The organism is Methylovulum sp., from assembly GCF_028687615.1.
GTDB lineage: Bacteria > Pseudomonadota > Gammaproteobacteria > Methylococcales > Methylomonadaceae > Methylovulum.
The window spans coordinates 1-107,906 of sequence record NZ_JAQTZU010000011.1 but is presented as its reverse complement, the minus strand read 5'-3'; the positions used below and the strand labels follow the sequence as shown (position 1 = coordinate 107,906).

Here is a 107,906-nt window from a genome sequence, read left to right as displayed (position 1 = left end):
ATGTGCCTGGAGCGATAAGGGGAATTGTTTTGGGCGTGAGATGGCGGCCTCCTTTCTTTAGTCTTTACTTTAAAGCTCAAGTATAATCCTATGCTTTAAATATGAAAACTTGTTGGGATTGGTATTATTCCTTTAGAAAGTTTAGTTATTTTGTGGCATGCAAAATTATGTAGATAACTTGCTGTACTGCCCAAATTGCAAGAAACGTCTTAACAAATCCAACGCCAATAACGCCGCCTGGTTTTGTTTGCGTTTGATGCTTCCGGCGACGGTGTGGGCCGAGTCATGAAACGTTTTATCCGCCAGCAGGACGCTGTATACCGTAACGGCTTGGTTCTTGTCGGCCAAAGCATCTCTTCCGCCTGTATAAACTTGCACCAGGGCGAATTCTGACTGGTTATGTTTTTGTAGCTCAAGGGCCAATTGTTTGGCGACATCCGAATCCGATAGATTTTCAGCATCCATCACGATACTCATTTTTTGTGTAAGCCGTTCTAGCGATTGTTCGTAACGTGATTCCAGCAGCCAATCTACGCCGATACATAAGCTAGCCAACAAGCCTTGGCTGGCGGTTTCTATGATGGCTAAGGTATGTTTGCCCTGGTCCATCAATTGGTTGACAACCCCCGGCAAATCTGTGGACTCTTCATGTTGCCCTTCAAGCGCGTAAACATAGTCATCTAATAAACGGGCCACATCAGCCACCAAGGCAGTCCGTGCCGGTTCTGGATAAGCGTGGGGAAACAATAGCTTAGTTTGGACATCATTGAGGCTGGCACGAAACCCCAGTTGCACCGAAGCCGGAATGTCACACCCATTCATGCGCTGCTGAATATCCGACTCGCCTATGCCAAACGTTTTGATGGTGATTAACTGGCTGGGATACAAAGAAAAACGCTGCGGCAATTCCGGCAGGATTTTGTCCAGAAAAATGGGCCGCATTTCTGATGGTACGCCCGGCAAAAAAACCAGCCAGCACCGGCCTTGCTGCACCGCAAAGCCTGGTGCCGTACCCCATTCGTTATCCAGCCGCAATGCGCCTTGTGGCAACATGGCCTGTTTGCGGTTGGATTCCGGCATGGGCCGGTTACGATGGCTGAAAAACTGTTGGATTTGGGCAAAAGCCGTGGCATCGAAAACCAGCGGTAATGCAAAAGCCTGGGCAACGGCTTCGGTGGTCAAATCATCCAGCGTGGGGCCCAAGCCGCCCGTGCAAATACAGCAGTCCGCCCGCCCCGCTATTTCCCGTAACAAAGCCACCAAATCATCCAGCTTGTCGCCGACCGCAGTATGCCGGGTGACTGTAAAACCCAGGTTTATCGCCTGTTGTGACAGCCAGGCGGCATTGGTGTCCACCGTTTGTCCGGTGACAATTTCTTCACCTTGTGAAAAGATTTCCAGCGTCGGATTCATTTATGTGCCCATTTGAAAGTGGTGTGTCAAAAACTGAGTAGTTGTAATTATACGGTTGCGGAGTACAAACCTAGTGCCCCGTCATTTAGTTAGATGGGTATTTGCGTAGGCCGGAATACCCGCAGGGCATAAATAAGACCGTTCGGGCGATAGCAAGAACAGGTGTTTCCGGCAAACATCCTTTCCTATTGCCGGAAACACCCACCTTGCGCTTCGCACGGGCGGCTTTATTCCGGCCTACGTCAACCCGACAATTCAACATTGACTGAGTACTAGGTTTGTACTCTAAAATGCAATGGAATCGCTTTGTAGTCAAGCACCACCAAAAACTGTACGCCATCAGTGCAATGTCTAGTATTAATTGTCCAATTTATTCTTGCCGAAATGATTTGAGTGAGGATTTTCACATCTTTTGTGCAAGCACTTATGAAACGATTAATAATAGGCGTTTTTCCATTTCTTGTTGTAAACCTGATGAAGATAGACCAACACTGGTTAAGCGACGCCATCCGCAAACCAACACCCAATTGTGACCAACGCATTGATCCAAAAGACATTTCATTGCTGGTCATCCACTGTATCAGCTTACCGCCCGGGGAGTTTGGCAATGATTATATCGATCAGTTGTTTGCCAATCAGCTCAATCCAGATGACCACCCCTATTTTAAAGAAATTTACCAACTTAAAGTCTCCGCGCATTTGTTGATCAAACGCGATGGCAATTGTGTGCAATATGTGCCTTTTGACCAACGCGCCTGGCATGCGGGCCTATCCCATTATCAGGGGCGCGAACGCTGCAATGATTTTTCTATCGGAATCGAGCTGGAAGGATGCGGGCAGGCGGCTTATACCGATGACCAATACCAGCAACTGGCGGCGGTGATCCGGGTTTTGCTGGCCCATTATCCAGGGTTGTCGCCCCAGCGTATCACCGGTCATAGCGATATTGCACCCGGACGCAAAACTGATCCGGGAGACACCTTTGATTGGCAGCGGTTGTTTAGTTTGTTGGCCTAAGGCAACCCGCAATAAATAATCTCCCTGGAACAAGAAAAAACATCGTCCACGAAAGCCAACAGTAGGCGCATTACGACTGCACGGATGCAGGAGGTAGAGCAATGCAGGAGCAGCGTAGCGGTGTGCCGAGGCGACACGAAAAGCACGAAAAACACCACAACACGATGCTTTTGAATGTTTTTTCGTGCCTTTCGTGATTTTCGTGGACAATTCTTTTAGTGGATTAATCAGTCGTATTGCGAATCTGTGGCGGTTTATTTTTGCGAGTTGCCTAAACCGATTGTTTTCAAAATCAGCGGCTACTCGTGTTCGTCACCGTGTTCTTCTTTATGGATGTCTTGAAGCGACAATGCTCTAGCTGAACTCCCTACTGCAACTGGAGACTTGGAACCCAAACCTTCGCTCAAACTGATTTTCAGTTTCAGGTTGTTCGGTGAGTCCGAGTTTTGCAAAGCATCTTCCAGCGAAATAATGCCGTCTTTATACAAGCGCAGCAGATGGCTATCAAAGGTTTGCATACCAATATTTTCCGATTTTTCCATCGCTTCCTTGATGTTTTGGATTTCCCCTTTCAAAATCAAATCCCGCACCAATTGCGAAGTCAACAGGATTTCAATCGCCGCGACACGCTTGCCCTCGATGGTCGGCACCAGCCGCTGAGAAATAAACGCTTTCAAATTCAGTGACAAATCCAGTAATAACTGGCTATGGCGTTCTTCTGGGAAGAAATTGAGGATGCGGTCCAGGGCTTGGTTGGAGTTGTTCGCATGGAGCGTGGACAAACACAAATGTCCGGTTTCGGCAAAAGCCAGCGCGTGTTCCATCGTTTCACGGCTACGGATTTCGCCGATCAGGATCACATCGGGGGCTTGCCGCAAGGTGTTTTTCAGCGCGTCTTCATAACTCATCGTGTCAACGCCGACTTCACGCTGGTTGACCAGGGATTTTTTGTGCGGATGGATGTATTCGATGGGATCTTCAATGGTGATGATATGACCGGACGAATGGGTGTTGCGATGGTCTATCAATGCCGCCAGGGACGTTGATTTTCCCGAACCCGTGCCGCCGACGAACAAAATCAGGCCCCGTTTTTCCATGATCACTTGTTTCAGTATTGCCGGCAAACCCAATTTGTCGGCATTAGGGATTTCCACTTTGATGTTGCGGATGACCAGCGCGAAATTATTGCGTTGCTTAAAAATATTCACCCGAAAACGCCCTATGCCCGGTTCGGAAATCGCCAAATTCATTTCCGGTATCGCTTCAAAAGCTTTTTTCTGGTCGTCATCCATCAAGCTGAAAGCAATTTCCTTGAGTTGTTCGTTTGAAAGTTTGATGTTTTCCAAGGGCTTAAGCATCCCCTGAAATTTGGCGGCAGGCGGTGCATCTACGGTCAGATAAAGGTCGGAACCGTCATGACGGACAAGAATAGTCAAATAATCTTTAAATTCCATAAGCTCGTTAGGGGGAGGTTGATAACAGGGTTAAGTTTAGCAAATTGGGAAGAGGACGCCAGAATATAAAATATCCGCGTATAATGCCCCGATTTATCCAATAACTTCAAACAACTACAAAAACCACAAAGGAACATGAATCAGCAAAGAAAAGCAGTGGCGCTCATTTCCGGTGGACTGGATTCCATGCTCGCCGCCAAAACCGTCATGGAGCAGGGCATCCATGTCGAAGGCATCAATTTTTACACGGGATTTTGCGTCGAAGGCCACACCCACGCCATCCGCGACAAGGACAAAGCCAAGCCCAAGCGCAACAACGCCCTGTGGGTTGCCGAGCAACTGGGCATCAAACTGCATATAGTCGATGTCATCGAAGAATACAAAAAGGTGCTGATCAATCCTAAACACGGCTACGGCGCACATCTAAACCCTTGCCTGGACTGCAAAATATTCATGGTCAACCGCGCCAAACAATGGTTGGTGGAAAATAATTTCGATTTTATCATCACCGGCGAAGTGATAGGGCAACGCCCCATGTCGCAACGCAAAAACACCATGCCGATTATCGCCAAACAATCCGGTGCCGATGATTTGCTATTGCGGCCTTTGTGCGCGAAAAACTTGCCGGAAACCTTGGCGGAGCGCGAAGGTTGGGTGGACAGGGAAAAATTGCACGACATCACCGGACGCTCGCGCAAACCTCAAATGGCGATGGCAGGGCAGTTCGGCATAGATGATTACTCCCAACCTGCGGGCGGTTGCTGCTTTTTGGTGGATAAGTTTTACACCGCCAAACTGGTCGATTTATGGCAAGCCCAAGGTACAAAAGATTACGAACTCGACGATGTCATGCTGTTAAAAGTCGGCCGCCATATCCGCCCCGCCGCGAATTTTAAATTGATCGTGGCCCGTGACGAAGGCGAAGGGCGGTTTTTGCAAGGCTACACAAATGACTACATCAGCCTGCTATCTGTCAGCCACAACGGGCCTTTAGTGTTGCTGGACGGCGAAGCCTCGGCAGAAGATTTGTATCTAGCCGCACGCATCACCGCCCGTTTTGGACAAGGGCGTGAAGCGGGGCAAGTGGCTGTCGCCATTACCGATAAGGCGGGTTTGGAGCGGATCGTCACCGTCACGCCATTGCCCAAGGCGGAGATTCCTAAAAGTTGGTATATTTAAGGGTAGCCAGTATTACATTATATCCGCAAGGTATAATGAGGAAATTGAATCGCCCAACCAAATAAGCAGGGATGCAACGATAGCGTAATCCTAGCCTATACGCTATTTAAAATAACCTTAATTTATGTCTGGAATTTTTACATATTTTCCGCTTAAAAAAACAGAAAATTCATAACCAATTGAATTTATTTTATTTTGTTTTATGGCATTAATTTTGCTTTATTAGCTTGCCTTTATTTGGCAACGAGTATCCCTACAAACCCGACCCAAAAAATCAATCAATTTATGAGGACATACACAATGAAACTAAAAAGTGCTGTTAATGCAATGATAATAGCGGTGGGGCTGATAACCAGCAGTTCCACGTTGGCGGGTACATTTTTGTGGACAGGTAGCGTTAATGATTGGAGTACTGCGGGGGCGATAACCACCACCGACGGTGACATAACATTCGACTACATTTCGAACGGCGGTTCTTTCGATGCAGCTAATACGATGGTTACCCTACAAGAGCTCGAACTCAACGGGCAGGATTACTATGATGTCGGGTTTAGCTATTCTGGGCTAGCTGGTGGCACTTATGCCGGTGGAGGCGATATCCGCTACAGTATGACAGCACACCAAATCCTGATGACAAACGTATTGTTCGATACGGTGAAGGTGGGTTCAGGTACTGGGTTGACCGCTACTAAGGATCTGTTTGACTTATCCGCTGGCAGCCCCTTCTTGACCCTCACCAGCACGGATGGCAGCAATACAGGGTATCAATACTTTGACGCGAGAAACTACATAGAAGTGCTGGATACCTTTGGCATTGCCGCAAATGCGGCGTATCAAGATTCCCATAACAACTTTACCCTCGTCCCCGAACCGGTATCGCTGTCGCTATTCGGCATTGGCTTGGCGGCTCTCCGCTTCACCCGCCGCGCCGCCTGATTTTAGGCATCTGTCGGCAAAAGGGTGGCGATTCGCCACCCTTTTTTTGTGCAAAACACTGTAAAGCGGATTCGCTTTAGCATGTAGGCCGGGATGTAGCGATAGCGTAATCCCAACAAATAGATGTTGGAAAGTGCTGGGATTCCTTACCTCATCCCTGCCTACGCGCTAAAAGTTGGTATATTTAAAAGTTGGTATATTTAAAGGGTAGCCAGTATTACATTATATCCGCAAGGTATAATGGAGATATTGAATCGCCCAGCCAAATAAGTAAACAACAAAACAACAAAACAACAAAACCACAATGCCCCAATACACCTTAAATACCCGCCGCCTGCTCTGTCCTTTGCCCGTCATCCGCACCCAGGATAGGGTTAAACAATTACAAGCGGGCGATGTGCTGGAAGTGGTGGGCACTGATCCTGGCATCATGCAGGACATCCCTGCCTGGTGCCGCATCAACGGGCATAAGGTGCTGGAAACGATGTCAGGCGGGCATGAATATACGATTGTGCTGGAGGTAGGTGGCTAATGGCGGAACTACTGGATATGGCAAAAATGGCCAAACTGAAAGCCCGTGCCAGTTATGTCGGTGCGGCGGTCAATATTTTGCAAACGGCGATTAAGCTGACGTTTGGCATTTTGGGGCAATCGGCGGCGTTGATTGCCGATGGCATCCATTCGTTGTCGGATTTGCTCAGCGATTTTCTGGTGATTATCGCGGTTAGGTTTGGCAGCCGCGAAGCCGATGGCGACCATCCCTACGGTCACCGCCGTTTTGAAACGATTGCCACGGTGATCTTGGGTGCCAGTTTGATTGGTATTGGTGCGGGTATTGTCTGGCATGTCCTGGAACGCTTGGCGACACCGGAAACGTTGCCAGTCCCCGATGCGAATATTTTAGGCATAGCCGCCTTGTCGATTTTGCTGAACGAATGGCTTTATCACTACACCAAGCGTATCGCCAAGGCCACCCGGTCAAAATTATTGTTGGCGAATGCGTGGCATCAGCGTAGCGACGCGCTGTCGTCGCTGGTGGTGCTATGCGGTATCATTGGTGTGTTGCTGGGTTATCCGTTTGCAGACGCCTTAGGTGCGGTGGTGGTGGCCTTAATGGTCGCCAAAATGGGTGCAGGCTTGGTGCTGGATAGTATCAAAGAGTTGGTTGACACCGCATTGCCTTTGCCGCTGGTCGATGAAATCCGCGCTGTCATCCTGACCATAGACGGCGTCCAGGGCATCCATTTGTTGCGTACCCGGCGTATGGGCGAAGATGCTTATATTGACGCGCATATCGTTGTCGATCCGCGCATCACGGTATCCGAAGGCCATTGTATCGGTGATGCGGTCAGGGATGCGTTGATCGCCCGTTTCGATGATGTGCTGGATGTGCTGGTGCATGTCGATCCTGAAGATGACCAGGAGTTTGACGGTTGCAGGCAACCTTTGTCCCGCACGGTAGTGCAGGGTTTGATCGACCGCTATCTCACGGAAATCAAAGCCGGTGCCGCCGAATTTCGCCTGCATTATCTGGACGGCAAAACGGAAGTGGAAATCATGTTGCCGATGGCCTTCAGTGAGCCGCCTGAGCAGTTGGCGAAAATAAAAAAACAATGCCAGTTATTGCAAGCCGACATCCAGCAACTGGATAATGTCGTGGTGTTTTTCAAAATGTAGCTTTGGGTGCTAAAGCTTTCCACTAACAAACGAGGATGATTATGGCAGTCAATCCAGGCGAATTTCCCGCCATGCCGGCAGTTGCGGGCATTACTTTAGGCACGGCGTGTGCCGGTATCAAACAAACCGTTAAAGACGATCTGTTGCTGGTCGCGATGCCGGCACAGGCAAGCTGCGCCGCCGTGTTCACGCAAAACGCCTTTTGCGCCGCCCCCGTAGTGGTTGCCAAAGCCCATTTGCCGCAATCGCCACGCTGGTTGCTGGTCAATTCCGGCAATGCCAATGCCGGGACTGGCGCACAGGGTATGCAAGATGCCCTGGATACTTGCGCGGGCCTGGCCAACCTCGTCGGCGGTAAACAAAACCAAGTCCTGCCGTTTTCTACAGGCGTGATCGGGCAGCCCTTGCCGATGGCGAAAATCACTGCGGCGTTGCCCGCCACGGCGGCGGATTTGTCCGAGAGCCATTGGGATAAGGCGGCGCGGGCGATTATGACCACCGACACCTTCCCTAAAGGCGTCAGCAAAGTGCTGATGCTGGACGGACATGCCGTGACCATCAACGGCATCGCCAAAGGTGCCGGGATGATCCATCCAAATATGGCGACCCTGCTGGCTTTCATCGCAACCGATGCGTGTATCAGCCAAACACTGTTGCAAGAGTGCCTGGCGGCGGCGGTGGAACTCTCGTTTAACCGCATCACGGTGGATGGCGACACTTCCACCAATGACGCTTGTGTGTTGATGGCGAGCGGCTGTTCGACTGCGCCGGAAATTATTGCCGGAACCCAGCATTATCAAGCATTTTCCGATGCTGTGATGGCGGTTTGCAAGCACTTGGCGGAATTGATCATACGGGATGGCGAAGGTGCGACCAAGTTGATGCGCATAGTCGTCAGCGAGGCGGCTAGCGAGGAAGAAGCGGTGCGGGTTGCCAAAACCATCGCCCATTCGCCGCTGGTGAAAACCGCGTTTTTTGCCAGCGACCCGAATTGGGGGCGGATACTCGCGGCGGTGGGGCGTGCCGGTGTCGAAAACATGGTGTTGGAAGATGTGCAGATTTATCTGGGCGAGGTCTGCATCGTCAACAACGGTGGCCGTGCCTTGGATTACACCGAGGAAGCGGGGCAAGCCGTGATGGACAGGGAAGAAATCATCATCACTGTCAAATTGGGTCGTGGAAAGTCTGCGCAAGAAGTGTTGACCTGTGATTTTTCTTACGACTACGTCAAAATTAACGCCGAATATCGGACATGATGGGGTAGGTAGATAAGTAAGTAAGGAATGTGCATGGATAAAAATCACTTGCAAGTTGCCGTGGGGGTTATCAAAAACGCGGCGGGCCAGGTTTTGATCGCCTTGCGCGATGAGTCTTTACATCAAGGCGGTTTATGGGAATTCCCTGGCGGCAAGCTTGAAGCGGGCGAAACGGCGGAGCAAGCCTTAGTCCGGGAGTTGCAAGAAGAATTGGCTATCACAGTCAATTCAGCTAGCCCGTTAATCACCATCAAGCACCAATACCCGGATTTGGCGGTGCAGTTGCTGGTGTTTGAAGTGGCGGACTTTTCTGGTGTGGCACAGGGCAATGAAGGCCAGCCCTTGCAATGGGTGGCAGTGGATGCGTTGATGGATTACGCGTTTCCGGCGGCAAACCGGCCTATTATTGCCGCCGTCCGGTTGCCACCTTTTTACGCGATTCTGGAAGTTGACGATGAAGCGCAGTTATTGGGCAATCTACAAAAAATTCTTGCCAACGGTGTCAAGCTGATTCAAATCCGCTTGAAAAACTTACCTATCCACGATGTCGAAAAAGTTGTCGAAAAATTTCTCAAGCAGGCTTATCTTTTGTGCCGGCAACACGATGCGTGTTTATTGGGAAATTCCGCGTTGGCACACTCAGGGCATCCGGCTTTTCATGGCATCCATTTGACCAGCCGTGATTTGCTGGCCTTGGACAAACGCCCTGAAAATAGACGTTGGCTGGCGGCGTCGTGCCATAATTTTGAGCAATTGCAACACGCAGAAAGGATAGGCGTTGATTTTGCCGTCCTCGCCCCCGTATTGCCGACCCCGACCCATCCTAATGCCGCTGCACTAGGATGGGCGCAGTTTGCGGATTGGGTGGCGGAGGTCAATATTCCTGTTTACGCCTTGGGCGGAATGGCCTTGCCCTTGCTCAAGACGGCGCGTGGGGCGGGGGCGCAAGGCATTGCGTCGATCAGGGCTTTTCTCGCCTAAGAATGCGTTTTAAGAATGCCACAGAGTCGGGTCGCCACTGTCTTCTTCGTCTGTTATCAAGGGTTCGCCAGGAATCCTTTTTTCTTCCATAGCCCATTCCCCCAAATCTATCAATTTACAGCGTTCAGAACAAAACGGCCTGAACAGTTGCTCAGGTAACCAGGCAACTTGGGCTTTGCAAGTCGGGCATTGCACGGTGAGCGGTTTGCTGGTGGCTGACATCAGAACAAACAGCAGGTCAGTTCAAAAGGGATGTTGTCAGGGCTTTGGGCCGGGCGTTTGTCATCGTCAGGCGGAACCATAAAGCGGATGGTGCAACGGTGTTTGCCGCCACTGATTTCGGCGAAGCAGGGCAGGGATTTATCCAGGCTGACTTTGAGCAACTGGAAGGTTTGGTTGCGGTCAGGGGTAAACTGGAAGAAACCGGCGACGGCAAGTTCCTGGGTGGGGGAGTTGCTGGTGCGGATCAAATTAAGGATCAGTTCGATAGCGGTGCGGATGTCATTGAACGGGCCGCTCCATAATTCCAAGTCTTTTTTGGACAAGGCGTCATCCTGTTCCAGCCAGTGATGATACTCAGGCAAGTCAAAAGAACAAGTGCCGCCTGGAATTGAACTACGTTGGGTGATGCTTTGGAACAAGTCGCTTTCCATGACATTCATGCCTATTTTTCCGTTGACGGCATAAAGATTTTTGCTGATTTGTGTCAGTTCAGCCAAGATTCTGTCGAGTATTTTCGAGTCAACCTGTTGGTTGTTAGCTATTTTTCCTAGGGTTTTGGCGTTGCGGTCAAGTTCTTTTAAAATTTCTGATTTAAGGTCGTTGCGCCTGAAAATGGACATAATGTCGAGCAATGCACTGATCGCGGCGCGTTTGTCAGGGACGGTGCAGCCCGCCGAAAAATGGCTGAATTGTTGAAAGAGCTGTTCTAACCTAATGAATACGCGGATACGTTCGTTGAGAGGAAATTCATAGGTAATGGTGTTGTTCACAGACAAGTTAATCCTGACAGTGGCTGATTGAAAGGTATAAATTGTGCAGTTTTTTGACCTGTTCTGCAAGCTTGTCGTTGGTTTCTGTGTTCTCGATCAAATCGTCTGCGTGGGTGGCCCTAAAGTCACGCGTTACCTGGGTGTCAATAATCGCCTGTATCTGTTCGCTGGACAAGTGGTCACGGTGTTTGACCCGCCTTATTTGTGTGTCTGTTGGGCAATCGATGACGAGTACGCGGTCGACCAAGGAAGCCATGCCGGTTTCAAATAGCAAGGGGATGCTGATGACGCAGTAATCAGCAGTAACTTTCCCCGCAGCCATTTGTATGTCCCGAAAAACTAATGGATGCAGGATGGATTCAAGTTTATGTTTCTCTTTTGGGCAAGTAAAAATGAGGTCGCGGAGCCTGGCCCTATCCAATGATCCATCTTTCGTGAGTATTTCCTTGCCCCAGGTGTCCCGTATTTCTGCCAATGCCGGTTGGCCTTGTTGCACTAGGGCATGGGCTATGGCATCTGCGTCAATGATAGGTACGCCTTGCTGGGCAAACAACAAGGCGACCGTGGTTTTGCCGCAACCTATGCCGCCGGTGAGTCCGACTTTTAACATCGCTTATAAACCGATGGAATTTAGGTACAGCCTGTTGATGTCCGCCCCCCAGATCAAGGCTATCCAACCTGCTACGGCTAAATAAGGCCCGAAAGGGATGGGGATGGTATGGTCGCGTTTAGCGACGATGATGATGCTAAAGCTGATGATGGTGCCAACCAATGAGGACAGTAATATGATCAGTGGCAAAACTTGCCAGCCTAGCCATGCACCGAACAATGCCAATAATTTAAAATCACCAAAGCCCATGCCTTCTTTGCCTGTGGCAAGTTTGAACAGGTGGTAAACCGACCACAATGCCAGATAACCCGCCGCCGCCCCGATAATACTGGCATGGCTGTCGGTGAACACATCAAAAACATTCAGCAATAACCCCAGCCACAGCATGGGCAAGATAATTGAGTCAGGTAACAGATGATGGTCAATATCAATAAAGCTTAGCGCGACCAAAGACCAGGTGAGGAGGAGGGCAAACGGGGTTTGCGAGCTATAGCCGAAATACCACGCGACTATGACGGACAGGATGGCGGTCAATGCTTCTATCAGAGGGTAGCGCACTGAGATGGGGTCGCTGCAAGCCGCACATTTACCTTGTAAAGCGAGGTAACTGACCACCGGGATATTCTGGTGGGGCTTGATCGGCGTTGCACAGGACGGGCAACGTGATAAAGGCAAGACCAGATTGAAAGCTTCCGATGGCGTTTCGGCGGGCAGCCCCAGGTATTCAAGGCATTCTTTGCGCCAGTTGCGTTGCATCATCACGGGCAATCGGTAAATGACCACATTTAGGAAGCTGCCGACCAACAAACCGACAATGCCAGCCAATGCCGCGCAGAGTAAGGGGGAGCTTAGGAGAATATCCAGTAATTCCATCTTTAATGAGTTTTTTAAAGTGTTAATCTGTGGTTAGCCGCCGACTGCCGCACCCAGTTTGAAAATGGGCAGGTACATCGCGACAATCAAGCCACCGACCAAGATGCCCAAGATGACCATGATGATGGGTTCCATAAGGCTGCTTAGGTTGTCAACCAAGTTATCGACTTCTTCCTCATAAAAATCCGCCACTTTAGACAGCATCGCATCCATGGAGCCGGATTCTTCACCAATGGCGACCATTTGTTGCACCATGTGCGGCCACATGCCAACTTGGCTCATCGCGAATTGCAAACGTTGGCCGTTCGCCACGTCTTCGCGCATTTTTAACACGGCTTCGCCATAAATGATGTTGCCACAGGCTCCGGCCACCGATTCCAAGGCTTCGACCAGAGGCACACCGGCGGCTGACATCGTTGATAATGTCCTTGCAAAGCGGGCAATTGCCGATTTGTTGATGATCAGACCCACCACAGGTATCTGCAACAACATCCTGTCCAGAAAATGATTGAAGGGTTTTGAACGTTTTTTAAAAAAATCAAAAACATAATAAGCACCGACCAGGATGCCAACGATTATGTACCACCATTCTTGCAACCATTGCGACATACTGATGACCATGCGCGTAAATGAGGGCAAATCAGCCCCAAAGCTTTTGAACAGGTCTTCAAAAACGGGCACCACAAACAGAAGCAAAATCGCGGTCACCAGGAAGGCAACGACTAAAACCGCAATAGGGTAAGTCAAGGCCTTCTTGATTTTCTTCTTCATCGATTCGGATTTTTCTTTGTAAGTGGCGACCTTGTCCAGCAACGTTTCCAACACCCCGGCATGTTCCCCGGCTTCGACCAAGTTGCAGAACAATTCATCGAAATAGACGGGGTTTCTTTTCAGCGCTTCAGCCAGTGTGTCGCCGCTCTCAATGTCGCCCTTGATGCTCATCAGCAGTTTCTGCATACTGGCGTTTTCATGGCCTTTACCGACAATATCAATGGCCTGCACCAAGGGTAAACCCGCCGCCATCATCGTCGCCAATTGCCGGGCAAAAATGGCGATGTCACCGGCGGTAATAGGTTTGGGACGGGAGGAAAACAGTGGTTTGCCTTTTTTCTTGATGTTGGTGACACGAAAACCTTGCCGCCTTAATTCGGCTTTGGCGACAATTTCGCTGATTGCAGAAATTTCGCCTTTGGTTTTGTTCCTCGCTTTATCTACTCCTTGCCAGAGGTAGTCAATCTGTTCAGTTTTTTCTGCCATGATTATTCCTTGGTTACACGATCAATTTCTTCTAGGCTAGTGATGCCCATGCGTACTTTATTTAATCCTGAAGCCCGTAAGTCGTTAATGCCTTCAGATTTTGCCAATTGGGTCAGTTGCAGGGAATTGCCGCCTTCGAGTATCAGTCCACACATTTTTTCGCTTAGGGTCATTACCTGGTATATACCGACGCGGCCTTTATAGCCATTCGTGCAGTTTTCGCAGCCGACCGGACCAAAAATATGCAGGTCGTTTAATTCTTCTTGGGTAAAACCGGCATCCAGCAAGAGGTGTTCAGGAAATTTGACCGGAGCCTTGCAACGTTCACACAAACGACGGGCCAAACGTTGCGCCATGATCAAATTGACTGCCGAGACGATGTTGAATGGCGCGACCCCCATTTGCATCAAGCGGTTGAGGGTTTGCGGGGCATCGTTGGTATGTAGCGTTGACAATACCAAATGGCCTGTTTGTGCGGCCTTAACGGCAATATCGGCAGTTTCCAGGTCACGGATCTCACCGACCATGATGATGTCTGGGTCTTGCCGTAGAAAGGCCCGCAAGGCGTTGGCAAAGGTCAAGCCGGTTTTGACGTTGACATTGACTTGGTTGATGCCTTCGACCGTGATTTCAACCGGATCTTCGGCGGTGGAGATATTGCGGTCTATGCTGTTAAGGATATTCAGGCCCGTGTATAGCGAAACGGTTTTACCGCTACCCGTAGGCCCTGTCACCAGCACCAACCCATACGGTTTGTGTATGGCATGTAGAAACAGCTCTTGTTGTTCAGGTTCAAACCCTAGCTTTTCGATACCCATTTGGGCGGCGGTTGGGTCAAGGATACGCAAAACCACTTTTTCGCCGAACAATGTAGGACAAGTATTGACCCGAAAATCAATCGCCCGGGTTTTCGACAGCAACATTTTGATACGTCCGTCCTGGGGGACCCGACGTTCAGCAATATCCATCCTCGACATGACTTTAATCCGCGATATGATACGGGTGGATATGTTGGCTGGTGGACTGGCCACCTGATAAAGCATACCGTCTTGGCGGAAACGGATGCGGAAGTTTTTTTCATAAGGTTCCAGATGGATATCCGAGGCACCTTTTTTAACGGCGTCCAGCAATATTTTGTTGACAAACTTGACGATGGGGGCTTCTTCAGCTGCCGCGTCGGCATCAACAACTACCGCACCGTCATCGGCTATATCCAGATTTTCCAAATCTGCATCCAGCATATCCATCATGGTTGTGTCGGCAACTTCCAAAGCCGTTTCAATGGCAATAGTTAGTTTGTTTTCTTCAACCAGGATAATTTCCGGGCGCATCATGGTTTGAAATTTAATGTCTTCAACACCCTGATGGTTGGTAGGATCGGACATCGCAATAAACAAAGTCTTGTCGCGTTGGAACAACGGCAATACATGATGCTTGCGGATCAATTTTTCGTTTACTAGCGCGATAGGGAGGCTACGGCAGTCAATCGCATCCAGATCCAACCAAGGCAGGCCAAATTCATCAGACGCCTTTGATGCAATGGTTTTGCTATCAATAAACTTATTGGCAACCAAATGGCCCACTAGGGAAACCTTGTTTTGTTTCGCCTCTTGGATGTGTCCCCTAGCCTCGGCTTCGGTTAAAACCCCTGACTGGATTAATACCTTGGCAAGACCTCTTAATTGAAGATTGCTCGGTTCAGTAGCCATCGATTATTATTAATTGTTTCATAAGTGCTTGCTTTAAAAATGGATTTTTTCGCTAAAATGGTTTCGGCAAGCACTTATGAAACACATGCCGCTCATTGGATGGAGATGACAATCCCAAAAGTCCTTGCTTACAGCCTGAGAGGATACTGTGCAATATCTTATGGGATTGTAATAGGTTTAATTTCATCATTAAGAAAATATAGAGCAAATAAGGCATTTGTCTACCTTGACCAGGCAAGTTTAAGAAAACGCTGGTTTTGCCTGTACGTCAATCGGGCGATATTTACAATGCCCGGATTTTAACTTGTTGTTGCCCAAGATTATTCAGCATAGCCTGCATTTCGGCAAGTTTGGCTTTTTCCTTGTTGATAACGTCTTCAGGTGCTTTGTCGACAAAAGCGGGATTGTTCAGCTTGCCCTCGACGCGTGGCAAGTCATTCTTGATCCTCTGAATTTCCTTGTCCAAACGTGCCAATTCGGCTTCCTTATCAATCAATCCTGCAATCGGAATCAAAATAGCCATGTCCCCGACCAGTGCGATTGCTGATTCAGGTGCGGATTCATCGGCACCTAACCAAACCACAGTTTCCAGTCTACCCAGTTTTTGCAGATAAATCATATTATTGCTAACAAAACGCCGGTCTGCTGCTGAACCGTTTTGCAATAAAACCGGTAACGGCTTGCCTGGTGCGATATTCATTTCGCCGCGGATTCTTCTTACACCTAAAATGACCGCCATCAGCCAATCGGTTTCGGCAACGGCGGCGGTGTCGATTTTTTCGGCGTCGGCGATAGGATAGGCTTGTAACATGACAGTATCGCCACATGCTGAATCCGCTCCCGGCGGATTTTCGGCAGTCACACCATCCCTGGCGATTGCCGCGCCCGTTCCCGACGGGCTTGCGGCATACACACCATCCCTGGCGATAATTCCCAACAACGGCGCGACCCGTTGCCAGATTTCTTCGGTGATGAATGGCATGATCGGATGTGCTAGCCTTAATACGGTTTCTAAAACCGTCAGCAAGGTAAGGCGTGTACCGCGTTGCAAAGCGACATCTTCCGATTGCAGGGACACTTTCGCCAATTCCAGATACCAGTCACAATATTCGTTCCACGTAAATTCGTAAATCGCTTGGGCCGCCAAATCGAAACGATATTGGTCGATGGCGTGGGTAGTGGCCTCGATAGTTTGGTTCAAACGGGAAATAATCCAGCGGTCAACTTGGGTAAATTCGCTAGGTGCATCGCCCAAGCCACAATCTTGCCCTTCGGTGTTCATCAACACATATCGTGCCGCGTTCCATAGCTTGTTACAAAAATTGCGGTAGCCTTCGGTGCGTTGTAAATCAAAACGGATGTCGCGGCCTGTGGAAGCCAGCGAAGCAAAGGTGAAACGCAAGGCATCGGTGCCGTAAGAACTAATGCCATCAGGAAAATCTTTGCGCGTGGCCTGTTCGATTTTCTTCATCAAATGCGGCTGCATCATGCCCGCCGTGCGTTTGGCGACCAAGGCTTCCAAACCGATACCGTCGATAATGTCGATAGGGTCCAGGACGTTGCCTTTGGATTTGGACATTTTCTGGCCTTCGGCATCGCGCACCAAGCCGTGGATGTACACTTCCTTAAACGGCACTTGGCCCTGGAATTTCAGGCCCATCATAATCATTCTGGCAACCCAGAAGAAAATGATGTCAAAGCCCGTGACCAAGACGCTGGTTGGGTAAAATTTCGCCAGTTCCGGCGTTTGTTCAGGCCAGCCTAAAGTCGAGAAAGGCCATAACGCCGATGAAAACCAAGTGTCCAACACATCTTCGTCTTGTTTCAACGCATAATCTGCCGCCAGCCCATGTTTTTCGCGGATGGCTTGTTCAGACTCGCCGACATAAACATTGCCCAACCCGTCATACCAGGCCGGAATCCGGTGTCCCCACCAAATTTGCCGTGAAATGCACCAATCCTGGATATTGCGCATCCATTCAAAATAAGTATTTTTCCAGTTGTCCGGCACGAATTTAATGTCGCCATTTTCCACCGCCGCAATCGCCGGTTCTGCGAGCGGTGCGATTTTGACATACCATTGGTCAGTCAACAGCGGTTCGATGACGGCATTGGTGCGGTCGCCGCGTGGCACCATCAATTTATGGTCGGCGATTTTTTCCAGCAAACCTTGCGCTTCCAAATCGGCGACGATTTGTTTACGCGCCGCGAAACGGTCTAAACCTTGATACGCTGCTGGAATCAACTCATCAGCAATAATGCTGGCATCAACCGTCAGGATGTTGAACAAACCGCCGTGTGGCGCGTCCATCAGCACCGAGGTGTGGCGGTGGCGCGTCCAGACTTCATAGTCGTTGAAATCATGGGCGGGGGTGATTTTCACGCAACCGGTGCCAAATTCAGGGTCAACATAGTCGTCGGCGATAATCGGGATGCGGCGGCCTGTCAGCGGCAATTCCAAAAACTCGCCCAGCAAGTGTTTGTAACGCTCGTCTTCGGGATGGATTGCGACGGCGGCATCACCTAGCAAAGTTTCAGGCCGCGTAGTGGCGACTATCATAAAGCCTTGCCCGTTCGACAGCGGATAGCGGATATGCCACATAAACCCTGCTTCTTCTTCGGACAGCACTTCCAAATCCGACACGGCGGTGTGCAAGACCGGGTCCCAGTTCACCAAACGTTTGCCGCGATAAATCAAGCCTTCTTCATACAAGCGGATGAATACTTCCTGCACGGCGTCGGACATGCCCTCATCCATCGTGAAACGCTCGCGTGACCAATCCAAGGACGCGCCCATACGCCGCAACTGGCGGGTAATCGTGCCGCCGGACTCTTCTTTCCATTGCCAGACTTTGTTGATGAACGCCTCGCGCCCGTAATCGTGGCGGGTCTTGCCTTCGGCGTTGCATAAACGTTCGACCACCATTTGCGTGGCGATACCGGCATGGTCAGTGCCAGCTTGCCACAAGGTGCTGTGGCCTTTCATGCGGTGGTAACGGGTCAGCGCGTCCATGATGGTGTCCTGGAAAGCGTGGCCCATGTGTAGGCTGCCGGTGACGTTGGGCGGCGGGATCATGATGCAATAAGATTCTTGAGCTTCGGCATTCGCTTCTGCCGAATCCGCTCTAGGCGGATTTCCGGTAGTCACACCATCCCTGGCGATTGCCGCACCCGCTCCCGGCGGGTTTGCGGCATACACACCATCCCTGGCGATTGCCGCACCCGCTCCCGGCGAGTTTGCGGCATACACACCATCCCTGGCGATAAAATAACCCTTTTCTTCCCAAGTTTGGTACCAGCGTTGTTCGATTGCGTGTGGCGAGTAAGTTTTGTCCATGTTGATGTTCTTTTCTTTGTGTTCAGAGCTTATGCGTGGCGATGTCTATGCCCGCTTGTCGGTACTGCCGGTAACGTTGCCGCCCCGCCGCTTTGTCCGCTTTATTGTTGTCGAGGATTTCCAGAATCCGGCCTATATTCTGAAAATTTTCCGGGCAATGCGTGGACAAGTTCAGCAATATGTCCTGCCAGCCTTCTGGGGCGGATTGATGGCCTATCAGCGTGACATTGGTAAATTCAGGTGTTTGCCCGTCATAAATCTGGTGCGGGACAAAGCTGCCCGCCCTGAATGTCCAGAGCAGGTTATCAAACCGCTGGCTTTGTCCGCCATCATCAGTCAATACATAACAGGCCACGCCGTTACGGTAGGCTTTTTCGACCAGTTTACAGGCGAACACATCGCGTTCTTGTGGTGATTCGGTAGCCAAAATGTAAAAACTGATGTCCGGCATCGGCGTGGGTTATTAAGCCAATTGGCTGGCGCGGTTGAGCAAGTATTGGCTTAACAGCGGCACGGGCCGTCCGGTCGCGCCTTTGGCCGGGCCGGTGCGCCATGCGGTGCCGGCAATATCCAAATGCGCCCAGCGGAAGTTCCCGGCGAATTTCGATAAAAAACACGCGGCGGTGATGGTGCCCGCATCTTTGCCGCCAATATTCGCCATGTCGGCGAAATTGGATTTGAGCAATTCCTGATATTCTTCCCACAAGGGCAAACGCCACAGGCTATCGTTGGCGGTTTCGCTGGCGGCGATCAAATCATTACAGAGTCCGTCATCATTGCCGAGCAAACCGCTGGGGATGCGTCCCAAAGCGACCAAAACCGCACCTGTCAAGGTCGCTAGGTCAATCACAACATCCGGGTGGAAACGTTCGGCATAAGTCAGCATGTCGCACAAGATCAAACGGCCTTCGGCATCGGTGTTTAAAATCTCGATGGTTTGTCCTGACATGCTGGTGACAATATCGCCCGGTTTGTTGGCATCGCCATCGGGCAGGTTTTCGGAAGCGGGGACTAGGCCGATGATGTTCAGCGGCAGGTTCAATTTTGCGGCAAACAATAATGTGCCTAATACCGCCGCGCCGCCGCACATATCGTATTTCATTTCGTCCATGCCTAAGCTGGGCTTCAGGGAAATGCCGCCGGCATCGAAAGTCAAACCTTTACCGACCAAGACAATCGGTTTGCTATTTTTTTCGCCGCCTTGGTAATCCAGGCTAATCAGCTTGGCGGGTTGACGGCTGCCGCGTGACACGGAAAGCAATGAGCCCATGCCCAAGGCTTGCATATCGGCTTCTTCCAGGATATGCGTGGTCAGTTTAGGAAACTGTCCGCCCAGGGCGATGGCTTGTTCGGCAAGAAACGTGGGTGTGCAGAGATTGCCGGGCAAATCCGCCAGATGTTTGGCAAAGCTGACCCCTTCGGCGATTGCCTGGCCTTGCGCCAAGCCGGTTTGCGCCGCCGCCAAATCTTGCCCGGATGCACAGATACGGATATTTTCGATCTGGCTTTCGGTGGTTTTGTCGGATTTGGTGTGCGTATATTGGTAGGCCGCATCGCTGAACACTTCGGCGATCTGGCGGGTTTTCCACGTCACATCGGCCTGTTCGACTTCACAGTCCGCCAACGCGCAGACGACGGATTTGATGAACGGTTTTTTGATGCTATTGATCGCCGCCGCCAAGGCTTTGATGTAAAGTTTACCGGATACGGGTTTGTTTTCGCCCAAACCAACCAACAAGATGCGTTGTACAGGGCTGTCCGGCAAGCCATTCAACAACACGGTTTCGCCATTTTTGCCGCTGATGTCGCCACGGTTGAGGATTTTGCTTATCAGGCCTTGGGTGCTGCCGTCCAGGTGTTGCGCGGAGGGGGCGAGTTGTTGGTCTTGGTAAACGCCGACCATCAGGCAATCACATTCGAGTTTTTCTAATGGTGAGGTTTCTATAGAATAGTCCATAACTGTTATCGTCTAATTGCGGAAGAAAAGGGTTTCGGGACGGCAAACCGTTGCCAGCCCGTGCTCGGAAGGGGATTATATACCTTTCAAGCCGTAAATTCCGCATCGTGGGCTAAGCGAAGTTAGTGTGACGCCCTGAGTCCACATTTTTTTGAGCCTGTCTGTTTATGTTAAGGAGTCCTGTTTGCTAGTCAATTGCCCCAAAGTCCCCCAAATCAGCCGGATGTTTACCCTGACGGTACTGGATAGGCTCATCGCCCAAGATTTGCTGAAAACCCTGCTGTCAGTATGGTCGGTGATCGTCGTCATCATCGTCAGCCGCGAATTTATCCGGGTTTTGGATAAGGCAATCCAAGGGCGGGTGTCCAGTGAAACTTTAATGACTTTGCTGGCGTTAAAAACCATCAGCATCGGTGTCTCTTTATTGCCAGCCGCGCTATTTATGGCGGTGCTGATGGTCTTGGGCAAAATGTACCGCGATCAGGAAATGTCCGCCGTGGCATCGGCGGGCGGCGGCGTGTTGACGTTGTACCGCGCCGTGTTCCTGCTGGTGTTTCCCTTGAGTGTGGTCGCTGCGGGCTTGTCTTTGTACACCACGCCGTGGGCGGAGGCGATGACCACCAAAATCATGCACGAAGGCGATGAGTCCGCCGATTTGCGCGGCATTGCCGCCGGAAAATTTAGCGAATACAGCCAGAGCGACCTGGTTTTTTATGTCGAGGACATCACTGATGACAATGTCATGCACGATGTTTTTGTGCAACATCGGCAGGCTGGCACACCTAGCATCATCACTGCCGATTCCGCCCGTTTGCGTAATTTGCCAGACGGACGTTATGCGGTTTTTTACCACGGTGAGCGTGTCCAAGGCGTCCCTGGCAATTTGGATTTTGTCATCGAAAAATTCACCGAATATGCAATCAGGGTGGAAGAGCCGGACACCGCTGTTTTTTTTGGCCGTACCACTGTCGCCCCCGAAATACTTTGGTCGTCTTCGGCGGCGATAGACAATGCCGAATTGCAACGGCGCTGGTCTATTCCGCTGGGTCTGGTGTTGCTCAGTTTTCTGGGTGTGCCTTTGGCGCAAATTTCGCCACGCGGCGGGGCATTTGGCAATATCCTGACGGGGTTTGTCATTTATTTTTGCTATGGCAATCTTCTGCGCGTGAGCCAATTGTGGGTGACTAAAGAAGTGATTCCTGGCTGGCTGGGTGGATTGGCGATCAACTTGCTCTTGCTGGTTGTCGGTGCTGTGTTGTTGGCGCGGCTGTATGGTTGGCGGTGGTTGTATCTCAAGTTAAGACAGAAGGCCACGCTATGAATGTGCTGACCCGTTACATTGTTGGCGATATTTTAAAAGCCTCGTCGATTGCCGCCATTTTGCTGCTGACCTTGTTTGATTTGTTTACTTTCAGTGATGAGCTGGACGACATCGGCAGGGGAGAATATGGTTTGCTGGAAGTTTGTTATTTTGTCACGTTTACGTCCCCGACCATCCTTTACGAGCTGATGCCCGCCTCGGCCTTGATAGGCAGCCTGTTTGCGTTGGGCGGCATGGCCAACAGCCAGGAGCTGGTCGCCATGCGGGCGGCGGGTTTGTCGGTGTTTGGCATTATCAGGGCGGTGTTGGTTGCGGGTTGCTGCTGGATTGCCGTGGCGGTGCTGGTGGGCGAATTTATCGCCCCGATTGCCGAAAGCAAGGCTCAGGTGATGCGGGCGACCGCGCAACAAAACCCGTTTTTCCGTAACTTGAAGTACGGGATTTGGCTGCGTGAAGGCACACGATTCATTAATATCCGCCTGTTGGAAGACAATGGTGATCTTGCCGACATCAGCATTTATGAAACCGATGCCCAGCGGCATTTGCTACGCTCCATCCATGCCCAAAAAGCAGTGTATTTGGGCAAGCAGCAATGGCGGCTGCAAGATATTCAGGAATCGTCGGTATCCACGACACAAATGCACGCCAAGTCACAGACAGAACAGATTTGGAATTCATCCATCGCGCCGGATTTGCTAAAAATCGTCGTCGTCAATCCCGACAATTTATCGCTGTATGATTTGGCGATGTATGTGGAATTTTTGAAAGACAACCAACAAAAATCGCAACTTTATGAAATGTCGTTTTGGGGCAGGGTGGTCACGCCATTGGTCATTTTTGCCATGTTGCTGGTGTCCGCACCGTTTGTGATTGGCGTTAAACGCGGCATCAGTGCCGCCACGCGTATTTTGATCGGCGTGGTCATCGGCATGGGCTTTAACGTCATCGACATGACCATCAGCCATATCGGCCTGATTTACAGCTTAAATCCGCCGTTGATTGCGTTTATGCCTAGCTTGCTGGTGTTGTCGGCGGCGGTTTATGCGATTAGGAAGCGGGGGTGAGTCAGAACTTTGGTATTTTTAAACTAATGCCATAACCTGATTGCTCCAACTTTCCCATCTTCCCGTAATAATCCACCAACCCATTTTCCCAAACCACCCAGACTTCCTCAGCCCCCGCTTGCAAATAAAGTTGTACCTTTTCGGTCATTTCCACTTTGGAATTGGACGGCGAGACAATTTCAACACAGAGTTCCGGTGCGCGGGGGTAGGGCGTTGCATAGCCGTATTGCTTGATGAACGCTTTGGAACACCAGGCGACATCGGCGACTTTTACGCCTTCTGTGGTTTGAATGGAGCATTCGGTTAGGGCTTCGCCTTTTTTGAGCTTGCGTTCAAGCAAAGCACCGATGTGTAATTGTAATCGACCGTGTTGATTGGATGCGGGAGTCATTTCAACTTTTCCATAACGGTTTAGCTCAATTTTAAAAGGCAGGTTTTGAAAATAAGGGTTATCGACCACTTCTGACCATTGCATGGCTTGTTCTCCGGTAAAGGGATAAATCCCGATTTAATCGATTGGTCTTATCGGTACACAACCCCTGGTTTGCCGTCGCCAGTGACCAACTCACCGAGGATGAACACGGTTTCGCCCAAGCTGGTTAATGTCTCCAACGTCACCGCTTCATTTTCCGGCGCAACACAAACAATCATGCCGACACCGCAGTTAAAAGTGGTCAGCATATCCGCCAGCGGCACATTGCCGTGGTTTTGCAACCATTGGAAAATGGCGGGGAATTCCCAACTTTGCAAATCAATCGCGGCGTTGATTCCGTTTTGTAACACGCGCGGCAGGTTTTCGGTGATGCCGCCGCCGGTGATGTGCGCCAACGCATGGACGGGGACTTTTTCTAGCAAGGCCAACAAGGGTTTGACATAAATGCGGGTAGGGGTCAGCAAGGCTTTCCCTAGCGTGGTGTCTTGAAATGGGTCGGCAAGGTTCGCGCCGCTGTGGCTGATGATTTTACGGATCAAAGAATAGCCATTGGAATGTGGGCCGGAAGAGGCGATGGCGATGAGTTTGTCACCGATTTGGACTTGGCTGCCGTCCAGCACCTTGCTTTTTTCGACGATGCCGACGCAAAACCCGGCCAAATCATATTCGCCATCGGCATACATGCCGGGCATTTCCGCCGTTTCGCCGCCGACCAGTGCCGCCCCTGCTTGCCCGCAACCCTCGCCTATGCCGGCAATGACTTGTGCAGCAGTGTCCACATCCAATTTACCGGTGGCAAAATAATCCAAGAAAAACAAGGGTTCCGCACCTTGGACGATGATGTCGTTGACGCACATCGCAACCAGGTCGATGCCGACGGTGTTGTGGATGCCCAGGTCAATAGCCAATTTTAATTTAGTGCCGACCCCGTCCGTGCCAGATACCAGCACGGGTTGTTGGTAACGGTCCAAGGGCACAGCAAACAATGATCCAAAACCACCCAGCCCAGCCATTACCCCTGCGGTACGGGTTTTTGCGGCTATTGGTTTGATACGTTCGACTAATTCGTTGCCGGCGGCAATATCAACGCCCGCACTTTTGTAATTCAGGCTTTCTGGATTTTTCGCACTCACGGTGGTGTTCTCTCTGGGGGGAAATAAAATGTCGCTATTGTACAAGACTACGCCAGTTTTGTGTGTAAGCAGCGGAAGAAGGGGAATTATTGCCATAATGCCTAAAAAATAGGCTACGAAAAGATTGTTGGCTAGGTTGCGGACTGAAGTTGCGGGCGAATCCAGTCCACTAGGATGTGGAGGCCACATTCCCGAATGAAACGCCAGGGATTTAGTTGAATTTGGAGGAAAAACTCATTAAAGTGCTGGGCGGTGTGACGATCTTTTTATTGACACCATCATTCGACTGAGGAGTTTAATAATGACAATAACAAAAATGTTTAAACCAATGTTTCTGCTTGCCCTGTTGCTAGTGTTTGGCACAGCATCGGCTTATAGCCCTGAAGAAAAAGAAGTGGATTGTAAAAAACCGAAATTTACTGATTTTAATCTCACTCCTTATGATGCCTCCAAAAATATTGAAGTACCAGCCGAAGCGGAATTTTTTATCAAAATTTCCGCGTATATTGATACAACGACGATTAAGTTGACGGCAAAAGGTGAGCCGTTACCATTTAAGCTGGAAAGCACTTCAACGTTTCATAAAATCACCGCGAAATTACCTGTGGCTTTAAACGGGCAGTATGCGCGGATCAATGTCGGTGCGATGGCCGTTTTGGGTTGTGACAATCAAACTGGCTGGCTGGTTAAAATAGCCAAACCGTAATGGCTTGCCTGTTAAACACCTTCGTTTTGTCGGTTAAACAAAACGGTGGTGTTTTTACAGCGGGTTTTATTCTTTTGGCAGTTCTTCGTCAGTCACTGGTTCACCAGATTCAGGGGCGGGCATGTCGATATCGTAATCGTATTTTTCCGCGTCCCTGTCGGATTCTGAGGGTGCTGCCATGCCCGCCGTGTCCAAATCTTCAACTGCATCCCGTTTGTCATAGTCAAGGCCCAGAAGCGGTGCTGTCCTTGCCGTTAATTTAGGGTCAACCATCGTTTTGGGCTTGGTTGTTGCTGGTGTTTCCGCTGTGTTGGTGCCGTCCCCAGAACCATCACAGCCGGATAAACAAATTAGTAATGCCAAGGCCTTGAAGATAGATGATGATTTTTTCATATCGTGTCCCTGTTCAAGCTGTTGAAATATTCTTGTCAAACCGCCCCGCAACATTTTTTAAATTTTTTGCCGCTACCGCAATGGCAGGGATCGTTACGGCCTAGTTTGATAGGGCTGGTTGGGGCGGCGGCTTTGGCCGCATTCCCCAGCATGACTTTCGTGCCATAAATTTGCAACGTTTTGACTGCAATAGGCACGTTTGGAAACAATGACGCAGCCAGCATATCGTCATTTGGCTCTTGGCCTTGTTCAATAATCAGTTTCTTAAGTTCGGCGGTTTTGGCTTTGTCAAACGAACTGAAATCGTTTGTTATCATGCACAAGAATAACTTCGCGCTGTTGCGGACTGCCAGCAAATCATGGTCAGTCGGCCTTAATTTTTCAGTCTTTTTACCAAACCAGAATTCTTCGTCAATCAACAAGCCGATATAAAAACCTTGGCACCAGCCGTAGGCAGACTCAGCCATTGCTTCGTCAATCTGGTCGAAATTAAATGGAAAGTTGAGTTGATTGGCTACGAACAAGTCGTTATAGGCTTCATGCACGGCGGCAGCCGTGGTGTCCAGGGCATTGATCTGGTCTTCGTTTAGCGCAGGCCTTTCGCCATAAAATAACGCTGACAACCACACTAGCGGCTTGCTTTTATTGGGCGTGATCATTTGTGCATAGAACAAACCGCGGGTTTCATCTATCCCCAGATGGTTTTCTTCAGGGACAATCGAGCCTAAACAAGAGTCAAGTTTGTCCAGTAATTCTTTAGCTATCATAAATTTTTGTTTTAATTATTATATGTTTGTTAAACGGTTACGGCTTGCATCCTAAGCATTTTTTGCTGCGTAACCTGCCCTTATTGCAACGTTGGTTTGGTGTAGAGGTTGTTGAACAAGCGTACCACCACAAACAGCATGGCCTTGGTCAAGTCAATTGCGCCTGGGTCACATTGTTCACCACTGCCATCATCAACGGCTTCGTTTAAAAATTGTATCAGGCCATTTTGTTGCAATTCGTCCGCTTTAGGTTTGAAAAAACCTTCTTTAATGCGTTGGCTGCGTTTTTCGTTGACATGCCTGCCTTCCATTAAGGGCTTCAACTCCTTGTCCAGCAAGCCCACTTGCCGTTCCATCCAGGTCGGGTCATCCTTGAATTTCGGCGTACTACCGAAGGCTTTTTGGTAGACGCAGACCACATCAAAACATAAATCCACAAACACTTTCGCCAAGTCCTCATTTTTTTCGGTGATGATGGCGGGGAAGGTGTTAAAAACGGTTTGGAACAAAAGCGGTTGGTCGATTTCCAGTTGGATCATGAGGCGTTTGCCGCTGTCCTGATCTACGCTTCGGGCATATTCCAGAGCTTGGTAAAGCTCTTGCGTGTAAAGTACGTGCATTTTTTTCCTGTTTTTTAAAAGATAAAATGAGGCGTTATCATATCATGCTGGATTTTTTTAGGGTTTGGGCGTTTAACAGGCTGTTGATTTTCTCGCCCCATCACCCCCCGCATAAATCCGTGATTCTGACGGATTCTATGTTTAAGTATATGAAATAAATGCTAGAGCAATCAAAGTGTGGCCTGGATATAAGCCAACACACTTTATTCCGCTATCGCTCTCTGGAGGAGTGAATTCCTAAAGATTATCCTTTGCGACTTTTGCGTATCGTGGTCGATGGCTTGTTGGCGAACTGGGATGCGGAACTGGAGGCGTGTAGGGTTGCGGAGGATTGTTCCGATAAATCGGCGTATTGCCGCATACTGCATGTTTACATTGGCTTAGGCCCTTCGGCATCTGCGGGATCGCCCTCATAAGGCGTGGCATATTTGCAGTCTTTTTGCGGGCAGACTTTTTCCGCGCCGTTGCGTTTGGTGGTTTTGACGGTCAGGATAGGCCAGTGGCAGGTGGGGCAGCTTTCTTTGATGGGGGCGTTCCAGAGTGCGTAATCGCATTTGGGGTAGCCTGAGCAGGAATAGAAAATTTTGCCGTTGCGGGATTTGCGTTTCAGCAAGCTACCCGTTTTGCATTGCGGACAGTCGACATGGGTGTCCAGCGGTTTTTCCAGCGGCTCGATATGGCGGCATTTCGGGTAGCCGCTACAGCCGATGAACTTGCCGTATTTTCCGGCTTTCAAGACCAAGGGTGAGGCGCATTCGGGACAGACGCGGCCTTCGACGACATCGGCTTTTTCTTCGGTGCTGCCATCATCGCCCAAATTCCGGGTGTACGAGCATTCTGGATAGTGTGTACAGCCGATAAAACGCCCGTTGCGGCCCAGGCGTATCGACAAGGGGCTGCCGCATTCGGGGCATTTTTCGTCTATCGCTTCCTGGGTGATGTCTTTGCGTTGGACGCTTTCTTCTTTTTCCGAAATCAGCGACGTGAAGGGGTTCCAGAAGTCACGCATGAGTGGAATCCAGTCCTTTTCGCCGCGTGAAACCGCATCGAGCTGGTCTTCCAGATTGGCGGTGAAATCATAATCAACGTATTTGCTGAAGTGCTCGGTCAAAAAACGGTTGACGATACGCCCGACATCGGTCGGATAAAAGCGTTTGCTGTCGAGCGTAACGTATTCACGGTTTTGCAGTGTGGAAATGATGGTCGAATATGTTGATGGCCGGCCTATGCCGTATTCTTCCAATGCCTTGACCAAGCTGGCCTCGCCATAACGGGGTGGCGGTTCGGTAAAATGTTGGGCGGTGATGATGTCGTTGAGCGGCACGGGGCGGCCTACCTGCAAGTTCGGCAGGAAGCTTTCTTTGTCGTCACCTTCATTGCTGTCGTCTTTGCCTTCCAGATAAACGGTCATAAAACCCGGTGTCGCAATCGACGAACCGGTCGCCCTGAACACATGTTTGCCGTCGGCGCAGCTCAAATCCACGGCGATGCGGTTGAGCGTGGCGTGGAGCATTTGGCAGGCGATGGTGCGTTTCCAGATCAATTCGTAGAGTTTGAACTGCTCGGCGGTCAAGTGGTTTTTGATGGCCGCGGGCAAGCGGCGGATGGATGTCGGGCGTATCGCTTCGTGGGCTTCCTGGGCGTTTTTGGATTTGGTTTTGAACAGCCGTGGCTCTTTGGGCACGTTGCCGTCGCCATAATTTTCGGCTATGTAGGCTCGGATGTCCTGCACGGCTTCTTCGGACAAATTGACCGAGTCGGTACGCATGTAGGAAATCAAACCTTCGGTTTCGCCGCCAATGTCGATGCCTTCGTACAATTGCTGGGCGACCATCATCGTGCGTTTGGTGGTGAAGCCCAGTTTCCGCGCGGCTTCCTGTTGCAAGGTCGAGGTGATGAAGGGCGGTGCCGGATGGCGTTTTTGCTGCTTTTTTTCGAGTTTGCTGACCAGCAATTGCCCATCGGCGGCATCAAGCAGGATTTGTTTGGTTTGCTGGGCGTTGTCTTCGTCGGTGATGCTGAATTGGCTGATTTTTTCGCCGTTGAATTGGATCAGTTTGGCTTTGAAAGCCTGTTCGTCAGCGGTGAGGGCGGCGTCCACCGACCAATATTCGCGGCTTATGAAGGCTTCAATTTCCAGTTCACGTTCAACAATCAGGCGCAGGGCAGGGCTTTGCACACGTCCGGCGGATAAACCACGGCGGATTTTTTTCCACAGCAACGGCGATAAATTGAAGCCGACCAGATAATCCAAGGCGCGGCGGGCTTGTTGGGCGTTGATGAGGTTGATCGCTAGTTGTTCGGGATGGGCAATCGCGTCGGTGACGGCTTTTTTGGTGATTTCATGGAAGACCACACGATGTACAGGCTTGTCTTTCAATAATTTTTTTTCGTTGAGCAATTCGTACAAATGCCAGGAAATGGCTTCGCCTTCGCGGTCAGGGTCGGTCGCCAGATACAGGGTGTCGGAAGTCTTCAGGGCTTTGCTGATGGCCAGCACATGCCTTTGGTTACGTTCGATGACTTCATATTTCATGGCGAAATCATGTTCAGGATCTACCGCGCCTTCTTTGGGGACCAAATCGCGGACATGTCCATAAGAGGCTAAAACTTGAAAATCCTTGCCTAGGTATTTTTCAATGGTTTTGGCCTTGGCGGGCGATTCGACGATGACGAGATGCTTGCTCATTTAATTACAATCTATGTTGAAAGGTTATGTCCTCTGGGCCAAGAGGTAAAAATAAGGATGTATTGTGCGGAGGCTTGGCGGGGTTAGGTTTGTACTTGTCCTCACATATTTTAATGTGTCAATATCCGTGACGTTGCGGCAGTGGGAACCTTTAGCTGTTATGAAGTTTTGTTAGTTAAGTACTTAATGCAAATAAGTCGGCACCAGTTCGTAAACAATGTCTTCCATTCTTGAAAAGGCAATTTCTTCATTCGGTTGGCTGAGCAACACCATCAACACGATCCACTTAAGTTTTTCCATGGATATTTCTTCGTTTTCCAACGCCATCGCGCGGTCTATGACAATTTCGCGGTTAGCCGGCGTCAGGATGCCGTTATGTTCCAAAAACATAATCAGGTTGCGGCATTCGATGTCCAGCTTGTCCTGTTCTTCGCTGCAAAAGATACGGAACGCGACGGACGCGCTCGGTTTTATCGCCCGTTGCAGGCTCAGCGACTCCAGCCAGTCAAATGCTTTGTTCACTTCGCAGGATTCAAAGCCCGCCTCCTCAAGTTCAACTTTGATGACATCACTGTCAGGAAGAATTTCAACCTCATCTTCCATATAGTTTTCAAACAGATACATCAGTACATCAAATATATTTTCTTTCATGGTTCACTTAAGGTTGGGATTATTTTAGTCTCGTATAGAAACCGCCAGCGGTTGCTTCGACATAACCTTGCAGCTCTAGAATCAGTAACATCGAGGAGATCATTTCCACGGATAAGCCTGTATTTTCAACTAGATTATCAATCGAAGTTGGGCTGAACATGACTAGATTCAATAATGTTTGTTGCTCCAGGTCAAGCATTGATTGCGTTGAAATGTGTGAATATTTCACATCCCATTGAATATATTGATGTAATTCTTCGAGAATATCTTGCGTGGTTTCGACAAGTTTTGCCCCTTCGCGGATCAAGGCGTTGCAACCACGGGCCAGTGGATTGTGGATTGAGCCGGGGATGGCGAACACTTCACGGTTTTGTTCCAAAGCCATCCGTGCGCTAATCAACGAACCGCTTTGTTTGGCGGCCTCGACCACCAGCAAGCCTTGGCACAAACCGCTGATAATGCGGTTGCGTCTGGGAAAATGATTGGCTTTGGCGGTGGTGCCTGGAGGAAACTCGGACACCATCGCGCCGGTGGTGACGATTTGCATCGCCAAATCTTTATGTTTGGCAGGATAAACGCGGTCAAGCCCGGTGCCGGCCACGGCGATGGTGTACGCTTGGTTTTGGAGTGCGCCTTCATGGCTGGCGGCATCTATGCCCAATGCCAGGCCGCTGGTGATGACAAAACCGGATTGGCCCAGGGCCTTGGCAAATTCGCGGGCGGTTTCCTTGCCTTGGATTGATGGATTGCGGCTGCCTACGATGGCGATTTGCGGCAATGCCAGGATGTCTGGCTTACCGCGCACGAACAACACAGGCGGCGGGTCGGCAATTTCTTTTAGTTGCGCAGGATAAGCCGCATCCAGTAAGGTGATGGCGCAGTTGTTTGCTTGCGCCAACCAGCCCATGTCTTGGTCAACCAGCGTCCAGTCAGGGTGTTTGATAGCATCAACCACACTGTTTTTTAAACCCAACGCGCTTAAGGCAGGGATGGGTTCAGCAAAAATTTGTTCTGGTGTATGGGTGTCCAGTAGTTTGAGAAAGCTTCTGCAACCGATGCCTGGCACACGCAAGAGGGCGAGCCAGTAACGGAGGTTTGCGTCGGATTGCAGGCTGATCTGGCTCAGGGGGTTTGTACTTTGTCTAAAATGTGGATGGCTTGTCCGGCTTTCATCACCAATGCGTAACTGACACGCTCAAAGGGACGGAACACCATCAATATCCCCGCTTTTTCGTCTGGTAGTTTCACCATCGAATTTTTAATCGGGCCGAACCGGTCCATAACCATCCGGCCTTTTCTAAGGATATCCAGCTCATGTCCGACTTGTAAGCCGTCCCGTATGCCTTTATCAATCACTACGGTGTCATATAGGCCGATTTGTGAAACACCGCCTTGAATGCTAATGATGTTGCCGTTAATTTTTTTCGCCGGTGGCCTGGGAAAATAATTCAACGTGATATCTTCTTCGAGATTGGGCATGACGCGGTCTCCCATGCGAATTTCACTCTTGGCTTTAGTGACGACCAACGTGGCCGGATCGCCGGCTTGTTGCAATGTAGTTTCGGCAACAAATTGGGCTTCATAACCTAAAATTTCACCGGTTTCAGGATTTTTATAGGTTTGGCCAGTACGATAAACGGTGAAAGTCGAATTTTTGGGGGCGGTAATGGCGCGGACATAAATTTTATCACCAATGCCTGCAACAAGATGCTCCCCCGCCAGTTCAAGGACATAAGGCGAGGCATTCAACCCATTGGCACCGACAACACGCGGTGTCGTCAAAAATTGGTCGATTTTATCGTTCGGAATCAATTTGATCGCTTGATTGAGATTGCTCTCGCGGATACAGGGCATCAGCTTGCCATCCGCCGAAACCGGGAATTTAGTCCGCCCGTGTTTAAATTCTTCTTCTTTCAGGACACAGGGCGACTGGATGTTCAGCTCGGCAGTCGGCTGTTCGTTTCTGGATAAGCTCAGTTGCGGCCTACCATTGACCATAGCAAAATAAATGGTGTCACCTGGATAGATCAGGTGGGGATTGTGGATTTGGCTGTTAAAACGCCATAATTCGGGCCATTGGGTTGGATGTTGCAAAAACTTGCCTGATATGTCCCACAAGGTGTCGCCGTGGACGACCGTATATTGGTCCGGGTGCGAAGGGTTGATTTGTAATTCATCGGCATACGCGTGGGTGCTGATGAATAGGGAAAGAAGTAACCCTGAAAGTATGCGAAAAGCCATAGTGATTCCTGCGGAGTCTTTTTAGTCTGTTTAAATTCAAAGTTTAGATGATTTCATATAGAATTCCAGTATTCAATTATTATAGTGGAGAGTTTGTTGAGTATTCTAACTATTCTCGAATTTCCTGATGAGCGTCTGCGTAAAAAAGCCGCACCTGTCGGGAAAATCGACAATAACACCAAAAAACTGGTCGATGATATGTTGACGACCATGTACACCGCCAAAGGGGTCGGTCTGGCGGCCACCCAGGTTAATGTCCATCAGCGCATCATCGTTATAGATGTCAGCGAAGAAAAAAATGCCCCGCTGTGCCTGATTAATCCGCAGCTTATTGAAAAAGATGGCGTCAAGGAATCGGAGGAAGGGTGTTTGTCGGTGCCTCATTTTTATGAGAAAGTCCGGCGGGCGGAACATATCAGGGTGCGGGCTTGGGATCGTGAAGGCCGGCCGTTTGAACTCGAAGCCCAGGATTTGTTGGCGGTGTGCATACAGCATGAGATGGATCACCTGGAAGGCAAGTTGTTCGTTGATTACCTGTCGCCGTTAAAACGCCAGCGTATCAAAAAGAAACTGGAAAAACAGCATAAACAGGAAAAAAATTGGGCATGAAAATTATTTTTGCAGGAACACCCGAATTTGCCGTGCCTAGCTTGCAAATATTGCTCACTTCGGGGCATGAAGTCTGTGCCGTTTATACCCAGCCAGACCGTCCAGCCGGTCGGGGCCGCCATTTGCAACCCGGCCCGGTCAAAGCATTGGCGGTAGCGGCGGGAATTCCTGTGTTGCAACCACTGAGCCTGAAAACCGACGATGACCTTAGGCAAATCCGGGCTTTTGACGCCGACCTGATGGTGGTTGTGGCATACGGGATGATTTTGCCGCAAACGGTGCTGGATGTGCCGAGAATGGGTTGCATCAATGTGCATGGCTCGCTATTGCCGCGTTGGCGCGGGGCGGCGCCCATCCAGCGGGCGGTCATGGCGGGTGATGCCAAAACTGGCGTCACAATCATGAAAATCGTGCATAAATTGGATGCGGGGGACATGTTGCATAAAGAGGAATATGAACTATCGGCAACGGACACCTCCAGTGAGGTCCATGACCGCTTGGCAGCTTTGGGGGCAATCGGTTTGGCAAAAGTGTTGGTGCAACTTGAACAAGGTACTGTAAATGCCGAGCCGCAGGATGAGGCTGTGGTGACCTATGCCGAAAAATTGCACAAAAGCGAAGCGGTCATCGACTGGACGCAAAGTGCGGAAGCCATCGCCAGAAAAGTCAGGGGCTTGAATGCTTGGCCGGTGGCGCAAACGCAGTATCGGGGCGAGGTTTTGCGTATCTGGCGGGCCGAAGCCATCGACAATGAGGCTAACGATAAACCCGGGACGGTGGTCAGTAACCACAAGATTATGGATGTGATGACGGGCAAAGGCATCCTGCGTCTGCACGAAGTGCAGCTTCCAGGCGGCAAACGCATGGCGGTTGAAGCATTTCTTAACGCCCATGATGCCAATGGAGCAAACTTAACTTGAGTGCGAACACACGGGCCATCGCCGCACGGGTTTTAGCCGACGTCATCGAAAACGGACATTCGTTGACGGCGATTCTTGATAACACTTTATCCTCCATACCCAGCAACAAAGACCGGGCGTTTATCCAAATGCTTTGTTACGGGGTCTGCCGCCATTACCACCACCTTGATTTTATCTTAGGCAAATTAGTAGCCAAGCCGCTAAAAGACATGGACATTAAAGCCCTGGTTTTAGTCGGTTTGTACCAGCTCCAGTTTATGCGCGTCAAACCCCATGCCGCCGTGTCAGAAACGGTGTTGGCGGTGGGCAAAAAAAATTGGGCCAAAGGCTTGGTGAATGCGTTGCTGAGGACTTATTTGCGTGAACAAACCACGCTGGAAGCGCAAGCCAGGCAAGTGGCTACGGCAGCATGGAGCCATCCTGATTGGCTGATCCGGCTTATCCAGCAAGACTGGCCGGAGCAGGCGGAACAAATCTTCATTGCAAATAACCTGCAAGCACCGATGGCTTTGCGTATCAATTTGGCCAAAATTGATACGCAAGCTTATCTGCAACAACTGAATGCCAAGGATATAACGGCAAGTAGCGTTGATTTTTGCCCATCGGCACTGGTCTTGGGAAATGCGATAGCCGTTGATGAATTGCCGGGCTTTGCCAGCGGCTGGGTGTCCGTTCAGGATACCGCAGCGCAATTGGCCGCCGAATTGCTGGATCTTCGACCTGGGCAGCGGGTTTTGGATGTCTGTGCCGCCCCGGGTGGCAAAACCGCCCATATTCTGGAAGCCCAAGCACAGTTACAAATCGTGATGGCGGTCGATATTGACGCCAGCCGGTTGCAAAGGGTCGGCGAAAATTTGCAACGCTTAGGTTTGTCTGCGAAGTTGATCTGCGGTGATGCGGCTGATCCACAAAATTGGTGGGACGGGCAAGTCTTTGAGCGTATTTTGTTGGATGCACCCTGTTCCGCGACGGGGGTCATCCGTCGCCATCCCGATATAAAATTGTTGCGCAGGGCCGAAGATATTGCCCAGTTGCAAGCCCTACAGGAAACGATTTTAAACGCAATCTGGCCCTTGCTGGCTAAAGATGGCATCTTGCTTTATGCGACTTGTTCCGTGCTCAAGCAGGAAAACGAGTATCAGATAAGGGCTTTTTTAGCTGGTCATGCCGATGCTGAGGAATTACCTTGCCCGGATGAATGGGGGGCCGCAGCTAGTGCAGGCAGGCAAATTTTGCCCGGCGAATCAGGCATGGACGGTTTTTATTATGCGCGTCTTCGTAAATTATAAAACCTTGTGGATGCTGGCTTGGCTGGTTTGCTGGCCGCCGTTGCCGGTGCGGGCGGAATGTTGTGCCGCCCAGGTCAAAATGGCCCAGTTAGTGAGGGAAGGCCCAAATTATCTGCTTTCCGCCGACATAGACTATCAATTCAGCGAAAAAGCCTTGGCGGCCCTGCAAAACGGGGTGCCGTTATTTTGGGAATTACAGATAAAGATCCAGCAACCACGGGAGTTGCTTTGGTCAAAAACGCTGGCGGAAACCAGCATTCGCTATCGTTTGCAATACCATGCCTTGTTGAACATGTACCGCGTCAAAAACGAAAGTAATGGCGATGTCCAGAATGTTTCCAGTTTGGCCGCCGCATTGGATCTGATGTCAACGTTGCGTAATTTCCACATTCTCGACAACGCCGGTTTTGCCCCGGCACCGGCAACCGTTTTGGCTTTGAAAGTCGATTTTGACCGCAATGCCTTGCCTTTGCCGCTGCGTCCTTTGGCTTATCTCAGTAAGCAATGGTATTTATCTAGTGATTGGACACTATGGCCCTTAAAAAACTAAAGCTGTCCGGTAATCTGTCGGTATTCATACTGTCCGGGTTGATCCTGCTGTCTTTGCAGTTGATGAGTTCGGCTACGCAGGAATCTTCGCAACTCGGCGAAATGTATTCCTGGCTATTGTTGATGAATGCCATCGGTTCGGTGGTTTTGCTCTGGCTGGTTGGCGCCAATATCTACACGCTGACCAAGCAATTGAAAAAACGTGAGGCGGGTTCCAGGCTAACTACCCGCATGGTGTCCTTGTTTGTCGTGTTGGCCCTGGCTCCGGCGGCGATAGTCTTTTATTTCTCGATGCAGTTTTTGCATCAAGGGATTGATAGCTGGTTTAATGTTGAAATTGACCGGGCTATGGAAGACTCTTTGGAGCTGAGCCAGGCGTCACTGGATCAACGGATGCGCTGGCATTTGAAACAAACCCAGCAATTGGCAAGCACGTTGGAATTTTCGCCAACTAATCTTCTGGCACCGGAAATTGAAAATTTGCGCGAGCTCGCCGGTGCTTCGGAAATGACCTTGTTTTCCCAGCCAGGCACCATCATCGTTTCCAGTAGCAACAATCCCAGTGACATCTTGCCCAGCCTGCCGGACGAGCATATCTGGATACAATTGCGCCAGCAGCATACCGATTATGTGGCGTTGTCTCCGGTGCGCGATGATGAATTGATGATACGTGTCATTGTCAAGATCAACGGGCAAGAGCCGCTGTATTTGCAAGCCCTCTATCCCGTTCCGGTCAGGATCGCCGACTTGGCGGATTCGGTGGAATTTGCCTTTGTCCGCTACCAGGAAATGAGTTTTTTGCGCCATTCCTTAAAACTCAGTTTCTCGCTGGCATTGTCCCTGGTGTTGTTGATGAGTTTGCTGGCGGCCATTTGGGTGGCGTTCATCAGTATCCGGCATATCATCGCGCCGGTAAAAGCCTTGGTCAAAGGCACCCAGGCCGTCGCTTCGGGGCGTTATGACCAGCAACTGCCAGTCACCGCGCAAGACGATTTGGGGTTTCTGGTCGAATCCTTCAACGAAATGACGCAGCGTATCGCCAGGGCCAGTTACGAGTCGAGGATGGCGGGTTTTGAAGTGGAAAACCAACGCGCTTATTTGGAAACGATACTGGCTAACTTGACGGCGGGGGTCATCAGTTTTGATACGGTGTTCAAAATCCGCACGGCAAACCAAGCCGCGTACCGGATTTTTCGTATCCAAGTGAACCAGTGCATAGGCTACACTTTGCTGGAATTGGCTAAGAATGTGGTTGAATTGGCGGAACCGCTAAAATCGATGCAACGCTTCCTGGAATTGTCCGACGATATTTGGGAGCAACGCATCGCTTTTTTGGGGCCGAATGGCCGCCAGGAATTATTGTGCCGGGGTACGCCGTTGTTTGCCCAAGACGGGGCCCGCGCCGGTGCCGTGGTGGTGTTTGACGATGTCACGGATTTGATCCAGGCGCAAAAAAATGCCGCTTGGGGCGAGGTGGCCAGACGCTTGGCGCATGAAATAAAAAATCCGCTGACGCCTATCCAATTGTCGGCGGAGCGCTTGCAACATAAATTGGCGGATAAGCTATCCGAAGCTGATGCGGCCATCTTAAAACGCTCGACCATCACGATTGTGCAGCAAGTTGAAGCGATGAAGGAAATGGTCGATGATTTTTCGGAATATGCCAAACCGTCGAAAAAACAGACGGTGGCGATTGATTTGCCCGTGCTTGTACAGGAGGTGCTGGCGCTGTATGTGCTTAAATCTGGCGTAAAATTTAAGGCCAATTATGAAGCCGGTGGCGGTTTATTGGTTACTGGCGATCCGGTCAGCATCCGGCAGGTTTTACATAACCTGATCAAAAATGCACTCGAAGCCATTGAAACGCAAGGTTTGATAGAAATTAACCTGCATCGGGTACAAAAAAATGACACCGATTTTATCGAAATCGCATTGTACGATGACGGCCCAGGGATAAAAGACGGACAAATCGAAAAAATTTTTGAACCCTATGTCACCACCAAAGCCAAAGGCACCGGTCTCGGCTTGGCCATTGTGAAAAAAATTATTGAGGAGCATGGTGGTGCAATCTGGGTCGACACCCAAAGGAAAGTGGGGGCTGGTTTTATTATCCAACTGCCTGCGTGTAATGTTTAAGCCAGCCACATTTTAATAAGCTAATGATGAATACAAATACCCCACGGATTTTAGTTGTTGATGACGAACCTGAGATCCGCCGTCTGGTCAGCGAAATTCTCGAAGATGAAGGCTATAAAGTGGATATGGCGGAAGATGCCCAAATTGCCAGGCAATTGAAAACCAGCATTAAGCCCAATCTGATTTTACTGGACATCTGGATGCCGGATACCGATGGCATTACGCTGTTAAAAGAATGGGTGGCGGAGGATGCCTTGGATTGTCCGGTTATTATGATGTCCGGGCATGGTTCGGTGGAATCGGCGGTGGAGGCGACCCGTTTGGGGGCTTATGATTATCTGGAAAAGCCTTTGTCTATGGCTAAATTGCTGTTGATAGTGGAAAGGGCCTTGGAAGCCAGTTATTTGCAACGGGAAAACGCCGGTGTCAGGCAGGCCCCCGTTGTCGAAATTGATCCGGTTGGCAAAAGTGCCACGGTTGCCAGGATCAAGGACCAGTTGAAACGTCTGGCCCAACATGATGCGCGATTGTTGTTTGTTGGCGAGGCGGGTGTCGGCAAGGAGTTGTATGCCCGCTATTTGCATAACAATAGCTCGCACCGGGATGGGCCGTTTATTGATGTGGCGGTGGGTAGCATTTCGCCGGAAAATTCTGCGGTCGAATTTTTTGGCAAGGAATATGCCGGTAAAACCTACCCAGGCCTGCTGGAGCGCGCCCATAAAGGCACGTTATTTTTAGGCGAAATCGCCGGTATGGATAAAGAAACCCAATTACGCCTGTTGAGCGCGTTGGAATCCAGCTCGTTCCTGCGCGTTGGCGGCAGCGAGGCGGTGCGCGTGGATGTCCGTGTGGTTGCGTCCACACGCATCAGCTTGGATGAAGAGGTCAAATTCGGCAGGTTCCGGCAAGATCTGTATTATTTGCTCAATGAAGTGACGATGGAGATTCCGCCATTACGGAGCCATAGTGAGGATGTCCCTGCTTTGTTGAGCTTTTATGTCGACTTTTTTGTCAATCAGGACAAGCTGGGGTTCAGGCGGTTTTCAATGGCGGCGCAGAATTTTTTACGCAATTACTGCTGGCGCGGCAATGTCCGGGAATTGAAAAATCTGGTGCAACGCTTGATGATTCTTGGGGTTGGTGAGGATATTGAGCTTGAAGAAGTCAAAACCGGGTTAGGGACGGTAATGGGCGATATGACGGGGATGTCTTCCGTGCCGGATTTTTTTAACCTGCCTCTAAAGGAAGCCAGGGATCATTTTGAAAAAGCCTATTTGGAATATCATTTTGAGCGTACGGGCGGCAGCGTTGCCAAATTGTCAGCCGCAGTCGGCATGGAACGCACCCATCTTTACCGCAAATTACATTCGTTGAACATAAAATTGTAGCCAAATAAGTTTATCAAGCTCAGCCCAAGTAAGTATTTATAAATAAACCTTGTAAAAGCTAAATATGTCTAGTAAAATTGTTAGTCTTTTATTAAGGCTTTACATAAAGACGCTTTTTACAGAAAACTATAACGATGAAAACATTCAGTGCAAAACCAGCAGAAGTAAAGCGTGATTGGTACGTGGTAGATGCAGAAGGAAAGACGTTAGGTCGCCTTGCTTCTGAGATTGCACGTCGTCTTCGCGGTAAACATAAACCAGAATTCACCCCGCATGTCGATACAGGTGATTATATTATTGTCGTCAATGTCGAAAAAATTGGCGTGACCGGTACTAAAGAAAAAGATAAATTGTATCAGCATCATACAGGCTATATCGGCAACTTGAAAACCGTCAGCTTAGGCAAACTGAGAAAAACCTTCCCAGACCGGATTCTGACAACGGCTGTTAAGGGTATGTTGCCTAAAAATCCATTGGGTCGGGCAATGTTCAAAAAGTTGAAAGTCTATGCCGGCCCAGAACATGAACATCAGGCCCAACAGCCAAAAGTTTTAGAATTATAAGCGAGTAAACCACATGGCAGCAGCTCAGTATTACGGAACAGGTCGTCGTAAAAGTGCAATAGCGCGTGTTTACGCAACCAAAGGCACTGGAAAAATTATCATCAACACCAAGGCCATAGAAGATTATTTTGGTCGTAAAACCGACCAGATGGTTTCCCGCCAGCCTTTGGAATGTGTGGATATGGTCGGCAATTTTGATGTCAACGTGATTGTTAAAGGTGGCGGGCCTTCAGGTCAGGCAGGGGCCATACGTCTTGGTTTGACCCGTGCATTGATGGAATATGATGAAACATTGCGTCCGGCACTTAGACATGCGGGTTATGTGACACGCGATTCGCGCATTGTTGAACGTAAAAAAGTCGGCTTGCACAAAGCCAGAAAACGTCCTCAGTACTCAAAACGTTAATCTTTATCCACAAGATGGCGATAAAAGGGTTGCATTAGCACATAATGCAACCCTTTTTTGTGGGCGGCGTTTTTTGATGCGGCCAAAACAAATAATCAGAAATGATTTTTTTTCTTAGCAATGCTAGAATGGCTACAACTTAAGTTATTACAGATGTAACGGATGACGACAGATCCACAAAACACGCTCACTAAAGCAACTGCAATCGAATTTAAAAGCAACACATTTACGGTGCCTGTTTTAGTCATATCCAGTAACGATTTGGATGTCATCAATGATCAAATTCAAAAAAAAATCCAAATCGCCCCGGATTTTTTCAAAAACTCTCCAATCGTTCTTGACGTTCAATCAATAAATAAAAATAATCTACCTATTGATTTTACCAAACTCACCAATGTCCTCCGTGAGGCAGGATTATTGCCAATCGGTATAAGGGGCGGGAACGGGTTACAAAATAAAATAGCCATAGATTTGGGTATTCCTATCCATTCTGTCCACAATAGCCCGGTAATCGAAAAGAAAAATCTTGAAGATTCGCCTCCGAAAATAAAATCAAGCCATTCTGAAACTGCATTAAACACCCAAGCAACGTTAATTTCCCAACCCGTCCGATCTGGGCAACGCATTTATGCGACAGGGGATTTGATTATTTTGGCTCAAGTGAGCGCGGGGGCGGAAATAATGGCGGAGGGTAATATCCATGTCTACAATACCTTAAGAGGCCGGGCTTTGGCTGGTGTGCAAGGAAATCTAGGTGCGCGGATTTTTTGTTCCGATTTGCAAGCGGAGTTGATCTCCATTGCAGGTACTTATCAAATCAGTGAAGATATGCGCGGGATAGTGCGCAACAAACCAGTGCAGATTTATTTACAAGAACATACTTTAATTATTAAAGATACTGCTTAATAAAACCTACCTAGAGGAACATTTGTGGCAAGAATTATTGTTGTAACATCGGGTAAGGGCGGTGTTGGCAAAACCACAACCAGTGCCGCCATCGCTATGGGCTTGGCAAAACGAGGCCACAAAACGGCGGTCATAGATTTTGATGTCGGTTTGCGGAATCTGGACTTGATCATGGGCTGTGAACGCCGTGTTGTGTATGATTTTATCAATGTCATCAATGGTGAGGCATCGCTTAACCAAGCCTTGATCCGTGACAAGCATTGCGACCAACTGTATATTTTGCCCGCTTCACAAACCCGTGATAAAGATGCTTTAAGCCAGGAAGGCGTTGGCAAGGTTTTAGAAGAATTGTCCAAAGATTTTCAATATGTGGTTTGCGATTCTCCAGCGGGTATCGAAAGAGGCGCGCATTTGGCGATGTATTATGCCGATGATGCTTTTGTGGTCACCAATCCTGAAGTTTCATCGGTGCGTGACTCTGATCGTATGTTAGGGCTGTTGGCGAGCAAATCACGCAGGGCGGAACGCAACGAAGAACCGATCAAGGAATATCTGTTATTGTCCCGCTACTCGCCAGAGCGGGTAAAAATCGGTGATATGTTGAGTGTAAACGATGTGCAGGACATTTTGTCTTTACATCTGTTGGGCGTGATCCCCGAATCGAAATCGGTCTTGACGGCGTCAAATTCAGGCGTACCGGTTATTCTCGATGAAAAGAGCGATGCAGGCCAAGCTTATGCCGATATTGTCGCCCGTTACTTGGGCGAAGAGAGGCCACATCGTTTTATTGATGAGAAAAAAGGCCTTTTCGGGAAGCTGTTTGGGGGCAAATGATGAGTTTACTAGACTATTTTAGAATCACTAAAACCAGTTCGGCTTCGCTGGCGAAGGAGCGCTTGCAGATCCTTGTTGCCCATGAGCGTTCGTCCCGACACCAGCCATCTTATCTTCCTCAGTTACAAAAGGAATTGCTGGAAGTGATAAAAAAATATGTCAACGTCGATCAAGATGCCATATCATTTAACTTCGAGCAAGATGAAAATCAGGAAACGCTTGAACTGAATATCGTATTGCCTGATCATCAAGCAAAAAATTTTTAAACTCTCCAACAACTCTCAAAGGTGATTGAAATGACTGAAATAATTGGTGATGCAGCAGGTAAAATATGGAAATTTCTGGATGAAAACGGCCCATCCAGCGTGACAAAAATTTCCACTGAAACCGGGATTAATAAAAATGATATCCAACGGGCCATTGGCTGGCTTTCCAAGGAAGATAAGCTGGTCTTTGAAATGAAAGGCCGGACTGAAACCTTGTCATTGAAATAAGCTTTTTAGTCGTTCCCGAGTCCAAGATTCGGCAGATTATGCCGGTCTTGGGCTTTTTTATGCGTAGGGCTTAATGAAGTTCGCGATGGCGGACGATGACGTTGAAATAGCTGTTTTTAAACTGCTTGACTAACGAGTCGACCAGATAGACAGAGCGGTGTTGCCCTCCTGTGCAGCCTATGGCTACGGTCAGATAAGTGCGTCCTTCCGCTTCAAAACGTGGTATCCAGCGTTCAAGAAACCCGGTAATATCTTGAAAAAGTTCAATGACTAAAGGGTGTTCATGCAAAAAACCAATGACCGCCTGGTCTTTTCCGGTTAAGCCGCGCAATTCAGGAATCCAATAGGGGTTTGGTAAGCTGCGGGCATCAAAAACAAAATCCGCATCTAAAGGAACCCCGTGCTTAAAGCCAAACGATTGGAATTGTAGGGAAATATGTTTGACATCACGTTCACCAATTTGGTCTTTGATCAGTTCGCGCAATTGGTGGTAATGCGTCCGGCTGGTATCTATGATGACGCTGGCGTGCCTGGCAATCGGGGTCAACATTTCCCTTTCGATTTTTAAAGCTTCTTTTAAAGGAATATTAAAATCCGTCAAAGGATGTTTGCGGCGGGTTTCACTGTAGCGTTTAAGCAAGGTGGCTTCTTCAGCCTGCATGAAAATGACCTCGCAGCTTATGCCTTTGCTGTGTATCAATCTCATGCTATCGGAAAAGTTAGCCAAGCTTTCGCTTTGGTTTCTGGCATCAATACCAATGGCCGTTTTGGCGTATGTATTGGTATCAACCAGCATCACATGGTTAATGAAGTCTTCCAACAAGGTGACTGGCAAATTATCTATGCAGAAATAGCCGCAGTCTTCGAGGGTGTCCAGGGCTATGCTTTTGCCGGAACCGGAGAGCCCGCTAACAATTAATAGTTTCATAAGTTCAGGCGTGGAGCGTGTGCATCATTTTGATTTGGGTTGTTGTCCGCCACACACGCTCCGCGCCCTAGGTATCAGCGGTGGGTGTGGGTTTTTTCTTTATGTTTGGCGATTTGACGGTCGAGTTTGTCGACCATGTTGTCAATCGCCACATACATGTCTTCTTGATGGTCTTCGGCAAACAGCTTGGCCCCGCTCAGTTGCAAGGTGGCTTCCGCTTTCTGCACCAGTTTTTCTACACTTAAAATAACATGTACATCAGTGACGTTGTCAAAATGCCGGGCTAATTTGGCAAATTTTGCGTCGATATGCGTCCGTAACGCATCGGTTATTTCAAGATGATGACCTGTTATTATGACTTGCATGGTAAAACTCCTTAATGAATTGATGGTTTTTAGCAGGGAAGGATCTTACAAAATCCGTTTTCTCTGGCTAGATGATGCGATAAACATCGCTTCCCGATACTTGGCAATTGTCCTTCTGGCAACATTGATGCCTTTCTCGTTTAAAAAATCGGCAATTTTGCTGTCACTCAGCGGTTTCGCCGGATCCTCATTGCTGATTAATTCTTTAATAATCGCCCGTATCGCGGTGGACGAGCATTCACCGCCACCTTCGGTCGAGACATGGCTGGAAAAAAAGTATTTGAATTCAAAAATACCATTGGGGGTGTGCATGAATTTTTGTGTAGTCACGCGCGAGATAGTCGACTCGTGCAATTCAAGCTCTTCGGCAATATCACGCAACACCATCGGTTTCATCGCGACCGAGCCATGCTCAAGAAACGCGGTTTGTTTTTCGACGATAGATCTGGCAACACGCAACAGCGTGTCGTTGCGGCTATGCAGGCTTTTGATAAACCAGCGGGCTTCTTGCAGATGGTCTTTCATGCAGGTGTTGTCTTTGCTGTTATCCGCCCGCTTGATCATTGCCGAATAAAACGGGTTGATACGCAATTTTGGGGCAATATCAGGGTTTAAATTGACTTGCCATACCCCGTTTTGCTTGATGACATAAACATCTGGGATGACGTATTCGGAATCGTGTTCTTGGATGCGTGAGCCTGGTTTGGGCTCAAGTGTCCTGATCAAGGCGACTACGGTGTCCAGTTGCCGTTCGGTCAAGCCCAGTTTGCGCATCAGCTTGGTTTGCTCATGGGTAGCCAGTAAATCCAGATGCTGGGTGACCACGGCGAGGGCTTCTTCACGATAAGGCGTGGTTTCAGGCAACTGGCGCAATTGCAGACGTAGACAATCACTTAAGTCAATCGCGGCGACGCCGGCGGGGTCAAAGTTTTGGATTCGGTGCAAGACGGCAAAGACTTCTTCAATATCCAAGTCATCCAATTGCGTTTGCATCGCTTGAAATATGTCTTCAGGCTTGCTGGTCAGATAGCCGTCTTCATTAATCGAATCAATAATGCCGATGGCAATGGCGTGGTCGCGTTCGGAAAAACGCGTCAGTTCCAGTTGCCATAACAAATGGTCCAGCAGGGTCGCACTATTGCTGCGTTGGGTTTCAAATTCAACGGTTTCGCTGTTATGGCTACCGGACTCCATGACGGCGTCGTAGATATCCTCCCATGATGAATCAATGGGCAGCTCATCAGGAATATCCGTTTGCGAGCCTTCACTGGTTTGCGAATCCGAGTGTTCGGTTTTTTTCTCCGGGAGCAGTTCAGAAACCGGGATATTGTTTTCGTCTTCGTTAATCTCCAGCATCATGTTAGATTCAAGCGCTTGCTGGATTTCTTGTTGCAAATCTAAAGTAGACATCTGCAACAACTTGATCGCCTGCTGCAATTGCGGCGTCATGGTAAGCTGCAGGCCTTGCCGAAGATGTAGGGATTGTTTCATTTTATTTGAATACAGTACTTAAAGACTAAAATTTTGGCCTAAATAAACTTTTCTAACTTCCTCATTGGCAACAATGGCTTCTGCGCCGCCTTCGGCGATGACTTTGCCATTATTGAGTATATAAGCGCGGTCACAAATACCTAAAGTTTCACGAACATTATGTTCGGTGATCAAAACGCCGATGCCGCGTTGCTTCAAATGCACGATGATTTTTTTTATGTCGTCCACCGATATGGGGTCGACGCCGGCAAAAGGCTCATCCAGTAAAATGAATTGTGGTTGGGTTGCCAATGCGCGGGCAATTTCAACGCGCCGACGTTCGCCGCCTGACAAGCTCAGTGCCTGCTGGTTGCGCAAATGCAAGATATTAAATTCCTGCAACAAATCATCAATGACCAATTCAATTTGGCTGTTGCTCAAATCTCCGCTGATTTGTAACACCGCCCGCAAATTGTCGGCGACACTCAATTTACGGAAAATCGATGGTTCTTGCGGTAAATAACCGATACCTAAGCGTGCCCGCAAGTGCATCGGATAATATGTGATGGCCTTGTCATCCAGTCTGATCTCGCCCGTATCCGCTTTGATTAAGCCGACCATCATATAAAAGCTAGTGGTTTTTCCGGCACCGTTCGGCCCTAATAAACCGACGACTTCCCCTGTATTGATTTCCAGGGATACGCCATCGACAACATTGCGCTTATGGTAAGCTTTAAATAATTGGGTTGCTGTCAGGGTTGCCATGCTTATGGGGCGTTTTTAGCTTTCGGCTTTAATATAACATGGACGCGTTTGGTATCGGATGATTTTTCACCCGCTTTCACCAGTGAGCTTTTAATATCGTATTCGATTAAGTTGCTCGAATAAGTGGCGTTACCTTGGGTCACAACCGCCTTATTTTGCAAGACCAGCAAATTTTTTTTCGGATAATATTCGCCAAGCAAGGCTTCGCCAATAATGTCTTCGGCACCGGCATTAGGTGTTTGCTTAAATTTGGCGCGGTTGCCGGTGAATATCAATTTATCGACTTCGCCATTTTTCAAATAAACGACCAATTTATCGGAATTGACCCGGATACTGCCCTGGATGGAGATGACGTTGCCGGTGTAGGTGCTGGTTTCTGTGGCATCGTCATAAGTTGCGGTGTTGGAATCAATCGAAATGGGTTGATCTGCATCGCTTTCCAGGGCAAAGCTGACGGTGTTATAAAAAGTGTTTAGTAAGATACCGCAGAAGAGAATGAGTTTTTTATTGTTGTCTTTCATATTTCCCTTGCACATGAGCCAGTAATTCAATACGAATTGGCTGCTTAAAAACCAGTTTCATTCCAGTCCCTGTGGTTTTGTTTGGCAGGCTCAGTAATTCTGCCTGCTCATCAGTTTCTGCAAAATGAGTTTCTGGTTTCACTTTAAGATTGGAGGTGTTTATCTTCAGGGCTTTGGTATTGTTGTATTGGTCCCTGTCAACAATGACTTTGCCGTGGAGCAGGATATTTTTTCTATCCGCCGACACGCTGCCCGATTCCGCCTGGATGCGCCACGGCGGTTGTTTTTCCAGATAAAAAACGATGGATGGCTTCTCCATTTGGGTGGTGTGGTCATCGCTATAATGGACAATTTTATCAGCAAACAATTGGGTGTTTACCAAACCTGACGTGTCCATTTCCCACTTAGTATAGCCTTTGCTGAACAAATCGGGGCTATGCGGCGGTATTAAGCGGTTGCCCAGATTGTCGCCCCCGCTTAAATTAACAAGTATCCAGCTAGCCAGCGCAACAAAAAACAAATAGAGATAGCCGTATTGGTCTCTAAAAAACGTCATATCAGATAAGTTTCGACGATGGCATCATAATGCCCTTGTGCTTGCATGATAAGATCACACACTTCGCGTACCGCACCTTGCCCACCGTTGCGTTGGGTATGCCATTGTGCGTGTTGTTTGACCGTATCAACAGCGTCATTGACGGCAATTGCCAAACCGGCCCGCGCCATAATCGGCAAGTCCAGCAAATCATCGCCGACATAGGCGGCTTGTGCCGGTGTTATCTTGAGTGTGGCCAGCAGTTCCTGGAACGCGGCGCGTTTGTCTTCGTGCCCTTGATAAACATGGGCGATGCCCAGGCTGTTCATGCGTAAACTGACTGCGTTGGAACGGCGGCCTGAAATGACCGCCACTTCTACGCCCGTTTGACGCAGTAATTTAATGCCATGCCCGTCTTGGGCATGGAAACTTTTATATTCATTTCCTTCGTGGTCAAAAAACAACTTACCATCTGTCAAAACGCCGTCAACATCGAGGATCAGCAATTTAATCTGGCTGGCCTTGGCGTATAGGCTGGATAGGGATTTGGTATTTGGCATCAGACAATACCTGCCTGGATCAAATCGTGCATGTTCAAGGCCCCGATAGCGCATTGCTGGTTATCGACCACAATGAGCGCGTTAATTTTTTTCTGTTCCATAATTTGCATGGCTTCGGCAGCGAGTATATCGGCAGTGATGACGGCGCAATGCGGGGTCATCACTTCGGTGATCGGGGTGCTATGGATATCCAAGTTCCTTCCCAGCATCCTGCGTAAATCGCCGTCGGTAAAAATACCGATGACCCGGTTGTTGGCTTCCACAATAGCCGTCATACCCAATTGTTTTTCGGTCATTTCCAGCAGGGCGTGGCTGATCAATGCCGATTCAGGCACGGAAGGCATGTTGACACCGACGTGCATAATATCCCTGACCCGCAATAACAAACGTTTTCCCAAGCTTCCGCCAGGATGGGCGAGGGCAAAATCATCGCGGGTGAAACCGCGTGCTTCCAATAATGAAACAGCCAGCGCGTCGCCCATCACCAAGGCGGCGGTGCTGCTCGATGTTGGGGCCAGCCCCAAGGGACAGGCTTCCTGTTTAACGGCGACATTTAGGTAAGTAGTTGAAAATCCCGCTAAAGTTGATTTCTCATTACCCGTTATCGCAACCAGCGGGACGCCCAGACGTTTGATGATAGGCAAAATGGTCAGGACTTCTTCGGTCTCCCCGGAATTTGACAGCGCCACCACCACATCATGTTTGGTGATCATGCCCAAATCTCCGTGGCTGGCCTCACCCGGATGTACAAAAAAAGCCGGTGTGCCGGTGCTGGCGAGCGTTGCGGCAATTTTGCTGGCGATATGCCCGGATTTGCCCATGCCGATGACCACCACCCGTCCAGTGCATTCGAACAGCAGTTTACACGCGGCGACAAAATTATCGTTAATTTGATCTTCCAGATCGGCTATTGCCTGCGCTTCCACTTGGATGACCGCTTTTCCTAATTCACGGAGTTTTTGGTCATTTAATTTCATTTTTTGCCTCCAAATTTGCGCGTTAGTGAGTTTAGGACAAAAAAATGATTAAAAAACGGTTTGATCATAGCGTTCGTCATGAAATATAAAAGCAGGTAATGCCAGCCATCGTATACGCCCAAGCAAGTTGGTGTTGCGATAAGCGAATCTAAAAATATCGCCATTATGCCATGCTTATTCCCTTCGCGCTCCATCAGAAAGCGATAAATTGTTTCCGTGTTAAATGAACCAGGCGATGGCGGCCCTCTTAAAACGTCCTATTGTACTTTTATCAAGCTTCCGTTTAAAAATGGATTGGGATTGACTTAATAAAGTATAGTCAGACACAATAAATAAATTTACTTCAAAGTGGCTCCCTAAGTATTAATCGTCCCATAAGTTCGCGCACAGTAGGATAAGGTTACTGTACGCGAACTTATGGGACGATTAATACATCCAATCAATAGGTTATTAATTGTTTCATAAGTAATCGCCGAAACAATTTTGAAATTAAGGTGCGATTACTTATGAAACAATTAATAGCATGGATAACAGCGATTTTCCCGAAACGAGTTTGGTTTGTGTCCGACAATTGTCATTTTCCCGTGGCGACAAAAAAATATTCGACGATATTTCCTTGGATTTTGAGCGCGGCAAAGTGACGGCGATCATGGGCCCTAGCGGTACTGGCAAAACGACCCTGTTAAAATTGATTGGCGGGCAGTTATGCCCGTCACAAGGCTCTGTTACTGTGGATGGTCAAAACGTCCATCAACTACGCCGCTATGAACTTTACGAGCTACGTAAACGCATGGGCATGTTGTTTCAAAGCGGGGCATTGCTGACTGACATGACGGTTTACGATAATGTCGCATTTCCATTGCGTGAACATACGCATTTGCCCGAATCCATGATCCGCACTTTAGTGCTGATGAAGTTGCAGGCGGTCGGTTTGCGGGGGGCGAGCCAACTGATGCCGAACGAGCTATCGGGGGGGATGGCGCGGCGCGTGGCCTTAGCCAGGGCGATTGCCCTCGATCCGATGATGATCCTTTACGATGAGCCGTTTACCGGACAAGACCCGATTGCGATGGGGATTTTGGTGCATCTGATCAAATCCTTGAATAACGCGCTCGGTTTGACCAGCATTATCGTCTCCCATGACGTTGCCGAGACTTCACAAATCGCCGATTACATCTACATCATTTCTGAAGGAAAAGTGGTTGACCAGGGCAGTCCTGTTGAAATTAAACAATCTTCTTCTGAATGGACACGGCAATTTATGTCAGGGGCGGCTGATGGCCCCGTCCATTTCCATTACCCTGCCAAAAATTATATTGACGATTTGTTGGCTACGGGTCGGCGTTATTGACAAACTGTTATCGGAATGACCACCGTTTGTGACCGATATAGCGGGTAATTGCACTTACTGATAAACCAGATAAATGGGCAATTTCGTGTGCGAACAGGGTTACGTTAAGTGAGGGTAAGAGGTAAGTGGCCAAAGCCATGCTGATGCCCTATGTTTGCAATAAACCAAAAAAATTTACCATAACAAAAAAAGCCACGGAACGGTGCGTAGTTTGTTGGCTAGCCTTAAATACATAACCTAAACAGCAAATAGGCGATAAGCATTCCGGGTGCATATTGCCCCGATGGGCCTGCATCCACATCCAGCTTATCCAGAACAACACCACGGGTACGGCTCCCCAGACAATTTCAGGTTAAGCCTCCACGAGTAGGCGCAGGTCAAAACAAAATAAAACACCAGCCAGGGTAAAAAAGTACCGCCGACATCTTGTGCCAATCCTAGGCTGGCCGCCACTCTCCAAGTCCAGCAAATCATTGGCGATATAAACCGATGAAGCATAGGCTGAATGAAAAAAAGCCACTAACAGCGTCAACCAATGATCGGCTTGGGTAATTTGATGCGCCGCGAACAGCGGGATAAAGAGCAGGGAATTTTTCAGCCATTGGTGTAAATGTTACAATGCCGCCAGGATTGTACGATCAGTCATAGTCCTGGCCCGTCCCCGAATTAATCTTGCCGCAGCATAACGCCTTATCCATATTTGCAAGCTTAATCCGTCCCTCCTATTACACATCTTTTTAATGCCGGTACCTCATCCAACTACTTACCTATTGCCGTATTTTGCGGACAGTTCCGCGCTGTTTTCAGCGTGGGCAGACCAGCCTTGGGCGGTGTTTCTCGATAGCGGGCATCCGTCCAGCCAACAAGGCCGTTATGACATTATCGCCGCCGAGCCATTGTGTACCTTGGTCACGCATGGCGGGACCACTACCATTACCTCGGCTAGCGAAGTCATTCAAAGCCAAGCTGACCCCTTTTTGTTGGTCAAGCAAAAGCTACAGGCGTTTGCAGATCGCGCCATCAATATCAACGGTTTGCCGTTTAATGGCGGGGCGGTTGGGTATTTTTCTTATGATCTGGCGCGGCGTTTGGAACAACTGCCTGCCATTGCCGAAGATGCCGAGCAGATTGCCGAAATGGCGGTGGGGATTTACCCCTGGGCGGTGATTGTTGACCATCAGCAGCGACAAAGCACGTTGGTAGCCCAAGGCCTGGGTGCGCAAGCCTGCCAACGGTTGGTCGCCCGTTTTAGCGTGTTGCCGGAAACACAGCCCCATCGCCCGTTTGCTGTGCTGGGCGAAATCCAGCCGAATATGGACAGGGCTTATTATGCCCAGGCTTTCCAGCGCATCAAACAATATTTGTTGGAAGGCGATTGCTATCAAGTCAACCTCACCCAGCGTTTTTCCGCCGCTTGCGTGGGCGATCCGTGGACAGCTTATCAACTATTGCGGCAAGTCAATGCCGCCCCGTTCAGCGCCTACTTAAACTTCCCCGAAGTGCGGATTTTAAGCAGTTCGCCGGAGCGTTTCTTAAAATTGCAAAACGGTAAAGTGGAAACGAAGCCGATTAAAGGCACGCGGCCGCGCAAAGCGGATGCCGCCGAGGATGCGGGGCAAATCACTGTATTGGAAAACAGCCAGAAAGACCGTGCCGAAAACCTGATGATTGTCGATCTGCTACGCAATGACCTGGGCAAAACCTGTAAAAACGGTTCCGTGAAAGTGCCGGCATTGTTCGCCGTGGAAAGCTACGCGACCGTGCATCATTTGGTCAGCACCGTCACCGGGGTGCTGGCTGATAATCGGCACGCGCTGGATTTGTTGCGTAGCTGTTTCCCTGGCGGTTCCATCACCGGCGCCCCGAAAATCCGGTCTATGGAAGTGATAGAGGAATTGGAGCCGCACCGCCGTGGCGTGTATTGCGGCTCCATCGCCTACATCGGCTTTGACGGCAATATGGACAGCAATATCGCCATCCGAACGCTGGTGCAATCCGGTGAGACCATCCGCTTTTGGGCGGGCGGCGGCATCGTCAATGATTCGGTGTTGGCCGAGGAATATCAGGAATGTTTCGACAAGGCGGCGGCCTTGCTTAGGGTGTTGCAACAGTTAAGGAAACCCGATGATAGTGATTAAACTGGGCGGCAGCCTTACCCAATCCGGGGCTGTGCTGGCTTGCCTGGACACCATCGGGAAAAATTATCAGGGCAGGGCGGTGGTGATTGTGCCGGGTGGCGGCGGTTTTGCCGACCAAGTGCGCTTAAGCCAGCAAGCCTGGCGGTTCGATGACCAGACCGCCCACGCGATGGCGATATTGGCGATGCAGCAAATGGCCTTGTTGTTTCATAGCCTGAAAAAGCAATTTATGCTGGTGCCTTCGGTGGCGGCTATCGGGCAACGGCTTGCCGAAACCAACATCGTGATTTGGTCGCCGGATGTGGCTGAACTTGATCAGGCGGGCATACCCGCAAGTTGGGACATCACTTCCGATAGCCTTGCCGCATGGCTGGCGAATACGCTTTCAGCCGAAGCCCTGGTGCTGGTAAAATCTGCCGCCATTGATATGCAATTGACCTGGCAAGAATTGGCCCGACAAGGCATCGTCGATAACGCTTTTGAACACTTTGCCGCCCAGGCGGTTTTTCCGATAACCCTCATTAACGCCCGGCAATTTAATGGCTGATCAAAATAAACAGGCAAACGGACTGCTCACGCTATCTTTGCGTGTGGTCAAGAAAATTTTCGTCCAAAAACTCCAGGCGGTTTTTTACCACGCCCGTGAATCCATAGGCGAGCCTAAGCGCACGATAGTCGTGGCGCAGGTGGAACAGGCGTGTTTGAGTTTGCAGGATACCCGCGATGGCTTTGCGGACGCTTTGGAGCGGTTTAACAGTTTGGTGTCCACACCGGATGCGGCGTTGGAACATAAATACCAATTGCTGAACCGGCAGTACCAATTTTGCCGCGCCAAATCGGAGGTGGTCAGCCAGCGTATCCGCGCACTAGAGGAGGTCAGTGAGGCCTTGTTTATGGAATGGGAAAAAGAACTGGATGACTATAGCAACCGGTCTTTACGGAGCAACAGCAAGCAGCAGCTAAAGATGGCCAGACAGCATTATGCAAAGCTAATCAAAGCGATGCACAAGGCGGAAAGCAAAATCCATCCCGTGTTGGCGGCGTTTAGGGATCAGGTGCTGTATCTTAAGCACAATCTGAACGCCCGCGCGATTGCCGCACTACAGCAAGAATTTGTTGGAATTGGTTTGGATATTTCCCAATTGCTGCAAGCGATGGAGCATATTATTGCTGAGGCCAATCAGTTTGTTAGCGCCCTGTCCCATCAACCAGCGACGGTGCAAAAGGCATTGCCTGGAAGATAGGTTTAGAGCTTATAAAGTATGTCGTTGGCTTTATCCCGGGGGTCTGCTTTTGGGGAGGATTTGCGGTTTTCCTGATCCATGCGTTCGCGGCCAAATTTGGTGATCATTTCCCCCCAGCTTGAATATTGCCCATAGCCTTTATAACCGGCATTTTTACGTTCTTGGTAAACTTCTTTGCCCATCGCGATGATTTCTTCTGGTTTTTTGCCGTCAACCAAGTCAAGGAATTTGCTTTCGTCCTTATTGGCGTCCCGCACCGTCCAAAATGCCACCTCAAATTCGATACGGCTTTCAGAAGGCATCCGCTGCTTCAATCCTTTAACGGAGCGGTAAGCAGTTTTCATGTTGTGTCCGTTGACGACTTGGCCTTTGTTACAGGCGACTAACGTGGTGCAACATAAAGCGATAAGTAAAAGGGAAAGTTTTTTCATAATGAGGGCCTCGATGTTTATGACAATTTTGTTGTTATTTTAGTGTTGATGTTATTTTATAGTTATATTCGTTGTTGCCGTAGATGCCAAGTTTAACAATGAAATAAACGGCGGCAAGTGTGGGCCGAACAGGTTTTTGATGGTGGCTGGAGCCGCTGTGAGAATAAAAAACTAATGAGTTCATGAGGATTGGTTCTTTAGTATTGTTTAACTAAGTAAAATGGTCTGTTATGTGTGTCCCCTCAGTGCTTGCACTAATAAAACACACATAACTTATTGAATAAGGAATTACAATCCTACAAATTCTTGCGCGGTATCCTCTATCGCCGTAAGCAAGAATTTATAGGAAAATGAATATTATAACCCTGAGCCGAACAACTATGCTGGAATTTATCCAATTACTAAAACAGCGTTATCAAGCCATAGTTGCTCAACCCGGCAAGCTTTCTGGCAATTGGGATTATCAGCGGCGCATAGCCCAATTGACCTTGGCGGAAGCGTTTTTGCGCAAGGGCCAATGGCTGGAATCCAAAGACAAACAGGTGTTGCAAGTGGCGGTGATAGGCCCGACCCAAGCGGGTAAAAGTTCGTTGGTCAATGTGTTGCTCAACAGCCAGGCGGCGGGAGTCAGTCCTTTGGCGGGTTACACGGTGCATCCCCAGGGTTTTTGCCACGGCGTGGGGCGCGGCGATAGCCAGGGCTTGCAACGTTATTTCGGGCGATTCCAATGTCTGCCACGCGAGCAATTAGGCAAGCAACGTTACGATTGTTATGCTTTGAGTGAAAATACCGTGCAATCGCCGTATTTGCCCGCTTGCGTGTTATGGGATACGCCTGATTTTGATTCAATTGATTCAGAGACTTACCGCGAAGGCGTGTTGAGGGCCATCGCCCTTGCCGATGTCTTGATCCTGGTGGTCAGCAAAGAAAAATACGCCGACCAATCGGTGTGGGAGATGATGGCGGAAGTGGCGGCATTGAACCAACCGACCTTGATTTGCATGAACAAGCTTGCCGAAGGTTCAGAAAGTCTGTTGCTCCCGTCGTTAAAGGAAAAATGGCAGCAAGCCCGTAGTGATACGTTTCCTGACGTGATTCCCTTGTATTACCAAAAAAACACCGGGGTTCCGTTGTGGCCTGCTGGCCATAAAAATGCTATCGCGCAACTCGCCAAAAAAATCAGCCACCACAAACACGCGCGTTTCGAACAAGCCTTGTTGCAAAAACATTGGCAAGCGTGGCTGGAACCCGTGCGCGAAGAGCATCAATTGTTGGACGATTGGCAAACCCTGCTGGATAGTGTGCTGGAACAGGCGCTAAGCAATTACCAACGTGATTACCTCAACCACCCGCACCATTATGAAACCTTCCATCAGGCGATGGCGGAATTGTTGACCTTGCTGGAAATTCCCGGCCTGGCAGGATTCATGACCGGGGCGCGGAAAGCCCTGACTTGGCCTATGCGCCAGATGGTGAAACTGGGGCGCAAACGTCTGCATATCACCGATAGCAGCCACGAAGTCAAACTGCTGGACCAGCTTGCCGAACATGCTTTAATCCAGCTTGCCGACCACTTGCTTGATAAAACCGGACAGGGTAAACAGCGTGATTGGTGGCAAGGATTAAGTGCTTTGCTACGCCGCCAACGTCCCGGTATTTTGCAGGAATTTACCGTCGCGGTGAAAGATTACCATTTGGCGTTTCAGCAAGATGTGGAAGAGTCCGCGCGGCATTTGTACCATAAATTACAGGAGCAACCGATGGTGTTGAACAGCCTGCGTGCCACCCGCGTGACGGCGGATGCGGTGGTGATTGCGTTGACCTTGCATACCGGCGGCATTGGCGTGCATGATTTGGTGATTGCGCCCGCCCTACTCACGGTCACATCTTTGCTGGCAGAAAGCGCCATCGGCAGTTATATGCACAAAGTCGAGGCGCATTTGAAACAGCAACAGCTCAAAGCCGTCAACCAGGCCCTGTTTGCCGGTATCTTGATGGACACCCTCAAGGACTTGCCTGAACAATTGGCAAGTGCCACCCATTTTAATATTTCACCCGAACAGATGCGGGCAATGGAACAGCAACTGACAGAGAAACGCCATGGCTTACGATTACTCTGAGGTGGTGGAAAACACCCAAGCTTGGGCGCAGCAAGCGATGGCTGCGGGTTGGATCAATGCGGAAACCGCAGGGGCATTGGCTGGATTGGACGTGAAAACGCCGGATAATTTATTCAACCAGCAAGAGGCACGGCCTTTGATCGTCGCCTTTTTAGGCGGTAGCGGGGTTGGCAAAAGCTCCTTGCTAAACCGTTTGGCTGGCAAGCCGATTGCCCGTGTTGGTGTGGAACGCCCGACTTCACGCGAAGTCACTTTATTCCACCATCACAGTGTCGCCATCCAGCACTTGCCTGAGCATTTCCCTATCACCCATATCAAAATCGCCCAGCACGAAGAAGAAGCCAAAAAACAGATCATCTGGATCGACATGCCGGATTTTGACAGCACCGAACAGGCCAACAAACAATTGGTGTTGCAATGGCTGCCGCATATCGACGTGCTGATTTATGTGGTCAGCCCGGAACGCTACCGTGATGAAAAAGCCTGGCAAATCTTGCTGGCTGAAGGCGCGAAACACGCCTGGTTGTTTGTGCTCAACCAATGGGACAGAGGGCAAGCCGAACAAGTGGATGATTTCAAACAACAATTGCACAAAGCCGGATTTTTTGAACCCATCATTTTCAAGACCATTTGCACGGACGAATGGCAAGACGATGAATTTGCTACGCTGGAAACAACGCTAATGGATTTGGCGCAAGGCCATACCGTGCAGCAATTGCAACAACGCAGCCAATTCCTGCGTAAAAAAACCTTGCAAGGGCAGTTGGAAATGATTCGGTCTGCATTTGCCGCGCAAATTTCCCTGGCCGATTTGCAAACCCTTTGGCAAAGCCAATGGCAACAAACCCGCACCGTCTTGCAACAAGGCTTTAGTTGGCCCATCAAAAACGCCGCCAATTATTACGCCGAACACGCCCCCGATTTGCTCAGCCAGCCGCAAGCCAAGCGCATTGAATTATGGGATCACTGGGCGCAAGCGCGTTTTGATGATGCGCTGGACACCTTTATCCTCGATGCCGCGCAACAAGGCTTGCCCGTCACGCCATTGAAAACCGCATTGCTGGAATTGCGTGGCAACGCCAGCAAGACCTTGCAAGCCCAAACCGAATTGGGCGTACGGCTAGCCCTGGCGAATCCCGGCCACAGCTTGCACCGGGTGTTTTTGAAAATGATGCGCCTGGCGGAAATCACCCTGCCGTTGGCGGCGATGGCTTGGGTTGGCTATCAGGTGTTTATGGGTTTTTATCATAGCAACCAGACCAGCACCCATTATTTGGGTGTCGATTTTGCTATTCACAGCACTTTATTGATTGCCATCACCTGGCTAGTGCCGTTTTTCATCCTGAAAAAATCCCAGCCTTCCCTGCAAAAAAGCGCGTTGAAAGGCTTGGATAAAGGCATCCAGCAAGCGTTTGATTTGCTTGGTGATGAGGTTTTACAAAACCTGGAAATGTTTGATCACGCCCATGCGGAACAACTCCAGCAACTGGATGCGTTGATTGGGCAATGCCATTGCCCGGAACTGGAATCACGCTTGTGCGTGGACAACAACGGCGTGTTGGGGCGTATGTTGGTGGACTGATAATAGTCCTGGCTTATTTTGCCGCCGGATTATCAACAAACCGTAGCCGGGCAAATACCGGATCATGGTCAGACATAGGCAAGCCGTTTTTGAGCGGGCGCGGGTCTATCAGCCATTGTCCGGCTTCCGCTTTACACGGGCCGCCCACGAGGATATGGTCAATACGCTGGTCAGGATGCAAAGCCGCATCGACGGGTGGGCTGTGGGCCAGCGTATAGGCATTTTCCAACAGTGGCGGTTGCAAATCCGCTCCGGTAAAGCGGCGGTAACGTTCGTCACGGACGGTGGTGTTAAAATCACCCGTGACAATAATCGGCAAGCCCCGGCTGAGTGCGGCTATGCGCCCACGGAACAAAGTCGCGCTGGGTTCTTTATTGACACCGGCATTGTCGAAATGGGTGTTGACAAACATAAACGTAAAACCGCTGGTCTTCTCGCGCAGCAGCACCCAGTTGACATAACGGATCACCGCCAACGGACGGAAGCCCAAAGACATCGGCAGTTCCGGCGTATTGCCCAGCCACAATTGTCCGCTATCCAATGGTTCAAACCGTGCGGTTTTGTACAACAGGGCCGAATCGCCGTATTGGAAATTCCCTAAATGGTAGCTGACCAGCGTGTATTGCTCCAAAGGCACAATCGCGGCAATGTCATTATCGGTGTCCATTTCCTGCAAACCCAGTAAATCGGGTGCATAACTGGCGATACGCTCGCGGATTTCCGGCAAGCGCACCGACCACGGCAACTCGCCCTTGCCCGTTCCGTCATGCCGGAACCGCGCCGCCATCGCCTCAATCAACGCCGAACCATACATCACGTTATAACTCAGCACCTGGATAGGCGGCGTGTTGCAGCTTTGGTTTTTGGCAATCGTGTTGGCATCGGGCAAGCTCCGCGCAAACCCGCCACCCGTGTAAGCATTGAAATATTGCAACCCCTGAAAACGCAAGAAGGCAAACAAAGCGGGCAATACTATGACAAGGGTAATCGTGATGCGTTTTAGCCAATACAGCATGAAGTGCCTCTCAAGAAAAGGGTATGTAATTGGAGCGTGTACCCTGGGGCATAAAGACATCCTGTCCGCAAGTCACGGTCAAGATGAGTAGGCTCCCAGTTGGATTTTAAACATGATCAAAAGGATGCGCCATCTAGGCGCACAAGTGTAAAAGCCTATATTGCCTGACAGACAGGGTAAAAGACAAACGAATCTCGCCTAAAGCCAACAGTAAAAAATTTTCGACTCCCTCCGTTACGATGACACAACCTGTCACCTTCCCATGTTATCGTGTGCCAACTTCTTCAAGCACACGAGGTGTACAATGGCTAAAACAACCAGCTCCCATGAAAAAGTTTCGGTGCGCCTTGCCGAAATCCTCATCAAACTGAATCGCGGCGAAAAACTCGACCCACGCCAACTCGCCGAAGAGTTCGGCGTGACTTTGCGCACCATCCAACGCGACTTGCTCGAACGTCTGGCCTATCTGCCGTTCAGCAAAGACCAGCAGTTTTTTGTCCTAGACCCGTATTACCTAGGCAAGCTTTCCACCGCCGACATCCAACGTTTCGCCAGCCTGTCCGGCATCAAAGCCCTGTTCCCCGTCTTGAGCGACAATTTCCTCCGTGAGATTTTCGACACCCGCGTCAGCCAAGCGTATCTGGTCAAAGGCCACCATTACGAAGACCTGCGCGAAAAAAGCGGCGAATTCAAACAGCTAGAACAAGCCATCGTCCAGCATCGGCTCATCCACTTCCTGTATAAAGCCAAATCCTACACAGGCATTGCCCCGTATAAACTCATCAACCAAAAAGGCATCTGGTATCTCGCCGCCCAAGACGGGCCACAGTTGAAAACTTTCTGTTTCAGCCAACTAAAAGGCATACAGACCGACGAGCGCACGTTTACGCCCGAAGCCGACATTAACACGCTGATCGAACAGGAAGACGGCATCTGGTTTGGCGCGGAAAAACGCGAAGTGGTGTTGAAAATCGACCACAGCGTCGCGGCCTATTTCAAACGCCGCCCCGTGTTGCCTAACCAACAGATTGATAAGGAACTCGAAGACGGCAGTTTGATTGTGTCAACGCGCATCTCCCACGACAACCAGATTATGCCGATGATTAAATACTGGGTGCCGAATATCGCCATCATTGCCCCCAAAGAATTGCGCGATAGCTTATTGCAAAGCCTGCGCGAGTATTTGGGCAGTGACGATAACAAGCCTTAAGCCTTTGCCGTCCTGATGTGCCGGCTTATGCTACCCCGATGATATGTTTCAGCTTGATTTTTTAACCAACAACAAACCAAGGAATATCTTATGAGCCATGCACCCAAACCCGTTGTGATTGATAACGCCACAGGCCATATTTTGGCTGATGACGATCAAGAGCAAATCTCAGAAACCTCAGCCGAAGCCGACCAAGCCACCACGGAGCTATTCGGCAGTGAAGACAACGCCCCAAAAACCGCCGGGGTGATTGCCCATTTTGTCGAATCTTACAGCCGCAATAAAAACACGCTACCGATTGAAGCCTGGTTGGAGCAAACTTTTAGCGAATATCCTGATCTTTGGGCGGATGCCGCCGAACGCCATGCTACGGCCTTGCAAATTATTGAAAAAATAGAGCAAAATAATCAGATTAAAGCCGATTTGTATGCCCATCTGGACAAAGGCAAAAGCCGCGAAAGTTGGCTGGCGAAAAAAATCGAACAAGGCGCAAGTAGTGGTGGCGCGGCGGAAGTCGGGACGTATGCACAAAGTATTGATAATGTTCTGGAACAGGCCAACCGTAAAAATTGGGATGCCGTGATTCGAAAAGATGGGTTCACCATCAGCCAAAACGGCAATCTGGATGGTTTTATTGCCGAACACCATCATGCCAACACGTTCAATATGGATGCCGCCGCCAAAGGCAGCCTTTACCGTGCCAAAGTGCTCGAACCCCAACCGGGCGAAGCTTATAGAAAAAACTCTATGGACATCGGCATTTATGATGCCGACGGCAAACTGGTGCGCCGTTATCAGGCAAAATATGGTTCGGATGCCGACGCCACCATCAAATTATTTAAGAAAGGCGACTATCGGGGGCAAAGAAAGCTGGTTCCAGAAGGGCATGGCGACACAGGCATTGCCGAAGTGATAGAAATTGATGGTGTCAGCTCCAAGCCATTGTCAAAAGAAGAGGCCAAAGTCTTGCAAGACCAAGCCCAACAAGAAGCCGAAATCAAACAATACGACTGGAACGACACCAATCGCCTGACCATTGCCAAAGAAATCGGCAGAAAAGCCGTGATTGCGGCGGCGTTTAACGCGGGCTTCCAAGGCGCACGGATTTTGGGGCGGCGGGCGTGGAATGCCCTGACCGGCAAAGAAAACCGCCCAGCCAGCGAAGACATGCAAGAATTTTTCAACGCATCCTTGCAAAGCGCGGGCAATGTCGGCGTGCAAGTCGCCGTGTCTGGTGCGCTAGTCGTGGCGGCAAAAAGCGGCTGGCTGAAAATCCTGCAAAACACCCCGGCAGGGCAAATCGCCAATATCGCCTACATCGGCCTGGAAAACGCCAAATGCCTGTACAAACTCGCCAAAGGCGAACTAAACCCGCTGGAAGCCATAGACGCGATGGGCAATGTCACTTGCACCGCCGTGGGCGGCCTTGCCGGTTCGGTAAAAGGCGGGGTGGTAGGCTTTGCCTTAGGCGGCCCGGTCGGCGCGTTTGTCGGGGCAGTGGCGGGCGGTATTGCAGGTAGCGCGGTGGGCGATGTGCTTCATAAAGGCGCGAAAGCCGTTGCCAAGACTGCTGCTAAAATTGCGGAATCGGCTTGGGAAGGCACAAAAACGGTAGCGAAAAACGTATTCAACACGTTAACATTCGGTTTGTTTTCGTAACTAGAACAAAATTGCTCGTTCCCAAGCTCCGGCTTCTCTCCCATTGAGTTAATAAAAATTTTTATAAAACAGATAGTTATGTTGATAAATCCCCCCTAGCCCCCCTTTTTCAAAGGGGGGAATTAGCCTACTCTTCGCTGAGATTGAAAAAATGAACTTCCCCCTTTGAAAAAGGGGGATTGAGGGGGATTTTCAAAATACACAACTTTATGATTTTTATAGCCTTATTTTTTAAATTAATGACAGTGAATATCCGGTTTGGGAACGCAGCACGGGAAGCTCTAGCTTCCATCATGATCGAAGCTGGAGCTTCTGAGACGGGTTATCAAGCTAGAGCTTGGTAACCAGCTAAAACAAACCATCGTGAATTGAATCTAAAAAAAAGGAAATGATTATGTCATCAGAAGCCATTGCCACAGTTGTTAAAATGATGGGGACATTGCCCGATGCCACCCAAAACCAAATCGTTGAGCATTTACAATCTTATGTTGCCGATCTGCAAGATGAGCTGTCTTGGGATGAAGCTTTTGCAAAAACGCAAGATAACTTGATCCAAAAAGCCCGTTTGGCAAAACAGCAAATTAAAGAAGGCTTGGCACAACCTTTAAATCATGATGACTTATGGAGTCGCTGACTTTGCCCAGTTTTTGGGAAAATTATCGGCGATTAGACGGGGCGATACGCCGCAAAGCCCGAAAAACCTATGTTATATGGTCGAACAACCCTTTTCATCCGTCATTGCATTTTAAATGCGTCAACCATGCCGAAGACGTGTGGTCAGTCAGAATCACACGCGGTTATCGTGCGCTTGGCATTATGGAAGACGATACCGTGACGTGGTTTTGGATTGGCAACCACGATGATTATGAACAGTTTTATTGAAATGCTGATCACCCTGTAGGTCGGGTTAGCTTATTGAGCGTAGCGAGATAACGTAACCCGACATTTTAGGCGACACAATTGTCGGGTTACGCTATCGCTACCAACAGTAGGCGCATTAGGCGACCCGACCTACAAACAAACCCTTTCATTAACCCGACAAAACCAGCCATTATGACCAAAGCGATAAAATTTAACTTACTGTTAGACAAACATCCCGTCAGAGATTTAACTGATTTACGGGCAAATTTCAATCTGGATGATTTATTAACCGCATACCATAGCCAAGTGCTGCACCGTTGGCTGGAAGTGCGGGGCTTAAGTGCCGAACTCAGCCAATTGCAGGAGATCACGAGTAAAAATGAGCTGACCATTGCCCGCGCCTTATGCCAGTTATTCCATGCAGACATCAGCGAAGCGCAGATTCAAGCGGCAGTGCATCCGTTTGAGTTTCGGGAACAGCAGCGGCAACAGCTTGAAGCACTCGCTAACCAGCAATTTCAAAGAAATGCGGTCATTAAAAACTATCACGCAGGTTATGAACAGTTATGTCTTGATATGTTAGAAAAAGCCGGAGATTACCCGTTTTTAAAAACCGCTGTTGATACTCTGTGGAGTGATTATGAACCATTGTTCCGGGTGGATTTTGCTTTGTTTTTCGCCCTGTTTATAGAAAAAAGCCCGCTAACGCTGTTTACCATGCTGGCAAATGAGGCTTATCGGCACTCAAATCTGTTTGATAAAGAACAAAAAGAAACGGCATTTTTAAAAATACCTAGACTGAATGAAATTGGAAAATATCAAAAAGATACTAATCTTACATGGGAAAAAGTTACCGATCAGAAAGTTTGTGTGACCCAAATTAATGACGCATCCAGTTCCGTAAAAATTAAAGAAAATGATGGTACTGATGAATACCTAGGTACACAAGGAATTGGATTAATATTTGATGGGTTGAGTTTTTATTCAAATAGTTCTAGCGATTATATTGAATACGAACTGCTGTTACCCGTGCAATCATCTTATCGCTCTTATGCAGGAGCAACCGAAGGCTATTGGAAAGATTTAGAACCCAAAGGCACAAAATGCCTGGTTCTAAAAATGGAAGCAGGTAATTTTGTCCGTAATGCGGGCAAAAACGGCGAAGAACTCAACGCCGAAGCGGTTAATAAAGAGTTTTTAATTCTTGATGGCATTGATTACAAGAGCAATAACGCTAACCACGCTTTACTTTACATGGTGATTTAACAATGGAACTGAACGCCAGCCAAAAATTAGCCAGTTATGTCGATGCCTTGCGCCCCATCATTTATATCCACAGTTTTGACTTTCAAGCGGTGGATGCCTTAATCGCCTCCGCCCGCAAAGGCTTTGACGTTTATGAATATAACGAAGCCAATAAGTACGTCGATTTTGTCACCAAAGCACCCAAGCACAGTTACGGCTTAAATGATTTTCTTGCCCTGTTAGATGACAATGAAGCGAAAAAAGCCTTTATTGTCTTAAAAGATGTCCATCATCAACTCAATAATTCAGAAATTATTGCCCGCTTAAAATCCATCGCCTTAAAAACTATTTATCAAGCTGATGTTTATGTCACGGTTTTTCTGGTCAATACCACCTTAGTGATTCCGCCCGAATTGGAAGCGATGATTACGGTTTTTGATATTCCGCTACCGAACCACGCAGAGATTCTTGCCACCATCCAAGATTATGCACTGGGTTTTAAATTGGCCTTAACTGAAACGGTCCTAAACGAATTGGCAGTGTCTTTTAAGGGCTTGAGTGATTTTGAAATCCGGCAAATTCTCAATTTGGCCTATCAAGAAAGTGGCACGATAGATGGCAAGGATAAGCAGCTTATTTTGAATGAGAAAGAACAAATCATAAAAAAATCTGGCTTGTTGGAAATTATTCATGTTGAAGCTAATTTAGGCAGTGTCGGTGGTTTGGAAAAACTCAAGGATTATCTGACTGCGAAAGCGAAGATTTTTAATAATCTCGGTGAAGCGAAAAAATTCGGTATTGATTTGCCGAAAGGCTTGTTGATTGTCGGAATGCCCGGTTGCGGCAAAAGTTTAACCGCCAAAGCGACTGCCAATTTGTTTGCAGTGCCGCTGTTACGTTTGGATATTGGCAAATTGATGGGCAAATATGTCGGTGAAAGTGAGGACAATTTACGCAAAGCCATTAAAACCGCCGAAGCCGTGTCGCCTTGTGTATTGTGGATTGATGAACTGGAAAAAGCCTTTGCGGGCGTTGGCGGCACCGGAGGCGGTAGCGACATCACCACGCGCTTGTTCGGCAATTTTTTAACCTGGCTACAAGAGAAAGAAAGTTCGGTTTATGTGCTGGCAACGTCTAACGATGTCTCGCAATTGCCACCGGAATTTTTGCGTAAAGGCCGTTTTGACGAATTGTTTTTAGTGGAATTGCCCAATGCCGAAGAACGCCGCCGTATCTTTGAAATCCACCTCAAAAAACGCGGCAAATTCAGCCAGGCGATTGACACGATCAAGTTGCTCAAAGAAACCGATGGCTTTAGCGGTGCGGATATTGAGGCGGTCGTTAAAGAAACCATTGAAGCGGCTTTTGTTTCCGATGATAAAACGGTTACCACCGAAAAATTGCTTGAGGCTATCAGGGAGACAAAATCCATATCTGTGACGCTGAAAGATAAAATTGAGGATTTGAAAGAGATATTTAAGAAGTTTGATTTTAAAGCGGCGAATTAAGTTAAGGTTGAGTTAGTTGTTTTGTAATCATGTATTTAACGTCTTGAATTGCCTATAATCATTTGAAATATTTTGGAACGGGTCGCCCCGGCACACAGCTACTCTTTAATTCGTACTGGTTACCAAGCACTAGCTTGGTAACCCAGGTCACTGAAGCTCTAGCTTCGAGAATGGCTGGAAGACAGGGTTTCCCGTACCGCATTCCCATTATGCCCTAGGATAACCTCAGCTTGGGAACATGTGTCTAAACTAGGGCCGCAATAGAATCCTCAATCACATGACTGTCGGGATTACTGATACCCAAAGCAAACCCAAGGCAAAACCATTTTACGGCTTATTCGGGGCTTGTGCTAAAGTTGTCCGCCACAAAATCAAAAAATCCCTGATTGGCAAACCTTATGATTCCCGCGTTATCTTTTCTCCGCAACCCGTGGTTGCTGCCTGTCCTGTCCGGGATTTTCATCGGCACGAGTTACATCCCGTTTCCGCCGTGGGCTTCCTTGTTTGGTTTTGTGCCTTTGTGGTTGTTTTGGTTGCGGCAAACCCGGCTCAGACCGGTTTTGTTAGGCGGTTTGTTGACTGCGTTTGTGTTCACCTTGATTGGCTTTAACTGGGTGGCGTTGACGCTGCATCTATTTGCCCATCTGGATTGGCCTTGGGCGATTGTCGGGTTGATGCTGTACGCGCTGATTGCCAATTTGTATGTGCCCGTGGCGGGTTTGTTCTGGTTTTTGGGGCGACGATTTTTGCGCGGGTCGGAGAGCTGGTCATTGTGGCTGATGGCGGTCATCACCGTGTTGTGCGAGGCGAACTCTTACACGGTGTTCGACTGGAATTTTGGTTATTCGTGGTACGGCGCGGATTTTCCGGTTTATCAATGGGCGGAAATGATTGGTTTCAGTGGTTTGAGCGCGGTGACGGTGTTGACCAATTTGCCGCTGGCGATGGCATGGCAACAGCGGCGGCAGCCATCCGGCAAATTCATCTGTGGCGGTGTCCTGGCGGTTTTTATGGTGCTCAATTGCGGCGGGCTGTGGTTGAAGTCACGCTTGCCGAAACCGGATGCGGAGCTGAACGCGTTGTTGGTGCAGGCCAGTATCAGCAATAAGGAAAAAATCTCGGCGGAATTGGGTAAAAATAATCGTGATACTATTTATAAACGTTACACGAGCCTGACGGCGGAGGCGATGGCGGCACATCAGGGTGCAAAAATTGATTTTGTCATGTGGCCGGAAACCGCTTACCCGTATTTGTTGGGCGGCTGGTTTAAGGCTTCCGGGCAATCGCAGGCTTTGTCTGAGTTTGTCCGTAGGCAACAAGTGCCGTTGTTGACCGGGGCGTACAGCGTCGATCCGGCATCCAAATTAATCACCAACTCCTTGTTTGTTTTGGATGAAAATGGCGTGATCGTGCCGCCGCATTACGGCAAGTCGATTTTGTTGGCGTTTGGTGAATTTATTCCCGGCGAAAGCTATTTTCCGCAAATCCGCAAATGGTTGCCCGCCACCGGACATTTTGCGCGTGGGGCAGGGCCTGAACAGTTGTTGACATTGCACGGGTTTAAAATGGGGGCGCAGATTTGTTACGAGAGTTTGTTTCCGGCGTTCTCGCGGGAGTTGGCGCAATTGGGGGCGCAATTCATCGTCAATGTCACCAATGATTCATGGTACGGCACTTGGCAGGAACCTTACCAGCATTTGTACATGACGCTGGCGCGTGGCGTGGAATTTCGCCGTCCGGTATTGCGGGTGACCAATACGGGGATTTCCACGGTGGGCTTGGCATCGGGGGAGGTGCTGGAGCAATCGCCGTTGGCACAGTCTTGGGCCGGTTTGTATCGCGTCCCTTATCGTAGCCATCCAGAATCGACGTTTTACCAAGACTATTTTTGGTTAGTCCCTGGGTTGCTGTGGGGGGGATTGTTGATTTTGCTTATCTCTAGCCGTTATTTTCAGAGAAAATAACCGTATCGATTTGACTGGAACAAAAGATGAATTTGCTTTTAAGCCGCCGCTGGCGAGAATTATTGATCCTGCTATTGTTGATGGGTATCACGACACCTGTATTTTGGTTGACGGATATTGACCGGCAAGTGGCGGCGGTTTTTTATCAACCCGTTTATCAATCTGGTTATCAGTCTGGTGAAGGGCATTCCGTTTGGACTTGGGGCGATTGGTGGTTATGGCGCGGTTTGTTTGCCTATGCACCCAAAGTGTTGGTTGCTACGGCTATAGGCGCATTGTTGCTTGCAGTTGCCAGTTTTGGGCTGGCAAAATTACAGCCTTTGCGCCGACCCGCTTTGTATGTTTTGTTGGTTATCGCATTGGGTCCGGGGTTGGTGGTCAACCTCGTCTTCAAAGACCATTGGGGGCGGCCTAGACCCTTGCACATCACGGAATTTGGCGGGCACAATGATTATGTCCCGCCGCTGAAAATTGGCGGTACGCCCCATAAATCCTTTCCGTGCGGACACTGTTCGGTGGGTTTTAGTTTGTTTGCCGCGTATTTTTTATCGCGTAGGCGTAAGGCATGGTATTTTTCCTTGACCCTGGCAGCGGGGTTAGTGATGGGCTTGTCGCGCATGGCGGCGGGCGGGCATTTTATATCGGATATTTTGTGGACTGGCTATCTGGTGTTTTTGGTGGCTTGGTTGCTGTATTACGGCTGGTACGAGCGGGGACAAAATTAAATTGGCGGTTGTTTGTCGCCCGACCGCGTCACCGTGACCACATCGCCGACTGCCAAACTCCCAGTTTGGTTGTGCAAGGCGTTTTGTCCAAAGTAGACTTTGTTCTGCCATTTGCGGGTGCGGTTCAGGGTGGTCAACGGTTCTTTGCCGGTTTGTGCGGTGTTTGGATCGACGGTGGGTACGGAGCAACGGGAGCAGGGTTTGGGTAATCTGAAGTCAATGGCGCCGATGCGGATTTCCCGCCAACTGTCTTCGGCATAGCCCGCGCAACCGGAAACCACCAAATTCGGCCGGAAACGCGCCATGCTCATAGCTAATTGCATGGCTTCATTCAGGCAGGCCAGGGAGTTTTCCGAAACCAGCAGAAACGGGAAGCCATCAGAAAAAGCGGTTTGATCACTTGCCTTTGCATAATCAGGGTCGACGGTGCGGATCTCATCTTCCGGCAGATAAACCAAGCGGCACTCTTGTTGTAAAAAATCACTTAGCCATTCATCGGCATCTGTGGACACATGACGGGCGGTGCATTGGTCTTCCCAGATAGTGCAAGCTACTGTGATGCCGAGGGCGGGTGATACGGGTAGATGTAAATCCGTTTTGCCTGGGGCGGATAAGATCAGATGCCGGTCAGTTAAGGCGGTTTTGATCAAGGCCATCGCGGCTAAACGGCGTTGGCTGAGAAATTGCCCGGTGGCGTCGATAAGCATCCATTGCCGGTCGTACCGTAAGCCCGTGGCCGTAACAGGCCAAGAGGGGACGTTGATACCCGCCAGTGATTTCACCGGATAAACGGTAATTTGGCTTAGGATAATCCCGGCCATGCTATTTAAACACCAGCTTGGTTTGGGTGTCGAAAAGATAATCGCCTAATTCATTGTTATATTTGTCAAACTTCACGCCAAATTGATTGTTGGTATTGGCGGCGATACGCACGATTTTGGCTTTGATCACAAACGATTTTCCGGCTTTAAATTGCAAATTCAGAATCAAGGTTTGATTAATCTTGAGCTTTTTTTCAGATTCAATCAGCGCGCCTTTACTGGTGATGTCGATCAGTTTAACGGCAAATACTATCTTGCGGTTAAACCAGTCCAGGTAACTGACCGATGCGTCAATGTCTTCTCGTACGTAACGTGTGGCAATGCGATGATTTTTGACCAAATCCTCAGGAAAATCAGCATTAAACAACACATCCAAATCGTTATCAAAGTCAATCATAAGTGAACAGTCCTAAAGGGGCAAAAGCTCCCGTAAAGTGTAGTGTAAAAAGAAAGTTCCAATTGGGTTTGGGGCAGTTTTTTAACAAGGTTAAAAAAAATTTTGCGAATCGACTAGAATTGTTACCGATAAATCTCTTATAGTAAGGAAAGTTCAAGTGATATCTAAGGTAATATTTCACATTATAGCTTTGTTTTTTAGTTTATTTTTTGTGACGGCCTTTGCCAAGAACAATCAAGTTATTGATATTGCTTATTTAACACAAGAAAAAATACCGCCTCCATCCTTCTCCAATGTAGACCTTTTTATCAAAAACAAAGGTATTTTTGGAGCTGAGCTGGCAATCAGTGACAACAACACCACCGGAAAATTTACCAACCAGCAATTCATTCTAAAAAAGTTTATTGTACCGGTGGACGGTAATGTTGTAGATGTTTTTACTAAAAATATTGCCGATAAATTCCGTTATGTCATAAGCAATTTACCTGCGGAGTCGCTGCTCAAGCTGGCCGATATGCCCGTCGCCAAGCAGATGCTGATATTTGATGCCACGACGGTCGATGATGATTTGCGTAACGGGCAATGCCGTGGCAATGTCCTGCATTTGTTGCCTGACCGCGCCATGCGGGCAGATGCACTGGGGCAATACATGATGAAAAAACGCTGGACAAAATGGTTTTTGGTGATTGGCAATACACCTGAAGACCGTTTATTTGTCGAAGCCATCAAACGTTCCGCCAAACGGTTTAATATGGACATTGTTGTCGAGAAAACTTGGGAGCACAGCTTCGATGCGCGGCGCACCGCCCAGTCCGATGTCGCGGTGTTCAGCCAAGTTGATGATTACGATGTGCTGGTGGTTGCCGATGAGCAAGGCATGTTCGGCGAATATCTGGATTACCGCACTTGGTTGCCCAGGCCTGTTATCGGCACCCAAGGCCTGGTCGCCACGGCTTGGCACCACACTCATGATCAATGGGGCGCGACCCAGCTTCAAAACCGCTTCAAAGATCTGGCCGGGCGTTGGCCGGAAGAAGAAGATTACGCCGCGTATCTGGCGGCAAGGGCTATTGGCGAGGCGGCGACACGAACTAAATCCAATGAGTTGGGGCCAATTAAAGCCTATCTGCTCAGCGACCAGTTCGCCTTGCAGGGCTATAAAGGCAATCCGCTGTCCTTCAGGGCTTGGGATGGTCAGCTTCGCCAACCCGTGTTGTTGGCGGCACCTCGATCATTGGTCGCAGTGGCTCCTGTCGAAGGTTTTTTGCATCCCAGGACGGAACTGGACACGCTGGGTTTTGACCAACCCGAAACACATTGTCAATGGAAGGATTAATTATGATAAAAACACTTTTGACTTGCTTTTTGTTGGCATTTTCGGTCATTGTTGCCGCAGAAACGGTGTTTCTCACGTTGGAAAAAGATAATGCCTTGGCTGTTGTCGATCCTATCGAAGGTAAGTTGTTAAAAACCGTGCCGGTGGGCCAACGTCCACGAGGCATTGCCATTAGCCCTGACTACAAGTTTTTATATGTCGCCACCAGTGACGACAACACCATCAAAATTATTGATACGCAAACCCTAAAGGAAGCCGGACGCTTGCCATCCGGCGAAGATCCTGAAACTTTCGCGCTGAATCCTGCTGGCGACAAGCTCTATGTTTCCAATGAAGATGACAGCATGGTCACGGCGATAGACATTGCCAAAAAGAAAGCCTTCAAACGGATTAAAGTCGGTGTCGAGCCGGAAGGGATTACCGTCAGCCCCGATAACCAATGGTTGGTCAGTGCTTCCGAAACAACCAACATGGTGCATTGGATAACGACTAAAACCCATGAAATCAGCGAAAACACGCTGGTTGACCCACGCCCGCGCGCAGTTGCCTTCACCGCCGACAGCCAGCAATTGTGGGTGACTTCCGAAATGGCGGGGACGTTGATGATTTTGGACGTCAAAACGAAGCAAGCCATCAAGACGGTTAAATTTGAGGCTACGGGAGTGACTTCCGACAAAATCCAGCCCGTCGGCATCGTCATCGACAAAGAGCGGCGCAGAGGCTATGTCGCTTTAGGCCCTGCCAACCGTGTTGCCGTGATCAATGCCCAAACCTTCGAAGTCGAAAAAATGCTCCTGGTCGGTTCGCGGGTGTGGAATCTGGCCTTTTCGCCCGACCAAAAACGCCTGTACACGACCAATGGCGTAAGCAATGATATGTCGATCATTGATCTTGAAAGCCTAACCGTGACCAAATCGGTGGGGGTCGGCACTTATCCTTGGGGTGTCGCAGTAAAACCATGAAGCCAGCCATCGCCTTATCTGTCGAAAACTTAAGTTTTTCCTACGGCGGTAAAAAAGCCCTGGACAGCGTCGGTTTCCAAATCCGTTCCGGTGAATGCACGGTGTTGCTAGGGCCTAACGGGGCTGGCAAAAGCACCTTGTTTTCCTTGATCACCCGTTTGTATGACAGCCATGACGGGCGTATCGAATTATGCGGTTTCGACCTGAAACAACAAACTGGCAAGGCTTTGGCGAAACTGGGCATTGTTTTCCAGCAAACCACCTTGGACATGGATTTGTCAGTCATCGGCAATTTGCGTTACCACACCGCTTTGCACGGCATGGGCGGCAAGCAGGCTGACCAGCGTATCCAGCAGGAATTGGAGCGGCTCACTATGTGGGACAGGCGGTTTGAAAAAGTCCGCCAGCTCAATGGTGGACACAAACGCCGCGTAGAAATCGCCCGCGCTTTGTTGCACGAGCCATCCTTATTGTTGCTGGATGAACCTACCGTCGGCTTGGATGTGCCAAGCCGGCAGGCGATAGTTGAATATGTCCATCAACTCAGCCAAGACAAGGGGCTTGCCGTGTTATGGGCGACTCATTTAATTGATGAAATTTACCCAAACGACCATTTGCTGGTTTTGCATAAGGGCCAGATCAAAGCCAATGGTGCTGTAGATGACATTTTGCAAGTGACCGGGACAACGTTGGTTAAAGATGCGTTCCATCACTTGACGCAAGGGGAAGCGGCGTGAGGATAGTCCATTATTGGCGGGCGATGTGGGGAATTGTTGGACGTGAGCTGTGGCGGTTCGTCACCCAGCGCGAACGTTTTGTGTCAGCATTGGTCAGGCCTTTGGTTTGGCTATTTGTGTTTGCCGCCGGATTTAGGGCGGCATTGGGTTTGGCAATCAGCCCGCCTTACGAAACGTATATTTTGTATGAAGTGTATATCACACCCGGTTTATGCGGCATGATCCAGTTGTTCAACGGCATGCAAAGTTCTTTGTCGATGGTCTATGACCGTGAAATGGGCAGTATGCGTATCCTCATGGTGTGTCCATTGCCGCGTTGGTTTTTACTGCTCAGTAAATTGCTGGCGGGTGCGGGGGTTTCCATCTTGCAAGTGTATGTATTTTTAGCGATTGCTTGGGCTTACGACATCCATGCGCCCTGGCAAGGCTATCTGTGGGTTTTGCCGGCGTTGATGCTGTCAGGTTTGATGTTAGGGGCATTAGGTTTATTGTTGTCATCATTTATTAAGCAGCTCGAAAACTTTGCCGGCGTGATGAATTTTGTCATTTTCCCGATGTTTTTTATGTCAACCGCCTTGTATCCTTTATGGAAGTTAAAAGAATCCAGCATTTTGTTACACAATCTGGCGCAATATAACCCGTTTTCGCAAACGGTTGAGCTGATCCGCTTCGCCTTGTATGGACAAATTAACCAATACGCATTTGTTTATACGCTGGTTGCATTTATAGTGTTCATGACCTTGGCTATCATAGGCTACAATCCATCAAAAGGCATGATGAGCAGAAAAGGCGGCGTTTGATGAGCTTACACCTAATTTAGGCTTGATATTTCTTAAGATTATGTTCAGGCAACCATTTCTCAAAAAACCGGGTGGATAATTAATTGAAACATTCATTTTTTCTAGTCATTCCAAAGCAAGAAAACAGTCCTCAGCGGCTGAAGGAGTTTGATGAAAAAATTTTGGAACAATGGATATCTAATTTGCCAATTGCCAATCCCCTATTGGCCTCAAGATTGGTATATGACTATATTACCGGTCTCAATGGCATAAAAATGCCCGCGCAATTGCGCTTGGATACCCTGGAAAAATTAAGGTCGAGTTTTCTTGCTATCGAAGAATATTTGCGTTCAAGGTTGATGAAGACTGATTTTCCTAAAGAAGAAAGTGAAAAGAAAACGTTAAGATTTTTGGTTGCCCTTGAGAAAGAATTTACCTTGAGTTATTGGATTGCGTTGAAAGAATTTACCGCCCAATCGGTAAGCTGGTTCCAGGGTAAAAATACCCCGTTGTCGATACAGCGTTGCATCAAGGGCTTAAGCGAAATTGTCAAAAGCTATTTTATAATGGGTATGGCTGTGCCTGACTGGATATGGATGGATATTCATTCGTTATACAAGCTCAGTATCAGGCTCAAAAAACAAACGACGCAAATCGCGCTGAATGATGATGTCAATCCCGCGAATAAAACCAGTAGCCCTGAAGAGATTTATATCGAAACTATTTTGTTATTGCTTGCAGATCCTAAAGGTTTGATGCAACGGGAAATTAAGTTGGTTTATAGTTTTACACAGACATTGAGTTCACTTATAAGTTTTAAAAGCCAACCTGTTATTGGCCAGCTCAGGCAATGTGTTATTTTGGCTGATGAGGATAAACCACCCTTCTTTCAGGCAGGGGATGCTATCCAATCTGATTCGATCAGGTTCTATGTTGATTTTACCGCGTTATATCCGGCACTAGATACAAAAAAAACCGGTTTTAACATCTCAGAATCAAGATTTGCCGCATTAAACATAATGGGCAGCTCGCCCGAAATGCTAACCGTAGAATTGCTCAATTACCTTAAACAAAGATGGTCGGGAATTCCTCATGAAAGTGCTTCGCTATTTGGCGACAGATTAGACCGTTACATCGCTATCGGTTTGACGGCCACCTACAAGTTACAGAAAACGCTTGATGTATCGGAGGAAGACGAGTTGGAGTTTATCGCCCAGTCAGTTTCGAACCGGCATTTGTCATGTATCTTTAAAAAACCGGGGGTTTTGTCGGTTGGTAGCCTGGTCAGTTTTAGAAAAGCCGATGCCCCGGTCAATAGGCGCGGATTAGGCATTGTCGATAGGCTTGTCGTAGAGAAAGAGAATGGCAAGCTCAATTTTGGTATGGCGTTGTTGACTGCCAATGCCATAGCCGTCAATTATTTCCCTATAAACACGGGAAGCAACGAAGTTTTTAAAAAAGCACTTTTTTATCAGGTAAAAGATCAAGAATCAAAAAGCTATTTGATCACCGATACCTTCATACTCAAAACAGGTGATATGATCCGCCTGTTCATTGAACATGAGGAATTTAATATCGCTTTGAAAAACAAAAAAAACATTGGTCTGGGATATTGGCAATTTGAATGCACGAAATCGCCCGAAAAAAAGAAAATGGACAACGAATAAAAAAGTCGATACTTTAGGCGATTTCCGGTGAAGAATATACCCAACCCGCTAGTCTTTTCGCCCATTTGTCGCTGCGATCCTTGTCCATACATGGACAGCGTCTGCGTTGTAAAAACAGTTACATAATCCGCTATGTGCCTATTTTTACGCCTTGAAAATGAGAAAAAATCCTGGGTGATTTGGGTGCATCCATTCTTGGAAATCTCTTGGAAATCGCCTTATCAGCCAGAATAAATAATAATTAATAGCCCTAATGCACTTGAAAAGAATTGGCATCGTGGTAAGTTGGAGGAACAAGTGGTTATCAATTATTCATCTAACTACTTAAAGTTAAGGGATTGTTGAAGCGCAAGCTTGCATGGGAAACGCGAAAAAAACGCTTCCAGCAATGATGTATAAATATAATAAATAAAACTGAACTATCGTGAGGATGAAAAATGAGCAATGAAGAAAACGAAAACCAAACTGTAGAAAATACTGCCACACCGGAAGTGCCAAAAAGGGTTGCGGACAACATTCTTTCCAATCTAATGGACTTAAAAGATAAAAATCCAAAAGTATTTTTGGGTGCAGTGGGCGGTGTCGCTCTTCTTATAATCATAATCATAATCATAATCATAATGATGATGGGCGGTGGTGATTCAAAAACAGTTTCGGGCCCAGTCATTAAAAATCTTGTTGTGGGTCAACAATATGTATTAAAAAGCGCGAACGCCTATGATAAAGATGCAACTGTTCGTTTAGTGGCGGTACCTGGCACCATCGCTGCGTATGATGACACCGAAGAAGCCGATAGAAATGGTGCTTGCCAACACATGCCACAAGGAACCGCTGTGACTATTCTTGAATTACAAGATGCCTACGGCAAGAAAAATGCCTACTCGAAGGTTCAAATTGAAGAAGGCGAGTGCAAAGGCAATTCAGGTTGGGCTTTGTCGATTGATGTTCAGTAAAAATTAAGTTGACGTTAATAATAAAATCTTTATAATTACAAAGATAAATTCCAGTGCGGGAATAGCTCAGTGGTAGAGCACAACCTTGCCAAGGTTGGGGTCGCGAGTTCGAATCTCGTTTCCCGCTCCAATAAATTCAAAAAGCCGCGAACCTCGCGGCTTTTTTATTTCGAGATATGGCTGCGTAGCAAAATGGTTATGCAGTGGCCTGCAAAGCCATCTACGCCGGTTCGATTCCGGCCGCAGCCTCCAAACTTATCAAATAAATCAACCGCTTAATCAGCGGTTTTTTTATGCCTGTCGAAAAATCACAGAAAAATACTGTTAAAAATGCTCTAATAATTACCTAAAAATAGCTAAATAGTGGTCATAGCCACTGTTAAACTGTTTGGCAGGGGATTTACGAGAGTGGCGACAATAAAGGCAAAGAAAAGGTGTCGGGTCGTGGGAAGTGATTATTCAGCGCAAAGGGGTGTTGGTTAAAAAGGTTTATGATCAGGCGGGACTTGAAATAATTTCCGCACCGGCTCGTCAGACCTGTCAGGTTTTGATACCCTCTGGGGTACAAGAAACCTGACAGGTCTTGATCCGCGAGTTTATTCCATGCACATTCCTTGCATTCTTGCCACGATTTTTTCTATGAAAGCTTGGGTGCTTAGATATTCTTGCCCTTTGCCCACTAAAGACGCTAAATCCTTGGTCATAAAACCCGCTTCAACTGCGCCAATCGTCGCTTTTTCTAATTTATCGGCAAATTCTACAACGGCTGGTGTTTGGTCAAACCCACCACGGTAACGTAGCGCGGATGTCCAGGCAAATATGGAGGCGATGGGGTTGGTGGACGTGTCTTTGCCTTGTTGGTATTCCCGAAAGTGTCTGGTCACTGTACCGTGTGCGGCTTCTGTTTCCACGGTTTTGCCATCAGGGGTGATCAGGACTGAAGTCATCAAGCCTAGTGAACCAAAGCCTTGCGCCACGACATCGGATTGCACGTCGCCATCATAATTTTTGCACGCCCAGACAAAACCACCGTCGGACTTTATCGCAAACGCGACTAGATCATCAATTAAGCGATGCTCATAAGTTAAGTTGGCGGCTGCAAATTTTTCCTTAAATTCTTTATCGAATACAGCTTGGAAAATATCCTTAAATCTGCCGTCATATTTTTTCAGGATCGTGTTTTTGGTTGAGAGATAAATTGGCATCTTGCGGGCTAGGCCATAATTAAAGCAGGCCCGGGCAAATCCTTCTATTGAGTCGTCTAAATTATACATCGCCATTGCCACGCCATTGGCGGGGAAGTCAAAGACATCATAGTGGGCCGGTGCTGCGCCTGACGTTGGCGTAAAAGTGATGGTCAATTTGCCCGCTTCTTTCACGACAAAATCAGTGGCTTTATATTGGTCGCCAAACGCATGGCGGCCAACGATGATGGGCTTTGTCCAGCCTTGTACATACCGAGGGACGTTGCGGCAAATAATCGGCTCACGGAAAATGGTGCCGTCAAGAATATTGCGGATAGTCCCGTTAGGCGATTTCCACATTTGCTTGAGCTTAAATTCTTTCACACGGGCTTCATCAGGCGTGATGGTCGCGCATTTTACCCCTACGCCGTATTTTTTGATTTCGTTAGCGGCATCTACAGTGACTTGGTCTTCAGTGGCATCACGATTAGTGATTGATAAATCAAAATATTTAAGCTCAATATCAAGATAGGGCAAGATCAGCATGTCTTTGATATAGGCCCAAATGATACGGGTCATTTCATCGCCATCCATTTCTACGAGCGGGGTGCTTACTTTTATTTTTGCCATGATGTTATCCAACGAAGTGTGTGGGTTATTGGTTGGCTGATATTGCCCTGGTTGGCGGGGGATCAATAACCTACGGTAATTGATCCCCCGTAGCTGGTGCGTAATATCAGTGATAAAAAAGTCGATATGGGGCGGGCTGATTAAGTTCTTGGAATGGTTGCTGTTTCAATAATTATAATGAGATTGTCAGTGCCCGTAGAAGAAATTTCATAAAAGCCTATTTAATTGATTTGTGGTTTCAAATCATCTAGGAAATTGGAGGCAGTGGTGGCCATTGTTATATGGACGACAACGGTTTCGACTCACTGCTTGCGGTTTGCTATAATAAGCGGCTTGTTAGGTGATGTCCGCAACCTGTTAAGGATCAAACGGGGCGGGTAAGCATTCGATATTTACAAAGATTAAAAAACTGGTCGGTATCATTCGTTATCCGGCGTTTATGTTTATATAGGGATCAATGTCAAACTTCGCTAAAGAAATTATTGCTGTCAATCTCGAAGACGAGATGAAACAGTCCTATCTCGATTACGCCATGAGCGTGATTGTCGGTCGTGCCCTGCCTGATGTCCGTGATGGCCTGAAGCCTGTCCATAGGCGTGTGCTGTACGCGATGAGCGAATTGGGCAATGACTGGAACAAAGCTTATAAAAAATCCGCGCGTATCGTCGGGGATGTCATCGGTAAATACCATCCGCATGGCGACACGGCAGTGTATGACACGATGGTGCGCATGGCCCAGCCATTTTCGATGCGCTATATGCTCATCGACGGGCAGGGCAACTTCGGTTCGGTCGATGGCGACGCGCCAGCGGCGATGCGTTACACCGAAGTGCGCATGGCGAAAATTGCCCATGAATTATTGGCGGACATTGACAAGGAAACCGTCAATTTCATCCCCAACTACGACGAATCCGAATCCGAGCCGCAGGTATTGCCGACCCGTTTGCCGACCTTGTTGGTCAACGGGTCATCCGGTATTGCCGTCGGTATGGCGACCAATATCCCGCCGCATAATTTGGGTGAAGTCATCAGCGCTTGTCTGGCGTTTTGTGACAATCCAGAAATCACCGTGATGGAATTAATGCAGTTGATTCCGGGCCCGGATTTTCCGACCGCAGCGATCATCAACGGCGCATCCGGCATTTACAGCGCCTACACCACCGGACGCGGCAAAATTTATCTACGCGCCCGTTGCCATTTTGAAGACATCGGCGACAGCAGCCGCCAGGCGATTATCGTCACCGAACTGCCGTATCAGGTCAATAAGGCGCGGTTGCTGGAAAAAATCGCCGAATTGGTCAAAGAAGGCAAAATCGACGGCATTTCCGGTTTGCGCGACGAGTCAGACAAAGATGGGATGCGTATGGTCATCGAGCTGAAACGCAACGAAATGCCTGATGTGGTGTTGAACAACCTCTACAAGCAAACCCAGTTTGAAACCGTGTTCGGCATCAATATGGTCGCCTTGTTGGATGGCCGCCCGCATTGCATGAGCTTGAAAGAGATCATCGCCGCGTTCATCGACCATCGCCGTGAAATCATCACCCGCCGCACGATTTATTTGCTCCGCAAAGCCCGCGAACGCGCCCATGTCCTGGAAGGTTTGGCGGTGGCGTTGGCGAATATCGACGAGATGATCGAGCTGATTAAAACCTCCGCCAGCCGCGAAGAGGCCAAAGACGGCTTGTTGGCAAAAACCTGGGATGCGGGCTTGGTCGGTTCCTTGTTGGAACGGGCCGATGCCAGCCGTTCCAGGCCAGATGATTTGCCGGAAGCCTTTGGCATTCATGGCGGCATTTACCAGCTTTCCGAAACCCAAGCCCAAGCGATTCTGGATTTGCGTTTGCACCGTTTGACGGGTCTTGAGCAAGACAAGATTGTCGCTGAATACAAAGAATTGCTCACTCAAATTGACGGATATTTGTATATCCTCAGCAACGACAGCCGTTTGATGGAAATCATCCGTGAAGAATTGACGGCGATTAAAGACCAGTATTCCGACCCGCGCCGCACTGAAATCGTCCAAAACCAATTGGATTTGTCCGATGGCGATTTGATCACTGTTGAAGACATGGTCGTGACTATGTCTCACGAAGGTTATGTCAAATCCCAACCCTTGACCGATTACAAAGCCCAGCACCGTGGTGGGCGCGGCAAATCGGCGACGGCAATGAAAGAAACCGATTATATCGACAAGCTGATCGTCGCCAACACCCACGATACGATTTTGTGTTTCTCATCGCTGGGCAAAGTCTATTGGCTGAAAGTGTACCAACTGCCCGTCGCCAGCCGCGCCGCGCGTGGCAAGCCGTTTGTCAACCTGTTGCCTTTGGAAGACGGCGAGAAAATCAACGCGCTGTTGCCGATCCAGGAATTTTCAGACAATAAATTCATTTTCATGGCGACGTCGGCGGGTACGGTCAAAAAGACCCCGCTCAACGAATTTGAACGCCAACGCAGCACGGGCAAAATCGCCATTGACTTGCGCGAAGAAGATACTTTGGTGGGTGTTGCGGTCACTGACGGCCAGCAAAATGCCCTATTGTTCTGTAGCTCCGGCAAAGCCGTGTGTTTTAACGAAACCGACGTGCGCTCGATGGGGCGTACCGCTTCCGGTGTGCGCGGGATGCGTCTTCAAGAAGGCCATAAAGTCATTTCCTTGATTATCGCCACCGATGGTACGGTGCTGAACATCACCGAAAACGGTTACGGCAAACGCACCAAGCTCGAAGAGTTCACCTGCCACAAGCGCGGCGGCCAAGGCTTGATCGCCATCCAAACTTCTGAGCGCAACGGCGCGGTGGTCGGCGCGGTGCTGGTCAACGATAACGACGAAATCATGTTGATTAGCGACGGCGGCACACTGGTGCGTACCCGTGTCGATGAAATTTCCGTGGTCGGACGTAACACCCAAGGCGTGACCATCATCCGTTTGGACAAAGGTGAAAAAGTCATTGGGGTTGACCGGATTGCGGGCTTGGCCGGGGATGACGATGGCAGTATCGAGGACGATGATTTAACTGGCGAAAATACCGTCGCCGATACCGATGATGAACAGCCATCAGGAGAAGAATAATGTCCAGAGTTTATAATTTCAGCGCCGGCCCTTCCACCTTACCGGAAGCGGTTTTAGCGCAAGCCCAACAAGAAATGTTGGAATGGCGCGATAGCGGCATGTCGGTGATGGAAATGAGCCATCGCGGCAAACATTTCGCCATTATCGCCGAAGAGCTGGAAAGTGATTTGCGTAGTTTGATGGCAATTCCTGCCAATTATAAGGTGTTGTTTTTGCAAGGCGGCGCATCGGGGCAATTTTCGTTTATCCCGCAAAACCTGCTCAATGGCAAAGCCAAAGCCTGTTATATCAAAACGGGCGCATGGTCGGAAAAAGCCATTAGCGACGCCAAAAATTATTGCGACGTGGTGCTGACCGCTAGTTCCGAAGCGGAAAAATTCACGCATGTGCCTGATGTTGCCGGTTGGGTGATTGATACCGACGCGGCGTATCTGCATTACACGTCCAACGAAACCATCCACGGTGTGGAGTTTTCCGGTGTGCCTGACAGCAAAGGCTTACCGCTGGTGTCGGATATGTCATCCAATATCCTGTCGCGTCCGGTTGATGTCAGCCAATACGGTTTGATTTATGCCGGAACCCAGAAAAACATGGGGCCATCGGGTGTCACCATCGTCATTGTCCGCGATGATTTGATAGGGCACGCACCTAAAACGACGCCATCGGTGTTCAATTATGCCGAGCAAGCGAAAAACCAATCCATGCTCAACACGCCAGCGACTTATAACTGGTATTTGGTGGGTTTGGTGTTGAAATGGCTGCAAGGGCAGGGCGGGGTTGCCGCGATGGAACAACGCAATATCGCCAAGGCGGCGAAGCTGTATCAAGCCATAGACCAATCGGCTTTGTACCGCAACCCCGTTTCTGTGCCTTACCGTTCGCGCATGAATGTACCCTTCATTTTAGCGGATGAAAGCTTGGATAAAGCCTTTATCGCCGCTGCCGAAGCCAATGGGTTGTACGAATTGAAAGGCCACCGCTCGGTAGGCGGGATGCGGGCGAGCATTTACAACGCCATGCCGGAAGCGGGTGTCGATGCCTTGATTGCGTTCATGGCGGAATTTGAACGCACGCACTAACCGGATAAAACCGCCATGACCGCCATGACCGCCATCACCCCGCTTGCCGAATTAAGGGAAAAAATCGATTCGATTGATGCAGAAATCCTGCGTTTGCTGAACCAGCGGGCAACGTGTGCGATGGAAGTCGCCAAAACCAAAATCGCCCAAGGTGAAGTCGGCACGTTTTACCGGCCTGACCGCGAATCACTGGTATTGCGGCGCATTCAAGAGTTGAACGAAGGGCCGTTGTCGAATGAGACAGTCATCCGCTTTTTCCGCGAAATCATGTCAGCCTGTTTGGCCTTGGAAAAACCTTTGGAAGTGGCATTTTTAGGGCCGGAAGGCACGTTCACCCAGCAAGCGGCGTTCAAACATTTTGGTCATGCCGTCAAAACCGTGCCGGCGGCGACCATCAGCGAAATTTTTAACGCCGTTGAAACCCGTTTATGCCAGTTCGGGGTCGTGCCTGTGGAAAATTCCACCGAAGGCGTGATTAGCCATACTTTAGATAGATTGCTGGTGTCGCCGTTAAATATTTGCGGCGAAGTGGAAATCCGCGTCCACCAAAACCTACTGGGTTTGGCAGAAAATTTGGCGGACATAAACACCATTTATTCGCATCAGCAATCCCTGGCGCAATGTCGGCAATGGTTGGACAAATATTTGCCGAACGCCCAACGTGTCGCCGTCAGCAGCAACGCCGAAGCCGCGCGGTTGGCGGCAAGCGATAAGCAATTTGCCGCCATTGCCGGTATCGCCGCCGCTGATGTTTACCAATTGCCCGTCATCGAAAAAAATATTGAAGATATTGCCAACAACACCACGCGCTTCATTATTATCGGCCAGCAAACCTCGACTTCGACAGGCAAGGACAAAACTTCGCTAGTAGTTTCCACGGGCAACAAACCGGGCGCATTGCACCGGACGTTGGAGCCGTTTGCGAGGTTTGGTGTGGATATGGTGAATATCGAATCCCGTCCTTCGCACCAAGGTTTGTGGGATTATGTGTTCTTTATCGACATCCAAGGCCACGCCGACGACCCGCAAGTCGCGGGAGCGTTGGCGGCTTTGCAAGACCAAGTCAATATGCTGAAAATATTAGGCTCTTACCCGAAAGCGGTGTTCTGAGCATGGCAAAAATCACCCAACTATCTGATTTGGATTTGGAACAAACCTACACCTACGCCGATTATTTGACGTGGCGGTTCGATGAGGCGGTGGAGTTGTTGCGTGGGAAAATTTTGATGAGTCCTGCGCCGAATATTAACCACCAAAGCATATCCAGAAATTTGCTGGTGGATATTGGCTATTATCTAAAAAATAAGCATTGCAAGGTCTTTAGTGCACCGTTTGATGTACGCTTGTATGACCGGAAAAAATCGTTGGTAGCGTCGCAAGAAATTTACACAGTCGTGCAACCGGATTTATGCGTGGTTTGTGATACCGATAAGCTCGATAGCAAAGGCTGCTTAGGCGCACCCGATTGGATTATCGAAATCCTTTCCAAAAGCACCGCGCAAAAAGATACCCAAACCAAGTTCCAGCTCTATCAAGAAGCGGGCGTTAAAGAATATTGGCTGGTTTATCCTTATGAAGCCACCGTGTCGCAATTTGTGTTGGACGATGCGGAAGAAAAATATCAATTGGTTAATATGTTCTCACGGCAAGATAGGGCTAGTCCTTTGTTGTTTCCAGAGCTATTAATTGATTTGCAAGAAGTTTTTTCAAAGTAAACGGCATTCAACTTAACTGTGAACAAGATGCTCCCTGAAATGCCTAGACTCCAATGGGAACACTACGCCCCCTGCATACCGAAATGGTTCATTAATTTGCTAAGGATCGTTTTTTTGGGCTTGGGCGTTTTCATGGCGAAGGTTGTTTTTGAGAATTGGCAAATGATGCCATTGTGGGTGTCCCTATTGTTTTGTGTCCTGATACCTGTCATTTTTTTGGGGGTATTCCATTCCAGAGGATTGGTTTTTTGGTCGTCAAACCCTTTGTTTTTGGCAGATCACCTGGGTATGTATTTTAGTGATTCAAATCGGTTTGTTTGGGCCATTGGCGTGAAGCAGCCTCAAAATAGCTGGCTTTTTGTGCCGTGGGAGGCTGTTTCCAAAATTTGGGTTGCCACCATTAGCGATTCTGATGGTTATTCAAAAAGCGCGGTTTTAGATGTGAATGCTTCCCTTGATGAAGTCAATCAATTTTTTGGATATGTCATTGTTGGTGAAGACAAAAGAAAAAATAGCTATGAATATGTCCGTGCCGATAAACAACAATGCGAAACGGGTGATGTGTCCGTAGGTTTTTATTCAGGCCCATTTCCTCAACAAAATAAGGTGGTTGCCACCTTGCTCGATTGGAAGCGGCGACATACAAGCCATTTATCCCAGATTCATTAACTTTTGCCCTTTAAATTGACGGGCGCAAACAATGACTGATACTTTATTATTCCCATGAATAACCCAAACATTTACAAGCTCGCCGTAACAGGTGTGCAAAAATTAATCCCTTACAAAGCCGGCAAACCCATAGAAGAGCTGGAGCGCGAGCTGGGTTTGACACAAATCATCAAACTGGCTTCCAACGAAAACCCCTTGGGCCCAGGCAAGCAAGCGATAGCGGCGATCCAAAAAGCCTTGCCGGCTGTGGCCTTGTATCCTGATGGCAGCGGTTTCCAGTTAAAACAGGCTTTGGCGAGCAAATATGCGCTGGATGCCAGCCAAATCACCTTGGGCAACGGCTCTAACGAATTGCTGGAATTGGTGGCGCGGGCGTTTTTGACCCCGGAGTTGGAAGTTGTGTTCTCGCAACATGCGTTTGCCGTTTATCCGTTGGTGACGCAAGCGGTGGGGGCGACGGCGGTGGTCGTGCCAGCCAAAGAGTATGGCCATGACTTAGCCGGTATGGCGCAGGCGGTCACGGCGAAAACCCGCGTGGTTTTTATCGCCAATCCTAACAATCCGACCGGAACGTTATTGGCGCAAGCGGAATTGGAGCGGTTTATCGGCGCATTGCCGGATACGGTTGTGTGTGTGTTGGACGAAGCGTATTTTGAATTCGTCAGCCAAACTGCCGCCATCAACTCCATAGACTGGTTAAAAAAATTCCCCAACCTGATTATTACCCGCACGTTCTCCAAAGCTTACGGTTTGGCTGGCTTGCGGGTTGGTTACAGCCTGTCTTGCCCTGAAATCGCCGATATTTTGAACCGCGTCCGCCAACCGTTTAACAACAACAGCTTGGCCTTGGCGGCTGCGGAAGCGGCCTTGGCGGATGAAGAACACTTACACAACACCATCAGTAACAACAGCCTAGGAATGCAACTACTGACCGATGGTTTTAAAGCCTTGGGTTTGCAATGGATACCGTCAGCGGGCAATTTCGTGTCAGTCGATGTCAAGCGTGAAGGGATGCCTGTATACGAAGCCTTGTTGCGTAAAGGCGTGATTGTCCGCCCCGTGGCGAATTATGAAATGCCTAATTTCTTGCGGATCAGCATCGGCACAGCCGCAGAAAACACCTTGTTTTTACAGGCGTTAAGTGAAGTTTTGGGCTGATGTTCAATAAGCTTTGCATCATCGGCGTAGGCTTGATTGGCGGTTCCATCGCCAAAACCGCACGTTTACACAATTTGGCAACTAACATTGTCGGTTTTGGACGCGAAGAAGACTTGCAAAATCTGCAAACCGCTAAGCAAACCGGCGTGATAGATGAATTTTATTTGGATATTGCCGAAGCGGTCACCGAAGCCGATTTGGTGCTGCTTGCCACGCCTGTGGCGAGCATCGCCAATATTTTGAAATTATTGCATCCGCATTGGTCGTCGAGCACGATTTACACCGATGTCGGCAGCACCAAAGGTAGTGTGCTTGCTGCTGCTGAGGCTGTGTTTGGCTACGTGCCGGATAATTTTGTCCCCGCCCACCCGATTGCCGGCGGTGAACAAAGCGGTGTGTTGGCGGCAGTGGATGAGTTATTTGCCAATAAACGCCTCATCATCACGCCTACGGCAAGCACTAATACTGAAACCTTGCGGAAAATCCAAGACTTTTGGCAAGCGTTGGGTTCGGCGGTTTCTATCATGGATGCCGCCCACCATGACCAAATTCTGGCGGCAACCAGCCATTTGCCGCATATCCTCGCCTTCGCGCTGGTCGATATGCTGGGCCATAAAGACGAGCAAAGTGAAATTTTTAAATACGCTGCGGGCGGGTTTAAAGATTTTACCCGCATTGCTTCCAGTAGCCCGACCATGTGGACGGACATTTGCGCGGCGAACAAACCGGCTATCTTGCCCTTGATTGCCGAGTTGCAAAGCGAGTTGGGCAAAATTTACCAAATGCTGGAGGACGATAGCCGCCAGCAACTTTTTTCAACCTTTTCGTATGCCAATCAGGCGCGGCAACGCTTTCTTAACCAAATAGAAACTACTATGTCAAAATCAATCACTTTCCATATCCAACCCGGCGGCAAACTGCACGGCGAAACCCGCGTCCCTGGCGACAAATCCATGTCGCACCGCTCGATCATGCTCGGCTCCCTGGCAGATGGCGTGACGCATGTCACGGGCTTTTTGGAGGCCGAAGACGCGTTGGCGACCTTGCAGGCGTTCCGCGATATGGGCGTGGAAATTGAAGGCCCGGTGAATGGTTGCGTGACTATCCACGGTGTCGGCAAGCACGGCTTAAAAAAGCCCGAAGGTGAGCTGTATCTGGGCAATTCCGGTACGTCGATGCGTTTGCTGAGCGGTTTGTTGGCGGGCCAGCCGTTTAATTGCGTGTTGACGGGCGATAAATCCTTGTCTGGCCGTCCTATGAAACGCGTCACTGATCCTCTGGCGACTATGGGCGCGGAGATCAAAACCACTGAAAATGGCACTGCGCCTTTGCATATCACCGGTAAAGCCGGACAGTTGCAAGCCATTGATTACACGATGCCGATTGCCAGTGCACAGGTCAAATCCTGTTTGTTGTTGGCGGGCATGTACGCCCAAGGCGAAACCCGCGTAACCGAACCTGCGCCCACCCGCGACCACACCGAGCGGATGTTGGCAGGCTTTTCGTATCCGGTCAAACGCGAAGGCAGCACGGCGATCATTTCTTCCGAAGGCAGCTTGACGGCGATGGATATTGATGTGCCTAGCGATATTTCTTCGGCGGCGTTTTTCTTGGTCGGCGCGTCAATTGCGCCAGGTTCGGACGTGACGTTGAAACATGTCGGCATCAATCCAACCCGCACGGGGGTGATTGATATTTTGCGTTTGATGGGCGCGAATATCGAGGTGTTGAATCCACGCGAAGTCGGTGGCGAGCCAGTCGCCGATTTGCATGTCGTTTACAGCCCATTAAAAGGTATTGATATTCCAGAAGATTTGGTGCCATTGGCGATTGACGAATTCCCCGTGTTGTTTGTCGCCGCTGCCTGTGCCGAAGGCCAAACCCGTTTGAGTGGCGCGGAAGAGTTGCGCGTGAAAGAATCTGACCGCATCCAGGTGATGGCGGACGGTTTGCTGATTTTGGGCGTGGATGCCCAGCCGACGCCTGACGGCATGATTATCAACGGTGGCAAACCCATTGGTGGGGGTGAAGTTGAATCTCATGGCGACCACCGTATCGCTATGTCATTCTCCATCGCCGGACTCCGTGCCAACGCACCGATCACCGTGCGTGATTGTGCCAACGTCAATACTTCTTTCCCGGAGTTTAAGGATTTGGTCAAGAACTTGGGCTTGGCTTTAGTTTGCACCGAGGAATGAGGCAAGTGACAGTTCCGGTTTTGACGATAGATGGCCCTAGCGGCGCAGGTAAAGGTACGGTCAGCCGCTTACTGGCAAAAAAATTAGGCTGGCATTATCTGGACAGCGGTTCCATCTACCGCTCCTTGGCTATTGCATTATTAAAGCAGTCCGTGGCTTTGGACGATATTCCCGCGATTGTTGAAATGGCGCGAGCTATGGTGTTGGAATTCGAATGCGGTGATGACTTGGCTGTCAAATTGAACGGCGAAGATATAACGGCGCAGTTAGGGCTGGAAAAAACCGGTATTGCGGCGTCAATCATTGCAGTTTTACCTGAAGTCAGAGCTGTGTTGCTACAAAAACAACAGGATTTTAAACAGGCTCCTGGATTGGTTGCAGATGGCAGGGATATGGGGACAGTCGTTTTCCCTGATGCAGCATATAAAGTGTTTTTAACGGCAAGCAGCGAAAAACGTGCTGAGCGTCGATATAAACAGTTGAAAGAAAAAGGAATTGATGCTAATCTTACAGGCTTAACAAAAGACATAGAAGAACGTGATCGTCGCGATAGGGAGCGGGCAACGGCTCCACTAAGCTTGGCGAATGGCGCGCTTTTTATTGATTCTTCTGATATGACAATCGACGCTGTGATAAACCAGGTATTGGGTCTCGTCCAATAATCCCAAACTTAGGTTTAGGCAGTTTTTTTAACTTTAGATAATTTAATTAAGGCTAGGCCAACTGGCCTGCTTGGGAATAGAAAATGAGCGAAAGCTTTGCAGCATTACTTGAAGAAAGTTTAACCAAGACCAAAATGAGTCCTGGTGCCATGTTAATGGGTACAGTGATTGACATCGAAAACGATATGGTCATCGTCAGCACCCATTCCAAATCAGAAGGCGTCATTCCTAAATGGCAATTTCTCAATAACGATGGCGAATTGGAAGTTGCCATTGGCGATGAAATCGAAGTCGCATTGGATTTATTTGAAGATGGTTTAGGTGCTACCCTTCTTTCCCGAGATAAAGCGAAGAAAAACAAAGCGTGGTCTGAACTTGAAACGGCATTTGAAAAAGAAGCGACTATCGTGGGGCGCATCACTGGCAAAGTCCGTGGTGGTTTCACTGTGGCCGTTGGCGCGTTGCGGGCTTTCTTGCCCGGGTCGCTTGTTGATGTGCGTCCAATCCGCGACACCACGTTCCTAGAAAACCGCGACCTTGACTTTAAAGTCATCAAAATTGACCAAAAACGTAACAATGTTGTCCTGTCACGTCGTGCCGTCGTCGAAAAAGAATACAGTGCCGAAAGGGAAGAATTGCTGAAAACCCTGGAAGAAGGCGCAACAGTGGTCGGCGTAGTCAAAAACCTGACCGATTACGGCGCGTTCATTGATTTGGGTGGTATTGACGGTTTGTTGCATATCACTGACATGGCCTGGAGACGTGTCCGCCACCCTTCCGAGTGTGTGGAAATCGGCCAAGAAATTAAAGTTAAGGTGCTGAAATACGACAAAGACAAAAATCGCGTGTCGTTGGGCATGAAACAAATGAACGAAGATCCCTGGCAAAACATCGCCCGCCGTTATCCAGCCGGGACCCGCGTGTTCGGTAAAGTCAACAACTTGACTGATTACGGCTGTTTCGTTGAGATTGAAGAAGGCGTTGAAGGTTTGGTCCACGTTTCCGAAATGGACTGGACGAACAAAAACGTCAACCCATCCAAACTGGTTCAATTAGGTGACGAAGTTGAAATCATGGTTCTGGAAATTGACGAAGAACGCCGTCGTATTTCATTGGGCATGAAACAATGCAAAACCAATCCTTGGGATGAATTCGCGGCGACTCATAACAAAGGTGACAAAATCTCCGGTAAAATCAAATCCATCACTGATTTTGGCATCTTTATCGGCTTGGATGGCGGTATTGATGGTTTGGTGCACATGTCCGACATTTCTTGGGCGGAAGGCGGCGAAGCATCAGTGCGTGAATTCAAGAAAGGCGATGAACTGGAAACCGTCATCTTGGCAGTTGATTCCGAACGCGAGCGTATCTCTTTAGGTATCAAGCAATTGGAGCAAGACCCATTCCAAAATTTCCTTGCGACCCACGAGAAAGGCAGCTTGGTGAAAGGCACGATTAAAGAAGTTGATGCCAAAGGCGCCGTGGTGACATTGGCTGACCATGTTGAAGGTTATCTGCGTGCTTCTGAAATCCAGCGTGACCGTGTTGAAGATGCGCGGACTTTGCTGAAAGAAGGCGATACCCTGGAAGCCAAGTTCATTGGTGTGGACAAAAAGAGCAAATCCATTTCTTTGTCCATCAAAGCGAAAGATCAAGACGAAGAAACCCATACCATTAAAGATCATTCCCAGCAATCCGTTGGTACACCAACTTTTGCGGATATCTTTAAACAAATTGAAAAGTAAAATTATCACAGCAGATATGCCGTAAAGGCATATCTGTCGCGTTTGATTTTTTCTTGTAATCTAAATGAAACAAACTTCTCTCTTTAGGGGAATTATTGACAGGTGACGGTGCTGTGTAAGCAGCGCTATCGTTTTTGGTAACCTCGTCGCTGACGGAGAGGATAAGCCACCCACAACAATGTGGGTGGCGTTTCGCCCATCGGATGCACGGGTGTGGATTTAAAACATAGGATAGAATGTGACAAAATCCGAATTAATTGAAGCCTTAGCTAAACAACAACCACATCTGGCTTTAAAGGATGTGGAGCTGGCAGTCAAATGTATCATTGAAAAAATGAATGAGGCATTATCTACTGGTGAAAGAATCGAAATCAGAGGTTTTGGCAGTTTTTCCCTACATATGCGTCCACCGCGTGTCGGGCGTAACCCTAAGACGGGCGAGTCGGTAACGCTATCAAAAAAATATGTGCCGCATTTTAAGCCAGGTAAAGAGCTACGCGACCGCGTAGATGTTTCCCGTGAAAAGTGCGGTATCGTTGACTAAATGGGAATCAGCGCAGTGAAGTAGCAACTCGCTAAGTCGAACTGCGTTGATCTTCTATATGGGCTAGTTACAGAAGATGCCTGCAAATAATGAGGCACTTTAAAGTTTTTAATCAACTTGGATGCTAGCAAGTTTTATATCTGGCTACGGCAATTTGTGTTCAGTAGCTTCGTTTTTTTTGATAACCTAAAATTATCAATCCATCAATAATAATATAACCGCGTTGTTTAGGTTATCCTCCACAAATCCTAATTTCCCAAGACAATAATTCACGATTAGTAGAATTTACTATTGGTGTGTTCCTTGATTTAGCAACTTTTCTGGTTTTTTTGACAGGTAGTCGTTGCGGTTACAACTGCTCGGATATAGTCCGTCATCCCGGCATGGAATCGGTGCAGGAAACTCGAAACAATTCTGGCTCAACAACTACTTTTTGACGTTCCACTTCCCTCTTCTGAAAAAGGGGAAAGGATTTATTGATTGTCTGGTTTCTCTCGTTTTAAAAAGAGGAACGGGTTCGGGATTGTTGATCAGGGGGCGAAAAAGGAATTGTCCGGCAGGGATACCGCCGTTAGAGTGCGAAGCAAATCCAGATTGCAAGGGGGAAGGAGCAGATCGAAAGACCGTTCCAACATAAGCATCCCCCCCGCAATAGTAAGGATAAAATCTACAAGTTTCATAACTTGCTGATTAATGTATATCTTTCCAATATTCTTTTTTCAGTAAATAACCAACAACAAAGAAAATCAACAGAAAAAGCAACACATATTTACCCATTTGCCGTCTTTCCAATTGTACGGGCTCTCCAACGTAAACTAAAAAATTCACCAAGTCGTTGACCATAATGTCGAATTCTTTTTCGCTTAAAGTGCCGGGTTCTTCGATTTCTAATTCAGTGTGGTCGCCATAAATAGTTTTTCTGGTTACGGCTTGTTGTTCACCCTGCAATTTCCAAAATGGGTTCGGCATGGCGGTATCCTGAAAAATCATATTGTTGACGCCGAAAGGCCGTTTGGGGTCGATGTAATAACTTTTTAGATAGCTATACAACCAATCGGCTCCGCGCGAGCGGGCAATCAATGATAAATCAGGCGGTTGGGTGCCAAACCATTTTTCGGCGTCGTGTTTGTTCATGGCACTGTGGATTTGGTCATAAATGCCCGCTCCCAGTGGCGCGATGTCATTCAGGATCATTTTTTCATCCACTTCCATATCTTTGGCGATACGCAGGTAACGGATATGTTTAATGGAGTGGCAACCTAGGCAGTTGGTGACAAAATGTTTGGCACCGCGCAATAAAGATATTTTATCGGCAAGGTCAATATCGGCGTCATCAAGTTTGACGCTTTCAGAGGCGTTGGCCGCCAGTGACAGCAGTAATAAAGATAAGGTTAGAAAATTTTTCATATTAGTCGAGGCTCTCTACCAGTTTTTTTGCAAATCGGGTTAGGACATGGCGTATGCCAGTAGGGCTAGGCCGTCTACTGAAAAAAGAGCTTCGGAATACACCATGATCAATTTCGCTGGTTGCCGGTTTCAATTCAGTGATTTCTTCCAACAATGCAGGCAATTGCTCATCAATGGAATGATGTTCGGTAGTGCGGGTAGGAACCGGTTTGGTTTTTTCCCAGCGGGTATAAATTGGCATCAGCAAAAAGAAACCAAAGTAAATTGCTGTAAAAATACGTGCGACAATGGTTGCGCTTGGCGTTGCCGGTTGTGTGCCTAAATAGCCTAAAACCAGAAAACTGATGGCGAACATCAACAGGGCTTTTTTATAAATGCCACCTCGGTAGCGTATGGATCTGACTGGATTACGATCTAGCCACGGTAGTAAGAACAAGACGACAATCGCGCCGCCCATACCGATAACCCCGGCGAATTTATCTGGAATAGCCCGTAAAATGGCGTAGAACGGCGTGAAGTACCAAACAGGGGCGATATGCTCCGGTGTTTTTAACGGATCAGCGGGAATAAAATTGGCATGTTCGAGGAAATAACCACCCATTTCCGGCATGTAAAAAATCACCGTTGCGAAAAATATCAAAAACACGCCAACGCCGGCAATGTCCTTGACAGTGTAATAAGGGTGGAATGGAATGCCATCTAAAGGGACGCCCTGTTCATTTTTATATTTTTTGATGTCAATGCCGTCAGGATTGTTGGAGCCGACTTCGTGCAGGGCCACGATATGCAGGAACACCAACATCACCAACACCAACGGCACGGAAATGACATGGAAGGCGAAGAAGCGGTTCAAGGTGGCATCGGAAACGACATAATCGCCGCGCACCCACAGGGATAATTCGTCACCGATCACCGGAATCGCGCTGAACAACGAGATGATGACCTGCGCGCCCCAGTAGGACATTTGTCCCCAAGGCAACAAATAGCCCATAAAGGCTTCGGCCATCAGCGCGACAAAAAGCAACATGCCGAATATCCACACCAATTCGCGTGGCTGTTTGAAAGAGCCATACATTAGCCCCCTGAACATGTGCAGGTAAATGACAATAAAAAATGCCGATGCACCCGTCGAGTGCATGTAGCGGATCAGCCAGCCCCAGTGGACATCACGCATGATGTATTCCACCGAGTCAAACGCCAGTTTGGCATCGGGCTTGTAGTTCATGGTCAATAAAATGCCGGTCACAAACTGGTTGACCAAGACCAGCAAGGCCAGCGAGCCAAAAAAGTACCAGAAATTGAAATTTTTCGGCGCGTAATAATGCGCCATGTGGTCATTCCACAATTTAGTGAGCGGAAAACGGTCTAAGATCCAGTTGCCGGATGAAGTGAACCAATTAGTTTTCATGCGCTTTTTCCTTCTTCAGGTTCGCCGATGATAAGTTGTGTGTCGCTGATATAGCGATAAGGCGGGATTTCCAGATTGGTCGGTGCCGGTACGCCTTGGAAAACCCGGCCGGCCAAGTCAAACCAGGAACCGTGGCAAGGACAGAAAAAGCCGCCTTTCCAGCCTTCACCTAAATCGCTGGGGGCTATTTCCGGTCTGAAGGTGGGCGAACAGCCTAAATGGGTGCATAAACCCACGGCAACGAAAACTTCCGGCTTGATGGAACGGCCTGGATTTTTGCTAGAAGCGGGTTGTATGGATTCCAAAGATTGAGGATCCCGCAGTTTGGAATCGAGGGTTTTTAAGGTTTCTAAAACTTCAGGTGTCCGGTTCAGGATCCAGACGGGTTTGCCTCGCCATGCCACCCGAATCAGTTGACCGGTTTCCATTTTACTGATATCGACTTCAACCGGAGCCCCTGCCGCCATTGCTTTGACGCTGGGCTGCATTTGAGCTAGAAAAGGCACGGCTAAAAAGCCGGTGCCGACTGCGCCAACCACGGTTAAAGCCGAGGTCAAAAACTGGCGCTTAGAATTATCGACGCCTTCATTTATCATTATAAAACTCTCCTCGTTATTAGTCTGTGCTTTAACGCACTTATTATGTCCGCGCCAATATACCATCAGAACCTGGTGAATTTGAAGAGCTTATATAAATTGTTTAATTTATAGATTGGGCATACTGCGTCCGGGTAAATGCAAAGACCAGCGCATTACCAGCATAAACTTATGAAGTTCATTGTTATTTAACAAAATAAGCAGGGGATATGAGTATTCCGCTTGACGTAGCCATTTTGCCAACCAATTTGGCAGACATATTTATCAAAAACAAAGGGACATACCAAGATTTGATGTGGGAGTTTAAATGGATGGAATTGGTTTAAATCAACCGTAATGTGGGGCAATACCACCATTGATAAATAGCTTGCGAATAAAAAAATATTAAAATCAATGGCTTGATAGTAGGCATAAATTGTGCTGTGGATATTGTTGCGCAATTCCGCTTTATTTTGCAGGTTTCATGCTATGACAGCCACACATCCTCACGTCCACTCCATACACCATCATGTTTCGGCGGCCGCCGAAGACGCCCCTTTTAATCTCGATAACGTAATCGACCGCATTGCTCACTGGTTGCCTACCCAAGGGCCGATTAAAGATTTTATCCATCACAATACCTTACATGCAGTCCAGCATTACCCGTTTCACAAAGGCATCGCGTTGGCGGGGAAAGTGTTCGGTGCGCGTAGCTATTTGCCACTGGCGGACTATCAGGATTTATATCGGCAAGGACGGATCAAAGATTTTGCGATAGATTGGGCGATTGCCCATTCCCACGTTGGTCATAAAGGCGCGGAGTCCTTGCGCGAACGTTTGTTTGTCGATGACCACACCGCCCATTATCCGCCGATGTCATTGGCGAACCACGGCATCCGCAACCATTGGCTGACCCATTTGGAAGTCGACATAAATTCGCTGGTGCATCCGATTATGTTCCGGTTGTTGGCGAATTTTTTAGATCAAGGCATTAGCCACTGGACCATGCCTAAGCCTAACGAAAGTTTTTGGGATTGTATCCGTCGGTTGGCGCAAAACAGCTTTTTACCTTTGTACCCTTTTCATGAAGCCGGTGTCAGGGACTTGTTAAATCTTGAACCCGAAACGGTGATTTTAACCTGCCTTGATAAAATCGTCGGCTCAGAATCCTTGTATGAACAGTATTTGTTGGAGCTGCTGCTGGCGCATCCCGGCTGGGCGGGGATGGTGCGGCTTATCGAACTCGACCCGAAAATTCTCCTGGAGCGTCGGCAGATTTCCCTGAAAGAAATGCTTGCGGTGGAGCTGATGGCGGAATTGGCTGTCGTCCAGAAAAAACGCGGTCAACATTTTGCCAGCATTGCCAAATTACCGAACTTAAATAAACTGCCATTGCTGAGCGATTACGAGGAAAAAATCGTTATTCCGTTACGGCTGAAAGTTTGGCATGAGGCGATGGAATTTTCGCTGCATGCCGAATTGTTGGCGGCGTTAAAACCACGCGTTGGTCAGGAAATGGCTAAACCCCAAGCGATTGCGCAAGCCTTTTTTTGTATTGATGACCGCGAATGCTCTTTGCGCCGACATTTGGAAGAAACCCATGCCGGTATTGAGACTTTCGGGGCTGCCGGATTTTTTGGCATTGATTTTTTTTACCAAGGCTTTGACGATGCCTATCCGGTTGCGCAATGCCCCAATATTGTTACTCCCAAGCATTTGATCCGGGAAACAAATTTACAAGTCGAAGAAGATTCGGTATCGGTGGCTGACAGTTTTTCGGCTTTGCACATCAAGCCGCATTCGCTGTTGCGGGGTTGGCTGTTTACCCAGCTTTTGGGGATAAGTTATGCCGCACGGATGGTTTGGGACGTTTTCCGCCCCGGGTCACAGTTGTTGAAAATCAAAAAACTCAGTGAAGTAGACTCGCATACCCATCTGCATTTGTTACGCGAGAGTGATGAACCGACTGAAGATGGCAAATTGCTGGGCTTTTCGTTTTCGGAAATGGCGGACAAAATTGAAGGCTTGTTGCGCAATATCGGTTTGACTAAAAATTTTGCACCCTTGGTCGTCGTTGTGGCGCATGGTTCCAGCAGCACCAACAATCCGCATTTTGCCGCTTATGATTGCGGGGCGTGTTCGGGCAAACCCGGCGCACCGAATGCGCGGGCGTTTGCCTGGATGGCGAACCACGAAAATGTCCGGGCAATCCTCGGCGAACGCGGGATTGTCATTCCTGACAGTACATATTTTGTTCCTGCCTTGCACAATACCAGCCGTGATGAAATTGTTTATTTCGATAAGCACTTGTTGCCCCAAACCGTCCATCAGTTGCCGGTATTCCAGCAAGCCATGCAGGAAGCCTTGGAGAAAAACGCCCAAGAGCGTTGCCGGTGGTTTGAATTGGGCCCGCAATCGCCATCTTACGAAGCGGCGCACGAACATGTCCTCACCCGGGCAACGTCGATATTTGAACCTCGGCCTGAACTGAACCATTCCAACAACCTTTACAGCATCGTTGGCAGACGCAGCTTGACTGAGGATTTGTTCCTTGACCGCCGTGCATTCCTGCATTCCTACGATCCCGATTCCGATCCAGAAGGTGTGCTGATTGTAAAAATCCTTTCGGCGATTATTCCTGTGTGCGGCGGCATCAATCTGGAATATCTGTTTTCACGCATTGACAACTCGATCTATGGCGCCGGGACAAAACTGCCGCATAACGTCATCGGCTTGCTGGGCGTGGCGAATGGTGTCGAAGGCGATTTACGCACGGGTTTGCCGTCGCAAATGATTGAAGTCCATGAACCGGCGCGTTTGCTGATTGTGATTGAGCAAACCACCGATATTTTGGATAAGGCCTTCGGCAAACTGGGCGCGTTGACCGAATGGCTGGACAATGACTGGGTAAGGCTGGTGTCCTGCCATCCGGTCAGCCGCGAGTTGTTTTATTATTTCAGCACCGGATGGGAAGCGGTGGATTTGTCAATGATAGGTGATATACCTGAAGATGTGTGTTCGGAAACGATTACTGCCGGGCAAAAAGCCACTATTCCTGTCCACCAATTACGGAGAGCATCATGAATTTACTGTTATTGACTTGCCAATTTTTGCCGTTGGCAGGCTTGCTGCTCATCGCATTGTTGGGCAACAACGAAAAAAGCATCGCCGCGATCAGTTTCTGGGCCACCCATGCCATGGGCCTGAGCATCTTGGCGTTGCTGGTGGTTTGGGCCAAGCACGGGTTTTCGGGCTATGAATTTGAATGGTTCACCTTATATGAACATGGCAGCTACCGCTTCCCTATCCTGTTTTATCTGGATGAAGTGGGCGCGGCTTATCTGTTTGCGATATGGGTCATTTTTTCGATTATCGTGCGCTATTGCCGTAATTATTTGCACCGTGAATCCGGTTACAAACGTTTCTTTTTGACCATTTTCGGGTTTGCGTTCGGCCTGAACATGGTTATTCTGGCGGGTTCCATCGACATGTTGTTTGCGGGTTGGGAAATTGTCGGCATTTCATCGTTTTTATTGATCGCCTTTTACCGTCATCGTGTCCAGCCTGTGCGCAATGCCTTGAGGGCCTATACGGTGTATCGCTTTTGTGACATTGGCCTGTTGCTGGGCGCCTGGATGAGCCATTTGTTGTTCCATGAGAGCGACCATTTCAGCCAGTTGGCGGTGTTGTTTGAGCACAGTGCGCCGTCCCCCGCCAGTTATCCGGCCTTGCTGCTGATGTCCTTGCTGATTTTTATCGCCGCGTCGGGAAAATCGGCGCAATTCCCTTTTTGTTTCTGGCTGCCTAGGGCGATGGAAGGGCCAACGCCGTCGAGCGCGATTTTTTATGGGGCATTGTCCGTGCATTTGGGGGTATTTCTGTTGTTGCGTACCACCCCCATCTGGAGTTACCACATTTTCACGCGCCTGATCGTGTTTTGCATCGGTTTGTTGACGGTAGTCGTTGCCAGTATTTCAGAAAAAACCCAGGCCAATATTAAAGGCCAGATTGCTTATTCGTCGATCACGCAGGTTGGTATTATGTTTATGGAATTAGCGGCTGGTTTGGAAACGCTGGTGTTGTTCCACTTTTTGGGCAATGCGTTTTTACGTTGCTACCAATTACTGGTGTCACCGTCCATTGTCGCGCACATGTTGCGTGTGGAAGGGGCGATTGACACCGAAATGGGCTTTAATACCCAAAACATGCAAAATTATTTGCCCGTGTCCATCCGTGACACCTTGCCGGAGGTTTTGCAAAACACTTTATATGTTTTCGCCTTGCAAGAAGGCAATTTGGAGCGGCTGGTGCGTTCAGTGCTGTGGACGCCTTTAAAACGGATAGGCGCAACCATCAACGCCTGTAAAATCTGGGAAAAATTGCTGGTGGGCGGCAGCGTGTTCGCCGTTTTCGGGTCGCTAATCCATTTTGGCCTTATGGCGGCCCATTTTATGGCGATTCCGGTTGCCCTCATGATGGTTTTGGCATCGCTGAGTGCGTTCAGCCAGAAACACAGCTTCGTCTGGGTTTGGAACGCCATCGCCATGAGCTGTTTGTTGGCGGCGGTGGCCGTGTGGTTGCTCCAGCCCACCGCCCGGATTGATATTTTGTTATTTATGACCGGCATCGTCCCGTCATGGCTGTTGGGCCTGTTGGTGTTAAGCAAACTGCCCGGCAAAGAGCAATTTGCCGATTCGCCCTTTGCCTATCGGGCGATGGCGGAAACCTATCCGGGTTTGGCGATGCTGTTGTTTTTGAGTTTCCTCGGATTGGTGGGCTTCCCCATTACGCCCGCCTTCATTGGCGAGGATTTATTGCTTTACCATGCCAGTACGCAACACGCTTGGATAGCCGCGTTAATCGCCATTTCCTTTGTCATTAACGGGATTGCCGGGGCGAGGGTGTTCCTGCGCTTGTGCATGGGACGGCCTACGGAAATTTGCGACCATGCCGAAATTACCGCGTTGCAGGTGATTTTGCAGTCGCATAAGTAGCCGTTATTTCTTAAGGATAATGTCAACGAAAAGTACGAAAGGTACACGGGGCGGGACAACACAAAACGGTTGGGTGCGAGCAAAGTGATATGTCCACGAAAAACACGAAAAAACACGAAAAAAACTAGATAAATTTTCGTGTTTTTCGTGGAAAAAATTCCTTAGCTTGATGCGTATGGGTTCAAACCCCGTCCCGCGTTCATTTCCCATGAGGTTTTTTTTCGTGTTTTTCGTGAACAGTGCGTCGTATCAACCACGTTGCCTAATCGCCCAAGCCACATCTGCCGCCTGGCGGTTTTCTTTGACATCGTGGACACGGAATATTTTTACTCCAGCCATCACCCCTAATGCTGTGGTCACTGCGGTTGCCGTGACCAATTCGGCGGGTTCGGACACATCACAAATACTGCCCATAAAACGTTTGCGGCTAGTTCCCAGCAACACCGGGAAACCCAGGGCCACCAACACATCCAGATGCGCTAGCAAATCCAGATTGTCCTGTTTGCGTTTGCCAAAACCTATGCCGGGATCAAGGGCGATATTTTTTCTTTCAACACCCGCTGCCAGGGCCGTGGCAATCCGCTCTTGCAATGCGTCGCGCACTTCCCGCACCACATCTTCATAATAAGGGTTATCCTGCATGGTTTTTGGTGTGCCTTGGGTGTGCATCAAAATAATCGGCACATCGGCTTCAGCGGCCAAGGGCAGCATTTCCACATCATTCAGGCCGCCCGAAACATCATTGATCATGTTCGCCCCCGCCTCCACGGCGGTTTTGGCGACGGTGCTGGACGTGGTGTCTATGCTGATCAGCACATCGGTGAATTCGCGGATGGCGTGTATCACCGGAATGACGCGGCGGATTTGTTCTTCCGCAGCTACGGGTTCAGAACCAGGGCGCGTCGATTCGCCACCTATATCAATGACATCCACACCTTCGCCCAGCATTTTTTGCACTTGTCGGACCGCGCTTTCAACATCACTGTAGCGACCACCATCGGAAAAGCTATCGGGCGTGACATTTAAAATTCCCATGATGAGCGGTTTGTAAAACGGGTTGAACATGGCGTGAAGCTCCTGTGCGTACGGGGGGTGTTGATTTTGGTATAAGGGCTGCGGGTAATGGCTGGCTTTATCGGTCAGGGCAAAATCCTAACTGGCCATTATAGGATGTACCCATCTGATTGGGTAAGCGATTATGTAAAAGTTAGATGCTGTCACTATTCAGGGCCTAAGCCGGGGATATTTTTATTGGGCACAAATGGCGCGTGGAAAAGTAATTTTATTGCCGTATTGGCTTTTTGGGCACGTTTGCATAGGGGAAAAATATGCGGCGCATGGGTAATAGTTGATATAAAAACAATTTAAAACAAATAGTTATAGAAGCATAGCCGGATGTTAATTGACCCGAACGCCATCCGCCAAGTTATCTATGCCCTAATTCAAAGCGGTAACCCCGCCGCCGTTGCGATTCGGTTATAATGACTTATTAGACACCACCAATTAGACGGCACCAATGCACAAACCTCGATTAGCCTGGGCGATGACCGGTTCAGGCCACTATATTGAAGACTGTATCGCGTATCTGATGACCTTGGATGCGGTGGACTTGTACATCAGCCCGGCGGGCGAGGAAGTGCTGAAAATGTACCGCATCAAGCTGGATGATCTCCGTGCGAAAATGCCCGTGTACCGCGACAAAGCGGCATCTGCCCCCCCGGTCGGGCTATTTTACAAAGGCTATTACCATACTTTTGTGATGGCGCCGACCACGTCCAACACCGTTGCCAAATGCGTATTGGGCATTGCCGACACGCTAGTGACGAACCTGTATTCGCAAGCGGGCAAATGCCGGATTCCGAGCATCGTTTATCCGTGCGACATTGCGCCGGAAATGGAAACCACGGCACCTGGCGGCAAAGTGATGGTGTATCCGCGCAAGATTGACCTGGAAGGTACGGATAAATTGCGCCAATTTGAATATACCACCGTAGTCGAAAGCGTCGGGGATTTGATCGCAACGATACAAGCCCGTCTGGCTAGCCTGCAATGAGCGGACATATCCTGTTTTTGACCGGTAAGCTGGCGGAAAAACAATTACACCGCATCCTCGAAAAAATGCAGCCGGATTTTACTTACACCGTCCATCAATTGGGGCTAAAAGTCGCGGCTTTGATGACCACCGACATGATTGCGCGGCGTTTGCATGAGACCTTTGGTGCTGACCGGATGATCTTGCCGGGGCGTTGCCGTGGCGATGTGGAAGCCTTGTCGCAACATTTCAAACTGCCCATTATGCGCGGCCCGGAAGAGCTGAAAGATTTGCCGCAGTATTTCGGTAAAAAAGCGCACAGTTACGATTTAAGCCAGTACCATGTAAAAATCTTCGCGGAAATCACCGATGCGCCTCACTTAAGTGTTGACGAAGTCTTGGAACGCGCCCGTTACTATCAACATAACGGCGCCGATGTGATCGACATTGGCTGCTTGCCCAGCACCCCGTTTCCACATTTGGAAGAGCTGATACAGGCCTTGAAACAGGCAGGGTTCCTGGTCAGCATCGACTCGCTGGACGAACAGGATTTGCTGCGCGGCGGCAAGGCGGGGGCGGATTATTTGCTGAGCCTGCACGAATCGACCTTATGGATTGCCGATGAAGTTGCCGGGACCCCGATTTTAATCCCCGAACAACATGAAGATTTGGCTTCGTTAGACCGCGCGATTGCAGGAATGCAAGCAAGAAACCGTGCCTTTATCGTCGATCCTATTCTTGATCCTATCCATTTTGGTTTCACCAAATCCATTGTGCGTTATCATGAGGTCAGAAAAAACCATCCCGATGTGGAGATCATGATGGGGGTGGGCAATATCACCGAATTGACCCACGCCGATACGGTGGGCATGAACGCGGTATTGTTGGGGATTTGTTCGGAACTGGACATCAACCACATTTTGGCGACCGAAGTCAGCCGCCACGCTTGCCGCGCCATTAAAGAAGCCGATGTCGCCCGGCGCATTATGCTCGCCGCCAAAGAGCATGACACCTTGCCCAAGCATATTCATCCGGGTCTGATGACCGCGCATGAACCCGCCCCGTTCCCTTACACGCTGGCGGAAATCCAGGAACTCGCCGCTGACATCAAAGACCCTAGTTTCCGCATCCAGAACAGTAGCGAGGGCCTGCATATTTTCAACCGCGATGGTATGCACAGCGCGACTGACCCGTTCGCCTTGTATCCTAAGCTGCATGTGGAAACCGACGGCGGCCATGCGTTTTATCTGGGGGTGGAATTGGCGCGGGCGGAAATTGCTTGGCAATTGGGCAAACGTTACACCCAAGACCAAGCCCTGGCCTGGGGCTGCGCCACTGACGCAGCCGAAACCCAAGTCGATTTGCACAGCTTTAAGCCAGCCGGAACCACTTTACAGAAGCCATAATTTATAAAAGCATGATTCAAGAAACGATAGTCACCACTCAAAGCGGCGCAGGGCTTGCGCACATAGCCCCGATGGGCGTTCATCTGCAAGAAGACGGTTTTGTCATCCTGCCATTCCGCCCGTCCACGACGCTGGACAACCTGCTGGCAAATCCGGTTGCCGTGTTGAACTATTGCGATGATGTGCGCGTATTTGCCGGTTGCTTGAGCGGGCGCCGGGATTGGCCTTTGCTGGCGGCGGAAAAAGTCGCAGCCCCTGTGTTGGCCTGTGCCTTGGCGCATACCGAAGTCGAAGTGGTGCGTGTAGAGGACGATGCCACCCGCCCCAAATTATTTTGCAAAGCCGTGCATAGCGTCAATCACGCGCCGTTTACCGGTTTTAACCGCGCCCAGTTTGCTGTGCTGGAAGCGGCGATTTTGGTCAGCCGTCTGCATTTGTTGCCGGTGGCAAAAATTGACGCGGAACTGGCGTATCTAAAGATTGGTTTTGATAAGACGGCGGGCGAGAGGGAGCGTGAGGCGTGGGCTTGGTTGATGGACAGGGTCGCCGCTTTCAACGAAGGAGTAAGGGCATGACGGGGATGCTGGCGAGTGTGAAGAGTGTTGAAGAGGCTTTGCTGGTATTGGAGGCACAAGTTGACATCATTGATTTAAAGCAGCCTGCACATGGGGCGTTGGGGGCGTTGGACACCGATACTGTGCTACATATTGTGAAAGCCATTAATCATCGTTGCCCGGTCAGCGCCACTATCGGCGATTTGCCCATGCAGCCGGAAGTGGTGTTTTTTGCCGCCAAAGTCATGGCGGCAACGGGCGTTGATTATATAAAAATCGGTTTTTTCCCAGAAGGGGACTGGATGGCGATCATAGAAAAATTGGCGGTATTAACGCCCCATCACGCCTTGATTGCCGTGTTGTTTGCCGATGCCCAGCCTGATCTAGGCGTGATTAAGGAATTAAAAAAGGCTGGTTTCAAGGGTGTTATGCTGGATACGATGAATAAGCGCAAAGGCTCATTGACCAAGGTGATGACTGAAGTCGAAATTTGCCGGTTTATAACCTTGGCTAAAAAAAGATCATTGCTGTGTGGTCTGGCGGGTTCGTTGCGCAAGAGCGATATTGCCAGATTGTTGGTTTTTAAGCCGGATTATTTGGGGTTTCGAGGGGCTTTGTGTCTGGCGCATGAGAGGGGCGGGCTGTTAAACGAAGCGGCGATTGGGGCTATAAGACGGGCTGTTAGGGCAATGCCTAAAGAGGCTGATGGTGATGCGGGTTAAGGACGTGTTTTAAAGGCGGCACGGAGAGCGTACCCTCTGGGGCATAAAGCCATCCTGCCCGCCGGTTGCGGTCAAGAGACCTAAGCTCCAACAACCGAAAACGCGGCTGTTCAGAGTCTACATGGTACATGAGGAAAGAGGGCGCAGCGCTGCAATCGAACCGCGCAGCAATTTTTATGGCTATTCCAGATCCGTCAAATACATATCGACGAGCAGTTTTTTTTCGGCGGGGGTCAGCAAAATACGCGTGTACGGTTTTTCACTGGATTTAGTTTCAGTGGGAGCATGTTGGTCGCTGGCTCTTCTGAGGATTTTGCGGCGGTCATAAGCGGGTTGTTCCAACCCATGTTTGCGGATAAATTCCAGCCATTCTGGCGAGCCGTAAGGGTAGGGGTTTTGGCGTCGGTCACTGGCACGTCGATTAACGGGCGAGGCTCGCAGGTTTTTTCTTAAGTCAATGATGTTCATAATTATTATTAGCTCCTATCCTGGATATTGCCGGGCTAAATTGAACCGGCTACCAGAATCATAGGTGAGCTAAGATTAAAATTCAACTGTTCTTGTCAGATGCCGGCTATGCACACAAACTGCCATTCCGGTGCTTATTACCGGAATGGCAACGAATGGGCCGCGTTGATAACAGAGCTGTTTAGGAAAGCACTAAGGTTTATTGGCGGTTTTGTTGGTTACCGGAGCGGGGGCTGGTGTTTGGGTTTGCGATGCAGCCTCTGGTTTAGCCGGATTTACAAGCCATTGTTGGGAAAGATTTTTTTGCCAGACAAGCAGCAGTGCGCCAAAGAATATGGCAAGCAATAAATATCTACGCCAAGGTGTTTTTTTATCGGCAAATGGATCGATTAACTGACGCTCGGCATTTTGGGGTAGCTTGGCCGTGCCCGTCAATAATCGTCCGAATGGGATATTGATAAGGGCTTGGGTGTTAATGGCCCAGCCGCAGGCATCAAGGATAGGGGCCAGATTGCGGTGGCGTAGTTTTAATGCCGCAATTAACATTGACGGCCCGGAAATAATCAGCATTATCCCCAGCAAGGCCAAGGGCATTTGCCACCAGACCAGTGACAGGAAACCGCTGGCGATTGAAGCCAGCATCGTGCCTATCGCGCCTACCGCCAAACCTATCGCGGCAAAAATACCGGCAAATCTGGCAATATCAAAAGGAGGGGCCGGGGGGGTTGTTGATGCAGGCGCGGCCGCGACAGCGGTAGTGTTTGCCAGAGTTTTGTCTTGGGCGTCTTTATCGCGGGCGGCGGCAAATTTTTCGATTTGTTCACTGACCATTTTGCCCAAACGCTTGTACGGCGACCAAAAGGCTTGGGAAATGCTGATGGGATGTTCGATGATTTTGACGATGGTGGCATCCCAATCATGTCCTTGGCGGTCATAAAAAATGCCGTTACGTCCCTGCATCAAATTGTCGGAATCCCCTGCGGTGAACGCGGCGGCGATGGTCATCGTTTCCTGGGTCCCGGGGCGGGTGCATTCGCAATAGGCCAGAAATATCAGGCTGGAACTTGCCAGGGCACTATGCTGGGTTACATCCGCCACGCTAAGGCATAAATTGCAACTTCTGCCATCGATATACAAAGTGCCTGCCTGGAAGATGCTGTTAGGGGCGGGCGAGTAAAAATCACGGAAAGAGACGAAGTTGTTAAGCAAGCGATATAAGTCACGGTAGTAATAAATCAGCCGCTCCACGGATTCAATCGCTTCCGCTTCGGCGGTTAAGGCCATATCTTTAGCGATCAATTGGTTTAGCACGTCGTGATAACCGCCTGCCAGTATTGCTTGCAAACGGTCTATGTCTAAGGATTCAAGCGTTCCAGCGGGTTTATTTTGCAACCAACTGTCATAATCGCTAAATTTGCCATTCACTTCCTGCCATTGCGCGAGGCTTAAGTTATCAATATTTCCTAAAAACGGTTTTAAAACCTCTTGGTGCAATTTTGTTATTTGGCTGGCCCAGGCCGGGTTTAGATCAGTAGTTAAAGATAGGGGCTTATCGGCTTCAATTTTGGCTAGGGGCAGGGCGATAAGACCTGCGTCGGTAGGGGATAAATCTTGCAGGCTTATTTGTTCATACTGGGCCACCGAGGGATTCAGCAAGGTGGCCGCCTGTTGGTCGAATGCCGCCAATTGGCAACGGGTAAAATAATCATCGATCTTAGGCTTGACCAGCTTGTAATTTTCGACTGCGGATTTGGTTCCCGCGCCCAGCGGTAAATGATGGCTGGAACTGGCTGAACCTACGTTCCACCAATCGACATAAGTTTGTGCCTGTTCAAAAAAACCATCCACTTGCTCTTGATTGACGCCCATTTCACCACTGCGGTCCAGCACACCTTCGATGCAGCTTAAAATATCCTCAATGACTTGCTGGCTGGCTTCATCGTCTGCGGCTTTTACCGGGATTACGCCATCGCCGTTAAACCGGGTATGGGCAAAAATCTGGGCAATATCGGCGACATCGGCAATTGAAATTTCGTTGGCATCGGCTTTATCGATAATTTTTAAGACCTCCCGCGCAGAAGCCAGCAAATTTGCACCTTCAGGATGGGCTTGGTCTATCGCTGCGAGCGGCAGCACGCTATTGCCTTGCTTCAAATCCAGCGGATTGATCAACCTTGCCGTTGTCCATTGGATGGCGTCAATAATTTCGGGTGCACGGATTCGCCCATCGTTATCACTGTCCAGCAACGCCAGTGTGCGTGGATCAAAATGCAGCCCCTGGGTAGGGCAACTTAACGCCGTCCATAGCTTTTGATCCAAATCAGCTAAAGCGACCAGATCTTCAGTCCTTTCCAGTTTGACTTGATCAAAACCACCCAATCGGACAAATTGCCATTGGTGGGCTTTTTTATCGTTTGCAAAATCGGTTGATGCCGGCATCAAAATCTCCTCATGTTATTAATAGGTCAATGTTGAAAATAACGCGGGTAGTCCCGCAATCGGAATAATAATAGATTTGTCAATAAAATATTGCGATGACTGTACGCCTTGGAGTACGGGCATTCGACCCAATAAATCGGTAGGCTTGACTTTTTACAAATTATTCCGATTGCAGGACTACCATAACGCGGACAGTATAACATCGGTCCAATGCTCCTATAGGGTGCAAGAGAATTAACTATGCCGCTGGATGGAAGCGCATTTTTCAAAATTTTTCGATGCTTTTTTCAAAAAAGCAACAATAGTTGATCCAGCTCAATTTTTTTAAGGGATTTTTTGTTCAAATAGCCCCGCGTCGACGGCATCAACTATCAAATAATTTAATCCTGATGGGGTGGTAACATTATGAATGAAGTAAAAGAAAAAGATAATTTCTGGTTTATTGTTGCTGGTGTAGTGGTGGCGGCTATTGCCGTCATGTTAATGATTAAAGGTAGCGAACACGGCAAGTACGAATCGACAGCCAAAGCGATTGCCGAAGATTCCGCCAATTCGGCCTACCGTAAATAAACATTCTTTTAGAGTGTATCTTGCTAGTTACTGCGTATTCTCTTGGGCTGAGGCAAAAAGACATTGCGGTGGATTCCTCCTGCCGTTGTCAGCCGTGGTTGGTTGATGCCTCAATACAGCCTTTGCAGTAACGAAGCTGAATTTCAGTTGTTATTTTAATCTTCCTCTTTTACAAGCTGTTTAGTCTTCAATCTTTATAGAAGCTAAGCAGCTTTTTTTTGTCTATTATTTTTAAGTGCTTGGCTTTAATCTCAATAATTTCAAGTGATTGGAAATAGTTGAAAATTCTGCTCACGGTTTCATGGGCAATACCCAAATGATTGCCGATTTCCTCACGCGACATGCTCAGGCGAAATTCCAATTCCGAATAACCGCGTATTTTCAGGCGGTCGGAGATATGCAGGATGAATGAAGCCGCGCGTTCTTCAGCGGAGCGTCGGCTTAACAGTATCTTTTGCACTTGAATGTCGAATTGGCTGCACGATCTTTGTAGCAATACTTGATAAAAACCTGGGGTGTTAAGCGTCAACGCCTCAATTTGGCGGGTGGGCAGATGGCAGAAATTGACGGTTTCCAGCGCAATCGCCGTGCAGTTATGTATTTGTGAAGACACGCCATCAAAGCCCAGCAATTCACCGGGAAGAATAAAATCCACGATGATTTCGTTGCCGTTGCGGTCAAAGCTCAGTAATTTTGCACTGCCTGAGCGCAGGGCGATAATGCCTCGGAAGGGGCTGCCGGCATGGTAGATTGCCTCGCCTTTCTGGCGGATGTTGTTACGGTTGACCAGTAGCTTGAGATCGCCGATTTCTGACCTGTTCAAGCCTTTGGGGATACATAATTTGTCGAGGTTACAGTTTTCACAAGTGATTGCTGATTTAGTTGCCAGGGCATTGGACATGTTGGGGGGATTCTTAAAGATTGGGCGGCTAAGGCAAATTCAGGAATAGGGAAGGGCGTAATACCAATCCCAACAAGTTTTCATATTTAAAGCATAGGATTATACTTGAGCTTTAAAGTAAAGACTAAAGAAAGGAGGCCGCCATCTCACGCCCAAAACAATTCCCCTTATCGCTCCAGGCACA

The 107,906-nt window shown here is 48.9% G+C and carries 99 protein-coding genes and 2 tRNA genes; 61 read left to right on the top strand and 40 right to left on the bottom strand.

Translation table 11 applies throughout. The annotated features are described in order from the left end of the window. Positions 1-165: 165 nt before the first annotated feature. Positions 166-1,413, bottom strand: a complete 1,248-nt coding sequence (locus tag PHH59_RS08885; RefSeq protein WP_300014390.1) for a competence/damage-inducible protein A — start codon at positions 1,411-1,413, stop codon at positions 166-168. 474 nt (positions 1,414-1,887) lie between these two features. Here PHH59_RS08885 and ampD point away from each other — a divergent pair, with 474 nt between their 5' ends. Beyond that, positions 1,888-2,430, top strand: a complete 543-nt coding sequence (gene ampD / locus PHH59_RS08880) for a 1,6-anhydro-N-acetylmuramyl-L-alanine amidase AmpD (RefSeq protein WP_300014399.1) — start codon at positions 1,888-1,890, stop codon at positions 2,428-2,430. Positions 2,431-2,729: 299 nt separating this feature from the next. Here ampD and PHH59_RS08875 read toward each other — a convergent pair whose 3' ends face one another. Beyond that, positions 2,730-3,884: a PilT/PilU family type 4a pilus ATPase gene (locus PHH59_RS08875; RefSeq protein WP_300014387.1), complete on the bottom strand. Its 1,155-nt coding sequence runs from the start codon at positions 3,882-3,884 to the stop codon at positions 2,730-2,732. Positions 3,885-4,019: 135 nt separating this feature from the next. Here PHH59_RS08875 and PHH59_RS08870 point away from each other — a divergent pair, with 135 nt between their 5' ends. The 6 genes from PHH59_RS08870 to PHH59_RS08845 all read left to right on the top strand — a co-directional run bounded on the left by PHH59_RS08870 (position 4,020) and on the right by PHH59_RS08845 (position 9,913). Then, positions 4,020-5,063, top strand: coding sequence for a tRNA (5-methylaminomethyl-2-thiouridylate)-methyltransferase (locus PHH59_RS08870; RefSeq protein WP_300014384.1), 1,044 nt, complete (start codon positions 4,020-4,022; stop codon positions 5,061-5,063). Positions 5,064-5,348: 285 nt separating this feature from the next. Beyond that, positions 5,349-5,999, top strand: coding sequence for a PEP-CTERM sorting domain-containing protein (locus PHH59_RS08865; protein WP_300014381.1), 651 nt, complete (start codon positions 5,349-5,351; stop codon positions 5,997-5,999). 304 nt (positions 6,000-6,303) lie between these two features. Further along, positions 6,304-6,531, top strand: coding sequence for a sulfurtransferase TusA family protein (locus PHH59_RS08860; protein WP_300014378.1), 228 nt, complete (start codon positions 6,304-6,306; stop codon positions 6,529-6,531). Then, positions 6,531-7,676: a cation diffusion facilitator family transporter gene (locus PHH59_RS08855; RefSeq protein ID WP_300014375.1), complete on the top strand. Its 1,146-nt coding sequence runs from the start codon at positions 6,531-6,533 to the stop codon at positions 7,674-7,676. The genes PHH59_RS08860 and PHH59_RS08855 overlap by 1 nt, the downstream gene beginning before the upstream one ends. A gap of 41 nt (positions 7,677-7,717) precedes the next feature. Next, entirely contained in the window at positions 7,718-8,932 is a 1,215-nt protein-coding gene (gene argJ, locus PHH59_RS08850) for a bifunctional glutamate N-acetyltransferase/amino-acid acetyltransferase ArgJ (protein ID WP_300014372.1), read from the top strand. A gap of 33 nt (positions 8,933-8,965) precedes the next feature. After that, complete coding sequence (locus PHH59_RS08845) at positions 8,966-9,913, top strand: Nudix family hydrolase (RefSeq protein WP_300014368.1); 948 nt, start codon at positions 8,966-8,968, stop codon at positions 9,911-9,913. 9 nt (positions 9,914-9,922) lie between these two features. Here PHH59_RS08845 and yacG read toward each other — a convergent pair whose 3' ends face one another. The 9 genes from yacG to PHH59_RS08800 form a co-directional block, all read right to left on the bottom strand. Beyond that, the gene (yacG, locus tag PHH59_RS08840; RefSeq protein WP_300014365.1) at positions 9,923-10,135 is read right to left on the bottom strand and encodes a DNA gyrase inhibitor YacG; all 213 of its coding nucleotides are present in this window, start codon (positions 10,133-10,135) and stop codon (positions 9,923-9,925) included. Further along, complete coding sequence (zapD, locus tag PHH59_RS08835) at positions 10,135-10,905, bottom strand: cell division protein ZapD (protein WP_300014362.1); 771 nt, start codon at positions 10,903-10,905, stop codon at positions 10,135-10,137. The genes yacG and zapD overlap by 1 nt, the downstream gene beginning before the upstream one ends. Positions 10,906-10,912: 7 nt before the next feature. Beyond that, positions 10,913-11,515, bottom strand: coding sequence for a dephospho-CoA kinase (gene coaE, locus PHH59_RS08830; protein ID WP_300014359.1), 603 nt, complete (start codon positions 11,513-11,515; stop codon positions 10,913-10,915). A 3-nt stretch (positions 11,516-11,518) separates the two neighbouring features. After that, complete coding sequence (locus PHH59_RS08825; protein ID WP_300014356.1) at positions 11,519-12,388, bottom strand: A24 family peptidase; 870 nt, start codon at positions 12,386-12,388, stop codon at positions 11,519-11,521. 33 nt (positions 12,389-12,421) lie between these two features. Further along, the gene (locus PHH59_RS08820) at positions 12,422-13,645 is read right to left on the bottom strand and encodes a type II secretion system F family protein (protein WP_300014353.1); all 1,224 of its coding nucleotides are present in this window, start codon (positions 13,643-13,645) and stop codon (positions 12,422-12,424) included. A 2-nt stretch (positions 13,646-13,647) separates the two neighbouring features. After that, a complete protein-coding gene (gene pilB / locus PHH59_RS08815; RefSeq protein WP_300014350.1) occupies positions 13,648-15,354 on the bottom strand; it encodes a type IV-A pilus assembly ATPase PilB in 1,707 nt (568 codons plus the stop codon). A 283-nt stretch (positions 15,355-15,637) separates the two neighbouring features. Next, the gene (locus PHH59_RS08810; protein ID WP_300014347.1) at positions 15,638-18,691 is read right to left on the bottom strand and encodes a valine--tRNA ligase; all 3,054 of its coding nucleotides are present in this window, start codon (positions 18,689-18,691) and stop codon (positions 15,638-15,640) included. Positions 18,692-18,713: 22 nt separating this feature from the next. Beyond that, positions 18,714-19,142: a DNA polymerase III subunit chi gene (locus PHH59_RS08805; RefSeq protein ID WP_300014344.1), complete on the bottom strand. Its 429-nt coding sequence runs from the start codon at positions 19,140-19,142 to the stop codon at positions 18,714-18,716. A 12-nt stretch (positions 19,143-19,154) separates the two neighbouring features. After that, positions 19,155-20,648, bottom strand: a complete 1,494-nt coding sequence (locus PHH59_RS08800) for a leucyl aminopeptidase (RefSeq protein WP_300014341.1) — start codon at positions 20,646-20,648, stop codon at positions 19,155-19,157. Between the two features lie 184 nt (positions 20,649-20,832). On the opposite strand from PHH59_RS08800, the gene lptF reads away from it, so the two are divergent. Together lptF and lptG are read left to right on the top strand one after the other, a co-directional pair. Then, positions 20,833-21,969, top strand: a complete 1,137-nt coding sequence (gene lptF, locus PHH59_RS08795; protein WP_300014338.1) for an LPS export ABC transporter permease LptF — start codon at positions 20,833-20,835, stop codon at positions 21,967-21,969. Further along, complete coding sequence (gene lptG, locus PHH59_RS08790; protein WP_300014336.1) at positions 21,966-23,033, top strand: LPS export ABC transporter permease LptG; 1,068 nt, start codon at positions 21,966-21,968, stop codon at positions 23,031-23,033. Before lptF ends, lptG begins: the two co-directional genes overlap by 4 nt. A 1-nt stretch (position 23,034) precedes the next feature. Here lptG and PHH59_RS08785 read toward each other — a convergent pair whose 3' ends face one another. Both PHH59_RS08785 and purM read right to left on the bottom strand, forming a co-directional pair. Continuing rightward, a complete protein-coding gene (locus PHH59_RS08785) occupies positions 23,035-23,508 on the bottom strand; it encodes a Uma2 family endonuclease (protein ID WP_300014333.1) in 474 nt (157 codons plus the stop codon). A gap of 47 nt (positions 23,509-23,555) precedes the next feature. Next, positions 23,556-24,599, bottom strand: a complete 1,044-nt coding sequence (gene purM, locus PHH59_RS08780) for a phosphoribosylformylglycinamidine cyclo-ligase (protein WP_300014330.1) — start codon at positions 24,597-24,599, stop codon at positions 23,556-23,558. A gap of 301 nt (positions 24,600-24,900) precedes the next feature. On the opposite strand from purM, the gene PHH59_RS08775 reads away from it, so the two are divergent. Further along, entirely contained in the window at positions 24,901-25,305 is a 405-nt protein-coding gene (locus tag PHH59_RS08775; protein WP_300014327.1) for a hypothetical protein, read from the top strand. A gap of 66 nt (positions 25,306-25,371) precedes the next feature. Here PHH59_RS08775 and PHH59_RS08770 read toward each other — a convergent pair whose 3' ends face one another. From PHH59_RS08770 to PHH59_RS08740, 7 genes are all read right to left on the bottom strand, one after another. Next, positions 25,372-25,698 carry a hypothetical protein gene (locus PHH59_RS08770; protein ID WP_300014324.1) on the bottom strand — a complete coding sequence of 109 codons (327 nt, stop codon included), beginning with the start codon at positions 25,696-25,698 and terminating at the stop codon, positions 25,372-25,374. A gap of 35 nt (positions 25,699-25,733) precedes the next feature. Then, positions 25,734-26,465 carry a UPF0149 family protein gene (locus PHH59_RS08765; protein WP_300014321.1) on the bottom strand — a complete coding sequence of 244 codons (732 nt, stop codon included), beginning with the start codon at positions 26,463-26,465 and terminating at the stop codon, positions 25,734-25,736. 80 nt (positions 26,466-26,545) lie between these two features. Further along, the gene (locus tag PHH59_RS08760; RefSeq protein WP_300014318.1) at positions 26,546-27,085 is read right to left on the bottom strand and encodes a hypothetical protein; all 540 of its coding nucleotides are present in this window, start codon (positions 27,083-27,085) and stop codon (positions 26,546-26,548) included. A 370-nt stretch (positions 27,086-27,455) separates the two neighbouring features. Beyond that, positions 27,456-29,774 (bottom strand): type I DNA topoisomerase, encoded by a 2,319-nt coding sequence (topA, locus tag PHH59_RS08755; protein ID WP_300014316.1) that lies wholly within the window; start codon positions 29,772-29,774, stop codon positions 27,456-27,458. 183 nt (positions 29,775-29,957) lie between these two features. Next, positions 29,958-30,425 carry a DUF494 family protein gene (locus tag PHH59_RS08750; protein WP_300014313.1) on the bottom strand — a complete coding sequence of 156 codons (468 nt, stop codon included), beginning with the start codon at positions 30,423-30,425 and terminating at the stop codon, positions 29,958-29,960. Positions 30,426-30,444: 19 nt separating this feature from the next. Continuing rightward, positions 30,445-31,497, bottom strand: coding sequence for a DNA-processing protein DprA (gene dprA / locus PHH59_RS08745; protein ID WP_300014310.1), 1,053 nt, complete (start codon positions 31,495-31,497; stop codon positions 30,445-30,447). A gap of 50 nt (positions 31,498-31,547) precedes the next feature. Beyond that, on the bottom strand, positions 31,548-32,666 hold the full coding sequence (locus PHH59_RS08740) for a LysM domain-containing protein (RefSeq protein ID WP_300014306.1): 1,119 nt from the start codon (positions 32,664-32,666) through the stop codon (positions 31,548-31,550). A gap of 96 nt (positions 32,667-32,762) precedes the next feature. Here PHH59_RS08740 and def point away from each other — a divergent pair, with 96 nt between their 5' ends. The 12 genes from def to PHH59_RS08680 all read left to right on the top strand — a co-directional run bounded on the left by def (position 32,763) and on the right by PHH59_RS08680 (position 42,760). Beyond that, on the top strand, positions 32,763-33,275 hold the full coding sequence (gene def / locus PHH59_RS08735) for a peptide deformylase (protein ID WP_300014303.1): 513 nt from the start codon (positions 32,763-32,765) through the stop codon (positions 33,273-33,275). After that, entirely contained in the window at positions 33,272-34,195 is a 924-nt protein-coding gene (gene fmt, locus PHH59_RS08730; RefSeq protein ID WP_300014300.1) for a methionyl-tRNA formyltransferase, read from the top strand. The genes def and fmt overlap by 4 nt, the downstream gene beginning before the upstream one ends. After that, entirely contained in the window at positions 34,192-35,484 is a 1,293-nt protein-coding gene (gene rsmB / locus PHH59_RS08725) for a 16S rRNA (cytosine(967)-C(5))-methyltransferase RsmB (protein WP_300014297.1), read from the top strand. Before fmt ends, rsmB begins: the two co-directional genes overlap by 4 nt. Further along, a complete protein-coding gene (locus PHH59_RS08720; RefSeq protein WP_300014294.1) occupies positions 35,462-36,034 on the top strand; it encodes a DUF4390 domain-containing protein in 573 nt (190 codons plus the stop codon). Before rsmB ends, PHH59_RS08720 begins: the two co-directional genes overlap by 23 nt. Continuing rightward, complete coding sequence (locus PHH59_RS08715) at positions 36,016-38,169, top strand: ATP-binding protein (RefSeq protein WP_300014291.1); 2,154 nt, start codon at positions 36,016-36,018, stop codon at positions 38,167-38,169. Before PHH59_RS08720 ends, PHH59_RS08715 begins: the two co-directional genes overlap by 19 nt. Before the next feature lie 26 nt (positions 38,170-38,195). Then, positions 38,196-39,557, top strand: a complete 1,362-nt coding sequence (locus tag PHH59_RS08710; RefSeq protein ID WP_300014288.1) for a sigma-54 dependent transcriptional regulator — start codon at positions 38,196-38,198, stop codon at positions 39,555-39,557. Positions 39,558-39,691: 134 nt separating this feature from the next. After that, positions 39,692-40,120 carry a 50S ribosomal protein L13 gene (gene rplM, locus PHH59_RS08705; protein ID WP_088619929.1) on the top strand — a complete coding sequence of 143 codons (429 nt, stop codon included), beginning with the start codon at positions 39,692-39,694 and terminating at the stop codon, positions 40,118-40,120. 13 nt (positions 40,121-40,133) lie between these two features. Next, positions 40,134-40,526, top strand: a complete 393-nt coding sequence (rpsI, locus tag PHH59_RS08700; RefSeq protein WP_300014279.1) for a 30S ribosomal protein S9 — start codon at positions 40,134-40,136, stop codon at positions 40,524-40,526. Positions 40,527-40,688: 162 nt separating this feature from the next. Then, positions 40,689-41,432 (top strand): septum site-determining protein MinC, encoded by a 744-nt coding sequence (gene minC, locus PHH59_RS08695; RefSeq protein WP_300014276.1) that lies wholly within the window; start codon positions 40,689-40,691, stop codon positions 41,430-41,432. A gap of 24 nt (positions 41,433-41,456) precedes the next feature. Then, positions 41,457-42,266, top strand: a complete 810-nt coding sequence (gene minD, locus PHH59_RS08690) for a septum site-determining protein MinD (protein WP_300014273.1) — start codon at positions 41,457-41,459, stop codon at positions 42,264-42,266. Then, positions 42,266-42,532, top strand: a complete 267-nt coding sequence (gene minE / locus PHH59_RS08685; RefSeq protein WP_300014270.1) for a cell division topological specificity factor MinE — start codon at positions 42,266-42,268, stop codon at positions 42,530-42,532. The genes minD and minE overlap by 1 nt, the downstream gene beginning before the upstream one ends. 30 nt (positions 42,533-42,562) lie before the next feature. Next, positions 42,563-42,760 carry a winged helix-turn-helix domain-containing protein gene (locus tag PHH59_RS08680; protein ID WP_300014267.1) on the top strand — a complete coding sequence of 66 codons (198 nt, stop codon included), beginning with the start codon at positions 42,563-42,565 and terminating at the stop codon, positions 42,758-42,760. Positions 42,761-42,830: 70 nt separating this feature from the next. On the opposite strand, the gene rapZ is transcribed toward PHH59_RS08680, so the two are convergent. The 8 genes from rapZ to PHH59_RS08640 form a co-directional block, all read right to left on the bottom strand. Then, a complete protein-coding gene (gene rapZ, locus PHH59_RS08675; RefSeq protein ID WP_300014264.1) occupies positions 42,831-43,688 on the bottom strand; it encodes an RNase adapter RapZ in 858 nt (285 codons plus the stop codon). A gap of 74 nt (positions 43,689-43,762) precedes the next feature. Continuing rightward, a complete protein-coding gene (gene raiA / locus PHH59_RS08670) occupies positions 43,763-44,053 on the bottom strand; it encodes a ribosome-associated translation inhibitor RaiA (RefSeq protein WP_300014261.1) in 291 nt (96 codons plus the stop codon). Positions 44,054-44,098: 45 nt separating this feature from the next. Then, a complete protein-coding gene (locus tag PHH59_RS08665) occupies positions 44,099-45,544 on the bottom strand; it encodes an RNA polymerase factor sigma-54 (RefSeq protein WP_300014258.1) in 1,446 nt (481 codons plus the stop codon). Positions 45,545-45,562: 18 nt separating this feature from the next. Then, complete coding sequence (gene lptB, locus PHH59_RS08660; protein WP_300014255.1) at positions 45,563-46,288, bottom strand: LPS export ABC transporter ATP-binding protein; 726 nt, start codon at positions 46,286-46,288, stop codon at positions 45,563-45,565. A gap of 2 nt (positions 46,289-46,290) precedes the next feature. Beyond that, a complete protein-coding gene (gene lptA / locus PHH59_RS08655; protein WP_300014252.1) occupies positions 46,291-46,809 on the bottom strand; it encodes a lipopolysaccharide transport periplasmic protein LptA in 519 nt (172 codons plus the stop codon). Then, positions 46,793-47,365 carry an LPS export ABC transporter periplasmic protein LptC gene (gene lptC, locus PHH59_RS08650; RefSeq protein WP_300014250.1) on the bottom strand — a complete coding sequence of 191 codons (573 nt, stop codon included), beginning with the start codon at positions 47,363-47,365 and terminating at the stop codon, positions 46,793-46,795. Before lptC ends, lptA begins: the two co-directional genes overlap by 17 nt. Next, positions 47,362-47,904 carry a 3-deoxy-manno-octulosonate-8-phosphatase KdsC gene (gene kdsC, locus PHH59_RS08645; protein WP_300014247.1) on the bottom strand — a complete coding sequence of 181 codons (543 nt, stop codon included), beginning with the start codon at positions 47,902-47,904 and terminating at the stop codon, positions 47,362-47,364. Before kdsC ends, lptC begins: the two co-directional genes overlap by 4 nt. Beyond that, positions 47,904-48,881 carry a KpsF/GutQ family sugar-phosphate isomerase gene (locus PHH59_RS08640; RefSeq protein WP_300014244.1) on the bottom strand — a complete coding sequence of 326 codons (978 nt, stop codon included), beginning with the start codon at positions 48,879-48,881 and terminating at the stop codon, positions 47,904-47,906. Before PHH59_RS08640 ends, kdsC begins: the two co-directional genes overlap by 1 nt. 523 nt (positions 48,882-49,404) lie before the next feature. Between PHH59_RS08640 and PHH59_RS08635 the strand changes: the two genes are divergently transcribed. The 4 genes from PHH59_RS08635 (at position 49,405) to PHH59_RS08620 (ending at position 53,614) form a co-directional block, all read left to right on the top strand. Beyond that, positions 49,405-50,232 carry an ATP-binding cassette domain-containing protein gene (locus PHH59_RS08635; RefSeq protein ID WP_300014241.1) on the top strand — a complete coding sequence of 276 codons (828 nt, stop codon included), beginning with the start codon at positions 49,405-49,407 and terminating at the stop codon, positions 50,230-50,232. Positions 50,233-50,972: 740 nt separating this feature from the next. Then, positions 50,973-52,370 carry an aminodeoxychorismate synthase component I gene (gene pabB, locus PHH59_RS08630; protein WP_300014238.1) on the top strand — a complete coding sequence of 466 codons (1,398 nt, stop codon included), beginning with the start codon at positions 50,973-50,975 and terminating at the stop codon, positions 52,368-52,370. Further along, positions 52,357-52,917, top strand: a complete 561-nt coding sequence (locus PHH59_RS08625; RefSeq protein WP_300014235.1) for a uridylate kinase — start codon at positions 52,357-52,359, stop codon at positions 52,915-52,917. The genes pabB and PHH59_RS08625 overlap by 14 nt, the downstream gene beginning before the upstream one ends. Continuing rightward, on the top strand, positions 52,910-53,614 hold the full coding sequence (locus PHH59_RS08620) for a DUF2959 domain-containing protein (RefSeq protein WP_300014232.1): 705 nt from the start codon (positions 52,910-52,912) through the stop codon (positions 53,612-53,614). The genes PHH59_RS08625 and PHH59_RS08620 overlap by 8 nt, the downstream gene beginning before the upstream one ends. 2 nt (positions 53,615-53,616) lie before the next feature. On the opposite strand, the gene PHH59_RS08615 is transcribed toward PHH59_RS08620, so the two are convergent. Beyond that, positions 53,617-54,045 (bottom strand): hypothetical protein, encoded by a 429-nt coding sequence (locus tag PHH59_RS08615; RefSeq protein WP_300014229.1) that lies wholly within the window; start codon positions 54,043-54,045, stop codon positions 53,617-53,619. A 380-nt stretch (positions 54,046-54,425) separates the two neighbouring features. Between PHH59_RS08615 and PHH59_RS08610 the strand changes: the two genes are divergently transcribed. Next, complete coding sequence (locus PHH59_RS08610) at positions 54,426-56,165, top strand: GTPase domain-containing protein (protein ID WP_300014226.1); 1,740 nt, start codon at positions 54,426-54,428, stop codon at positions 56,163-56,165. After that, positions 56,146-57,747 carry a GTPase domain-containing protein gene (locus PHH59_RS08605; protein ID WP_300014223.1) on the top strand — a complete coding sequence of 534 codons (1,602 nt, stop codon included), beginning with the start codon at positions 56,146-56,148 and terminating at the stop codon, positions 57,745-57,747. Before PHH59_RS08610 ends, PHH59_RS08605 begins: the two co-directional genes overlap by 20 nt. Before the next feature lie 13 nt (positions 57,748-57,760). Here the strand turns inward: PHH59_RS08605 and PHH59_RS08600 are convergent, their stop codons facing one another. Then, positions 57,761-58,762 (bottom strand): endonuclease/exonuclease/phosphatase family protein, encoded by a 1,002-nt coding sequence (locus PHH59_RS08600; RefSeq protein ID WP_300014220.1) that lies wholly within the window; start codon positions 58,760-58,762, stop codon positions 57,761-57,763. A gap of 304 nt (positions 58,763-59,066) precedes the next feature. On the opposite strand from PHH59_RS08600, the gene PHH59_RS08595 reads away from it, so the two are divergent. From PHH59_RS08595 to PHH59_RS08560, 8 genes are all read left to right on the top strand, one after another. Then, the gene (locus PHH59_RS08595; protein WP_300014217.1) at positions 59,067-59,972 is read left to right on the top strand and encodes a WYL domain-containing protein; all 906 of its coding nucleotides are present in this window, start codon (positions 59,067-59,069) and stop codon (positions 59,970-59,972) included. A gap of 90 nt (positions 59,973-60,062) precedes the next feature. Next, positions 60,063-61,631, top strand: coding sequence for a hypothetical protein (locus PHH59_RS08590; RefSeq protein ID WP_300014215.1), 1,569 nt, complete (start codon positions 60,063-60,065; stop codon positions 61,629-61,631). A gap of 394 nt (positions 61,632-62,025) precedes the next feature. Then, complete coding sequence (locus tag PHH59_RS08585; protein WP_300014212.1) at positions 62,026-62,265, top strand: hypothetical protein; 240 nt, start codon at positions 62,026-62,028, stop codon at positions 62,263-62,265. Then, the gene (locus tag PHH59_RS08580; protein ID WP_300014209.1) at positions 62,253-62,513 is read left to right on the top strand and encodes a hypothetical protein; all 261 of its coding nucleotides are present in this window, start codon (positions 62,253-62,255) and stop codon (positions 62,511-62,513) included. Before PHH59_RS08585 ends, PHH59_RS08580 begins: the two co-directional genes overlap by 13 nt. A gap of 171 nt (positions 62,514-62,684) precedes the next feature. Beyond that, positions 62,685-63,758: a hypothetical protein gene (locus PHH59_RS08575; RefSeq protein ID WP_300014206.1), complete on the top strand. Its 1,074-nt coding sequence runs from the start codon at positions 62,685-62,687 to the stop codon at positions 63,756-63,758. Between the two features lie 2 nt (positions 63,759-63,760). Beyond that, positions 63,761-65,245, top strand: a complete 1,485-nt coding sequence (locus tag PHH59_RS08570) for an AAA family ATPase (RefSeq protein ID WP_300014203.1) — start codon at positions 63,761-63,763, stop codon at positions 65,243-65,245. 398 nt (positions 65,246-65,643) lie between these two features. Further along, complete coding sequence (gene lnt, locus PHH59_RS08565) at positions 65,644-67,209, top strand: apolipoprotein N-acyltransferase (protein ID WP_300014200.1); 1,566 nt, start codon at positions 65,644-65,646, stop codon at positions 67,207-67,209. A gap of 26 nt (positions 67,210-67,235) precedes the next feature. Then, positions 67,236-67,934, top strand: a complete 699-nt coding sequence (locus tag PHH59_RS08560) for a phosphatase PAP2 family protein (protein ID WP_300014197.1) — start codon at positions 67,236-67,238, stop codon at positions 67,932-67,934. Here the strand turns inward: PHH59_RS08560 and PHH59_RS08555 are convergent. Further along, on the bottom strand, positions 67,931-68,755 hold the full coding sequence (locus PHH59_RS08555) for an MOSC N-terminal beta barrel domain-containing protein (RefSeq protein WP_300014194.1): 825 nt from the start codon (positions 68,753-68,755) through the stop codon (positions 67,931-67,933). The genes PHH59_RS08560 and PHH59_RS08555 overlap by 4 nt on opposite strands. A gap of 1 nt (position 68,756) precedes the next feature. Beyond that, complete coding sequence (locus PHH59_RS08550; RefSeq protein WP_300014191.1) at positions 68,757-69,152, bottom strand: PilZ domain-containing protein; 396 nt, start codon at positions 69,150-69,152, stop codon at positions 68,757-68,759. A gap of 211 nt (positions 69,153-69,363) precedes the next feature. Between PHH59_RS08550 and PHH59_RS08545 the strand changes: the two genes are divergently transcribed. The 8 genes from PHH59_RS08545 to PHH59_RS08510 all read left to right on the top strand — a co-directional run bounded on the left by PHH59_RS08545 (position 69,364) and on the right by PHH59_RS08510 (position 75,838). Next, positions 69,364-70,488, top strand: a complete 1,125-nt coding sequence (locus tag PHH59_RS08545) for an ABC transporter substrate-binding protein (RefSeq protein ID WP_300014188.1) — start codon at positions 69,364-69,366, stop codon at positions 70,486-70,488. A gap of 2 nt (positions 70,489-70,490) precedes the next feature. Then, a complete protein-coding gene (locus tag PHH59_RS08540) occupies positions 70,491-71,450 on the top strand; it encodes a PQQ-dependent catabolism-associated beta-propeller protein (RefSeq protein WP_300014184.1) in 960 nt (319 codons plus the stop codon). Then, positions 71,447-72,187 carry an ABC transporter ATP-binding protein gene (locus PHH59_RS08535; RefSeq protein ID WP_300014182.1) on the top strand — a complete coding sequence of 247 codons (741 nt, stop codon included), beginning with the start codon at positions 71,447-71,449 and terminating at the stop codon, positions 72,185-72,187. The genes PHH59_RS08540 and PHH59_RS08535 overlap by 4 nt, the downstream gene beginning before the upstream one ends. Further along, a complete protein-coding gene (locus PHH59_RS08530) occupies positions 72,184-72,987 on the top strand; it encodes an ABC transporter permease (RefSeq protein WP_366145457.1) in 804 nt (267 codons plus the stop codon). Before PHH59_RS08535 ends, PHH59_RS08530 begins: the two co-directional genes overlap by 4 nt. Positions 72,988-73,070: 83 nt before the next feature. Then, positions 73,071-74,633, top strand: coding sequence for a hypothetical protein (locus tag PHH59_RS08525; protein WP_300014179.1), 1,563 nt, complete (start codon positions 73,071-73,073; stop codon positions 74,631-74,633). 437 nt (positions 74,634-75,070) lie between these two features. Next, positions 75,071-75,586 (top strand): hypothetical protein, encoded by a 516-nt coding sequence (locus PHH59_RS08520; RefSeq protein WP_300014176.1) that lies wholly within the window; start codon positions 75,071-75,073, stop codon positions 75,584-75,586. Between the two features lie 55 nt (positions 75,587-75,641). Further along, a tRNA-Gly gene (locus tag PHH59_RS08515) sits at positions 75,642-75,716 on the top strand. A 48-nt stretch (positions 75,717-75,764) separates the two neighbouring features. After that, positions 75,765-75,838, top strand: a tRNA-Cys gene (locus PHH59_RS08510). A gap of 344 nt (positions 75,839-76,182) precedes the next feature. On the opposite strand, the gene PHH59_RS08505 is transcribed toward PHH59_RS08510, so the two are convergent. After that, the gene (locus PHH59_RS08505) at positions 76,183-77,400 is read right to left on the bottom strand and encodes an NADP-dependent isocitrate dehydrogenase (RefSeq protein ID WP_300014174.1); all 1,218 of its coding nucleotides are present in this window, start codon (positions 77,398-77,400) and stop codon (positions 76,183-76,185) included. A gap of 457 nt (positions 77,401-77,857) precedes the next feature. On the opposite strand from PHH59_RS08505, the gene gyrA reads away from it, so the two are divergent. The 10 genes from gyrA to PHH59_RS08455 all read left to right on the top strand — a co-directional run bounded on the left by gyrA (position 77,858) and on the right by PHH59_RS08455 (position 90,246). Further along, positions 77,858-80,476, top strand: a complete 2,619-nt coding sequence (gyrA, locus tag PHH59_RS08500) for a DNA gyrase subunit A (RefSeq protein WP_300014171.1) — start codon at positions 77,858-77,860, stop codon at positions 80,474-80,476. After that, positions 80,476-81,555 carry a 3-phosphoserine/phosphohydroxythreonine transaminase gene (gene serC, locus PHH59_RS08495; protein ID WP_300014167.1) on the top strand — a complete coding sequence of 360 codons (1,080 nt, stop codon included), beginning with the start codon at positions 80,476-80,478 and terminating at the stop codon, positions 81,553-81,555. The genes gyrA and serC overlap by 1 nt, the downstream gene beginning before the upstream one ends. A 24-nt stretch (positions 81,556-81,579) precedes the next feature. Continuing rightward, the gene (pheA, locus tag PHH59_RS08490; protein ID WP_300014393.1) at positions 81,580-82,665 is read left to right on the top strand and encodes a prephenate dehydratase; all 1,086 of its coding nucleotides are present in this window, start codon (positions 81,580-81,582) and stop codon (positions 82,663-82,665) included. Between the two features lie 2 nt (positions 82,666-82,667). After that, positions 82,668-83,270 carry a Uma2 family endonuclease gene (locus PHH59_RS08485; protein WP_300014164.1) on the top strand — a complete coding sequence of 201 codons (603 nt, stop codon included), beginning with the start codon at positions 82,668-82,670 and terminating at the stop codon, positions 83,268-83,270. Positions 83,271-83,402: 132 nt separating this feature from the next. Then, positions 83,403-83,939, top strand: a complete 537-nt coding sequence (locus tag PHH59_RS08480; protein ID WP_300014161.1) for a hypothetical protein — start codon at positions 83,403-83,405, stop codon at positions 83,937-83,939. 54 nt (positions 83,940-83,993) lie between these two features. Next, positions 83,994-85,097: a histidinol-phosphate transaminase gene (gene hisC, locus PHH59_RS08475; protein ID WP_300014158.1), complete on the top strand. Its 1,104-nt coding sequence runs from the start codon at positions 83,994-83,996 to the stop codon at positions 85,095-85,097. Beyond that, positions 85,097-87,295: a bifunctional prephenate dehydrogenase/3-phosphoshikimate 1-carboxyvinyltransferase gene (locus tag PHH59_RS08470; RefSeq protein ID WP_300014155.1), complete on the top strand. Its 2,199-nt coding sequence runs from the start codon at positions 85,097-85,099 to the stop codon at positions 87,293-87,295. Before hisC ends, PHH59_RS08470 begins: the two co-directional genes overlap by 1 nt. Next, entirely contained in the window at positions 87,292-87,957 is a 666-nt protein-coding gene (cmk, locus tag PHH59_RS08465) for a (d)CMP kinase (RefSeq protein ID WP_300014152.1), read from the top strand. The genes PHH59_RS08470 and cmk overlap by 4 nt, the downstream gene beginning before the upstream one ends. A gap of 83 nt (positions 87,958-88,040) precedes the next feature. Beyond that, positions 88,041-89,702 carry a 30S ribosomal protein S1 gene (gene rpsA / locus PHH59_RS08460; protein WP_300014149.1) on the top strand — a complete coding sequence of 554 codons (1,662 nt, stop codon included), beginning with the start codon at positions 88,041-88,043 and terminating at the stop codon, positions 89,700-89,702. A gap of 238 nt (positions 89,703-89,940) precedes the next feature. Next, on the top strand, positions 89,941-90,246 hold the full coding sequence (locus PHH59_RS08455; protein ID WP_300014146.1) for an integration host factor subunit beta: 306 nt from the start codon (positions 89,941-89,943) through the stop codon (positions 90,244-90,246). 690 nt (positions 90,247-90,936) lie between these two features. Here PHH59_RS08455 and PHH59_RS08450 read toward each other — a convergent pair. Genes PHH59_RS08450 through petA form a run of 3 tightly spaced genes read right to left on the bottom strand, consistent with a single transcriptional unit; the run spans position 90,937 to position 93,657 of the window. Continuing rightward, a complete protein-coding gene (locus PHH59_RS08450; RefSeq protein WP_300014143.1) occupies positions 90,937-91,653 on the bottom strand; it encodes a cytochrome c1 in 717 nt (238 codons plus the stop codon). A gap of 1 nt (position 91,654) precedes the next feature. Then, on the bottom strand, positions 91,655-93,061 hold the full coding sequence (locus tag PHH59_RS08445) for a cytochrome bc complex cytochrome b subunit (RefSeq protein WP_300014140.1): 1,407 nt from the start codon (positions 93,059-93,061) through the stop codon (positions 91,655-91,657). Then, positions 93,058-93,657: a ubiquinol-cytochrome c reductase iron-sulfur subunit gene (gene petA / locus PHH59_RS08440; protein WP_300014137.1), complete on the bottom strand. Its 600-nt coding sequence runs from the start codon at positions 93,655-93,657 to the stop codon at positions 93,058-93,060. Before petA ends, PHH59_RS08445 begins: the two co-directional genes overlap by 4 nt. 468 nt (positions 93,658-94,125) lie before the next feature. On the opposite strand from petA, the gene PHH59_RS08435 reads away from it, so the two are divergent. Both PHH59_RS08435 and PHH59_RS08430 read left to right on the top strand, forming a co-directional pair. Next, positions 94,126-96,720, top strand: a complete 2,595-nt coding sequence (locus PHH59_RS08435) for a YbcC family protein (protein WP_300014134.1) — start codon at positions 94,126-94,128, stop codon at positions 96,718-96,720. Then, positions 96,717-98,630: a proton-conducting transporter membrane subunit gene (locus tag PHH59_RS08430; protein ID WP_300014131.1), complete on the top strand. Its 1,914-nt coding sequence runs from the start codon at positions 96,717-96,719 to the stop codon at positions 98,628-98,630. The genes PHH59_RS08435 and PHH59_RS08430 overlap by 4 nt, the downstream gene beginning before the upstream one ends. Before the next feature lie 249 nt (positions 98,631-98,879). Here the strand turns inward: PHH59_RS08430 and folP are convergent, their stop codons facing one another. After that, positions 98,880-99,695: a dihydropteroate synthase gene (folP, locus tag PHH59_RS08425; protein ID WP_300014128.1), complete on the bottom strand. Its 816-nt coding sequence runs from the start codon at positions 99,693-99,695 to the stop codon at positions 98,880-98,882. 451 nt (positions 99,696-100,146) lie between these two features. Here folP and PHH59_RS08420 point away from each other — a divergent pair, with 451 nt between their 5' ends. The 4 genes from PHH59_RS08420 to PHH59_RS08405 are packed head-to-tail and all read left to right on the top strand — an operon-like array spanning position 100,147 to position 103,344. After that, positions 100,147-100,683 carry a flavoprotein gene (locus PHH59_RS08420; protein ID WP_300014125.1) on the top strand — a complete coding sequence of 179 codons (537 nt, stop codon included), beginning with the start codon at positions 100,147-100,149 and terminating at the stop codon, positions 100,681-100,683. Beyond that, positions 100,680-102,068: a DUF6513 domain-containing protein gene (locus tag PHH59_RS08415; RefSeq protein WP_300014122.1), complete on the top strand. Its 1,389-nt coding sequence runs from the start codon at positions 100,680-100,682 to the stop codon at positions 102,066-102,068. Before PHH59_RS08420 ends, PHH59_RS08415 begins: the two co-directional genes overlap by 4 nt. An 11-nt stretch (positions 102,069-102,079) precedes the next feature. Continuing rightward, positions 102,080-102,643: a DUF447 domain-containing protein gene (locus PHH59_RS08410; protein WP_300014119.1), complete on the top strand. Its 564-nt coding sequence runs from the start codon at positions 102,080-102,082 to the stop codon at positions 102,641-102,643. Further along, complete coding sequence (locus PHH59_RS08405) at positions 102,640-103,344, top strand: (5-formylfuran-3-yl)methyl phosphate synthase (RefSeq protein ID WP_300014116.1); 705 nt, start codon at positions 102,640-102,642, stop codon at positions 103,342-103,344. The genes PHH59_RS08410 and PHH59_RS08405 overlap by 4 nt, the downstream gene beginning before the upstream one ends. A 180-nt stretch (positions 103,345-103,524) precedes the next feature. Here the strand turns inward: PHH59_RS08405 and PHH59_RS08400 are convergent, their stop codons facing one another. Together PHH59_RS08400 and PHH59_RS08395 are read right to left on the bottom strand one after the other, a co-directional pair. Beyond that, a complete protein-coding gene (locus PHH59_RS08400) occupies positions 103,525-103,812 on the bottom strand; it encodes a hypothetical protein (protein ID WP_300014113.1) in 288 nt (95 codons plus the stop codon). 192 nt (positions 103,813-104,004) lie between these two features. Next, complete coding sequence (locus tag PHH59_RS08395; RefSeq protein WP_300014109.1) at positions 104,005-106,251, bottom strand: hypothetical protein; 2,247 nt, start codon at positions 106,249-106,251, stop codon at positions 104,005-104,007. Positions 106,252-106,656: 405 nt separating this feature from the next. Here PHH59_RS08395 and PHH59_RS08390 point away from each other — a divergent pair, with 405 nt between their 5' ends. Further along, complete coding sequence (locus PHH59_RS08390) at positions 106,657-106,821, top strand: hypothetical protein (RefSeq protein ID WP_300014106.1); 165 nt, start codon at positions 106,657-106,659, stop codon at positions 106,819-106,821. 187 nt (positions 106,822-107,008) lie between these two features. Here PHH59_RS08390 and PHH59_RS08385 read toward each other — a convergent pair whose 3' ends face one another. Further along, on the bottom strand, positions 107,009-107,722 hold the full coding sequence (locus PHH59_RS08385) for a helix-turn-helix domain-containing protein (RefSeq protein ID WP_300014102.1): 714 nt from the start codon (positions 107,720-107,722) through the stop codon (positions 107,009-107,011). Between the last annotated feature and the right edge of the window lie 184 nt (positions 107,723-107,906).

Bases quoted from the DNA above. Each gene is read 5' to 3' on its own strand.
- PHH59_RS08885 (WP_300014390.1), bottom strand. From the start codon at position 1,413: ATGAATCCGACGCTGGAAATCTTTTCACAAGGTGAAGAAATTGTCACC.
- ampD (WP_300014399.1), top strand. From the start codon at position 1,888: ATGAAGATAGACCAACACTGGTTAAGCGACGCCATCCGCAAACCAACA.
- PHH59_RS08875 (WP_300014387.1), bottom strand. From the start codon at position 3,884: ATGGAATTTAAAGATTATTTGACTATTCTTGTCCGTCATGACGGTTCC.
- PHH59_RS08870 (WP_300014384.1), top strand. From the start codon at position 4,020: ATGAATCAGCAAAGAAAAGCAGTGGCGCTCATTTCCGGTGGACTGGAT.
- PHH59_RS08865 (WP_300014381.1), top strand. From the start codon at position 5,349: ATGAGGACATACACAATGAAACTAAAAAGTGCTGTTAATGCAATGATA.
- PHH59_RS08860 (WP_300014378.1), top strand. From the start codon at position 6,304: ATGCCCCAATACACCTTAAATACCCGCCGCCTGCTCTGTCCTTTGCCC.
- PHH59_RS08855 (WP_300014375.1), top strand. From the start codon at position 6,531: ATGGCGGAACTACTGGATATGGCAAAAATGGCCAAACTGAAAGCCCGT.
- argJ (WP_300014372.1), top strand. From the start codon at position 7,718: ATGGCAGTCAATCCAGGCGAATTTCCCGCCATGCCGGCAGTTGCGGGC.
- PHH59_RS08845 (WP_300014368.1), top strand. From the start codon at position 8,966: ATGGATAAAAATCACTTGCAAGTTGCCGTGGGGGTTATCAAAAACGCG.
- yacG (WP_300014365.1), bottom strand. From the start codon at position 10,135: ATGTCAGCCACCAGCAAACCGCTCACCGTGCAATGCCCGACTTGCAAA.
- coaE (WP_300014359.1), bottom strand. From the start codon at position 11,515: ATGTTAAAAGTCGGACTCACCGGCGGCATAGGTTGCGGCAAAACCACG.
- PHH59_RS08825 (WP_300014356.1), bottom strand. From the start codon at position 12,388: ATGGAATTACTGGATATTCTCCTAAGCTCCCCCTTACTCTGCGCGGCA.
- PHH59_RS08820 (WP_300014353.1), bottom strand. From the start codon at position 13,645: ATGGCAGAAAAAACTGAACAGATTGACTACCTCTGGCAAGGAGTAGAT.
- pilB (WP_300014350.1), bottom strand. From the start codon at position 15,354: ATGGCTACTGAACCGAGCAATCTTCAATTAAGAGGTCTTGCCAAGGTA.
- PHH59_RS08810 (WP_300014347.1), bottom strand. From the start codon at position 18,691: ATGGACAAAACTTACTCGCCACACGCAATCGAACAACGCTGGTACCAA.
- PHH59_RS08805 (WP_300014344.1), bottom strand. From the start codon at position 19,142: ATGCCGGACATCAGTTTTTACATTTTGGCTACCGAATCACCACAAGAA.
- PHH59_RS08800 (WP_300014341.1), bottom strand. From the start codon at position 20,648: ATGGACTATTCTATAGAAACCTCACCATTAGAAAAACTCGAATGTGAT.
- lptG (WP_300014336.1), top strand. From the start codon at position 21,966: ATGAATGTGCTGACCCGTTACATTGTTGGCGATATTTTAAAAGCCTCG.
- PHH59_RS08785 (WP_300014333.1), bottom strand. From the start codon at position 23,508: ATGCAATGGTCAGAAGTGGTCGATAACCCTTATTTTCAAAACCTGCCT.
- PHH59_RS08775 (WP_300014327.1), top strand. From the start codon at position 24,901: ATGACAATAACAAAAATGTTTAAACCAATGTTTCTGCTTGCCCTGTTG.
- PHH59_RS08770 (WP_300014324.1), bottom strand. From the start codon at position 25,698: ATGAAAAAATCATCATCTATCTTCAAGGCCTTGGCATTACTAATTTGT.
- PHH59_RS08765 (WP_300014321.1), bottom strand. From the start codon at position 26,465: ATGATAGCTAAAGAATTACTGGACAAACTTGACTCTTGTTTAGGCTCG.
- PHH59_RS08760 (WP_300014318.1), bottom strand. From the start codon at position 27,085: ATGCACGTACTTTACACGCAAGAGCTTTACCAAGCTCTGGAATATGCC.
- topA (WP_300014316.1), bottom strand. From the start codon at position 29,774: ATGAGCAAGCATCTCGTCATCGTCGAATCGCCCGCCAAGGCCAAAACC.
- PHH59_RS08750 (WP_300014313.1), bottom strand. From the start codon at position 30,425: ATGAAAGAAAATATATTTGATGTACTGATGTATCTGTTTGAAAACTAT.
- PHH59_RS08740 (WP_300014306.1), bottom strand. From the start codon at position 32,666: ATGGCTTTTCGCATACTTTCAGGGTTACTTCTTTCCCTATTCATCAGC.
- fmt (WP_300014300.1), top strand. From the start codon at position 33,272: ATGAAAATTATTTTTGCAGGAACACCCGAATTTGCCGTGCCTAGCTTG.
- PHH59_RS08720 (WP_300014294.1), top strand. From the start codon at position 35,462: ATGCGCGTCTTCGTAAATTATAAAACCTTGTGGATGCTGGCTTGGCTG.
- PHH59_RS08715 (WP_300014291.1), top strand. From the start codon at position 36,016: ATGGCCCTTAAAAAACTAAAGCTGTCCGGTAATCTGTCGGTATTCATA.
- PHH59_RS08710 (WP_300014288.1), top strand. From the start codon at position 38,196: ATGAATACAAATACCCCACGGATTTTAGTTGTTGATGACGAACCTGAG.
- rplM (WP_088619929.1), top strand. From the start codon at position 39,692: ATGAAAACATTCAGTGCAAAACCAGCAGAAGTAAAGCGTGATTGGTAC.
- rpsI (WP_300014279.1), top strand. From the start codon at position 40,134: ATGGCAGCAGCTCAGTATTACGGAACAGGTCGTCGTAAAAGTGCAATA.
- minC (WP_300014276.1), top strand. From the start codon at position 40,689: ATGACGACAGATCCACAAAACACGCTCACTAAAGCAACTGCAATCGAA.
- minE (WP_300014270.1), top strand. From the start codon at position 42,266: ATGAGTTTACTAGACTATTTTAGAATCACTAAAACCAGTTCGGCTTCG.
- PHH59_RS08680 (WP_300014267.1), top strand. From the start codon at position 42,563: ATGACTGAAATAATTGGTGATGCAGCAGGTAAAATATGGAAATTTCTG.
- rapZ (WP_300014264.1), bottom strand. From the start codon at position 43,688: ATGAAACTATTAATTGTTAGCGGGCTCTCCGGTTCCGGCAAAAGCATA.
- raiA (WP_300014261.1), bottom strand. From the start codon at position 44,053: ATGCAAGTCATAATAACAGGTCATCATCTTGAAATAACCGATGCGTTA.
- PHH59_RS08665 (WP_300014258.1), bottom strand. From the start codon at position 45,544: ATGAAACAATCCCTACATCTTCGGCAAGGCCTGCAGCTTACCATGACG.
- lptB (WP_300014255.1), bottom strand. From the start codon at position 46,288: ATGGCAACCCTGACAGCAACCCAATTATTTAAAGCTTACCATAAGCGC.
- lptA (WP_300014252.1), bottom strand. From the start codon at position 46,809: ATGAAAGACAACAATAAAAAACTCATTCTCTTCTGCGGTATCTTACTA.
- lptC (WP_300014250.1), bottom strand. From the start codon at position 47,365: ATGACGTTTTTTAGAGACCAATACGGCTATCTCTATTTGTTTTTTGTT.
- kdsC (WP_300014247.1), bottom strand. From the start codon at position 47,904: ATGCCAAATACCAAATCCCTATCCAGCCTATACGCCAAGGCCAGCCAG.
- PHH59_RS08640 (WP_300014244.1), bottom strand. From the start codon at position 48,881: ATGAAATTAAATGACCAAAAACTCCGTGAATTAGGAAAAGCGGTCATC.
- PHH59_RS08635 (WP_300014241.1), top strand. From the start codon at position 49,405: ATGGATAACAGCGATTTTCCCGAAACGAGTTTGGTTTGTGTCCGACAA.
- pabB (WP_300014238.1), top strand. From the start codon at position 50,973: ATGCCGGTACCTCATCCAACTACTTACCTATTGCCGTATTTTGCGGAC.
- PHH59_RS08625 (WP_300014235.1), top strand. From the start codon at position 52,357: ATGATAGTGATTAAACTGGGCGGCAGCCTTACCCAATCCGGGGCTGTG.
- PHH59_RS08620 (WP_300014232.1), top strand. From the start codon at position 52,910: ATGGCTGATCAAAATAAACAGGCAAACGGACTGCTCACGCTATCTTTG.
- PHH59_RS08615 (WP_300014229.1), bottom strand. From the start codon at position 54,045: ATGAAAAAACTTTCCCTTTTACTTATCGCTTTATGTTGCACCACGTTA.
- PHH59_RS08610 (WP_300014226.1), top strand. From the start codon at position 54,426: ATGCTGGAATTTATCCAATTACTAAAACAGCGTTATCAAGCCATAGTT.
- PHH59_RS08605 (WP_300014223.1), top strand. From the start codon at position 56,146: ATGGCTTACGATTACTCTGAGGTGGTGGAAAACACCCAAGCTTGGGCG.
- PHH59_RS08600 (WP_300014220.1), bottom strand. From the start codon at position 58,762: ATGCTGTATTGGCTAAAACGCATCACGATTACCCTTGTCATAGTATTG.
- PHH59_RS08595 (WP_300014217.1), top strand. From the start codon at position 59,067: ATGGCTAAAACAACCAGCTCCCATGAAAAAGTTTCGGTGCGCCTTGCC.
- PHH59_RS08590 (WP_300014215.1), top strand. From the start codon at position 60,063: ATGAGCCATGCACCCAAACCCGTTGTGATTGATAACGCCACAGGCCAT.
- PHH59_RS08585 (WP_300014212.1), top strand. From the start codon at position 62,026: ATGTCATCAGAAGCCATTGCCACAGTTGTTAAAATGATGGGGACATTG.
- PHH59_RS08580 (WP_300014209.1), top strand. From the start codon at position 62,253: ATGGAGTCGCTGACTTTGCCCAGTTTTTGGGAAAATTATCGGCGATTA.
- PHH59_RS08575 (WP_300014206.1), top strand. From the start codon at position 62,685: ATGACCAAAGCGATAAAATTTAACTTACTGTTAGACAAACATCCCGTC.
- PHH59_RS08570 (WP_300014203.1), top strand. From the start codon at position 63,761: ATGGAACTGAACGCCAGCCAAAAATTAGCCAGTTATGTCGATGCCTTG.
- lnt (WP_300014200.1), top strand. From the start codon at position 65,644: ATGATTCCCGCGTTATCTTTTCTCCGCAACCCGTGGTTGCTGCCTGTC.
- PHH59_RS08560 (WP_300014197.1), top strand. From the start codon at position 67,236: ATGAATTTGCTTTTAAGCCGCCGCTGGCGAGAATTATTGATCCTGCTA.
- PHH59_RS08555 (WP_300014194.1), bottom strand. From the start codon at position 68,755: ATGGCCGGGATTATCCTAAGCCAAATTACCGTTTATCCGGTGAAATCA.
- PHH59_RS08550 (WP_300014191.1), bottom strand. From the start codon at position 69,152: ATGATTGACTTTGATAACGATTTGGATGTGTTGTTTAATGCTGATTTT.
- PHH59_RS08540 (WP_300014184.1), top strand. From the start codon at position 70,491: ATGATAAAAACACTTTTGACTTGCTTTTTGTTGGCATTTTCGGTCATT.
- PHH59_RS08535 (WP_300014182.1), top strand. From the start codon at position 71,447: ATGAAGCCAGCCATCGCCTTATCTGTCGAAAACTTAAGTTTTTCCTAC.
- PHH59_RS08520 (WP_300014176.1), top strand. From the start codon at position 75,071: ATGAGCAATGAAGAAAACGAAAACCAAACTGTAGAAAATACTGCCACA.
- PHH59_RS08505 (WP_300014174.1), bottom strand. From the start codon at position 77,400: ATGGCAAAAATAAAAGTAAGCACCCCGCTCGTAGAAATGGATGGCGAT.
- gyrA (WP_300014171.1), top strand. From the start codon at position 77,858: ATGTCAAACTTCGCTAAAGAAATTATTGCTGTCAATCTCGAAGACGAG.
- serC (WP_300014167.1), top strand. From the start codon at position 80,476: ATGTCCAGAGTTTATAATTTCAGCGCCGGCCCTTCCACCTTACCGGAA.
- pheA (WP_300014393.1), top strand. From the start codon at position 81,580: ATGACCGCCATCACCCCGCTTGCCGAATTAAGGGAAAAAATCGATTCG.
- PHH59_RS08485 (WP_300014164.1), top strand. From the start codon at position 82,668: ATGGCAAAAATCACCCAACTATCTGATTTGGATTTGGAACAAACCTAC.
- PHH59_RS08480 (WP_300014161.1), top strand. From the start codon at position 83,403: ATGGCGAAGGTTGTTTTTGAGAATTGGCAAATGATGCCATTGTGGGTG.
- hisC (WP_300014158.1), top strand. From the start codon at position 83,994: ATGAATAACCCAAACATTTACAAGCTCGCCGTAACAGGTGTGCAAAAA.
- PHH59_RS08470 (WP_300014155.1), top strand. From the start codon at position 85,097: ATGTTCAATAAGCTTTGCATCATCGGCGTAGGCTTGATTGGCGGTTCC.
- cmk (WP_300014152.1), top strand. From the start codon at position 87,292: ATGAGGCAAGTGACAGTTCCGGTTTTGACGATAGATGGCCCTAGCGGC.
- rpsA (WP_300014149.1), top strand. From the start codon at position 88,041: ATGAGCGAAAGCTTTGCAGCATTACTTGAAGAAAGTTTAACCAAGACC.
- PHH59_RS08450 (WP_300014143.1), bottom strand. From the start codon at position 91,653: ATGAAAAATTTTCTAACCTTATCTTTATTACTGCTGTCACTGGCGGCC.
- PHH59_RS08445 (WP_300014140.1), bottom strand. From the start codon at position 93,061: ATGAAAACTAATTGGTTCACTTCATCCGGCAACTGGATCTTAGACCGT.
- petA (WP_300014137.1), bottom strand. From the start codon at position 93,657: ATGATAAATGAAGGCGTCGATAATTCTAAGCGCCAGTTTTTGACCTCG.
- PHH59_RS08435 (WP_300014134.1), top strand. From the start codon at position 94,126: ATGACAGCCACACATCCTCACGTCCACTCCATACACCATCATGTTTCG.
- PHH59_RS08430 (WP_300014131.1), top strand. From the start codon at position 96,717: ATGAATTTACTGTTATTGACTTGCCAATTTTTGCCGTTGGCAGGCTTG.
- folP (WP_300014128.1), bottom strand. From the start codon at position 99,695: ATGTTCAACCCGTTTTACAAACCGCTCATCATGGGAATTTTAAATGTC.
- PHH59_RS08420 (WP_300014125.1), top strand. From the start codon at position 100,147: ATGCACAAACCTCGATTAGCCTGGGCGATGACCGGTTCAGGCCACTAT.
- PHH59_RS08415 (WP_300014122.1), top strand. From the start codon at position 100,680: ATGAGCGGACATATCCTGTTTTTGACCGGTAAGCTGGCGGAAAAACAA.
- PHH59_RS08410 (WP_300014119.1), top strand. From the start codon at position 102,080: ATGATTCAAGAAACGATAGTCACCACTCAAAGCGGCGCAGGGCTTGCG.
- PHH59_RS08405 (WP_300014116.1), top strand. From the start codon at position 102,640: ATGACGGGGATGCTGGCGAGTGTGAAGAGTGTTGAAGAGGCTTTGCTG.
- PHH59_RS08400 (WP_300014113.1), bottom strand. From the start codon at position 103,812: ATGAACATCATTGACTTAAGAAAAAACCTGCGAGCCTCGCCCGTTAAT.
- PHH59_RS08395 (WP_300014109.1), bottom strand. From the start codon at position 106,251: ATGCCGGCATCAACCGATTTTGCAAACGATAAAAAAGCCCACCAATGG.
- PHH59_RS08390 (WP_300014106.1), top strand. From the start codon at position 106,657: ATGAATGAAGTAAAAGAAAAAGATAATTTCTGGTTTATTGTTGCTGGT.
- PHH59_RS08385 (WP_300014102.1), bottom strand. From the start codon at position 107,722: ATGTCCAATGCCCTGGCAACTAAATCAGCAATCACTTGTGAAAACTGT.